The following is a 115026-nucleotide window of genomic DNA, read 5'->3' as shown; positions in this document are numbered from 1 at the left end:
CACCGAGCACCACAACGGCACCGACAACGTCCGCGCGCTGATCAACCTCTCGCTGCTGACCGGGCACGTGGGCCGCTACGCCTCCGGGTTGCAGCCGCTGCGCGGCCAGAACAACGTGCAGGGCGGCGGGGACATGGGCGCCATCCCCAACCGGCTGCCCGGCTTCCAGGACATCCTCGACCCCGGCACCCGGCTGAAGTTCGAGTCGGCGTGGGACACCGTCATCCAGCCGCACTACGGGCTGAACCTGACGGAGATGTTCGAGGCCATGGAGGAGGGCTCACTGAAGGCCGTGTACTGCGTCGGGGAGAACCCGGCGCAGTCCGAGGCCGACAGCGAGCAGGCCGTCCGGCGGATGAAGGAGCTGGACTTCCTCGTCGTGCAGGACATCTTCCTGACGAAGACCGCCGAGTTGGCCGATGTCGTGCTGCCCGCGACCGCCGGGTGGGCGGAGACGGACGGCACGACCACCAACAGCGAACGGCGCGTCCAGCGGGTGCGCAAGGCGGTCACCCCGCCCGGGGAGGCCCGCGAGGACATCGACATCATCTGCGACCTGGCCGCACGGCTCGGGCACGAGTGGAAGTACGCCGACGCCGAGGCCGTCTGGAACGAGCTGCGGTCGGTGTCGCCGGACCACTACGGGATGACGTACGAGCGGCTGGAGGAGCACCAGGGCATCCAGTGGCCCTGCCCGGACACCGACGGGCTCGAACCGACGTACCTGCACGGCCGGTTGTGGGATCCGGACCCGGCGCGGCGGGGAAGGCTCGCACCCTTCGGGCTCGTGCGGCACGATCCGCCGGTGGATCTGACGGATGAACAGTTCCCGATCCGGCTGACCACCGGGCGGCGCCTCGACTCGTACAACACCGGTGTGCAGAGCGGGGGTTACGCCTCGCCGCTGCGGCGCGGGGAGTACATCGAGCTGTGCCCGGAGGACGCCGAGCGGTACGGGGTCACGGTGGGCGAGGAGGTCCAGGTCTCCTCGCGGCGCGGATCGGTGGTGGCGCCGGTCTGGATCGACCTCGGGCTGCGGCCGGGCCTCGCCTTCATGACCATGCACTTTCCCGACGAGGTGGACACCAACCAGCTGACGATCGAGGCCAATTGCCCGATCGCGGGGACGGCGGAGTTCAAGGCGTCGGCGATCCGGATCGAGAAGCTGCCCGTCGCGACCATCGTGAGGTGACACAGAGTGGACCTGCACTTCGGTGACAGCAAACCGACGGACGAGGAGAAGGCGGCGGTCGACGCGCTGCTCGGGCCGCCGGAGTCCTCCTGGGAGGGCGCGGCCCGCGACGAGATGCGAGCCGCCGATCTGCGGTGGGCACGGGGCGGCCGGGAGGCCCGGGAGCGCCGTGATCTGCTGTTGCCGGGGCTGCACGCGATCAACGACCGGATCGGCTGGATCAGCGAGGGTGCGCTGGACTACCTCTGCCGACGGCTGACCGTGCCGCCGGCGGAGGCGTACGGCGTGGCCACCTTCTACGCCATGTTCTCGGTCAAGCCGCGCCCCGCGACCGTGCTGCACGTGTGCACGGACCTGGCGTGCGCGGCGGCCGGGGCATCCGACCTGTGCGCCGGGATCGAGTCACGGCTCGGCCTCGGCAGCGGGGTGGGCGTGCAGCGGAGCCCTTGCCTCGGGCTGTGCGAGCGGGCACCGGCCGCGCTCGCGATCAAGGCGGGGGATCCCGTGCGTACGGCGGTGGCGGCGCCCGCGACCGTCGAGGCGGCCGTCCTCGCGGCGAGCGCGCCCGACTCGGCGGAGGAGGAGCCGGCGGCGGCCATGGCGGTGCCCCAGGCCGGGGACCCCTCGCTGACCCTGCTGAGCCGCGTCGGCGTCGTCGACCCGTCCTCGCTCGACGACTACCGGGCCCACGGCGGCTACACCGCCCTGCGCCGGGCCTTCCAACTCGGCCCCGCCGGTGTCATCCGCGAGGTCACCGACTCGGGCCTGGTCGGGCGGGGCGGCGCCGCCTTCCCCACGGGCCGGAAGTGGCAGGCCACGGCGGCGCAGCCCGACCACCCGCACTACCTCGTCTGCAACGCCGACGAATCCGAGCCGGGCACCTTCAAGGACCGGGTGCTCATGGAGGGCGACCCGTTCTCCCTGGTCGAGGCGATGACGATCGCCGGGTACGCCACCGGCGCGCACCGGGGCTACCTGTATCTGCGCGGCGAGTACCCGCGAGCCCTCGCCCGCCTGGAGAACGCCCTCGCGCAGTGCCGGGCCCGGGGGCTGCTCGGCGACGACGTCCTCGGACAGGGGTACGCCTTCGACATCGAGATCCGCCGGGGCGCCGGGGCCTACATCTGCGGCGAGGAGACGGCGCTCTTCAACTCCATCGAGGGCTACCGGGGCGAGCCGCGCTCGAAGCCGCCGTTCCCGGTGGAGAAGGGACTGTTCGGCAAGCCGACGGTGGAGAACAACGTCGAGACGCTGGTCAACGTCCTGCCGATCCTGACAATGGGCGCGCCGGCGTACGCGGCGATCGGCACCGCCCGCTCCACCGGACCCAAGCTGTTCTGCGTCTCCGGCAGCGTCGACCGGCCCGGCATCTACGAGCTGCCCTTCGGGGCCACGCTCGGCGACCTGCTGACGCTCGCCGGGGTACGGGACCGCCTCCGGGCCGTCCTCCTCGGCGGCGCGGCCGGGGGTTTCGTACGGCCCGACGAGCTGGACATCCCGCTCACCTTCGAGGGGACGCGGGAGGCGGGCACCACGCTGGGCTCGGGGGTGGTGATGGCCTTCGACGACACGGTCCCGCTGCCCCGGCTGCTGCTGCGGATCGCGGAGTTCTTCCGCGACGAGTCCTGCGGGCAGTGCGTGCCGTGCCGCGTCGGGACCGTACGGCAGGAGGAGGCCCTGCACCGGATCGCCGAGCGGACCGGGGCGGCCGCGGCCGGGGACATCGCCCTGCTCAGGGAGGTCGGCCGCGCCATGCGGGACGCCTCCATCTGCGGTCTCGGACAGACCGCGTGGAACGCCGTGGAATCCGCGATCGACCGCTTGGGGGCGTACGAATGACCACGCATCGTCAAACCCGTCCTGCCGGAGCCGCCGTATGACCGTGATCCCGCTGGGAGTGCCGCGTCGTCTGCTGGAGTTCACCCTCGACGGGGAGCCGGTGCGGGCGCCCGAGGGCTCGACGATCCTGGACGCCTGCCGGGCCGCCGGCAAGGACGTGCCCACCCTGTGCGAGGGCGACACCCTGACCCCGAAGAACGCCTGCCGGGTCTGTGTCGTCGAGGTCGAGGGCGCCAGGACCCTCGTCCCGGCCTGCTCCCGCAAGGCCGAGCCCGGGATGGAGGTACGCACGGACACCGAGCGCGCCCGGCACAGCCGCAAGGTCGTCCTCGAACTCCTCGCGTCGTCGGTCGATCTCTCGACGACCCCGAAGGTCGCGGAGTGGATCAAGGAGTACGAGGCGAAACCGGACCGCTTCGGCCCGGACGCGGCCCGGCTGAACGAGGAACCGAGGGTCGACAACGAGCTCTACGTCCGGGACTACGACAAGTGCATCCTGTGTTACAAGTGCGTGGACGCCTGTGGGGAGCAGTGGCAGAACACGTTCGCGATCTCCGTCGCGGGCCGGGGTTTCGACGCCCGGATCGCCGTGGAGCACGACGCCCCGCTCACCGACTCGGCCTGTGTGTACTGCGGCAACTGCATCGAGGTGTGTCCGACGGGCGCGCTGTCCTTCAAGTCGGAGTTCGACATGCGGGCGGCGGGCACCTGGGACGAGGCGTCGCAGACCGAGACGACCACGGTGTGCGCGTACTGCGGTGTGGGCTGCAACCTCACCCTCCATGTGCAGGACAATGAGATCGTCAAGGTCACCTCGCCGCACGACAACCCGGTGACCCACGGCAACCTCTGCATCAAGGGCCGTTTCGGCTACCAGCACGTACAGAACCGGGACTGAGACACGACATGGGACGAGTCACGGAACGACGCAAGGTGATCCGCATCCGGGACGGCGCGGTCTCCACCCGCCCGGACACGCTCGTCGCCGAGGAACCGATGGAGATCCGGCTGAACGGCAAGCCGCTCGCGATCACCATGCGCACCCCGGGGGACGACTTCGCCCTCGCGGCGGGGTTCCTGGTCAGCGAGGGGGTGCTGGCCGAGCGGTCGGACCTGCAGAACATCGTGTACTGCGCGGGCGCGACGGAGGACGGGTCGAACACGTACAACGTGGTGGACGTGAGGACCGCGCCCGGGGTCACCGTCCCCGACATCACGCTCGAACGCAACGTCTACACGACCTCGTCCTGCGGGCTGTGCGGCAAGGCGTCGCTGGACGCCGTCCGGACGACCGCGCGCTGGCCCGTCGACGACACGAGCGGCGGCGAGGCTCCCCCGGTCCGGCTCGACCCCGACCTCCTCGCGGGCCTCCCCGACCGGCTCCGCGCGGCCCAGCGGGTCTTCGACCGGACCGGGGGTCTGCACGCGGCGGCCCTGTTCAGCGAGGACGGCGAACTGCTCGACGTACGGGAGGACGTCGGGCGGCACAACGCGGTGGACAAGCTGGTGGGGCGGGCCCTGCAGAGCGGGGCGCTGCCGCTGTCGAGGGCCGTGCTGCTGGTGTCGGGGCGGGCCTCGTTCGAGCTGGCGCAGAAAGCGGTGATGACGGGGATCCCGGTGCTGGCGGCCGTCTCCGCGCCCTCGTCCCTGGCGGTCGACCTGGCGGCGGAGACCGGGTTGACGCTGGTGGGGTTCCTGAGGGGGGCCTCCATGAACGTGTACGCGGGCGAGCACCGCATCGCTCTGCGGGCCGCGGCCGGGGTCGACCAGGGCGGCTGAGCGGTGCCTCCGCGACACGGCGGCGGGGCCCCTTGCGGCGGGGAGCGCCCCCTGCGCCCTCGGGGCTCCGCCTTTTACCGCCGGGTTCGCGCCATGGGCCCACCGGTTTCGTCGCCGGGTGCGGGTGGGTGGGGCTTCTCGCGCAGTTCCCCGCGCCCCTGAAAAGCAGGGGCTGCGCCCCGTGCTTTTCAGGCCCGCAGCCCCGTCGTCTTCCAGCCCCGCAGCCCCGTCGCTTTCCAGCCCCGCAGCCCCGTCGCCTTTGAGGCCCGCAGGGCCTGGTCTTTTAGGGGCGCGGGGAACTGCGCGAGAAGCCCCACGGACCCGCACCCGCCAACGACACACGCACCCCCGACCCATCAGGCGCCCCCCTGACCGATCGTCAGCTAGTCGTACGACACGCCCCGTCACGACCGACGCACGGTTCTTGTGGGGCCCGGAACCCCCGCGTACCGTCTGTGCCCGCACGTCGGACATGGGACGTCCGACGTCCCACCACCCCCAGACGGATGAAGGGCTGGCCACCGTGCCGTCGATTCTTCGCGCACGCCACAGATCCCCCCGCAGATCTCCCCTCAGCTCATCCCTCACCGCACTCCTCACCACCACCGCCCTCCTCACCCTCGCCCACCCCGCAGGGGCCGAGCCCCAGCAGGTCGCCGCCGCCGCCGAGTTCGAGCAGCAGGTCCTCTTCAAGGCCTCCCAGGACCCCGGCTACGCCTGCTTCCGCATCCCGGCGATCGTGCGGAGCACCACCGGCACGCTGCTCGCCTTCGCCGAGGGCCGCGTCCTGAACTGCGGTGACGCGGCGGACATCGACCTCGTCGTCAAGCGCTCCACGGACGGCGGCCGCACCTGGGGCCCGCTGCGCGTGGTCAACGAGGGCCGGGGCGACACCCACGGCAACCCCGCCCCCGTCGTCGACCACAGGACCGGCCGGATCCTGCTGGCGGAGACGTACAACACGGGCCGCCTGGACAGCGCCGGCTGCGACGTCCCCTGCGACCGCGCACCGCATCTGCAGTACAGCGACGACGACGGGCTGACCTGGTCCGAGCCGCGCGCCCTGAGCGACCAGATCCGCCCGGCCGGCTGGAACTCCTGGTACGCCACCGGCCCCGTGCACGGCGTCCAGCTCACCCGGGGCCGCCACGCGGGCCGGCTCGTGTTCGGCGTCAACGCCGAGAGCTGGGCCGACGGCCGGGTCACCGCCAACCACGCGGCGCTCGTGACCAGCGACGACGGCGGGGAGAACTGGCGGATCGGCGCCACGGACACCTGGCCGATCGCGGCCGACGGCACCTTCCGCCAGAAGCCGTCGGAGGTGACGCTCGCCGAGCGCGCGGACGGTTCGCTGCTGGTCAGCGGCCGCGAGCAGGACGGCATGGACCTGGGCCACCGCAGCCAGACGGTCAGCCGGGACGGCGGCACCACCTTCGCCGCGCCCTTCCGGGCGCTCCCGGACCTCTACACGCCCCAGGTGCAGGGTTCCCTGCTGCGCCTCGGCGACCGCATGCTGCTGGCCGGACCCGCCGATCCCGACCGCCGCCGCACGATGGCGATCCGCTCCTCGTACGACGGCGGACGCACCTGGGAGAGCGTGGACCGGGGCACGGTCGTCACCACGGACTGGTCCGGCTACTCGGACCTGGTCCGGATCGACGGCGGCCGGGCCGGCGACGACGTGGTAGGGCTGCTGTACGAGGGCGGCGCGGTCGACGCCCGGGACGAGATCCGCTTCGCCCGGTTCACCGAGGGCTGGCTGAAGCCGCGTCGCGGCCCGGACCCGACGACGCCCGACAGGGCGCCCGGTGGCCGGCCGGCGGCCGTGCTCGGTGGCGCGCGGCCCACGGACGGCGTGGCCGGCGGCGCGCTCGAGTTCGACGGCGCCGACGACGCCGTACGACTGCCGTACCGGTCCCGACTCCCGCTCGGGGACCGGGACTTCACCGCCTCGCTCTGGTTCCGCTACTCGGCGACCGCCGGGGAGCAGCCGCTGCTGTGGATGGGCGGGGTCGGGACCACGCAGCCCCAGGTGTGGCTGCGCGGGGAGCCGGCGTCCGGGCGGCTGACGGGGCTGATCACCGTGCGGGACGGGGCCGCGCCGCCCCGGACCGCCTCCGTGCGGTCCACCCACGCGTACAACGACGGGGAGTGGCACCGGCTCGTGCTGCGGCGAGGTGGGGGGCAGCTCACCCTCTTCGTCGACGGCACCGCGTTCAGCACCGCCGACGTCCCCGGATCGGTCAGCCGGAACTCGCCGTTCGGGGTGCACATCGGGCAACGGGTCGACAGCCGGGCCCACTTCACGGGCGCGATCGACGACGTACGGGTGTACGACCGGGCGTTGAGCGACGCGGAAGCGGCCGGGCCCGCCCCGCAGGACGCCGCGGCGCGGGGCGAGATCCTGCGACTGCCCATGGACCGGGTGGACGCGGGCAACTAACGTCCCTCCCGTGCCCGACGACGCGCGCGTGCGACAGCGGACGGGGGCCGGACCGGTCCTGATCCTGGCCCTGGTCCTGGCCCTCGCCGCCGTGCTGCTCACCGCCCTCCCGGACGACGACCGGGAGGGCGGCGTCGCGTGCACGGCGCGTACCATCCGGGACTGGGACCCGGACGCCGCGCTGACCGGCGAGTTCGCCCGGTACGGCGACGACGCGACCCGGACCGACGACTGGACGGGCGGCGACGGCACGCACTCGGTGCGGCTCCCGGACGGCCGGGTGCTGTGGCTGTTCTCGGACACCTATCTCGGTCAGGTGTTCCCGCCGCCCAACCCGGCCGGCGAATCGGTCACCTGGCGGGACGTCTCGACCCCCCTGGTGCGCAACTCGGCCGTGGTGATGTCCCCTTCGGGCCGCCTCGAAGCGACGCTCCCGGCGCCCGTCTTCCCGGACCCGGGCCCGCAGCGGTGGCGCTGGCCGGTGGCCGCCCGGGTCGAGCCCCGCTCCCCCGGCTCGGCCGAGAAGGTCGTACGGGTGCTGCTGTGGACCCGTACGGCGGGCCGGTCGCCGTGGATCTACGGGGTGCCGACCGCGACCGAGGTGGCCACGCTGTCGCTGCCGGATCTGCGGCTGGAGGGGATCACGACGGTGCTGGACCAGGCGTCGGTCGCCGATCCGGCGCGGCGGGTGCTCTTCGGGACGACGGCCGTGGACGCGGGCGACTGGACGTACGTCTTCGGCGGCACCGACGCCCAGGCCGCCTCCCGGCCGACCTCCCACGCCTATGTGGCGCGGGTGCCGCGCGGCCGGCTCGGGGAGCCGGGGGCCTGGGAGTACTGGGACGGCTCGCGGTGGGCGGTGCGGGGGCGGCCGGGGGCGGTGCTCGGGAACGGGGACGACAAGGGGGTGGGCAGCGCCTTCACCGTCGTCCGGGACGGGCGGACCTATGTGCTGCTCACCATGGCGGCCGGGACGGCGGGGCTGACGACCGTGACCGCGTACTGGGCGTGCTCCCCCACCGGGCCCTGGCACGGGCCCACCAAGGGGTTCAGCCCGCCGCTGCCGAACAGCGGTGTCGCGGCGTACAACCCGCAGGCGCACCGCGCGGTCGGCGACGGGCGGCTGGTGCTCAGCTACGACGTCAACTGGCTGGACGCGGACGCGGCGGCGGCGCAGCTGAACATCACGCGGAACGTGTCCCTGTACCGACCGCGGTTCGTATCGCTTCGTCTCGCTGCTCCGTGACCGCCGGTTCCTCCACCGGGTCGTGGGAGCGGCGCTTGGCGATGACCGCGCAGACCATGAGCTGCATCTGGTGGAAGAGCATCAGCGGCAGGACGGCGAGGGACGCCTCCGGGCCGAACAGGACGCTCGCCATGGGCAGTCCGGAGGCGAGGGACTTCTTGGAGCCGGCGAACTGGATGGCGATCCGGTCCGCACGGCCGAAGCGCAGGGCCTTGGCGCCGTACCAGGTGAGCAGCAGCATCACCGCCAGCAGGACCGCCTCGACGACGAGGAGTCCGGCGAGCCGCAGCGGGCTGACCTGGCTCCAGATGCCGCGCACCATGCCCTCGCTGAAGGCGACGTAGACGACGAGGAGGATGGAGCCCCGGTCGACGAGGCCGAGGATCCGCTTGTGCCGGGTGACGAAGGCGCCGATCCAGCGGCGGGCGAGCTGTCCCGCGACGAACGGCACCAGCAGTTGGAGCACGATCTTCAGCAGCGAGTCGGCGGAGAAGCCGCCCGCGCTGCCGCCCAGCAGGCTCGCGGCGAGGAGCGGGGTGATCACGATGCCGGCGAGGGAGGAGAAGGAGCCCGCGCAGATCGCGGCGGGGACGTTGCCCCGGGCCATCGAGGTGAAGGCGATGGAGGACTGGATGGTCGACGGGACGAGGGTGAGGAAGAGCAGTCCGGTGTAGAGGGAGTGGCTCAGGAACACCGGTTCGAGGCCGCGGGCCGCGAGGCCCAGCAGCGGGAAGACGACGAACGTGCAGGCCAGGACGGTGACGTGGAGCCGCCAGTGCTTGAGGCCGTCGAGGGCCTCGCGGGTGGAGAGCCGGGCGCCGTAGAGGAAGAAGAGGAAGGCGATCGCGACCGTGGACGCCCCGGACGCGACCTCGGCGGCCCCACCCCGCGCCGGGAGGAGCGCCGCGACGCCCACCGTCCCCAGCAACAGCAGGATGTACGGGTCGATCGGCATCCAGCTCGGCCACGTCAGGCGTTTCACGGTGCTCCACGTACTTTCGATGAGGGTGCGTCGGGGCCGGAAGGCCCCTCTCCATCGTCCTCTCCCGGCCCTTGATCGGGAATCCTTCATACCGCTCTGACTGTCATCGCGTTCCACGATGAGCGAGTAGGGTGGCGATCGTGTACGACCCCTCCCAGCTGCGCACCTTCCTCGCCGTGGCCCAGACCCTGAGCTTCACCCAGGCCGCGCGGCGACTGGGGCTGCGCCAGTCCACGGTCAGCCAGCACGTGCGCCGACTGGAGGACGCGGCCGGGCGGCAGTTGTTCACCCGGGACACGCACTCCGTGGAGCTGACGGAGGACGGGGAGGCGATGCTCGGCTTCGCCCGGCGGCTCCTGGAGGTGCACGAGCAGGCGACGGCGTTCTTCACCGGGACCCGGCTGCGCGGACGGCTGCGGTTCGGCGCCTCGGAGGACTTCGTGCTGACCCGGCTCCCGGAGATCCTGGAGGCCTTCCGGCACGACCATCCCGAGGTGGACCTGGAGCTGACCGTCGAGCTGTCGGGCACGCTGCACGAGCGGCTCGCGGCCGGCAAGCTCGATCTGGTGCTGGCCAAGCGCCGCCCGGAGGACCCCCGCGGCGAACCCGTCTGGACGGACCGCCTCGTGTGGATCGGCGCGGAGCGGCTCCGCCTGGACGCCGACCGTCCCGTCCCGCTGATCGTCTACCCGCCGCCGGGCATCACCCGCGCCCTGGCCCTGGAGGCGCTGGAGCGCGAGGGCCGGGCCTGGCGGATCGCCTGCACCAGCGGCAGCCTCAACGGCCTCGTCGCCGCCGCCCGCGCGGGCCTCGGCGTGATGGCGCACTCCCGTCGTCTGGTGCCGCCCGGTCTGGTCCGCGTCCCGGAGCGGGCCGGCCTGCCGGAACTCGGCGAGGTCGACTTCGTCCTCGTCCACGGCAGGCGCCCCGGAGCGGCGACGAGCGCGGCGGACGCCCTCGCGGCGGCCATCCTCTCCGGCGGCGACCGGCTCCACGGCCGCGCGCGGACCTGAGCGATGCTCGCGTTTCCCCAGGCCAGACCGTGTTCAGGGGGACGCGCACCGTGACCGGAGCGTGCGGGTTCGGTGGAGATTACGGTCCCGAAACTTACTGACGCGTCAGGAATTGTGCCGGAGACCTCCCCATCTGCGGGTGTTTTCCGGCACCGCCCCCGGCCGCGCCTCCCAATGCGCCCCCTCCACAACCCTCCCGCCCGTTCTCCCGGTGAGGTAGCTTTCACGCGCTGTGCGGAGCGCCACGAGGAGCGGGTTTGCGCGAGTTCACCAACCCCCCGTTGGCGTCGGCGCCGCCGGTGGGCGGTCTGGCCGACGTCGTCTTCGAGTACGCCCAGGAGGACCCGACGTACATCGCGCTCGGCCGCAAGGACGAGCGGGGCGAGTGGCGCGACGTGACCTCGGCCGAGTTCCGCGACGAGGTCCTCGCGCTGGCGAAGGGTCTGCTGGCGCAGGGCATCCGGTTCGGCGACCGGGTCGCCATCATGTGCCGTACGCGCTACGAGTGGACCCTCTTCGACTACGCGCTGTGGACCGTCGGCGCCCAGGTCGTCCCCGTCTATCCGACCTCCTCCGCCGAGCAGGTCTTCTGGATGCTGTACGACTCCCAGTGCACGGCGGCCATGGTCGAGCACGAGGACCACGCGATGACCATCGCCACGGTCATCGACCGGCTCCCGCAGCTGCGCAGGCTCTGGCAGTTGGACGTGGGCGCGGTGCAGGAGCTGTACGAGTCGGGGGCGCACCTCGACGACGAGGTGGTGCACCGGCACCGGCGCGCGGTGACCCCCGAGTCGATCGCGACGATCATCTACACCTCCGGCACGACGGGCCGTCCCAAGGGCTGTGTCATCTCGCACGCCAACTTCATGGTCGAGGCGGACACGGTCATCGAGCGCTGGGCGCCGCTGTTCAAGTCCCGCAAGGGCGACGAGGCGGCGACCCTGCTGTTCCTGCCGCTCGCGCATGTCTTCGGCCGGATGGTGCAGGTCGCGGGCATCCGGGGGAAGGTGAAGTTCGGCCATCAGCCGCAGCTCAACGCGGCCGTCCTGCTGCCCGACCTCGCCGCGTTCAGGCCGACGTTCTTCCTCGCCGTGCCGTACATCTTCGAGAAGGTCTTCAACGCGAGCCGGCGCAAGGCCGAACGCGAGGGCAGGGCCGGACCGTTCGAGAAGGCCGTCGAGGTCGCCGTGAAGTACGCCGACGCGATGGAGGCCAAGGCCTGGGGCATCGGGCCCGGCCCGTCGGCGGGCCTGCGGATGCAGCACCAGTTCTTCGACAAGGTGGTCTACGGCAAGATCCGGGAGGCCATGGGCGGCCGGATCAAGTACGCGATGTCCGGCGGCTCGGCGATGGACCGCCGGCTCGGCCTGTTCTTCGCCGGCGCCGGCGTCCACATCTTCGAGGGTTACGGCCTGACGGAGTGCACGGCGGCCGCGACCGCCAACCCGCCGGAGCGCACCCGGTACGGCACCGTCGGCCAGGCCATTCCCGGCATGACGGTGCACATCGCGGACGACGGCGAGATCTGGCTGCGCGGCCCCAATGTCTTCCAGGGCTACCTCAACAACCAGAAGGCCACCGACGAGACCCTGCACGACGGCTGGCTCGCCACCGGGGACCTGGGCTCCCTCGACGAGGACGGCTATCTCACCATCACCGGGCGCAAGAAGGAGATCCTGGTGACCTCGGGCGGCAAGAGCGTCTCGCCCGCGATCCTGGAGGAGCGGGTGCGCGACCATCCGCTGGTCGCCCAGTGCATCGTCGTCGGCAACGACCGCCCGTACATCGCCGCTCTGGTCACCCTGGACGGGGAGGCCGTCGAGCACTGGCTGCAGATGCACAACAAGGTGAAGCTGTCGGCGGCCGAGCTGGTGCGCGACCCGGAGCTGGAGACCGAGGTGCGGCGGGCGGTGGTCGCCGCCAACACCCTGGTCTCGCAGGCCGAGTCGATCCGTACGTTCCGCATCCTCGCCCACCAGTTCACCGAGGAGCACGGTCTGTTGACGCCGTCGCTGAAGCTGAAGCGGAAGGCGATCGAGAAGGCGTACGCCACCGAGGTCGAGGCGCTGTACCGGGCGTGAGCCCGCTCAACCGCCTTGCCTGTCAGACCAGTTGGTAGCCCCGCATGTTCCGCAGCAGCAGATGGCAGTTCTGCAGGGAACCCGACGTGTCGCCCAGCGAGCGGTAGATGCCCCACTTGGGGCGCAGCCGGTCCGCGAGGAAGGTGTCGACGCCGGTGCGCGAGACGTCGATGAGCGTGGTCGAGCCCTTCTTGAGGATCCAGCGCACCGAACCGGCCGAGCCGTTGCCGACCTTGACCTGGAAGTCGACGTCGACCCAGGAGTTGTGCAGGGGCGCCAGATCGGTGCGGCCGACGAGGATGTCGTCGATCGGCAGCTTCAGTTCGATGGTCTGGGCGCCGTTCACCCGGCGCAGTGACTGCACGACCAGGGGCGAGGTGCCGGCTCCCGGCTGCTTCATCTGCATGATGTGCGTGAAGCTGGTGGTCGCCTTCAGCGAGGTCGGGATGTACATCTGGTAGGTGACGCGCCAGGTCTGCCCCTCGGTCCAGCGCAGGAAGCCGCTGCCGGTCCGCAGCCCGGTGACCTCGTGGCGCTGACGGTCGGTGGAGGTGTCCCGGTCGACGGTGTGCATGTCGAACCGCCAGGTGTCACCGGTGGCGTAGATGTGCGGGGCGGCGGAGGTGTGGGAGTCGGCGCGGTCGTCCTCGAGGGTCTCGAAGGCGCGCAGTCCGTCGGCGCTCGCCGAGGGGGACCACTTCAACTGCCAGGTGGCGGCGTGCGCGGCGGGGGCCGACAGTCCGACGGCGGCCGCCGCGGCGCCGCCGAGCGCGGCGCCGAGGACGTTCCTTCGGGTGGGGGTCATGAGCCATCCATTCACGTATGTGATTGCCATTCACCGACGTGCGCTACAGCTACGACAGACTCCTCGCGTGACCGTGTCCGGTCAATGGTCCAGACCGATACGCTTGAACCACCGGATCCATTTCCGGCCAATCTGCGATTCGGGGTGCGAGCGAGCCGCTCAGGAATGCATCGCACGCCGTGATCGTTGACGATGGGAAGTACCACCCGACGACTTAAAGGATCGAGAGCTCGTGAGCAGCAAGGTCCCCCCGATCATCCTGAACAACGGCGTCGAGATGCCCCAGCTGGGCTTCGGCGTGTGGCAGGTGCCGGACGACGAGGCCGAGCAGGCGGTCACCACCGCCCTGGAGGCCGGCTACCGGAGCATCGACACCGCCGCGATCTACGGCAACGAGGAGGGCACCGGCAAGGCCCTCGCCAAGGCCGGCGTCGCCCGCAAGGACCTCTTCGTCACCACCAAGCTCTGGAACAGCGACCAGGGCTACGACTCCACCCTGCGCGCCTTCGACGAGTCCCTGGACAAGCTCGGCCTTGAGTACGTGGATCTGTATCTGATCCACTGGCCGCTGCCGGCCCGGGGCACGTTCGTCGACACGTTCAAGGCGTTCGAGAAGCTCTACGCCGACGGCCGCGCGAAGGCGATCGGTGTCTCCAACTTCCTTCCGGAGCACCTCGAGACGCTGATCGAGGCCACGAACGTCATCCCGGCCGTCAACCAGATCGAGCTGCACCCGCACCTCCAGCAGCTCGCCGCCCGCGCGTACCACGCGGAGCAGGGCATCGCCACCGAGGCCTGGTCGCCGCTCGGCCAGGGCAAGGGGCTCCTGGAGGTCCCGGCGATCATCGCGATCGCACAGAAGCACGGCCGCACCCCCGCCCAGGTGGTGCTCCGCTGGCACCTCCAGCTGGGCAACGTGGTCATCCCCAAGTCCGTGACCCCGTCCCGCATCAAGGAGAACATCGAGGTCTTCGACTTCTCCCTGGACACCGAGGACATCGCCGCGATCAGCGCGCTGAACGAGGACCGTCGCATCGGCCCGGACCCGGCGACGTTCAACCAGGCCTGAGACAGGGCCGCCGGCCGGCACCCGTCGGCCGGGCGCCGCTCGCCGAGACGCCACGAGACCGCCGCCGGAAGCCGTCCGACGGCGGTCTCGTCGTGCTCGGACCGGCAGTCCGCGCTCAGACCGGCTGCCCGATCGGCCGTACGACCACGGTGTTGATGTCCACCCCGGCCGGCTGGCGGATCGCCCAGACGACGGAGTCGGCGATCTGGTCGGCGGTCAGGAGATGGCCGGGCGGCAGACTGCCGTAGCTGTCCCAGAACGGGGTCTCCACCCGGCCGGGCGCGATCAGCGTGACCCCCACCCCCCACTCCGTGACCTGCCGCCGTGTGTTCTCGGCGAGCCCGGTGACGGCCCACTTGGTCGCCCCGTAGATGTTGCCGGGGCCGTGGATGAAGCCCGCGACGCTGCCGACCAGCATGATGCGGCCCCGGGTCTCCTTGAGGGCGTCGATGGACGCCCGGATGAGCAGGGCGGGGCCGAGCACGTTGGTCAGCACCATCTCCGGCCATCCCGCCGGATCACCCTCGGCGACCGTGTCGTGGGTGCCGAAGCCGGCGTTGGCGAGGACGGTGTCGATCCGCCCGAACTCCTTCAGCGTGGCGTCCACCGCCGCCCGCACGTCCGTGTATTCGGCCGCGTGCCCCGGAAGGGTCAACAGCCCTTCCGGCGACCCGAGTTCGGCGGCGAACGCCCGCAACCGGTCCGTGCTGCGGCCGGTGACGGCGACCCGGTGGCCGAGGTCGAGCAACTGCCGGGCGACAGCGGCTCCGATACCGCTGGATCCGCCGGTGATGAGCGCCACTGGAGCGTCGGTCATGAGATCCCCCTTGGTTCCGGCCGACCGAGTGAGCCCCGGCCGACGTGCGGAGTCCATCACTTGGAGCACTCTCGAAGTCAAGCGCCTTGAGCGCAGGGGGACTTCAGCGGGCGTCCGGGGTGCTCACCGCCGGGCGACATGCACCGTGTGGGCCGCGAGGACGAACAGGTCCGTGCGGTGGTGCACGCTCGCCTTGTCGTCGGGGTCGAGGAGACGGTCGACCGTGGCGAGGTCGGCCGCGTCCAGGAAGTCCGCGAGCGTTCCCCGGGCGCGCTGGAACTGGCTGACGGCGTACGCGCGGGCGGCGTCGGAGACCGGGGCCGGGAGGTCCAGCAGGAAGGTGCGGGACGTGGCGTCGCGCAGGCCCACGGCGGTGAGGAGCCCCGGCCAGTCCTCGGTCTCCGCGACGCTCCCGGGCACCGAGGTCCGCATTCTCTCGGTGAACCACCGGTCCTCCGCCGCGTCGATCCGGGACTGCAAGCCGGGGCGGCCGATGCCGAGGTCACGCGGCAGGAACCGGCTGGGCAGCCCGCCCTCCACGATGGCCAGCGTGCCGCCGGGCGCCAGACGTTCGGCGAAGGCGGCGAGGGCGGCGCGCTGGTCGCCGAGGTGGTGCAGACTGCGGCTGGCCCACATCAGGTCGGCCGGGTAGTCCAAGTCGCCCAGCCCGTCCGGCAGTTCGGCCTCCAGGGTGTCGAACCGGTCCGTGAGGCCGAGCTCTTCCGCGCGGGCCCGCGCCCGCTCCAGCAGGGGCCCGGAGCCGTCCAGGGCGACGACCCGGGCGCCGGGGAACTCCTCGGCGAGCAGACAGCTCACGACCCCCGGGCCGCTGCCGACGTCGACGACCAGCCCCGGCTCGGGCTGCCGCGTGGCGAGCCAGGCGGCGGCCTGCCGGTTCAGCGGCGCGAACAGCTCCGCCTGCCCCACCAGATACTCGGCCAGCTCGGCCCAGTCGAGATCGGTGTGGTGGTGGCCGCCGTGATCGTGGCCCCGCTCGCACTGCTGTCCGTGCCGGTGCGGATCCTGGCCGTGGTGGTGCTGTCCCATGACGGTGAGCCTCTCTTCCGGGGTGCCGTCAGCCTGCTCCGACACACGGCCGAACCGCCACCTCTCTTGCGGTATCGGCAAATCGGCTGTGCCGATTCCGCCCGGTCAGCTCTGCTCCCCCACCCGGTACACACAGACGTTCGCGCCCGTGCTGCTGGTGGTCGTGGAGACCAGTTCCAGAGGGTGCTTGGCGCCGTCGGCGGGGAAGATCGTCTTTCCGCCGCCGAGGAGGACCGGCATGACGATCAGGACGAGTTCGTCGACGAGCCCTTCCTGGAGGAGGGTGCGGGCCAGGGTCGGGCTGCCTATGACCAGGAGGTCGCCGCCCTCCGCCGCGCGGAGCTCGCGGATCTCGGCGACCGCCTTCGCGCCCGGGATGAGCGTGCTGTTGTCCCAGGTCAGCTCGGAGTCGGTGAGCGTCGAGGACACGACGTACTTGCGGATGGAGTTCATCCGGTCCGCGAAGGGGTCGCCCGTGCGGTCGGGCCAGGCCCCGGCCATGGCCTTCCAGGTGCGACGGCCGTACAGCAGGGCGTCGGCCTTCTCCAGCGCGGCGTCCCAGGCGCCGCCGACGACCTCCGGGTCGAAGAACGGGTGGGTCCAGCCGCCGTGGGCGAACCCGCCCTCGGTGTCCTCGTCGGCACCGCCGGGCGCCTGCACGACACCGTCCAGGCTCATGAACTCGCAGATGACGATGCGCATGGGGTTCTCTCCTCGTTCTCGCTCGGGCTTACGGCGATGAAGACCGCCGTGCCGCCCGGAACTCATCGCCCCCTCTCACCTCCCTCATCGTGACGTGGCTCACACGGACATGCCACCGGTCCGCCAGGGGGTGGGGGAAGCGTGAGCGACCCCTCGCGGACCGGTTCGCGGGAGCGGACTCAGAGCGCGGGGTACGCGTTCTGCATCAGCTGCTGGAACTGGGCGGAGAACCAGTGCCCGGAGAGCGGCGAGTTCGGCAGGGCGCCGGACATGTTGTTGCCGTTGCGCGGGTTGCCCGTGTATGTCGGGTCGCACATGCGGTCGAAGCCCTTGCCCTCGTCGTTCGGGATGGCGGAGCTGGACCCGTCGGACTCACCCGGCGGCTTCATCCACACGTAGGCGTCGATACCCGGCTCGGGTGAGGCCTTCGGCCGCTCACCGAGTCCGGCCCCGGACTGGTTGCACCAGTTGCCGATGTGGATACGGCGGTCGTAGCGGCCACCGTTGACGAAGGTGTCCACATTGGTCGTGGCACCCGGACCGGTCGGCCGCGCGCTGCCGCCCCAGCCGTTCCTGGAGGTGTCGATCAGCATGCCGATGTTCGAGTTGAACCCGACCGAGACCAGCTGGTTGCGGAAGGCCTGGGCGAAGGACAGCTCGTCAACGTAGCGGTTCCAGTCGACCCACTTCGACTCACGGACGGAGGTGCCGCCCACGGTCGAGTTGATGGTGAAGTTGTTCTCCTTCAGGGCGCTGTAGTTCGCCGTGTTGGTGATGAAGCCGTGCACGTCGTTGACGGTGGCACCCTCGGCGGTGGCCGCCTCCTTGAAAATGTTCGCGGAGGCACCGAAGTTGTCGTCCCACCCGATCCAGCCGTGGTGGCCGGCGTCGACGTAGTTGTAGACGTTCGGCACGTCACCGAGCTTGTTGAGCGCGTAGCCGACGCCCTTGACGTAGTTGCCGTTGGCCTTCATGACGTCGCACTGGGGGGTGGCCGTCGGGCGGCTGCCGGTGTTGGTGACCAGGTTCGGCAGCGAGTCGATCTCGACGGTCGTGACGATCCGCAGGCCCGCGTACTTCGGGTCGGCGAGGATCGCCTTGATCGGGTCGATGTACTGCGTCTTGTACTTGTCGATCTCCGTCGGGCCCAGTTCGCCGTTGGAGGCGAGGGCCGCGCAGTCACGGCCGGGGAGGTTGTAGATCACCAGCTGGATGGCGAGTTCGCCGGAGCCCTTCTGCCGCAGCGCCTCGTCGAGGTGGGCCCGCAGGCCCATCTTGCCGCCGGTGCCCGCGATGGCGGCGATCCGGTCCAGCCAGACGCCGGTGGGCTGGTTGGAGATCCGGCTGCCGCCCGGCTCGGCGGCGGCCTTCGCGGACCACTCCGGGTTCACGTACACCTTGGCGCCGGAGTACGGGTTGTCGACCTTCGTGCCCGGTGTGCCCGGGCCGGGGTCGGTGCCACCGCCGCCGCCGTCGTCGACGTTGCAGGTCACGCCGTCGAGCGTGAAGGTCGTCGGGAGCGCGTTGGTGCCGCTGTAGGAGGCCTGGAAGCCGAAGCTGACCGAACCGCCGGTGGCCAGCGTGCCGTTGTACGACTCGTTGGCGGCGGTCACCGCCGTACCGCTCTGGGTGATCCGGGAGTTCCAGCCGCTGGTGACCTGCTGGTTGCCCGCGTACGACCACTTCACGGCCCACGAGGACTTGGCGGCGCTGTTGTTGGTGACCGTGACGGCGGCGGTGAAGCCGGTGGACCACTGGTTCTGCACCTTGTAGTCGACCGTGCACGGGATCGCCTGGGCGCCGACGTCGTCGGGCACCGCGGCCATGGCGGTCCCGGCGGCGCCGGCGACCAGCGCCATCGCCGCGAGGAGTGCTGTTCTGGTACGGCTCATGAGTGCGGGTTCCTCTTCCGTAGTGGGGTGTACGAGGAGGAGTCGTCGCGCTGTCGCCGAGGCGAGTAAAAGACCTGAACGCTGGGGGTGCTCGGAGCGTCCCTCGCGGCTCGGACACGCCTGGGACGGGCGCGCCGACGGGTGGAACCGCTCCCACTGGTGCTGGTGAAGGTAGCGCCAAGTGACGGTAAAAAACAGAGGTGTTGCGTTATTGCGCCCGAGGAATTCTTTCTGCCTGATCGAATCTTTTCGACTCTTCAAACACCTTGACCCTCTCGGCCCTCCTCCTCAATATGGGAGCGCTCCCACTGGTTCAAGGCTTGTTGTTGCTGCTCCGCCCCCACCTTCGCAAGAGCCGCACGGAAGGAACCAGAGCATGCACCCCAGACGGAGACGCCGTGCCTCGCGGCGCCTGTGGACGGCCGTGGTCGCGGCCCTCACCCTCCCCTTGACGATGCTCGGTACGGGCTCGACTCCCGCCAGCGCGGCGGCAGTCGCCTGCAACGTCGACTACAAGACCAACGACTGGGGCTCCGGTTTCACCGCCGAGCTCACCATCTCCAACCGTGGCACCGAGGCCATCAGCGGCTGGACCCTGACGTACGACTACACGGGCAACCAGACACTCACAGGCGGCTGGAGCGGTACCTGGTCGCAGTCCGGGAAGACCGTGACCGCCCGCAACGCCTCCTGGAACGGCACGATCGCCGTCGGGGCCGCGGTGTCCACCGGCGCCCAGTTCACCTACAGCGGCACGAACGCGGCGCCGACCAACTTCGCGATCAACGGCACCGCGTGCGTCGGCGCCCACCAGCCCCCGATCACGGTGCTGACCAGCCCGGCGCCGGGCGCGGTGTACTCGCAGGGCACGGCCGTGCCGATGGCGGCCACCGCCGCCGCGGCGGACAACGCGACGATCACCAAGGTCGAGTTCTACGACGACACCACGCTGCTGGGCACGGACACCACCTCGCCGTACACGTACTCGGCCACGGCCCTGGGCGTGGGCAGTCACTCGCTGGTGGCCAAGGCGTACGACAGCCTGGGCGCGTCGGCGAACTCCACGCCGGTCGGCATCACGGTCGCCTCGGGTCCCGCCGTGGTGGTCTCGCCGACCCAACTGGGCGTGCGCCAGGGCCAGTCGGGCACGTACGACGTGAAACTTTCGACCCAGCCGTCCGGCAACGTGACGGTGACGACCGCGCGGGCGTCCGGCAACAACGGACTGTCGGTGACGGGCGGCGGGTCGCTGACCTTCACGCCGTCGAACTGGAGCACCGCCCAGAAGGTGACGATCACCGCGAACGCCTCCGGCACCGGCTCGGCCGTCTTCGACTCGACGGCGACCGGCCACGCCAAGGCCTCGGTGACCGTGACCCAGCTGGCCGCGTCGAGCGAGTACGACGAACGGTTCCTGGAGCTCTACGGCAAGATCACCAACCCGGCGAACGGCTACTTCTCACCCGAGGGCATCCCGTACCACTCGGTGGAGACGCTGATGGTCGAGGCGCCGGACCACGGCCATGAGACCACCTCGGAGGCGTACAGCTACCTCCTGTGGCTCCAGGCCATGTACGGCAAGGTGACGGGCGACTGGTCCAAGTTCAACGGGGCCTGGGAGATCATGGAGAAGTACATGATCCCGACCGCGCCCGACCAGCCCACCAACTCCTTCTACAACGCCTCCAAGCCGGCGACGTACGCCCCGGAGCACGACACCCCCAACGAGTATCCGGCGCAGCTCAACACCGGTGTCTCGGTCGGCCCGGACCCCATCGCCGCCGAGCTGAAGAGCGCGTACGGCACGGACGACATCTACGGCATGCACTGGCTGCAGGACGTCGACAACGTCTACGGCTACGGCAACTCGCCCGGCAAGTGCGAGGCGGGGCCGGCGGACACCGGGCCGTCGTACATCAACACCTTCCAGCGCGGGCCGCAGGAGTCGGTGTGGGAGACCGTCCCGCAGCCCACCTGCGACCAGTTCAAGTACGGCGGCCCGAACGGGTACCTGGACCTGTTCACCGGGGACGCGCAGTACGCCAAGCAGTGGAAGTTCACCAACGCGCCGGACGCCGACGCGCGGGCCGTGCAGGCCGCGTACTGGGCCGACATCTGGGCCAAGCAGCAGGGCAAGGGCGCGGACGTCTCCGCGACCATCGGCAAGGCCGCGAAGATGGGCGACTATCTGCGCTACGCGATGTACGACAAGTACTTCAAGAAGATCGGGAACTGTGTGGGGGCCACGTCCTGCCCGGCCGGCACCGGCAAGGACGCCTCGCACTACCTGATGTCCTGGTACTACGCGTGGGGCGGCGCCACCGACACGGCGGCCGGCTGGTCCTGGCGCATCGGCTCCAGCCACACGCACGGCGGCTACCAGAACCCGCTGGCCGCTCACGCCCTCGCCAACTACGCCCCGCTGAAGCCCAAGTCGACGACCGGGCAGGCGGACTGGGCCAAGTCCCTCGACCGGCAGATCGAGTTCTACCGCTGGCTGCAGTCGAACGAGGGCGGCATCGCGGGCGGCGCCACCAACAGCTGGGCGGGGCGGTACGCCACTCCCCCGGCCGGGACGCCGACCTTCTACGGCATGTTCTACGACCCGAAGCCGGTGTACCACGACCCGCCGTCCAACCAGTGGTTCGGCTTCCAGGCCTGGTCCATGGAACGGGTCGCCGAGTACTACCAGCAGACCGGCAACGCGGCCGCCAAGACCGTGCTGGACAAGTGGGTCGACTGGGCGCTCTCCAAGACGACGATCAATCCGGACGGCACCTACCGGATTCCGTCGACACTCCAGTGGTCGGGCGCACCCGACACCTGGAACGCGTCGAGTCCCGGCTCCAACGCGGGACTTCATGTCACCGTCGCCGACTACACCGACGACGTGGGCGTGGCCGCCGCGTACGCCAAGACGCTGACGTACTACGCGGACCGCTCCGGTGACACGGACGCGGCCCGGGTCGCCAAGGCGCTGCTCGACGGCATGTGGGACCACCACCAGGACGGGCTCGGGATCGCGGTCCCGGAGACCCGCGCGGACTACAACCGGTTCGACGACCGGGTGTACGTGCCGAGCGGGTGGACCGGGAAGATGCCGAACGGCGACACGATCAACTCGAACTCGACCTTCACCTCCATCCGGTCGTTCTACGAGGACGACCCGGCCTGGTCGAAGATCGAGGCGTATCTCGCCGGCGGGGCCGCGCCCTCGTTCACGTACCACCGGTTCTGGGCCCAGGCCGACATCGCCTTGGCCATGGGTTCGTACGCGGAGTTGTTGGAGTAGCTCTGCGGTCGACCGACGGCCGCGGGTGGTCCGTGGCTGGTCGCGCAGTTCCCCGCGCCCCTGGAAGACGGGCGCGGGGGCTGTGCGCGTAGCGCTTCGCACCTTTCCCCCCACTCTTGAAGGAGAGGCCCCCCTGTGCGAAGAACCCGCATCCTCACCACCGTCCTGGCCCTCGCGGCCGGCCTGCTCGCCGGATCCCCACCCGCGCTGGCCGCCGACAAGGCGGAGAAGCCCGTCTCCATCGCCGCCGACACCTACACCTGGAAGAACGCCCGGATCGACGGGGGCGGCTTCGTCCCGGGCATCGTCTTCAACCGCAAGGAGAAGAACCTCGCGTACGCCCGTACCGACATCGGCGGGGCCTATCGCTGGGTGGAGTCGTCGAAGACCTGGACGCCGCTGCTCGACTCCGTCGGCTGGGACGACTGGGGGCACACCGGTGTCGTGAGTCTCGCCTCCGACCCGGTGGATCCGAACAAGGTGTACGTGGCGGCCGGGACGTACACCAACAGCTGGGACCCGGGGAACGGGGCGATCCTGCGGTCGTCGGACCGGGGGGCCAGCTGGCAGAAGGCGAACCTGCCGTTCAAGCTGGGCGGGAACATGCCGGGTCGGGGCATGGGCGAACGGCTGGCGGTGGACCCGAACCGCAACAGTGTGCTGTATCTGGGCGCGCCCAGCGGGAAGGGGCTGTGGCGGTCCACGGACTCGGGGGCCACCTGGTCGCAGGTGACCAACTTCCCCAACGTCGGCAACTACGTGGCCGATCCGTCCGACACCAGCGGCTACTCCAGCGACAACCAGGGCATCGTCTGGGTCACCTTCGACGAGTCGACGGGCACCTCCGGGAACGCCACGCGGACCCTCTACGTCGGGGTCGCCGACAAGGACAACGCGGTGTACCGGTCGACGGACGCGGGCGCCACCTGGTCGCGGCTGGCCGGGCAGCCGACCGGCTATCTGGCCCACAAGGGCGTCCTCGACACCGTGAACGGCCATCTGTATCTGTCCTACAGCGACAAGGGCGGGCCGTACGACGGCGGCAAGGGCCAGCTGTGGCGGTACGCGACCGCGTCGGGCACCTGGACGAACATCAGCCCGGTGGCGGAGGCCGACACCTACTACGGCTTCAGCGGGTTGACCGTGGACCGGCAGGACCCGGGCACGGTCATGGCGACGGCGTACAGCTCCTGGTGGCCGGACACGCAGATCTTCCGCTCCACGGACAGCGGCGCCACCTGGACCAGGGCCTGGGACTACTCGTCGTACCCGAACCGTGCGAACCGCTACACCATGGACGTGTCCTCGTCCCCCTGGCTGACCTGGGGCGCGAACCCGTCGCCGCCCGAACAAAGCCCCAAACTCGGCTGGATGACCGAGGCGCTGGAGATCGACCCGTTCAACTCGAACCGGATGATGTACGGCACCGGCGCGACGATCTACGGCACGGAGAACCTGGGGAACTGGGACAGCGGCGGCCAGTTCACCATCAAACCGATGGTGCGGGGCCTGGAGGAGACGGCCGTCCTCGACCTGGCCTCTCCCCCGTCCGGCGCGCCGCTGCTCAGCGCGCTCGGTGACATCGGCGGCTTCCGGCACACGGATCTGACGAAGGTCCCGTCGATGATGTTCACCCAGCCGAACTTCACGACGACGACCAGCCTGGACTACGCCGAGTCCAACCCGAACACGGTGGTGCGCGTGGGCAATCTGGACTCCGGCCCGCACATCGCGTTCTCCACGGACAACGGCGCCAACTGGTTCGCCGGGACCGACCCTTCGGGGGTCAGCGGTGGCGGTACGGTCGCCGCGGCCGCGGACGGCAGCCGGTTCGTGTGGAGCCCGGCGGGCACGGGCGTGCGGTACGCCACCGGTTTCGGCACCTCCTGGTCGACGTCCAGCGGCATCCCGGCCGACGCGATCGTGGAGTCCGACCGGGTGGACCCGAAGACCTTCTACGGCTTCAAGTCCGGGAAGTTCTACGTCAGTACGGACGGCGGGGCCACCTTCACCGCGTCGAACGCGACGGGGCTGCCCAGCGGTGACAGCGTCCGCTTCAAGGCGCTGCCCGGGGTGAAGGGCGACGTCTGGCTGGCCGGTGGCGCGACCGACGGGGCCTACGGACTGTGGCACTCGACGGACGCAGGCGCGACCTGGACCAAGCTCTCCGGTGTCGAGCAGGCCGACACGATCGGCTTCGGCAAGGCGGCGACGGGAGCCTCGTACCAGACCCTCTACACCAGCGCCAAGATCGGTGGCGTACGCGGCATCTTCCGTTCCACGGACAAGGGCGCGACCTGGACCCGTATCAACGACGACGCCCACCGGTGGGGCTGGACGGGTGCGGCGATCACCGGTGACCCGAGGGTGTACGGGCGGGTCTACATCGCGACCAACGGGCGCGGGGTCATCTACGGCGACTCCTCCGACACCGGGGGCGGCGGCGGAGGCGGGGGTACGGATCCCGATCCCGAGCCGACGGGGGCGTGCGCGGTGACGTACACGATCACCAGCCAGTGGTCGGGCGGCTTCCAGGCGGACGTCAGGCTCGCCAACACGGGCGCGAGCGCCTGGTCAGGCTGGGCGCTCGGCTGGACCTTCCCCGACGGCCAGGGCGTCTCCCAGATCTGGAACGCCGCCCATACGCAGACGGGGTCGGCGGTCACGGCCCGGAACATCGGCTGGAACGGCACGGTGGCGGCGGGTGCGTCGGTGAGCTTCGGCTTCACCGGAAGCTGGTCGGGGACGAACGGCAAGCCGACCGCGTTCAAGCTCGGTGACCAGTCCTGCACGGTGACCTGACACCCGCGCAGGACGAGAAGAGGGCGCGCGTCCGGGTCGGCGCGCGCCCTCTTCGATCCCCGTACACCCGCCTCTAGCGACATGTTCATGGCGGGCGGGGAGGGGCATCCCAGAATGTGTACGCACGGCTCGCCCGGAGACCTTCACAGAAGGAGCCCCTGTGCCGCACCACAGCCGCGTCACCCGCCGACTGGGCCTCAAGACCGCCCTGGCCGCGGCGGTCCTGCTGCCGTTGTCCCGCACGACCGGACTCTCCGGCGCACCCGCCGCCGCGCAGGAGGAGGCCGCCGCGGAGGAGGAGGCCGCCGCCCCGCCCTTGTCCACCATGTCGTTCAACCTGCGCTACGCGAGCACCGTGCAGCCCAACAGCTGGGCCGTGCGCAGGCCGGTGACGAGGGCACTGCTGCGGCAGGAGGCGCCCCATGTCATCGGCACCCAGGAAGGGCTGCACCAGCAACTGCGCGACATCGAGGCCGACCTCGGGACGGACTACCGCTGGATCGGCACCGGCCGTGCGGGCGGCAACCGCGACGAGTTCATGGCCGTCTTCTACGACACCCGTCGGCTCGCGCCCCTCGAGTACCGGCACTTCTGGCTCTCCGACACCCCGGAGGTGCCGGGGTCGAACACCTGGGGCGGCGGCTCCATCCGGATGGTCACCTGGGTCCGCTTCCGTGATCTGCGGGACGGTGACAGACAGTTCTACGTCCTCAACACCCACCTCGACAACGCCAGCCAGTACGCCCGCGACCGGGCCGCCGCCCTGATCGCCCAGCGCATCGCGGGGCTCGACCGGTCGCTGCCCCTCGTGGTCACCGGCGACTTCAACGTGGCGGCCCACCGGAACACGGTCTACGACACGATGCTGGGCGCCGGGCTCGTCGACACCTGGGACGCGGCGGCCGCGCGCAACGACCTCTACGCGACCTTCCACGGCTATCGCCCGCTGACCCCGGGCGGCGACCGCATCGACTGGATCCTGACCACTCCGGGCATCACGGTGCACCGGGCGGCCATCAACACGTTCGCGTCCGGCGGCCAGTTCCCCAGCGACCATCTGCCCGTGCAGGCTTCGCTGACGCTGGGCTGACGACCTCCATCCCGGAGTCCGTGGGCGGGCGGGACCCGCCCACGGACCGGTTTTCTATGGGGTGTACACCGTCGGCCGGGGCGCCGTCGGCATGTTGTTCCCGATGAAGAAGCTGGTGTGCGGGGGCTGGTTGTAGGCCGTGTTCTGCCAGGCCAGTCCCGTGCGGTACATCGGGTCGTGCAGCAGGGTCGTGATCTTCGTGTTCGTCTCGATCGGCGTCGAATAGATCCGCAGCGCCGTGTTGCCACTGGTGCGCCAGACGACCTCCTCACGCCAGTCGCCGAGGATGTCACCGGAGAGCGCCGGGGTGGCCTTGGTGCCGTTGTTGGAGGAGACCCCGGATCCGGTCAGCAGCCGGGTGTCGGCGGAGGTGCCGTACTTGTCGATCCGGGTGCCGTCGAGGAGTTCGCGGACCGGGTCGCCGTCCCACCAGGAGAGGAAGTTGACGGACGAGGGCTCACGGCCCTTCGTCGCGCCGGCCTCGTCGCGGACGGAGGTGTCGGAGGCCGACCACATCTCGGGCCCGTCGTTCCCGGCGTGGATGTCACCGGCGACGCCCCGGCCGTTGTCGCAGCAGGCGGCGAGCTGCCAGCGCACGGCCCCGTTGGCCGGGTTGATGTACAGCTCGGCGGGCTGGGAGGTCGACTCCGAGACCTTGAAGTACTCCAGGCCCGGGGTGGAGGCGTCGAGGTCGCCCAGGTGCTGGGCGTCGCCGTGGCCCGTCCGGGTCGTCCACAGGGCGTTCCCGTTGTCGTCCACGGCCATCGAGCCGTACACGATCTCGTCCCGGCCGTCGTTGTCGACGTCACCGACGGAGAGGCTGTGCGAGCCCTGGCCGTCGTAGCCCCGGCCGGAGTTGGTGGAGGAGCTGGTGTCGAAGGTCCAGCGGCGGGTGAAGGAGCCGTTCCGCCAGTCCCAGGCCGCGATCACCGAGCGGGTGTAGTAGCCGCGCGCCATGATCAGGGAGGGGCGCGCGCCGTCCAGATAGGCCGTCCCGGCGAGGAAGCGGTCCACGCGGTTGCCGTAGGAGTCGCCCCAGGACGAGACCGTGCCCCGGCCGGGGACGTAGTCCACCGTCTGCATCGCCCGGCCGGTCTGCCCGTTGAACATGGTCAGGTACTCGGGCCCGGACAGGATGTAGCCGCTGGAGTTGCGGTGGTCGGCGGAGGAGCTGCCGATCACCGTGCCCGCCCCGTCGACCGTGCCGTCGGCCGTCTTGGCGGCGATCTCCGCCTTGCCGTCGCCGTCGTAGTCGTACACCTGGAACTGGGTGTAGTGCGCGCCCGAGCGGATGTTGCGGCCCAGGTCGATGCGCCACAGCCGGGTGCCGTCGAGCTTGATGCCGTCGATGATCGTGTTGCCGGTGTAGCCGGACTGGGAGTTGTCCTTGGCGTTGGTCGGCTGCCACTTGAGGACGAACTCCAGGGCTCCGTCGCCGTCGAGGTCGCCCACGGAGGCGTCGTTGGCCTCGTAGGTGTAGGCGACGCCGTCCGGGGTGGTGCCGCCCGCGGGCGCGCTGATCGGCACGTCCTTGTAGCCGGTGCGCAGTTGCACGGCGTGCACCGAGTCGCCCTGCTCCACGCCGTTCACGATCGCGCGGACCGTGTAGTCGGCCTGGGCGGGGGCGCCGGCGTGGAAGTAGTTGGTGGAGCCGGTGATCGGGGTGGAGTTGACCTTCGTACCGGCCCGGTAGACGTTGAACGACACGTCGTTCGGGTCGGTGCCCAGCCAGCGCCAGCTGACCAGGTTGCCGCTGTCGACGTGCACGCTGACCACGCCCCGGTCGAGGCGCTCGACCTGGCGGGCGGTGGCGGCCTCGGCGGGCGTGCCGGTGAACGTGGTGAGTCCGGCGGCGACCAGGGCCGCTGTCACCAGTGAGCGCAGGGCTCGGCGTCTGTGGTGCCTGTGCGGGTGGGGCACGTGACGAACCTCCAAGCAGGACGGACGGGTTCCGCACCTTCAGTCGCCGCCGTTCCCGGCCACGTTGCCGTATCTTTCGGCCAGTTCGGCCACGGTCCGGGCGATCCTCCGGCGCAGTTCGGCCGGTTCCAGCACCTCGATGTCCGTGCCCAGCCGCAGGAACTCGCCGTGGGCGTGCTCGACCGACTCGACGGGCACCCGCACCGTGGTCCAGCCGCCCTCCCCCGGGCTCCTCTCGACCGGCACGGCCCTGGGCAGGGTCACACCTGGCGCCAGCCGGACCAGCGCCTCGAACCGGTGCAGCCGGGCGTGGAAGTCGCGCTGGTACGCCGTCCAGTACGCGGCCAGGTCGAAGCCGTCCGGGCGGGTGAACTCCTCGGCGGGGGCACCGGAGTCGTCGGAGGCGTCGGGTTCGAGGATGTCGAGGATCTGGTCCACGCGGAAGGTCCGGGGCCCCGGGCCCGCGACGACGTACCAGCGGCCCGCCTTGAGGACCAGCCCGTACGGTTCGAGGCGGCGCCGTACGTCGGTCGGCTCGGCCCAGCGGCGGTAGAGCACGTGCAGCACCCGGCCGCTCCAGACGGCGTCCGCGACGACGGCCAGGAACGGGGTGTCGTCGGCCTCCGCGTACCAGCCGGGGGCGTCGAGGTGGAAGCGGCCGGCGATCCGGTCGGCGTGGACCCTCAGCTCGGCGGGGAGGGCCGCGCGGACCTTCCGCTGGGCGGCGGCCAGCACCGCGCCGAGGCCCAGGTCGGCGGCGGGCCCGGGGGCGCCCGCGAGGAACAGGGCCTCGGCCTCGTTCCTCGTCAGCCCGGTGAGGCGGGTGCGGTAGCCGTCCAGGAGGCGGTAGCCCCCGGCGTGGCCCGCGTCGCCGTAGAGCGGGACGCCGGCCGCGCCCAGCGCCTCGACGTCCCGGTAGACCGTGCGGACGGAGACCTCCAGCTCCTCGGCGAGCTCGGCGGCCGTCATCCGTCCCCGGGTCTGGAGCAGCAGCAGGATCGAGACGAGTCGACTGGACTTCACTGACACATGGTGTCAGTGAAGCGGCCCTAACGTGCGGCCATGCCCTTCACCGAGAAACTGCTGACCGTGCCGCCGCCCGTCGAGGTGGCCGGTCGGCGGATCAAGCGCTATCACGTCACCGCGGATCCGGCCGGCCTCGCGCCCGAGGTCGCGGAGGCGGCGTACGCGCTCCTGCCGGAGCTGCTGCCGGAGCCGGACGCCACCACCCCGCCCGCCACCTTCGTCGTGCTGCACCGGGGCGGCGACACCGGCGCCTACCTCAACGTCTACAGCTGGGTGTGGGACAACGTCCTGCACTTCGCCGGCGCGGCGGCGGGCCAGCCGGTGCTCGGCTGCCCGGACACCGACCCCACGCACTTCGTCCCCACCGACCGTCCGTGGATCGGCTGCGTGTGGGAACTCCCGCCGATCCAGCACGAACGCGACGCCTGGGTACGGCACATCCTCGCCCCCGAACGCCCCGACCTTGAGGCCTACTTGACCGATTCCCTGCCCGCCGGCACCACCGGGGGCCACCGATGAGCGGCCCGCACGACTTCGACTTCTTCCACGGCGTGTGGGAGGCGCACCACCGCCGCCGCACCGACTTCCTCGACCCGGACAGCGCGTGGGAGGAGTTCACCTCCACCAGCTGGTGCCGGCCGCTCTTCGACGGGGCCGCGAACATCGACGAGATCGACATGCCGCACCTCGGATCCAAGGGGCTGACCCTGCGGCTGTTCGACACAGAGGCGCGGACCTGGTCGCTGAGCTGGGCCTCCAGCCGCAGCGGCACGCTGTTCCCGCCGGTCACGGGCCGCTTCGAGGGAGGCCGGGGAGAGTTCTACGGCGACGACACCCACGAGGACCGGCCCGTGCGGGTGCGCTTCGTGTGGTCGGACACGTCCGAGTCCTCGGCCCGCTGGGAGCAGGCCTTCTCCGTGGACGACGGGGCGACCTGGCTGACCAACTGGATTATGGAGTTCCGACGTCCTTCCGGAACGCCCGCAGGGTGAACTCCGGGTCCGGGCGCGGCACTTCCTGGTCGGGCAGGGCCGCGAGGCGCAACGCGAAGTCGTCGGCCAGCGGATCGCCCGGCGGCAGCGTGACGAACCAGCCCCGGCGCAGGTCGGCGACCGTGCGGCGGGGGCTGCGGCCCTGGCCGCGCCCGGGGAAGCGGGCCTGCCCGGCGGGCCGCAGACCGTGTTCGACGGCGTACTTCTCGACGGCCCCGGCGGGGTCCATCGCCGGGGCCCGGGGCCGTGCGGCCAGCACGGCGTCGATGTCGCTGCCCACGTTGTGGGAGGCGGCCTTGTCGACGGTGGTGACGTACACGCCGCCGGGGCGGAGCACCCGGGCGCACTCCCCGACCACGGCCCGTACGTCCTCGGGGCCGCCCAGCAGATGCAGCAGCCACACACTGGTGACGGCGTCGAACTCCCCGTCCCGGAACGGGAGTCGGCGGCCGTCGCCGATCACGACGGAGCCCGGCAGCCGGGCGGCGGCCCGGCTCGCCATCGCGTACGTGAGGTCGACCCCCGTGACCCGTGTCCCGGGCCGCGCGGCCGCGAGCCGCCGGGTCACGATCCCGGTGCCGCAGGCGATGTCGAGCAGCCGGCGGGCGCCCTCGGGGACGAGGCCGAGCACGGCGCGGGCGGCGGCCTCGGCGCGGGGCTCGCCGCCCCGCAGGGCGTCGTAGTCTCCGGCCTCCTTGTCGTAGTCCAGCACCCGCCTCAGCTCGCCCCGTGGCCGGGGGCGAGCGCCTCCACCCTGCGGGCCAGCTCGAAGTCCTTCTCGGTGACGGCACCGCCCGCGCTGTGGGTGTGGACGGTCAGCGACACCGTGTTGTAGCCGAGGGTGAGGTCGGAGTGGTGGTCGAGCTCCTCCTGGGTCTGGGCGATGTGCACGACCAGCGCGGTCGCCGCGAAGTGCGAGTCCAGCCGGTAGGAGCGGGTGATCCGGTCCCCGTCCAGCGACCAGCCGGGCAGCTCCGCCAGCCGGTCCTCGATCTCCTTCTGCGACAAGGGTGCGACGGGCATGGCCGACTCCTTCCGGGACGTCCCCTCCGTGAGGTGCGGTCCCTCCCAGCGTGCCACAGACGGACCGTCGCGTCCCTGGTCAGGAGCCCGGACCCGCCACACCTCGATCGGCTCGGCTACGTTGTGCGCATGACCACTGTCCCGACCGGCACCCCGGGTCGTCCCACGGCGCCCGCCGTCCAGGGCGTGGGCCCGCTGCTGCGTGCCTGGCGGGAGCAACGGCGGGTCAGCCAGATGGAGTTGGCGTTGCGCGCGGGTTCCTCGGCGCGGCACGTCAGCTTCGTCGAGACGGGCCGCTCCCGCCCGAGCGAGGAGATGGTGCTCCGGCTCGCCGAGCACCTGGACGTACCCGTACGGGAGCGGAACGCGCTGCTGCTCGCGGCCGGTTACGCCCCGCGCTACCCGGAGACCCCGCTCGACGATCCGTCGATGGGCGCGCTGCGGGAGGGCATGGAGCGGCTGATCCAGGGCTACGAGCCGTATCCGGCGCTGGTGATGAACGCGACGTACGACGTCCTGGCCGCCAACCGGGGCATCCTCATGCTCCTCGACGGGATCCCCGAGTCGCTGCTCGTCCCGCCGCTCAACGCGATGCGGCTGACGCTGCATCCCGAGGGCATGGCGCCGCGCATCCGCAATCTGCGCGCCTGGCGCGGGCACCTGCTGGAGCAGATGGAACGGCAGGTGGCGCTGCACCGCTCGAAGCCGCTGCGGGCGCTGTACGAGGAGGTGGCGGCGTATCCGCTGCCACCGGGCACGCCCGAGACCGAGCCCGGCGGGGACGCGGGGGCCGGCGCGGAGCCGAGTGCCTGGTTCGCGCTGCCGATGCGGATCGAGCACGAGGGCCGGGTGCTGTCCTTCGTCTCCTCGGTCTCCACCTTCAACACCCCCATGGACGTGACCGTGGCCGAGCTGGCCATCGAGACGTTCCTCCCGGCCGACCCGGCGACGGTCAAGTACCTGCACGCGCTGATGTCCTGACGCTCACCCGGCGTCCGTCCGGTCCCCGGCCGCGCGGAGGGCGAGGTACTGGACGGCCGCGAACCCGGCCACGGTGACCGCCTGGAGCAGCGTCCACACCGCGCCCGCCGTGCTCGGCGTCAGCCACAGCACGAGGGCGACGAGGCTGAGGACCGTCCAGGCGAGGTTGACCTCGATCACGGCCCGGACGGGCAGCGTCGGCGGCCGCTCACGGCCGGCCAGCAGGGCGACACCCGCCGCGTACGCCGTGAGGAACGCGCCGAGCCCGACGAGCAGCCCGGAGTCGACACCGAGGAAGCGGCCGAGCGGGCCGGATGCCAGCAGGTAGGCGAGCCCGTTCGCCCCGGTCACCGCCGCGTCGGCGGCCAGGAAGCGGCGCAGCATGGTGCGGGGGTCGGCACTCCGGGCGAGCACGGCGAGCCGGGCGGTCGGGATGGTCATAGACATGGCAATCACGCTCCGTCGAGGCGGTGGATGGGCGGTGACCTCACCTTGCCTCGCGGGGTGTACGGCGGTCGATTACCTCCGAGGTCATGGCTCCCGTACCCTGCGGGGGTCGCCGTACCGGAGTCCGCCGGAGCATTGCCTTCCGGTCACCCCTGTGAGAGGTCACCGGGACATGACAGACTGGTGGGGTATCTCGGCGCGTGGGGAGGCGTGGCGTGAGTGAGCGGCGGGCCGCGCCCACCGTGGGTCAGGTGGTGCTCGGAAGACGGCTCCAGGAACTGCGGGAGTCCGCCGGGCTCAAGCGCGAGGAGGCGGCACGCGTCCTCCGGGTCGCCCCGGCGACCGTACGGCGCATGGAGACCGCCGACGTCGCGCTCAAGATCCCCTACGTCCAGGTGCTGCTGACGACGTACGGTGTCGCCGAGCACGAGGTCGCCGCGTTCGTGGCGCTGGCCGAGGAGGCGAACAAACCGGGCTGGTGGCAGCGGTTCCACGACGTGATGCCCGACTGGTTCAGCGTGTACGTCAGCCTGGAGGGCGCGGCCCATCTGATCCGGCATTACGAGCCGCACTTCGTGCCGGGGATGCTGCAGACGGAGGAGTACGCGCGGGCCGTGATGGAGGCCGGGACGGTCGGGCAGACCGGTCCCGAGTCGATCGAACGGCATGTGTCGCTGCGGATGGCGAGACAGAAGCTCCTCACCCAGGAGAAGCCGCCGCACCTATGGGTGATCATGGACGAGACGGCCCTGACGCGGCCGGTGAGCATCCGCTCCCAGGTCATGCGTGACCAGATCGACCGCCTCCTCGACGTCACCGAGCAGGACCATGTGATCCTCCAGGTCTGCGAGTTCGCCAGCGGCCCGCACCCCGGCACCTACGCCCCGTTCTCCCTCTTCCGCTTCGCCGAACCCGAACTCCCCGACATGGTCTACACCGAGTACCTCTCCGGCGCCCTCTACCTCGACTCCCGCAAAGAGGTCTCCCTCCACCTCGAGGTCCTCGACCACATGGCGGCACACGCCGCGTCCGCCGAGGCGACGAGGGACATCCTGAAGCGCTACCGCGACCGGTACTGAACCTCCACCCCACCGCCGCCCACAGTCGCCGCTCGCCGTCGCCGCCCGCAGCCGGTTCGGCCCCGGAAGGCCTACGCGGCGCCTCCCTTCGGCCCCTTCTCGTCGTCCACGATCTCCGCGTCGACCACGGTCCCGTCCTCCGTCCCGTCCTCGGTCCCGTCCTCGGCGGGGCCGGGGGGCGGTGTGTCGGCCCGGCCGGCGGCCGCGGCCGCGTACATGGACTGGCCCATGCGTTGGCTGACGGTGGTGAGGTGGTCGGTGGCGGTGCGGAGGGGGGCGATGTCCTCCGGGTGCTCCAGGAGGCGTTTCACCTCGGCCACCGCGGCCTCCACCTCGGCCCTGCTGTCGGCGGGGACCCGGTCCTCGTTGTCGCGGAGGAACTTCTCGGTCTGGTAGGCGAGTTGCTCGGCGTGGTTGCGGGTCTCGGCGGCCTCACGGCGCCGGCGGTCGTCGTCGGCGTACTGCTCGGCCTCCCGCATCATGCGGTCGATGTCGTCCTTGGGGAGCGCGGAGCCGCCGGTCACCGTCATCTTCTGTTCGCGGCCGGTGGCGAGGTCCTTCGCCGAGACGTGCATGATGCCGTTCGCGTCGATGTCGAAGGCCACCTCGATCTGCGGGACGCCACGCGGCGCCGGGGGCAGCCCGGTGAGGTCGAAGACGCCCAGCTTCTTGTTGTACGCGGCGATCTCCCGCTCGCCCTGGTAGACCTGGATGCCGACCGAGGGCTGGTTGTCGGCGGCCGTGGTGAAGATCTCCGAACGGCGGGTCGGGATGGTGGTGTTGCGTTCGATGAGCTTCGTCATGATGCCGCCCTTGGTCTCGATGCCCAGGGACAGCGGGGTGACGTCGAGGAGCAGCACGTCCTTCACGTCGCCCCGGATGACGCCCGCCTGCAGCGCGGCGCCGACCGCCACCACCTCGTCGGGGTTCACGCCCTTGTGCGGGTCCTTGCCGGTGAGTTCCCGCACCAGGTCGCTGACGGCGGGCATCCGCGTCGAACCGCCGACGAGGATGACGTGGTCGATCGCGGCCAGCTTCACCCCCGCGTCCTTGACGGCCTGGTGGAACGGTGTCCGGCAGCGGTCGAGCAGATCGGCGGTCAGCTCCTGGAACTGGGCGCGCGTCAGGCCCTCCTCCAGGTGGAGCGGCCCCTCGGCGGACGCGGTGATGTACGGGAGGTTGATCGACGTCTCGGAGGAGCTGGACAGCTCGATCTTGGCCCGCTCCGCCGCCTCGCGCAGCCGCTGCAACGCCATCTTGTCGCGGCCGAGATCGACACCGTGCTTCCCCTGGAACCGTTTGACGAGGTGCTCGACCACCCGCTGGTCCCAGTCGTCGCCCCCGAGCCGGGTGTCGCCGTTGGTGGCCTTCACCTCGATGACCCCGTCGCCGATCTCCAGGAGGGAGACGTCGAAGGTGCCGCCGCCGAGGTCGAAGACGAGGACGGTCTGCTCCTCGCCCCGGTCCAGGCCGTACGCGAGGGCCGCGGCCGTGGGCTCGTTGATGATCCGCAGGACCTTCAGGCCCGCGATCTCCCCCGCCTCCTTGGTCGCCTGCCGCTGCGCGTCGTCGAAGTACGCGGGCACGGTGATGACGGCGTCAGTGACGTCCTCGCCGAGGTACGACTCCGCGTCCCGCTTCAGCTTCTGCAGGACACGCGCGGACAGTTCCTGGGCCCGGTAGCGGGTGCCGTCCACGGACCCTTCCGCCGGGAACCGCCAACTCGCGCCGCCCATATGGCGTTTGACGGAACGCGCGGTGCGCTCCACGTTCGTCACGGCCTGCCGCTTGGCCACCTCGCCGACGAGCACCTCGCCGTTCTTGGCGAAGGCCACCACCGACGGTGTGGTCCGCTGCCCCTCCGCGTTCACGACGACGGTCGGCTCACCGCCCTCCAGCAGGGCCACCACCGAGTTCGTCGTGCCGAGATCGATCCCGACCGCACGCCCCATCGCCGTCCCCTTCCAGCGGAGTCCACAAGGACCCGCGAGGTCCGCCAAGTGTTCCCACCACCAGCACAAAACTTGAGTGGGTTCCTGTCAATGGGGCGGAGACGGGGCGCACGAAGCAGTCGGTCAGGCCAGCTCGGCCGTCAGCGTGATCGTCGTGCCGGTCAGAGCCTGGCTGACCGGGCAGTTCTTCTTTGCGCCCTCGGCCGCCTCCTGGAAGCCGGCCGCGTCCAGGCCGGGGACCTCGCCGCGGACGGTGAGGTGGATGCCGGTGATGCCCTCACCCGGCTGGAAGGTCACGTCGGCCTTGGTCTCCAGACGGGTGGGCGGGGTGCCCGCGCCGGTGAGGCCGTGGGAGAGCGCCATGGAGAAGCAGCTGGAGTGGGCGGCCGCGATCAGCTCCTCGGGGCTGGTCTTGCCGTTCGCCTGCTCCGCGCGCGACGGCCACGACACCGGCTGCGAACCGATGCCGGAGGAGTCGAAGGTGACGGTGCCGGTGCCCTTGAGCAGCTCGCCTTCCCAGACGGTGTGTGCGGTGCGCGTGGTGGCCACGATGAGTCCTTTCTGTGGGTCATGATGCCGGAGTCCCGTCGCCGGGGTTCCGTGCCCTTATCCGATCACATTCCGGCGGGTCCGAGGCTCATCTCACCCTGAACACCGGCCCCCGCGCGGTGAACGGCAGGCGAGCACCTTGTGGAATCAGGTACGCGTGCTCCCGCCGCACCCGCAGCACGTCGATCCAGCCGTCCGTGATGACGAGGACCGGCGCGCGCGGCGGGAAGTCCTCGGCACGGTGCAGCAGATCGACGCCCGGCTGCAGCTCCGTACCGCCGCGCCCGCGCACCCGCACCCGTCCGGCGATCTCGGTGACGGGCAGGAACCCCGCGTCGTGCGGGGCCGCGTCGCAGAAGACGACCCGGGCGGCCGGTACGTCACGGGCCTCGGCGTACGAGGCGATCGCGCCCAACGCCTTGCCGAGCAGCGTGCGGTCCATGGAGGCGGAGGTGTCGAGCACGACGCCGAAGGTGCACCGGGTGATCTCCTCGGGCGGGAAGTACCGTCCGGCGCGCGGGATGTCGGGGGTGGCGGACTGACGGCGCGAGGGACGCGCGTAGGTCCGTACCGCCTGCGGGCGGGGCACGAACTCGTCGAACCAGCGCGCGAGTTGCGCGTCCCAGGGCAGGGGCGGATGGCTGAGGGCGCGGATCTCCTCGACCAGACCGGCGGGCAGCAGGCCGCGTTCCTGCCGCTCGTGCAGGTCGAAGCCCCGGGCGAGGCCGCGGCGGTAGAACTCGTCGAGGTCGACGTAGTCGCGCGGCGAGCCGAGCGGGCCGCCGAGGATGTCACCGGCGCCCCTGCCGCGCAAGGTGGCGAGCCGGCGCATCCGGCGCAGGTCGCCGGCGATCCGGTCGTAGACCTCCTCGGCCGACAGCCCGGACAGCCCGGGGTCGTACAGCAGCCCCTCGGGCATCGTGCCGACCCGCATCTCGCGCAGCCAGTCGTTGATGACGTAGTCGGCGGCGATGTTGAACAGATACGGGTCGCGGGTGCCGCAGCGGTCGCCGTGGCGCAGGGCGGCGTGCAGCATCTCGTGGGCGAGGATGAAGCGCCACTCCTCGTCGTCGAACTGGCGCAGCGGGTTGATGTAGATCTCCCCCGCCTCCGCGTCGACGGCCGCGATGGAGATGCCGTGGGCGTGGGCGAGTTCGACGTCGGCGACGATGCGGATACCGGCCGCGATGCCGCCGAGCAGCGGGTAGGAGGAGATGAACCAGCTCAGTGCCTTCTCCCAGGGACGCCTGAGGATCGGCTCGTCGTCCAGGGACTCGCGGCGGCCCCCCGCCATGTCCATCGCGGCGGACATCGTGCGGGTGAGGGCGTGCGCGAAGGCGAGCTGCCAGTCCGTGGGCGTACCGCGCCACTTGGGCCAGGTCAGCAGGAGCTGGTCGGGCTCGTCACCGGCCGTGCCGCAGTGCGCGTACGCAGCCGGGAGCCCGTCCCGGCGCCAGCGGGCGGCGAGGCGCTCCTCGTCGCCGTCCGGGTAGCGGGCGGGCAGGTCCTCGGGCGTCAGGCCCACAGGGAAGGTGAGCAGGAACCGGTTGACGGCGACGCAGCGGGCGGCGAGGTCGTACCGGTCGGGCTGGGTCCGCACGCCCTGCGCCGCCGGGACGTGCCCGAAGCCCAGGTGGACGGCGGCGTGGGCGATGGCCCAGGCCCAGGCGTCGGGGGCGGCGAGCCGGTCGGGGTGCGCGTGCAGCACGCCGTCGGAGTCGACCCGGACGAGACCTTCGCGAGGCGCGAGGTCGCACTTCTCCGTGCGGCAGACGGTGAACCCGACCGCCCGCAGCGCGGGGTTGTGGCGCACCGCCTCCAGCCCGGCCTCGAACGCCTCACCGGCGAGGTCGCGCTTGGTCTTCTTTCCGCCCTGCCGCTTGCCACCGGACGTGCTCACCGGCGGGCCTCCACCAGCCGGGGCATGTCGCGGGCCGCCTCGACCAGGAACCAGGCGGGCAGCACGGGATTGCCGTCGTTGTCGTCGGCGATGACGGTCTGGGCGACCTCGACGGAGATCTCCGCGAGCCGCACCAGGAGGGACTTGGCGCGGTACGCGGTCTGCCGCCCGTTCGCCGACATGTGCTGCTTGCTGACCGGCAGTTCCTTGATCAGCCGCCCGCGGAACGAGTCGGCGAGGTAGTACAGCAGGTCGCGGTCCTCCACGCGGTGGGGCCAGCCGGCCTCGCCCTTGAGGATCGCCTCGATGCCGAACCTGCTGCGCACGATCTTGACGTAGCCGCAGAAGGCCACCGCGTGCGCGGGCGTCAGCGTGCCGTGCGCGAGGACCTTCAGGGTCTCCTCGTCGAGGTCGCGCCCGAAGGAGTGCAGCGCGTCGGAGAGCATGTGCCAGGAGCGGGGCGTCGAGAACGGCTCCTCGCTCTTCGGCGGCTTCGACCACAGGTGGTCCGGGCGGTCGGTGAGGTGGTCCAGGATCCAGGGGTGGATGCCGTTGTCCTCCGCCCACACGAGCCAGTCCTTGGCCGAGGCCTGGAGGTGGACGTGGGTGAGACGGTTGACCAGCGCGGAGGCGATGGGACGGGCGAGGGCGTTGTCGGTGGCCCGGTTGCCGGCGCCGATGACGATCGAGCCCTTCGGCAGCTCGTAGGTGCCGATACGGCGGTCCAGGATCAGCGAGTAGAACGCCTTCTGCACATCCGGGGTGGCCGCGTTCAGCTCGTCCAGGAACAGGCAGTACGGCTCGTCGCGGGCGATCGCCTCCGGCGGGCAGAACACGGAGCGGCCGTCGCGGATCTGCGGCACGCCCATCAGGTCCTCCGGCGCGAGCTGCGTACCGAGGAGGCTCACGCACTCCAGGCCCAGCGACTCGGCGAAGTCCCGTACGAGGGAGGACTTTCCGATGCCGGGGGCGCCCCAGACGAAGACGGGGCGGACGGTGGCGAGGCCGAGCAGCAGCTCGGGGATGCGGGAGGGGGTGACGGTGACGGCTGCCTGCAAGGCGGGGGCTCCAGGGGTTGGTCCTGCGGACGTTGCGGACAGTGTGGGTGACCGCTTCGCCGGAGCGCAGCCGAATTTTTGTGGGGCGGGGCGCCTATGCGTCTGCCGGGTTCTGTTCGGGGGCGGGCGCGGGTTCGTCGTGGCCGGTCGCGCAGTTCCCCGCGCCCCTGAGGGGCGCGCTGCCGTGGGCCAGGGGTACTTGGGGGCCGTTCGCCTCCCGTAGCCATCTTCTGAGTACCCGGTGGATGTGTTCCGCGCCGACCAGGTCCTCGTTCTCCTCGGCCGGGGCGGAGAGGGCCAGGGGGGACATCAGGAAGGGGCGGGACTGACAGCCGCCCAGGCCTCCGTGGGAGCCGATCTGTTCCTCGAAGGCGAGGACCTCGCCGTCGGTGGGGTCGTACCAGGAGTTGACCATGATGTCGGCGGTGTGGGGGAAGCCGTGGGTGCGGCGTACGGCGTCGGCGGCGCCGGGGCCGAAGTCGGCCAGGGGGCCCGGGTGTTCGTCGCTGAGTTCGTCGATCGGGATCTCCGCGCCGTGCGCGCCGAGGACGACGCCGCCGTGCTCCTCGCTGCGGACGAGGACGAAACCGATGCCGGGGTGGTTGGCGAGGGTGGAGAGCAGGGCGGGGTGGCGGGCGTCGATCTCCTCGCGGCTCAGCCGGTGGGAGACGTCCGGGAAGGAGACGAGGCCCAGGTTGCCGGAGGCCAGGGTGATGGGCTCGGAGCGACGGGTGGGGCGGTACTCCTCGACGCCCTCCTCCACGGGGATGCGCAGCGCGGCCCGGACCGCCGCGCGGGCCTCGGCGCCGCTGTGGGTGCGCTGGGCGCGGCGCGGGACGGGCAGGCCGCAGCCGGCGCGGACCAGGTCGCCGAGGGTGAGGCCGTAGCGGCCGAGGAAGGTCTCGCCGGGGGTCTGGCCGTGGTCGGAGAGGAGGACGATCCGGTAGGCGCGCGGGGCGTGTTCGGCGACCTGGGCGATCAGCGCGAGGGAACGGTCCAGGCGCTCGAGGATCTTCGCGGCGTCCCGGCTGTGCGGTCCGGAGTGGTGCGCGACCTCGTCGTACGCCACCAGGTCCGCGTAGATCGCCGCGCGGCCCGCGAACATGTCCCCGATCACGGCGGCGACGACGACATCGCGCTCTACGACGGTCGCGAAGGCGCGGATGAACGGGTAGAGCCCGCCGCGCTTGACGCGGGGGCGCTGCTGGGCGAACCGGGCCCGGGTGGACTGGCCGATCTCCCGCAGGACGTCGGCGACGAAGGACATGGCGGTGCGGACGGCGTTGGCCGGGTCGGAGAAGTAGGCGAAGTACCCGGCGCGGGACCGGTTGCGCCGGCCCCGGCGGGCCGCCATCGACAGGACGAGAGCGAGCTGCTCGGCGCCGCCGCTGAAGAGGTTGCCGCGGCTGGCGCCGTCGACGGTCAGCAGTCCGCCGTCGCCGGTGCGCTCGACGGCCCTGCGCTGGAGTTCGGCGGCGCTGGAGGGCCGGTTGCAGACCATCACCTCGCGGGTGTCCTTCTCGTACCAGCGGAAGGCGGGCACGTCGTGGTTGGTGCCGTGCAGGATGCCGAGCTGGCTGGCGCCGGTCTGGCTGGACCAGTCGGTGCGCCACGGCGTGAGCCGGTGCGTGGGCCGGGGGCGGGCGGTGCCGGCCGACGCGGGCGGCGGCGCGAGGCCCAGCCACTCGGCCACGGTCGGCATCAGCCCCTTCTCCGTCGCCGCCTCCAGCACGTCGTGGCCGACGCCGTCGAGCTGGAGGAAGACGGTGCCGGGTCCGGCGGGCCCCGGGCGGCCGTCGGCGTGCCTGCGGCGGCGGTAGGCCAGGCGGTACAGCCGGCGCCGGTAGGCGTCGTCGTCCCGCACGGCGAGGGCACCGCCGGTGGCGGAGGCGACGGCGGACATCACGGCGGCCACGACCACGGCGGTCTCGGGCGCGGCCGCGCCCTGGCCGGAGGGGTTGAGCCGCAGGGCGAGGAGGAGCAGGGAGCCGTTGAGGAAGAAGACGAGCAGGCCGAGGACGAGCGCCGGGACCAGCAGCAGGGCCCGCACCAGCAGCGGCCACACGAGCGAGGACAGCAGACCGAACGCGCCGGCGCCGAACGCCGCGGTCACGGCGATCTGTGTGGCGCTCTCATCGCTCTCGGACCGGAGCCGGAAGTCGGGCAGCGCGCCCGCGAGCACGAGCATGGTCAGCGTGGACACCGCCCATACGGCGAGCATGCGCCAGATCCCGCTCAGCACCCTCCGCCAACGACCACCGCCCACGTTCTGGCCACCTTTACCGTCACGATCCTGGGGTCAGCCTGTCATAGGGGGTGGGGGCGCCGGGGTGGCATTTCGGGGTGGCACGGGGGCACGGCTCTCGGAGGGCCGGGGAGGGGTCAGGGCTTGCCGTACTTCGCGGGCCGCAGGGCGTCGGTGGCTGGTCGCGCAGTTCCCCGCGCCCCTGACGGGGCGCTCAGCGGCCGTCGTAGCCCGCCGTCGGCATCGACAGGCGGCGGTGGACGTGGGCCTTCATCTGGGCGTCGTAGGCGGGTTCGGCGTGGCCGACGGTCTCGACGCGGATGCCGCGTCGGACGCACTCGGCGGTGAACTCGTCGACGGAGGCCAGGGCGCGTTCCAGGACGCGGCGGCTGGGGGCGACGAAGAGATCGACCAGACCGGCGTCGACATCGGCCCAGAGGGCGCAGTGATCGGGGCGCAGACCTCGCACGAGCAGCTCGCGCGTCACCACGTAGCCGCGCTCGGCCGCCCAGCGGGCGCACATGGCGTACTGGCTGCGGGAGTCGACCAGGAACGGATCCGCCTCCAGTTCCTCCAGCGGCGTCAGGCTCGCTATCGCCGCGACGCGCACCACGGCGCCGCGACCCGCCGCGCCGCGTCCCGCCGCGCCCCCCGCCACCGCGCCGCGCCCCTGAGCCGCGTCCTGGCACGCCACGCCGGAGACGCCGCTCCTGTCTCCCATGTCTCCCATGCTGTTCCCCCCTCCCCCGGGTCCGCGCCCCGTCCTGCGGAGCGAACCGCGGACGCCGGAACCGGCATGCCCGCCCACGGCATGATCCACCGGACGGGCTCAGGCCGCAGACCCTACTCCAGCCCGTAGGCTCGGGGGAGTAGCGCGAAGGAGGCGAACGGAGTGCCGGTGGAGATCACCTGGTGGGGTCATGCGACCTGCACCGTGGAGGACTCGGGAACGAGGGTGCTGACGGACCCCCTGTTCGCGCGCCGGCTCGCGCATCTGAGAAGGCGCCGGGGCGCGCCCCCTCCGCCGGCGGCCGCGGTCGCGGACGTCGCGCTGGTGTCGCATCTGCACGCCGATCATCTGCATGTCCCCTCCCTGGCGCGGCTCGCCCCGGGGACCCGGGTCGTGGTGCCGAAGGGCGCGCCGCGCCAGGTGCCGGGGTTGCGCAGGCTGGCGCATCTGCGGCTGTCCGAAGCGGTGCCCGGGGACCAGGTCAGGGTCGGTGACCTGGTCGTACGCGCTGTCTCCGCCCGGCACGACGGACGGCGGCTGCCGGTCGGGCCGCATCGTTCGCCCGCCCTCGGCTTCGTCGTCGAGGGCGAGGCGCGGACGTACTTCGCCGGGGACACCGGGCTGTTCGAGACGATGTCCAAGGAGGTCGGGCCGGTCGACGTGGCGCTGCTCCCGGTCGGCGGCTGGGGGCCGTACCTCGGCGAGGGGCATCTGGACGCGGGGCGCGCGGCGGAGGCGCTTGCGCTGCTCGCGCCCCGGAGCGCGATTCCGGTGCACTACGGCACGTACTGGCCGATCGGCATGGACGCCGTGCGCCCCCATGAATTCCACGCCCCCGGCGAGGAGTTCGTGCGCCTCGCCGCCACACGGGCTCCCGAGGTGGCCGTGCACCGGCTGGGGCATGGGGAGAGCGTACGACCGGGGGTGGCGCGATGAGACGCCCGCCGACGCGGGTCGCCGTGGTCGCGAGGGAGGCTCGGTGATCGTCCTGGCCGCCGTGAGCACCCCCGTGCCGTACGCGTCCACCCAACAAGCGATCGGCTACCCCACGCTGTTCCTGCTGGTGCTGGTCGGAGCGCTGGTGCCAGTGGTGCCGACGGGGGCGCTGGTCAGTTCGGCGGCCGTGGTGGCGTTCCATCAGACGGCGCCGCTCTCGCTGCTGATGGTGTTCGTGGTGGCGTCGGTCGCCGCGTTCCTCGGGGACATCGCGCTGTACTGGCTGGGGCGGCGCGGGATGGGTTCCAAGAACGGTTCGCGCTGGCTGGAGGCGATCCGCCGCCGGGCGCCGGAGGACCGGCTGAGCCAGGCGCAGGCCAAGCTCGACGACCACGGGGTGGCCGTGCTGGTGCTGTCCCGGCTGATGCCGGCCGGGCGCATCCCGGTGATGCTGGCCTGTCTGCTGGCGAAGATGCCGTTGCGGCGGTTCGCCCGGGGGAACCTGCCGGCGTGCCTCGCGTGGGCCGTGACGTACCAGTTGATCGGCATCCTGGGCGGGTCCCTGTTCAAGGAGCCGTGGGAAGGGGTGCTGGCGGCGGTCGTGTTGACGGTGCTGATCAGTGTGGCGCCGAGTGTGTGGCGCCGGGTCGTCGGCTGAGCCCTCGGGCTTCGGGTGAGACCGGTCGGTCAGTCCAGTACGCGGGAGCCGCCGATCGGCAGGTCCCACAGGTGCTCGCGGGGCAGTCCGGCCGCCTGCCATGCCGCCCGCACCCTCTTCAGGGGTTCGAGGACCGGTTCGGCCGACAGGACGAAGGTGGCCCAGTGCATGGGGGCCATGTGGCGGGCGCCGAGGTCCAGGAAGGCGCGGACCGCCTCCTCCGGGTCGCAGTGCACGTCGCTCAGCCACCAGCGGGGGTCGTAGGCGCCGATGGGCAGCAGGGCGACGTCGATGCCGGGGTGGCGGCGGCCGATGAGGGAGAACCAGTGGCCGTAGCCGGTGTCGCCGGCGAAGTAGAGACGCCTGCCGTCGGGGGCCGTGAGGACCCAACCGCCCCACAGGGAGCGGCAGGTGTCGGTGAGGGTGCGCTTGGACCAGTGGTGGGCCGGTACGAAGTCGAAGCGGACGCCGTCGAGTTCGGCCGCCTCCCACCAGTCCAGCTCGGTGACCCGGTCGAACCGGCGCCGCCGGAACCAGCGGCCGAGCCCGGCGGGCACGAACACCGGGGTCCGGCGCGGGAGTCTGGCCAGGGTGGGGGCGTCGAGGTGGTCGTAGTGGTTGTGGCTGATGACGACCGCGTCCACGCGGGGCAGCGCGTCCCAGTCGACGCCCACGGGGGTGATCCGTGCCGGGGTGCCCAGGATGCGGCGGGACCAGACGGGGTCGGTGAGGACGGTCAGCCCGCCGATCCGCACCACCCAACTCGCGTGCCCCGCCCAGGAGACGGCGACGGTGCGGGCGTCCACGCTCGGCAACGGGCCCGGCTCGTACGGCAGTCGAGGGATGTCGGCGAGCCCGTCGGCCCCGGGCCGTACCGAGCCCTCCCGGGCGAACCGCGCGAACGCCTTCAGCCCGGGGAGGGGCGTGGTGAGCCGGTCGGCGAACGACCGCGGCCACCGGCGCGGCTCACCGAGCGGGCGGGGCTCCGCGAGCGGGGGGAAGGGGGTCGTCGTGGGGGTGGTGCGGGTGGTCGTGGAGGTGGTGGTGCTCGACTCGGAGGGGAGGGTCATCGCAGGTCCTCCAAGGTCGCGCCGAGGTGGGCCAACGCCCGTTCCACATGCGGGAGTTCCAGGGGGTCCGGCGCGGCCAGGGCCTGGGCGCGCTCCGTGTCGGTGGTGCCGAGGAACGCGTCGGTCGACAGCCGGACGCGCAGCGCCCCGAGGTCGTCCCCGAACCGGTGACCGCCGGGCGCGGGCATCCCGAGCCGGTCGGTGAGGAAGTCCTCCGCCTCCTGGGCGTCGCCGACGCCGTGCCCGGCGAGGGCCGAGCGCAGCGGGGCGAGGTCGGCGTACAGATGCCGCCCGGCGCGCGGCGGCAGGGCGAGCGCCCCGGCGGCCACCACGGCCCGGTGCGCGGCGTCGGCGAGACGCGCGTGCAGGCGTACGGCGGTGGCGAGCCGTTCGGTGACGGGGGCGGGCTCGTCGAGGGCGTGCGCGGCGGCCGCCGCGACCGGGGTGGCGACCCGGGCGCCCAGCGCGGTGAGCACGTCCAGGACCCGGTCGCGCAGCCCCGCACCGCCCCCGTCCCCCGGGAAGCGGGCGACGGCGGCCGGCCAGCCGGCCGGCAGGAAGGCGCCGGCGAGGTCGGCGACGACGGTGACCCGGTCCGGCACCATCTCGGCGGGGCTGAACAGCACGGTGTCGTGCGGGTCGTGCACGGTGTCGCGCCAGGTCTCGTCGCTGACCAGGTGCAGCCCCTCCCCCAGGGCCGCCTCCATGGTCTCGTGCACCAGTTCGGGCGGAGCCACGGTCGCGGTCGGGTCGTCGGCGACGCACAGCACGAGCAGCCGGGGATCGCCTCCCTCGGCCCGGATCCTGCGGACGGTCTCCAGGAGCGCGTACGGGTCCGGCACGCCCCCGCACTCGGCGGGTGTGGCCACGTGGAAGACGGATCTCCCGAGCGCCCGCGCCTGCGGCTCCCACCAGGCGGCACACGGCCGAGGCAGCAGCACGTCGCCGCCGATCGCGGCGGTCAGGGCGAGAAGCAGGGCGGGAGCGCCGGGGGCGGCGAGGACCCGGTCCCGGGTGGTGGCCAGTCCGCGTCGGTCCCAGTAGCCGCAGGCGGCGTCCAGGAGGGCGGGATCACCACCGAGGGGGACGGGGTCGGGGCGGCCCGCCGCGGCGGAGAGGACGGCGGTCAGTTCGGGCAGGACGGGCAGTCCCTGGGTGGGAAGGGGCGGGCCGTAGCGGACCGGACCGTGTCCTTCCGGATCCGTCCGCCGCATATGTGCCTCCGCCCGCTCCTGGTGCGTGGCCCGGCGCTCACCCCTCCGGGATCGCTCCGGGATGTCGATGATGCTCCCTCGTGCGTCGGGGTGCGTCGGCGTGCCGTGTCGAACACGGCCGGCGTCGCGCGCACCCTCGGCCTGTCAGTACCCAGGCTCACGCGCCCCATGGGCCCCGGTACGGGTTGCGCCGGTCACACGCTCACGGCGTCCAACGGTCCCGGCGGCGCAGCCGGTGCACGGCCGCGCCGAGCGCTCCCGCGACGAGGAGGCCACCGGCGACCATGGCGGGGACGGAGTCAGTGAAGGCACCGCCGTCGCCCGCGTGGACGCCCCGCTGGACCGGGGCCGGTTGGTGGGTGGAGTCGTGGGAGGGCTGGTGCGTGGGCTGATGGGTCGGCTGGTGCGAGGGCTGGTGGGTGGACCAGGACTGGTCGCCGCCGACGGAGACGTCGAACGCGGCGCTCCACTGTTTGCCCTCGCCGCCGGGGGCCCCGGGGCACACGCCGTCGACGCCCCACTCGGTGGCCGGGGCCGCCGCGTCGACGCCGGTCTCGAAGTCCGCGGCGGGCGCGATCTTCGCCGTGCCCTGGTAGGAGGGGCCGGCGGCGGAGTCGCCGTCGCCCGGGAGGCGTTGCAGCGTGACGGTGCCCTGTTCGAACGCCTGTGAGCTGGCGTCGATGGTCTCGGGGGCGGTGCCGCCGGTCGGGTCGCAGGCGACGGAGAAGGTGAGGGTGCCGCCCGGTTCGACGGACTGCGGGTTCACCTCGGCCGCGGGATCCGCGTGGGCGGTCGGGGCGGCGGCGCCCAGGACGACGCCGATCAGGGCGGTGGCGGACAGGACACGGGCTCTGCGGCGCATGGGCGGACGCGTGGGCGGGGGCATGGATGGGACTCCTTCGGCCGGCTCCGGCGGGGTGGGGGCACGACCGCCGTGCCCCGCGTCCATCAGAGCGCCGAGCCCGGCGGGGCGCGCGCCGCCGGGCACCATTCGCGGGACACGGGGGGCCGACCGGGTGACGGTGCGCTCCGCTGGGTTGAGCCGGTGGGCGCCGGGGCTGTGGGGTTCGTTGTCGGCCGCGGGTTCGTCGTGGCTGGTCGCGCAGTTCCCCGCGCCCCTTCGGGGCGCGCTTCGGTTCGACTCAGTCGGAGAGGGAGACCAGTTCCTTTTCCAGGCCCCTGCCCCGCTTCTCGACCACGGCCGACGCGACGTCCGAGAGTTTGCGGTTGGTGCCCTGGGAGATGCGGCGCAGGACGGTGAACGCGGCGTCCGCGTCGCAGCCGAGGACGTGCATGACCATGCCGCAGGCCTGGTCGACGACGGGGCGGGAGCGCAGGGCGGCGCCGAGCTGGTCGAGTTCGGTGAGGGCGGCCCGGTAGGAGCGGTCGCGGACGATGCAGGTCGCCGCGAGGTCGCCGAGGGCGCGCGCCGGACCGTGCGGGGCGTCCTCCAGAGCATGGGGGCGGAAGCTGTAGAGGCTGAGGGTCACGGTGAGCCCGGAGCGCCTGAAGGGGAGCGTGATGCTGGACCGTACGCCCGCGTCGAGGGCCACCGCCCGGTACTCCGGCCAGCGTTCCTCCCGCAGCAGATCGGCGGAGTCGACGGGCTCACCGCGCTCCAGCGCGGCCGGGAGCGGTCCGTGACCCGAGTGCAGTTGGACGGCGACGAGTCCGGCGAGGTCGGGGTGGGTGACCGCGGCCGGCTGCTCGGTGCCGCTGTCGGACACCATGCCGCTGGCGCCGCAGCAGTCCTGGGTGCAGCGGGCGGCCTGCTCGACGAGTTCGGAGAGCCTCCTGCCCGGATGTGCGGATTCCGCCGACTCCCCTACCACGCGGCCGAGTTGTTCGCTTTCCGGCATGATGCACCCTCCTCCTCCGATCGCCTTCCCACGCACCCGCGCGGAAAACGATTCTTCGGCTTTCGGTCCGGCCGTGCCTCACCGCCCGTCAGGCGCTACGTTCGTCGCATGACGCAGACGGACGAATTCGGTGAGGAACTCGCGGATTTCGTACGCCGTGTCGCTGAGCTCAAGGCAGCACGCTCGGTACCGACGGGAGATCTCCCGACGGTCCTGGACGCGGCCTTCTTCGAACTCGACCATGTCGCGGCCCAGTTGTGGCCGTGGTACGAGCGGCTGACCGCCTCGGGGCCGGTCGGCGGCACCTCGTCCGCCGCGCAGGAACACCAGTTGCTGAAGACCGTGTTCCAAAGCCTGCCGCTGCCGGTGGTGTTGGTGGACCGGGAGACGGTGGTGCGGCGCCTCAACCGGGCCGCGACCGCCTTCACCGGCGTACAGTCCGGTTATGCGACGGGCCGTCCGCTCAGCGGTTTCCTCGCCCATTCCGACCGGGGGGCGTTCCGGTCCCAGGCGGCCGCCGTGGCCCGGGGCGAGGGGGACCGCAGTCTCAGCGTCCATCTGCAGCAGCGCCCGTCGTTGCCGGTCCGTGCCACGCTCACCAAGCTGCGCCCCGGCAGCGGCGAGCCGCGCAACACCGTCCTGGTCGTCCTCCAGCCGGCCGGGCACCGGATGCCGACCGTCGAGCCGCTGCGGCCGTTGCCCAATCTCACCGAGACCACCCGTCACGCGGCCCTGATGGACCTCGTCGACGCGATGACCACGGCCCTGCTCACGGCGCCCGCCGGCGCGGCCCTCGATCGTGCGGCCCGTGTCCTGCACGGCCGCTTCGCAGACTGGGTGGTCGCCGACACGGTGAGCCCCGGCCTCGCGCGCTCGACGGTGCTGGCCCCTTCGGAGGAGGCGGCGAAGCTCCTGGTGTCCCAGGACCCCGCCACCTGTCCCCTCGTCGTCACGGCCGCCCGAGGCGGCTCCCCCGCTCTCCAGATCCGCCCCGCCGACCCGGCCGCCTTCGGCCACGACGGCTCCGGGGCCCCCGTCCTGGTGAAGGCCGACGTGACCTCCCTGCTGGCGGTGCCCCTGGCACTCCCGGAAGGCCCGGTCAAGGGCGTCCTGACCCTCTTCCGCTCAGGCGCCCGCCTGGCCTTCTCGATGGCCGAGGCCCAGGCGATGGACACGATGTCCCGCCACATAGCCCTGGCGATGCAGACCCGGACCAGGTAGCCGGGGCCGCGCCCCGTAAGGGGCGCGGGGAACCGCGCGACCAGCCACGACGAACCCGCGGCCGACCACGCTCCCCACTCCCACGGCGCCCCCGGCCAACCTGCGGAGCTACACCGCGTCCTTCATCACCTGGTCCCGCAGCCGATCACAGCACCGGCTGATCAACCGCGACACATGCATCTGCGAGATCCCCAGCTGTTCGGCGATCCGGCTCTGCGTCATGTCGCCGAAGAACCGCATGTAGAGGATCGCCCGCTCCCGCTCCGGCAGCGCGGCCAGCCGGGGCTTGACGGCCTCCCGGTCCACGACCGTGTCCAGCGCGGGATCGGGCGACCCCAGCGCGTCGCTCAGCGAGTAGCCGTCCTCGCTCCCCGGCAGCTCCGCGTCCAGCGACAGCGCCGTGAAGCTCTCCAGGGCCTCCAGTCCGACCTGGACGTCCTCCTCGCTCATGTTCGCGTGGGCCGCGATCTCCGCGACGGTGGGCCGCCGCCCGGAGATCGTCTGGGACAGGTCCTGACTGGCGAACCGCACGCGGTTGCGCAGGTCCTGGACCCGGCGCGGCACGTGCAGGGTCCACATGTGGTCCCGGAAGTGCCGCTTGATCTCGCCGGTGACGGTGGGTACGGCATAGCTCTCGAAGGCGTTGCCCAGCTCGGGGTCGTAGCGGTCGACCGCCTTGACGAGGCCGAGCGAGGCCACCTGACGGAGGTCGTCGTAGCTTTCGCCGCGGTTGCGGAACCGGCCCGCGAGCCGTTCGGCCATGGGGAGCCACGCCTCGATGATCTGCTCACGCAGGGTGTCCCGCTGCTGACCGGGCGGAAGCGCGGCCAGTCGGCGGAAGGCCTCAGCGGTGTCGGGGGCGTCGTCGTGCGGATGGTGCTTCGCCTGGGTACGCATGGTGCGTCGCAACTCCCTGGAAGGTGCCTCTGGGATGGACGGTCACCGTGGGGGCGCGGGCGTGCTCATGGACAGCACACCCGTGAGGGAGAAATCGCCACTTCCACGGACGTGCCTCCTGTCCGAAGCACTGTTATGCGCCTGCCCCGGATCATGCTCGGCAAACACATTCGGGGTTTTCCATTCCGCCCGCGGGTGACTCGCTCGGGAGACCACACCCCGGGAGGTCCAGTATGAGCACCACCGTCGCCGATCACATCTTGCGGAGGCTGCGCGAATGGGGAGTCGAACAGGTATTCGGCTATCCAGGGGACGGGATCAACGGGCTGCTCGCGGCCTGGGGCCGGGCCGAGGACCGGCCGCGGTTCATCCAGTCCCGGCACGAGGAGATGTCCGCGTTCCAGGCGGTCGGGTACGCCAAGTTCTCCGGTCGGCTCGGGGTGTGCGCGGCGACGTCGGGTCCGGGCGCGATCCATCTGCTCAACGGCCTGTACGACGCCAAGCTGGACCATGTGCCGGTGCTGGCGATCGTCGGCCAGACGCACCGCAGCGCGATGGGCGGCTCCTACCAGCAGGAGGTCGACCTGCACACCCTGTTCAAGGACGTGGCCTCGGACTTCGTCGAGACGGTGACCGTGCCCGAGCAGCTGCCGAACGTCCTCGACCGGGCGATCCGCACCGCGTACGCCCGCCGCGCGCCGACGGCCGTGATCATCCCCGGTGACGTGCAGGAGCTGGAGTACTCGGCGCCGACCCACGAGTTCAAGATGGTCCCCTCCAGCCTGGGCGGCGAGGCCTGGACGGCGGTGCCGTCGACCGAGTCGGTGGAGCGGGCCGCCGAGATCCTGAACGCCGGCGACAAGGTCGCGATCCTCATCGGGCAGGGCGCCGCCGGGGCCCGCGCCGAGGTGGCCCGGATCGCCGAACTGCTCGGCGCGGGTGTCGCCAAGGCGCTCCTCGGCAAGGACGCGCTGAGCGACGAACTGCCGTACGTCACCGGCTCGATCGGACTGCTGGGCACGCGGCCCTCGTACGAGCTGATGCGGGACTGCGACACCCTGCTGACGATCGGCTCGTCCTTCCCGTACTCGCAGTTCCTGCCGGACTTCGGCAAGGCGCGGGCCGTGCAGATCGACATCGACCCGCACATGGTCGGTATGCGCTACCCGTACGAGGTGAACCTCGTCGGCGACGCGAAGGCGACGCTGGAGCGGCTGATCCCGCTGATCGATCCGGAGCGGGGCCGCGAGTGGTACGACGAGGTGTGCGCGGGGGTGGCGCGCTGGCGCGAGGTGACGGCACGCCGGGCGGAGCTGTCGGCCGACCCGATCAACCCCGAGCTGGTGGCCCACGCCCTCGATCCGCTGCTGCCGGACGACGCGATCATCTCCTCGGACTCCGGTTCGGCGGCGAACTGGTACGCCCGCCACATCACCATGCGGGGGCGTATGCGCGGTTCTCTGTCGGGCACGCTGGCGACGATGGGCTGCGGGGTGCCGTACGCCATCGGCGCGAAGTTCGCGCACCCGGACCGGCCGGCGATCGCCCTGGTCGGGGACGGGGCGATGCAGATGAACGGCATGGCGGAGCTGATCACGGCGGCCAAGTACCAGGACCGCTGGGAGGACCCTCGGCTGGTGGTGGCCGTCTGGAACAACCACGACCTCAACCAGGTGACGTGGGAGCTGCGGGCGATGGGCGGCGAGCCGTCGTTCCTGCCCTCGCAGGAGCTGCCGGACGTCCAGTACGCCGCCTTCGCTCGCTCGCTGGGACTGACCGGCATCCGGGTGGAGAAGCCCGAGGACGTGGAGGCCGGCTGGCGGGCGGCCCTCGCGGCGGACGGGCCCGCCGTCGTCGAGTTCCTCACCGATCCGGCGGTGCCGCCGATCCCGCCGCACGCGACCTGGGAGCAGATGGAGTCCACGGCCGCCTCGATCCTCAAGGGCGACGCCGACCGGGCGTCCATGGTCAAGCAGGGCTTCAAGGCGAAGGTGCAGGAGTTCCTGCCGGGCACCCGCGCGAAGGACGACGGCCCCGCGTGAGATCCCTGGGTCCCCGTGTCGGTGCCGGGCGTTCGGGTACGCGGGGGCCACCAACCCATCTGGAGGGGAGTCATGCAGCGAGGCAGCGACCGGCTGAGCGCCCACCGCGACGACGAGATGAAGCACGAACTGCAGGGGTTGCTCCGTTCGGGGCATCCCACCCGCACGGAGGAATGGAACGACCCCGAGCCCTACGCCGAGGACGACCCGGAGGTGGCGTACGGGCCGGTGACGCCGAGCCGGGCGCCCGCACGGGTGGAGGCGCTGCGGCTGGACCTGGCCCGGGTCCTGGGCCGTACGTCGTTCCCGGCGCGCCCCGCCGAGCTGATCCGGGTCCTGCGGGACCGGCACGCCCCGGACGGGCTCGTGGCGCCCTTGGAGCGGCTGCCGCACAAGGCGCGCTACGACTCGGCCCACCGGCTCGCGGAGGCGGTGGTGCAGGCGCAGGACGACGACGGCGAGGCGACCGGGGAGAGCGGGGGCGGGGCCGCACGGCCTCCGGCGGACACCACGGAATCCGCACATGACGGGGACACATAGGCCCCCCGCGCTCGGGTACTGCGGGCAGGGTCACGCCGACGCGGGCGTGCCCCCCGCGGTCGGGGCGGAGCGACGAAAGGCCGGGAGACCATGGCCGAGTTCGTGAGGGAAGTCATGACGCCAGGGGTGGTGGCGGTCCGCCCGGACGCCTCGCTCGTGGAGGCGGCGCAGTTGATGCGCGCCCAGGACGTCGGGGATGTGCTGGTCGCCGCCGACGGGCACGTGATCGGGGTCCTGACCGACCGCGACATCACCCTGCGGGCCGTCGCCGACGGGGCCGACCCGCTGACGGTGAGCGCCCAGGCCGTCTGCACCCCGAACCCGGTCGTGGTCGCTCCGGACGAGGCCGTGTCCGCCGCGGTCGAGCTGATGTGCGATCACGCGATACGCCGGCTGCCCGTCGTGGAGGACGGACACCCGGTGGGCATGGTCAGCCTCGGCGACCTGGCCGTCGCCCAGGACCCCGATTCGCCCCTCGCCCACATCAGCCGGGCGGAACCGGACCCCTGGCCGGGAACGGACCCACGCTCCGGGACCGGACCGGGGACCGGCAAGCCCTTCACGACCACCGCGGGGACGGCCCCGACCTCAGACATCACCACCCCACGTCGGACAGCGACCGGCACGGAGATCATGGACGACGACAGCGTGAGCACCGAGCAGTGGCCCGATCACTCCCGTACCGTTCCTGTGGACTGAGCGGGAGTGAGTCCGTTCAGCCGCGCGCCCCGAACGGTCTTGGGCGAGCTGGTCCCCGGCGTACTCGCCCCCGGGTGGCGACACGCATCCTGTGCGTGGTCCTGGCCCGGGAGGCCGGTTCCCTACGCGACCTGGCCAGGTGGATACAGCCAGAGGCGACGGGGAGGCCCTGTTCCATCCTCTGGTGGAACGGGGGCCCCGCACGCTGACGCCGTACCCGGTGTCCCAGGTCGCACAGCCACGTTAATCCAAACAGCCCAACGCACCGCAAGCCTGAAAGCCGACCCTCACACGATCGAGCTAATGCGACCTCGTACGCAATCCTTGCCAAGCAACTCCAACCCCGTCCTGGAGGCGCTGGAGCGCTACCGGCGCGGCGGGCGTCGGGCTTTCTCGCCGCCCGGTCACAAGGGCGGTACGGGTGTGGACGCGCGGGTCGCGCTCACGCTCGGCCCCGATGTGTTGGCCTCGGACGTGCTCGCCCTCAACGGGCTGGACGACCGGCGGATGTCGGGCCGGGTCCTGGAGCGCGCCGAGGAGCTGATGGCGGACGCGGTGGACGCGGACCGTGCGTACTTCTCCACCTGCGGCAGCTCCCTGTCGGTGAAGGCGTCGATGCTGGCGGTCGCCGGGCCGCACGAGAAGCTGCTGATCGCGCGCAACGCCCACAAATCGGTGATCGCGGGCGTGATCCTGGCGGGCGTCGAACCGGTGTGGGTGCGCCCGCGCTGGGACGCCGAGCACGCGCTGTCGCATCCGCCGGGCCCCGAGCAGGTCGCCGAGGCCTTCGAGCGGGCGCCCGACGCGAAGGGCATGCTGCTGGTCACGCCCACGGCGTACGGCACCTGTGCGGACATCGCCGCGATCGCGGAGGTCTGTCACGCGCACGGCCGGCCGCTGATCGTCGACGAGGCGTGGGGCGCCCATCTGCCGTTCCACGAGGCCCTGCCGAGCTGGGCGATGGACGCGGGTGCCGACCTGTGTGTGACGTCGGTGCACAAGATGGGCGCGGGCCTGGAGCAGGGCTCGGTCTTCCATCTGCGGGGCGACCTGGTCGATCCGGCCGTGCTCAGGCTCCGCGGCGATCTGCTCAACACCACCAGCCCGTCGGTCCTGATGTGGGCGGCGCTGGACGGCTGGCGGCGGCAGATGGTGGAGAGCGGCCATGAACTCCTCGATCAGGCGCTGAGGTTGGCGGCCCGGCTGCGTACGGAGGTGGCCGCGCTGCCCGGACTCGTCCCGCTAGCCGACGACGAACTCACCGGTCCCGGGCGGGCGTTCGCGTACGACCCGCTGATGGTCGTGATCGACGTCGCCGGTCTCGGCACGAGCGGCTACGCGGCCGTCGAGTGGTTGCGCGAGCACCACCGGGTCGATCTCGGGCTCGGCGACCACCGGCGTGTGGTCGCCCAACTCACCCACGCCGACACGGAGGAGAGCTGCGCTGCCCTGCTGGACGCCCTGACGGACCTGGTGAAGCGGCGCGAGTCGCTGCCGCCGCGGCCGGACATGCGGCTGCCCGAACCGGAGGAGCTGGAGCTGGAGAGCGTGATGCTCCCCCGCGACGCGTTCTTCGGGCCGGTGGAGCAGGTGCCGTTGGAGGAAGCGGTGGGCCGGGTGGCCGCGGAGCCCGCCAGCCCCTATCCGCCGGGGGTGCCGGTGATCTGTCCGGGCGAACGGATCGACCGGGCGGTCGTGGAGTACCTCGGATCCGGGGTGGAGCACGGCATGTACGTACCCGATCCGTCGGACCCGGAGCTGCGCACCCTGCGTGTGGTGGCCCGGTGACCGGCGACGGAGACAACCGCGGCACAAGACGCGGAACACGGCGCCGAGCACGGCGCGGAACACCGCAAGGAACACGGCAAGGAGAGGAGACCGAGCAGCCATGCGTATCGCATTCCTGACGGCACCCGAGGGTGTGGAACAGATCGAGCTGACCGAGCCCTGGCAGGCGGCGGAGAACGCCGGTCACGAACCCGTGCTGGTGTCGACGAAGTCGGGACGGATCCAGGCCTTCGACCATCTCGACAAGGCGGACACGTTCCCCGTCGACGCCGTGGTGGGCGAGACTCCGGCCGAGTCGTTCGACGCGTTGGTCCTGCCCGGCGGGGTGGCCAACCCGGACTTCCTGCGCATGGACGACAAGGCCGTGTCGTTCGTCCGGTCGTTCTTCGAACGGGGCCGTCCCGTCGCGGCGATCTGTCACGCGCCGTGGACGCTGGTGGAGGCGGACGTGGTGCGCGGCCGGGTCCTGACCTCGTGGCCGAGTCTGCGGACGGACATCCGCAACGCGGGCGGCACCTGGGTGGACGAGCAGGTGAAGGTCTGCGACCACGGCGCGGGCAAGCTGGTGACCAGCCGCAAACCGGACGACCTCAAGGCGTTCTGTGAGGCGTTCCTCGACGTGTTCTCCCAGGAGGCCGCCTGATGAGCTCGCCCATGGACCGCAAGCGGGAGCAGCGCGAGGCAGCCCACCCGGTCGACCCGGCGTCGGGCCCCCTCACCACCGACCAGGGCGTGGCCGTCGACCACACCGACGACTCACTGACCGTCGGTGAGCGCGGGCCGACCCTGATGGAGGACTTCCACTTCCGGGAGAAGCTCACCCACTTCGACCACGAGCGGATCCCGGAGCGGGTCGTCCACGCCCGGGGCGCGGGAGCCTACGGGTACTTCGAACCGTACGAGTCCTGCGCGGAGTTCACCCGGGCCGCGTTCCTCCAGGACCCCTCGGTGCGCACCCCGGTCTTCGTACGGTTCTCGACCGTGCAGGGGCCGCGCGGCTCGGCGGACACCGTGCGGGACGTACGTGGCTTCGCGACCAAGTTCTATACCTCGGAGGGCAATTACGACCTGGTCGGGAACAACTTCCCGGTCTTCTTCATCCAGGACGGGATCAAGTTCCCCGACTTCGTGCACGCGGTGAAGCCGGAGCCGCACAACGACATCCCGACGGGCGCGTCCGCGCACGACACGCTCTGGGACTTCGTGTCGCTCCAGCCGGAGACGCTGCACGCGATCATGTGGCTGATGTCCGACCGGGCGATCCCGCGGAGCTACCGCATGATGCAGGGCTTCGGCGTGCACACCTTCCGTTTCGTGACCGCCGACGGGCGGGGAACGTTCGTGAAGTTCCACTGGAAGCCGAAGCTGGGCACGCACTCGCTGGTGTGGGACGAGGCGCAGGAGTGCCAGGGCCGGGACCCGGACTTCAACCGCAGGGATCTGTGGGACGCCATCGAGGCGGGTGAGTTCCCGGAGTGGGAGCTCGGCGTCCAACTGGTGCCGGAGGAGGACGAGTTCGCCTTCGACTTCGATCTGCTCGACGCGACGAAGCTCATCCCGGAGGAGCTGGTGCCGGTGCGGCCGATCGGCCGGATGGTGCTGGACCGCAACCCCGAGAATTTCTTCGCGGAGACCGAACAGGTCGCCTTCCACACCGCGAACGTCGTCCCGGGCATCGACTTCACCAACGACCCGCTGCTCCAGGCCCGCAACTTCTCCTACCTGGACACCCAGTTGATCCGCCTCGGCGGCCCCAACTTCAGTCAGCTGCCGGTGAACCGCCCCGTGGCCCCCGTGCGCACCAACCACCGCGACGGCTATCACCAGTCGGCGGTCCACCGCGGCACGAACTACTTCCCGAACTCCCTCGGCGGGGGCTGCCCGGCCCACGCGGGCGTCGACCCGCAGGCCTACACGCACCTCGCCGAGCGCGTCGACGGCGCCAAGATCCGCCGCCGCAGCGAGAGTTTCAAGGACCACCACAGCCAGCCGGCCATGTTCTGGAACAGCATGGCCCCCTGGGAGAAGCAGCACATCGTGGACGCCTTCCGCTTCGAGCTGGGCAAGGTCGGCGCCCTTTCCGTCCGTGCCCGCACGGTGGAGCAACTGACCAAGGTGGACCCGGAGTTGGCGGCCGAGGTGGCGAAGGGCATCGGGGTGCCCGTCCCGTCGGACGCCGAGCCGGTGGCGTACAAGCTCGCCTCGCGGGCCCTCAGCCTGGAGGCGCAGCGCGGCCCTGGTTCCCTCCGCACCCGGCAGATCGCCGTGCTGGTGGCCGACGGGGTGGACGCCGAGCAGGTGACGAGTGTGCGGGAGGCCCTGGCCGCCGAGGGCGCCGTCGTCGAGGCCCTGGCCGCCCAGGACGGCACGGTACGCGGGGCGGACGGCGCCGAGTACACCGTGGACCGGGCCCTGCCGACGGTGGCGTCGGTCCTGTACGACGCGGTCCTGCTGCCCGGCGGTCCCGTCGCCACACCGTCCCCGTCGACCGATCCCGACGCCATGCGCTTCGTCCGAGACGCCTACCGCCACGGCAAACCGATCGGCGCCCTCGGCTCCGGCGTCGGCATCCTCGCCGCGCTCCAGCCCGAGGGGGTCCGCCTCTCCTCCGAGTTCCACCACGTGGTCGCGGACCGGGGCGTGGTCACGGACACCGCCCAGGGCACCGCGAGCGACGACTTCACCAGGGAGTTCATCACGGCGATAGCGGCCCACCGCCACTGGAACCGCCCACCGACCCGCTGCTGATCACGATGGGGGCGCCCCTCGCAACAAGGGGCGCCCCCTCTGCTTTCAGGGGCGCGGGGAACTGCGCGAGCAACCACGACGCACCCGCACCCCGCGACGCACCACCACCCCCACCCCCGAACCGGCCCTCATGCCTCCGGCGCTAGGGCCTCCGCCCGAGCAGACACAACAACCTGGTCTGCGCGTCCGCCCCCACCGGCGGAGCCACCGGCGCCGCGAACAGCCCGCTCTTCTCCAGATCACCGGCGTACGGAGCGATCTCGTCCACCGCGAACCGCACCAGCTCCCCCGGCAGCCGCTCGTCCGCCCCGATCGCCCGCGAAAGATCCCACGCGTGCACGACGAGATCGGCGGCCATCTGGGCGCAGTACGCGGTCGCCGGGGTGTCGCCGTACGACAGGTGGACCGTGCGGTCCAGCGCACCGGGCGCCGAGAGCGCCTCCCGCGCGGAGTGCGCGGCGGTGTCCCAGGAGGCCGCGGGGTCGGACCCCAGCAGGTCCCCGCCGAACGTGTCGCCGACCTCCTCGATCATGCAGCCGTCCCGGACCAGCGAGGGCACCCACAGCTGCTCGGAGACGAGGTGGTTGACGAGGTCGCGGACCGACCACTCGGCGCAGGGCGTGTCCGCCCCCCACTGGTCGTCCCGGACGGCGTGGACCCGCGCGCCGAAGAGGTCCTGGGCCTCGGCGTGCCGGTCGAGCAGCGCACGCCTCCCCGCGGTCGCGCCGGATCTCATGTCGTCGCCGGCCCTCGATCCCGCGCGCCTTCGCGCGTACGGCCCGAGACGACCGGCCGGCGCGGGTGGCGGCGCAGATACTCGCCCTCCAGTTGGGCCATCCGTTCGTTGTGGGTGCGCAGCGCCTCGGTCGAGCCGTGCAGCAGTGTGTCGTGCCGCGTGCGGTGGATCGACTCCAGTTCCTTCATCAACTGCTGGTCGTCCAGTTGGTCCGGGTGCACTCCGGTCATGGTGGTACCCCGATCTCGGTGGGTCCTCCCTCCACTGTACGAAGATCCGGGCCCCCGGGCCCCCGCGCGGGGGCTTCGGAACACTGCTAGCGGGCGCGCTCCACGCGTCGCTCGTCCCAGACCGGCTCCGAGGTCTCCCGGACCCGGCCGTCGGAGCCGAAGACCAGATAGCGATCGAACGAACGAGCGAACCAGCGGTCGTGGGTGACAGCGATGACGGTCCCGTCGAAGGCCTCCAGCCCCTCCTGGAGCGCCTCGGCCGATTCCAGGTCGAGGTTGTCCGTGGGTTCGTCGAGCAGGAGCGCGGTGACGCCCTGGAGCTCCAGGAGCAGGATCTGGAAGCGGGCCTGCTGGCCGCCGGAGAGCCGGTCGAAGGGTTGCTCGGCCTGCCTGGTCAGCTCGTAGCGGCGCAGCCGGGACATGGCGGCGCCCCGGTCCTGCGCGTGCTCCTTCCACAGGATGTCGAGCAGTGCCCGGCCCTCCAGCTCGGGATGGGCGTGCGTCTGCGCGAAGTGGCCGGGGACGACCCGGGCGCCGAGCTTCCACTGCCCCGTGTGGGCCACGTCGTCGCCGGCGAGCAGTCGCAGGAAGTGGGACTTGCCCGAGCCGTTCGAGCCGAGGACGGCGACCCGTTCGCCGTAGAAGACCTCCAGGTCGAAGGGTTTCATCAGGCCGGTGAGTTCGAGTCCCTCGCAGGTCACGGCCCGCACGCCCGTGCGGCCGCCCTTGAGCCGCATGGTGATGTCCTGCTCGCGCGGCGGCTCCGGAGGCGGCCCGGCCTCCTCGAACTTGCGCAGCCGGGTCTGGGCGGCGGCGTACCGCGAGGCCATCTCATGGCTGACGGCGGCCGCCTGACGGAGCGTCAGCACCAGCTTCTTCAGCTGGGCGTGCTTCTCGTCCCAGCGGCGGCGCAGTTCCTCGAAGCGCTCGAAGCGCTGCCGCCGGGCCTCGTGGTAGGTGTCGAACCCGCCGCCGTGCACCCAGGCGTCCGCGCCCGCCGGCCCCGGCTCCACGCTGACGATCTTCTCGGCGGCGCGGGACAGCAGTTCCCGGTCGTGGGAGACGAAGAGGACCGTCTTGCGGGTCTCCTTCAGCCGCTCCTCCAGCCAGCGCTTGCCGGGGACGTCGAGGTAGTTGTCGGGCTCGTCGAGGAGGAGCACCTGGTCGGTGCCGCGCAGCAGCGCCTCCAGGACGAGCCGCTTCTGCTCACCGCCGGAGAGCGTCCGCACCTGCCGAAACTGCGCCTTCTCGTACGGCACGCCGAGCGCGGCCATGGTGCAGATGTCCCACAGGGTCTCGGCCTCGTAGCCGCGCACCTCGGCCCAGTCGGAGAGGGCCTGCGCGTACGCCAGCTGGGCCGCCTCGTCGTCCACGGTCATGATCCCGTGCTCGGCGGCGTCGACCGCCTTCGCGGCCTCCCTGATCCCGGGCTGGGCCACCGACACCAGCAGGTCCCGCACGGTCGTCTCGTCCCGCACGGACCCCACGAACTGCCGCATCACCCCGAGGCCCCCGGTGACGGTGACCGACCCGCCGTGGGGCTTCAGCTCCCCGGAGATCAGGCGCAGCAATGTCGTCTTGCCGGCCCCGTTGGGCCCGACGAGCGCGACGACCGACCCCTCCCCCACCCGGAAGGACACGTCCCCGAGCAGCGCCCTCCCGTCCGGCAGGTAGTACTCCAGGTGAGCGGCTTCGAGATGTCCCATGGGGCGCATTGTCCGAGGCCGCGCCACGCCCGAGCAAATCCATTTCACCGCCCCCCGCTCCCCCGCTCGCTCACCCCCGCCCGACACGTAACCCGCCCCATGGGGTACTCGTGGACCATGACCCCAGACGTCGACCTCACCGTCCGCCCCCCGGGCCACCACATCCTCCGCGACCGTTTCCTCGCCGCGGACAGCCGCCTCTTCAACGCGGTGGCGACCCGTGACTGGCCGGGCGCGCACCCCCTGCTGCCGAAACTGAGCCGCGCCGCGAACCACGGCGTGCTGTGGTTCGCCACGGCGGCGGCGATCGCGGCGACCCGGAGCCCGCGGGCCCGCAGGGCGGCCGTCCGGGGCGTCGCCTCCCTCGCACTCGCCTCGGCGACGATCAACACGCTCGGCAAGCGCTCGATCCGCCGCCCCCGCCCGGTCCTGGACAACGTGCCGCTGACCCGGCAGCTGAAGCGGCAGCCGATCACCACGTCGTTCCCGTCGGGCCACTCGGCCTCCGCCGCCGCCTTCGCCGCAGGTGTCGCCCTGGAGTCGCGCGCCTGGGGCGCCGCGGTCGCTCCGCTGGCCACCGCCGTGGCGCTGTCCCGTGTCTACACGGGCGTGCACTTCCCGAGCGACGTCCTGGTGGGCGCCGCCCTGGGCGTGGGCGCCGCCTACGCCGTACGCGGCATCGTGCCGACCCGCGACCAGCTGCCCCCGCCCGGCCGCCCGTACGTGGACGCGCCCGCGCTGCCCGACGGCGACGGCCTGGTCGTGGTCGCCAACCGTGCCTCGGGGACGTCGGACCGGGTGCGCGCGCTGCGTGACGTGCTGCCCGGCGCCGAGACCGTGGAGTGCGAGCCGGAGGACGTCCGGGCCGAGCTGGAGAAGGCCGCGGCCCACGCCCGCGTGCTGGGCGTGTGCGGCGGCGACGGCACGGTGAACGCGGCCGCCGAGGTGGCCCTGCGCCACGGCCTCCCCCTCGCCGTCCTGCCCGGCGGCACGCTCAACCACTTCGCCTACGACCTCGGCGTGGAGGACGTCCGCGACGTGGGCCGCGCGGTGCGCCGGGGCGAGGCCGTCCGGGTGGACCTCGGGCACTTCACCACCGGCGACACGGAGGGCCACTTCGTCAACACGTTCAGCCTCGGTGTCTACCCCGAGCTGGTGCGGGAGCGCGAGCGCTGGGAGAAGGTGGTCGGTGGCTGGCCCGCGGGCGTCATCGCGGCCCTGCGGGTCCTGCGCTCCGACCGGCATCCGCTGCAGGCCACCTTCGAGGGCCGGCCCCGCCCGATCTGGCTGCTCTTCGCGGGCAACGGCACCTACCACCGGCTGGGCTACGCCCCCGCCCGGCGTTTCGACCTGGCCGACGGCCTGCTGGACGTCCGTGTCGTGCACGGCGGCCGCCGCCCGGCCCTGCGGCTGCTGGCCGCTGCCGTGGCCGGCCCGCTGACCCGGACCCCGGCCCACGCGGCGGTCCGCGTACGACGGCTCCGGGTGGACGGCATCGCGCCGGGCACCCTCCTCGCCTACGACGGCGAAGTCACCGAGGTGCGGGGGGATCTGACGCTCCGGAAGCTCCCGGAGGCACTGACGGTGTACCGGCCCGTGCCGATGAGCTGAGACCCACCTCGTCACCGACCGACACGGGCGTGTCCATAATTCAAGACGGCGGTCTCACTATTCGGCATGGTCGCGTACGGTGCGAGGACGGCCCGCGGTCGTCGCGGTCCTCGGGGAAGGGGAACGGCCATGTCCAAGGCACAGGAGACCGCCGTCTACACGCACGGGCACCACGAGTCGGTGCTGCGCTCGCACACCTGGCGCACGGCCGCCAACTCGGCGGCCTACCTCCTCGATTCGCTGAAGCCCGACATGAGGATCCTGGACATCGGCTGCGGTCCGGGCACCATCACCGCCGACCTGGCCGCCCTGGTCCCGGACGGCCACGTCACCGGCGTCGACCACGCGCCCGGCATCCTGGACCAGGCCCGGGCCACGGCCGCCGAACGCGGCCTGAAGAACACGGACTTCGCCGTCGCGGACGTCCACGCCCTGGACTTCCCCGACGACACCTTCTGCGTGGTCCACGCGCACCAGGTGCTCCAGCACGTCGGCGATCCGGTGCGGGCACTGCGCGAGATGCGCCGGGTCACCAGGCCGGGCGGGATCGTCGCCGTCCGCGACGCGGACTACGCCGCCATGACCTGGTTCCCCGAGTCGGCGGGCATGGACGACTGGCTGGACCTGTACCGCCGGGTGGCCCGCGCCAACGGCGGTGAGCCCGACGCGGGGCGCCGGCTGAAGTCCTGGGCGCTGCGCGCCGGGCTCACCGACATCACCGCCACCTCCGCCACCTGGACCTACTCGACGGCGGAGGAGCGGGCCTGGTGGAGCGGGCTGTGGGCGGACCGGACGGTCGCCTCCGCCTACGCCGACCGGGCCACCGAGGGCGGTCACGCCACGGCCGGGCAATTGCGGGCGATCGCCGAGTCCTGGCGGGAATGGGGAGAGCAGGAGGACGGCTGGTTCGCCGTAATCCACGGAGAAATTCTCTGCCGCAAGGCTGCCTGAAAGCGGGAATTCTGGAAACACGAACCATCAGGAGGTTCGCATAATGGTTCCCATCCTGTTGGTACTGCTTCTGGTGCTCATTCTCTTCGGCGCCGGATTCGCGGTGAAGGTTCTCTGGTACATCGCATTGGCCGTCCTGGTGCTGTGGCTCCTCGGCTTCCTGGTGCGCGGCACGTCCGCCTCGGGAGGAAGAAGCCGCTGGTACAGGTGGTGACGTCACTCCCGCGGTAGCAACGGTCCGAGCGGCCCGAGGTCCAGATTCAGGTCCTCGGGCCGCAGTCCGTAGCGCTCGCGCAGTTCGGTCATGCGATCGTCCAGCAGCATCAGCGTGAGCCCGATGCGCTCCTCCTGCTCCTCCGTGAGCTCCCCGGTGTCGAAGCGGCGCACCGCCTGCCGCTCCATGAGCTGACGGAGCAGCTCGACGACGGTCAGGACCAGTTTGACCAGGTCCCTCTCGACGGTGTCGGGCTCCAGTTCGAGGCGGTTGCGGCCGCTCACTCGATGCCTCCCCAAGGTGACGGGACCTGTGCGTTCACGGAGCTGATCAGCGCGTTCAGATCGATGCGGACGAGGTCGACGTCCGCGATGCGCAGGGTGAGGTCCCCGGTGATGACGACCCCGCCGGCCAGCAGCCGGTCGAGGAGGTCGACGAGGGCGACCTCACGACGTTCGATCACGGTCACGGGCTTTCCTCCCCGGCCCCGGTCGTCTCACCACTGAAGGAATACGCGGCCCACGGCCCGGTGAGTTCCACGCGCAATCCCGGCTCCTCACCTTTCGTACGGTCCACCAGTTCCACGAACTCCTCGGAATGCGCGCGCGGCACCAAATAGGCCGCGTTCAGCACATTGCGTCCGGGAACGCCGGAGAGTGCGGAATTCTGCGGGGCGTGCAACCGGGTGTCCTCGGCGAATTCCGCGAGAGTCTCGTGCAGTTGCCGGGCGAACCGGTCGGCTTTCTCCCACATCTCCTCGTGGGCCCGGTGGCTCCGCCGCCGCTGCATGAGATAGTCACGCCCGCTGGAGACCTTCGCGGGCGCCTGAGAAGCCTCTCGCTCCTCGGACTCCGCGTAGATCTTGACGCCCCACTCCACCCGGCCCGCGAGCCGGTCCAGGGTGCGCCGGAACGCCTCCTCGCGGGCCTCCAGCATGACCCGTACGCCGCTGTCGTCGCGGAAGACGGTGCCGAGCCGGAGCGGCAGCGGGGTGGTGACGACGGTGAGGGCGTCGATCACGCTCTGGTGGGCCCGGGCCGTCTCGGTCAGCCAGTCCAGGTCCTCCAGATGGGCGCGGAGCGGCTGCTCCGCGAAGTCGCGCTCCGGCACCTCGCTGACCACGGCGATCAGGTCGTGGTGGCGCAGTTGCCGGGGCGGCGCGCCCGCGACCCCTTTGAGCTGGGACTGGAGCGCCGCGTCGAAGGGGCGGCAGACGGCGTACACGTAACGCAGTCCGGTCATGAGGGCTCCTCTCTGGCGCGGCCGCGCTCGATGGCCGGCTCCGGCTCCCGCCGGTACCCGCCGTCGTCCAGCTCCGCGAGCCGGGCGCGCAACTCGGCGTTCTCACGGGAGAGTTCGTCGCGGCGGGCGTTGGACGACAGCGCCGGGTCGGTCTCCCACCAGTCGATCCCCATCTCCTTGGCCTTGTCGACGGAGGCGACGATCAGGCGCAGCTTGATGGTGAGCAGTTCGATGTCGAGCAGGTTGATGCGGATGTCACCCGCGATCACCAGGCCCTTGTCGAGGACTCGCTCCAGGATGTCGGCCAGGTTGGCACTCCCGTTCTGCCCGTACGGCTCGGGGACTCGGCTCGGGAACGTCATCGTCGACTCCCGCCCACGGCGGCCCGCTCCTCGTCCTCATCCTCGTACGGTTCCTCGTCGATGTCCTCCCCGGCGTCGTCCTCGGCCTCGGGAACGTCCTCGTACTCGCCCTCGGGTACCTCGTCCGGGTCCTCCAGGTCGCCTTCCTCGTCGTCGTCGACGTACTCTTCGCCCTCGTCCTCGTCGGCGTACTCCTCGCCCTCGTCGGCGGCCTCGTCCGGCTCGTCGGAGTCACGCGGCTCCTCGTCCGGCTCGGGCTCCTCCTCCGGCTCCTCCTCGTACTCGTCCTCGGCCTCGCCGTCCTCCTCGGCCTCGCCGTCGGGCAGCTCCTCCTGCTCCTGGTCCTCCCGCTCCTCCTCGGCGAGGGCGTCCTCGTGGCTGACGACGACCTCGCCGTCGCGGATCTCCCCGCGCCAGCCGTCCTCGGCCTCGCCCCTGAGCATGATGAAGCGGGCGAAGTTCTTGAGGTCGAGCCGGGCCCGGCGGCCCTGGGCGCGCCAGAGGTTGCCGGTCTTCTCGAACAGGCCCTTCGGGTAGTACTCGATGACGAGCAGGACCCGGGTGAGGTCGTCGGCGAGGGAGTGGAAGGTGACGGCTCCCTTGGTGGTGCCCTTGGCGCCCTCGGACGTCCAGGTGATCCGCTGGTCGGGCACCTGCTCGGTGGTGTGGGCCTTCCAGCTCCGGTTGGACCAGAAGACCTTCATCTGCCAGTCCGAGTGGGTGTCGTCGGCCTGGTTGGCGCTCTTCACGCCCTTGGCGAAGGTGCTGAAGCTCTGGAACTGGGTCCACTGGTCGTACGCGGTCCGCACCGGGACCCCGACGTCGATGGACTCCATGATCACGGTGGGCTTGTTGCCCGAGCCGCCCTTGCGTTTGCCCTTGCCGCCGCCCAGGTTCTTGAGCGCGCCGAGCACGTTGTCCTTGGCGCGTCCGGCGCCCACCTCCAGGGCGGTGCGCAGCGGTCCCTTGCCCTCGGCGAGCTTGCGGCCGCCGTCGAGGGCCAGCTTGGCGAAGCCGGGGCTGTTGCCTTCGGCGATGTCGTTGAGCTTGCCGGTGGTCTCGCCGAGTTTGCGGCCGGCGCCGACCAGCAGGCGCTGGGCCTGCGCGGCCAGGTACTCGCGGGCCTCGGCCTTGAGGTGGTCGACGGCCTCGCTGTGGGCGAGGTCGGAGAGCGGGTTGCCCGACGTCGCGTCCTTCGCCCGGTCCGCGGCCCCGCCGGTCGCGCGGCCGGTGGCCGATCCGAGGGTCTCAGTCATCGCTGCCGCCTCCCCTCGTCGTCCGTGACCGCGTGGCCTTGCGCGCGGTCTTCTTGGCGGCCGTCTTCTTCGCCGGAGCCGCCTTCTTGGCCGGGGCGGTCTTCTTGGCGGCCGTCTTCTTCGCCGGGGCGGTCTTCTTGGCCGGGGGCTTCTTCGCCGCCCGCCCGCCCGACGACCGCCGCGGCTCCTCGGGCGCGTCGCGGCCGGATTCGTCGCGGCCGGATTCGTCGCGGCCGGATTCCGGCTCCTCGTCCTCGTCGCGCCCGGACAGCTCCGGCGTCACCCCGGCGAGCCGGTCGCGCACCTGTGAGGTGCGCCCGTGCAGCCGGCCGGCGAGACCTTCGATCTGCCGCTCGACCAGCGCCCCGGTGGCCGCCTTGCCCGCACCGCGCAGATCCTCGCGGAGCTGGTCCCCGAGCTCCTTGAACTGCGGATTGTTCTGCAGCTGCTGGGACACCAGGTCCGCGAGCGCGCGTGGGCTCAGGTGCATCCGCTTGCCGGCCACCATGGTGCCGACGGCGAACGCGAGTTTCATCTTCTTGGTACGTCCGAGGACGTATCCGGCCCCTACCGCGAGGCCCAGTCCCATTCGATTCATTGTGTCGTCCCGTTGCCGGTTCCTGTGCTCCTCTGCGTGCTGATCTCCAGCCGGTCCAGGAGCTCGTCCTCCAGGCGGTCGAACTCCTCCTCATCGATCTCGCCCGCTTCGAGCCGCTGCTCGAGGCGGGCGAGATCGGCGCGGACGGCCGCCGGGTCGTAGTACTGGCGCTCGGCCTCGGTGAGCACCTGTCTCACCGTCCAGAGGCTGCCGCGCACCGGTGCGAACGGCAGCAGCAGCACTTCGGTGATCAGTCCCATGTACTCGCCTCCTCGGCCGTCGCGCGCTGTCAGTGCGTCGTCTCGGCGGGCTGCGTGGGCCCGGGTTCGACGAAGCTGTACGGCGGCAACGGCCCGTTCACCCGCACCTCGATGTGCGGATGGCTCTTGCGGACCTCCTCCACGGCGTCGAGGAAGACCGCAGCCGACTCCCGGTCCACGAGGAACGACAGGTTGGCCAGCCAGCCGGTCGACTCGGGGCCCGCGCTGACGGTCTCGGCGGCCTGCTCCAGCGCCTGCCGCAACTCCGTCGCGTCGTCGGCCTCCCGGGCCTGCACGGCGGCGACGACCATCTCGCCGAGTCGCAGTCGGTCCTCGTACGTGCCGCCGCCCGCCTGCCGGTTGGCCTCGGTCATGGCCCGCAGCTCGGGGTTCTCCCCCATCACGCGGTGCAGCACGGCCTCTTCGTCGTGGCTGGCCTTCACGTTGTACTCGACCTTGCCGTCGAGGGCGCCGAGCCGTTCCGCGTAGTGCTCCGCGCGTTCGGCGAGCACCGCGGTGACGGACGCGTCGTCCGGGGCAACACTGCCGAACCGCATGGGCAGCAGGGGGCCGCCCGCACCCGCCTCGCTCAGGACGTTCTGGTGGGCGAGCAGGTCCTTGCGCTTGGGGCGCAGCCCCTCGGGGGCCTCGCTGACGATCGCCGCCAGCTTGCCCTCCTTGAGGACGCGCACCGGGCGCGGGGGGTCCCCCACCCCGCCCATGCCCTCGGGGAGGGCGGGGTGCGAGCTCGCGGTGATGCCGTAGACGTACGTGCTCACTCCTGTTCCTCCCTCTTGCGCGAGCTCGTGGTCTTGCGGGCCCGCGGCCTCGACTCGGACTGACCCTCCTCGCGGGCCTGCTTGAAGGCGTCGGAGATCGTCTCGGCGGCGCCGGACAGCGCCCCCTTGGACTTGCCGCGCGCGCCGGACTCGGTGATCTCACCGACGAGGTCCGGCAGGCCGGGGTTCTTGCGCGGTCCGGCCTCCAGGTCGAGCCGGTTGCACGCCTCCGCGAAGCGCAGATAGGTGTCGACGCTGGCCACGACGACCCGGACGTCGATCTTCAGGATCTCGATGCCGACCAGGGAGACCCTCACGAAGGCGTCGATGACGAGCCCCCTGTCGAGAATGAGTTCCAGGACGTCGTACAGGCCGCTGCTGCCGCCTCCACCGCCGGACTGCTGTGCCGGGACTACGGTCATGCCGACCGATCCTCCTTGTCTGTCGATGCTGGGGAGTTGCCGGGAACGGACCGCCGTCTAGCGGCGGTGGGGGTCGGCCCTACCGCGCTCGTATCGGCGGACCCGCCGATAGCCGGTGAGCTCACCCGCGGGGTCGAGTTCCACCCGGTAGCTCGCGAGCAGGCTCATCGTGTCGGGGACCCTGGCGATCTCCAGGACCTCGACCTCCAACGTCCAGCCGTCCTCGGTCTGTTCGAACGACGACACGGACTCGGGCGCCATGCCGGTCAGCTCCGCGAGCTGGGTCCGCGCATGACGCAATACCTGCATGGGGCTGGGTCGCTCGACCGCCGATTCCCGTGCCTCTTCGGTTTCTTCGGTTTCGTCTGATTTCTGTGCTGTACGTGAATTCTGTGTTTTTGATGTGTTCGATGTGTTCGACATGGCCACCTCGAACACCGAGTGGCCCCCCGGCCGTTGGCCAAACCTGTCGGTGTCAGTCGCGCAGCGCCGTGAGCCTGCGCCGCGCGGGGCCGAGGGCCCGCCCTCGGCGCAACGCCCCCGCCCAGGGATCGGTGCGGGCCTGGTCGACGGCGTCCGCCAGGGTCCAGCGGCGGGCGTCGACGGCCGGGTCGTCGAGCTGTTCCCAGGTGAGGGGCGTGGCCACGGGCGCGCCGGGGCGGGCGCGCACGGTGTAGGGGGCGACCGCGGTCTGGGCGTAGGCGTTGCGCTGGATGTCGAGGTAGAGCCGGTCCCCCCGGTCCTTCTTGCGGGGCTCGACGGTGAGCCGCTCGGGATGGGCGCGGACGAGTTCCTCGGCGATCTCCCGGGCGAAGCCGCGCACCGTGTCGAAGTCGTCGTGCCCGTTCAGCGGTACGACGACGTGGACGCCACGGGAGCCGGTGGTCATCGGCACGGACGGCAGCTTCAGCGCCTCCAGCAGCTCCCGTACGTCCCGGGCCGCCTCCCTGACCTGGGCGAAGTCGTCCACCGCAGGGTCGAGGTCGAAAACCAGCCGGTCGGGCCGTTCGACGTCGCCGGTCCGGGAGAGCCAGCGGTGCAGGGTGAGACAGGCCTGGTCGGCCAGGTAGACGAGGGTGGCCGCGTCGTCACAGACGGGGTGGACCACCGTGCCGCCCTCCTTGGGCACCTCGACGCGTTCGATCCACTCCGGGTAGTGCTCGGGGGTGTTCTTCTGCATGAACATGGGCCCGTCGAGCCCGTCCGGATGCCGTTCCAGCATCAGCGGGCGTCCTCGCAGGTGGGGCAGCATGAAGGGGGCGACGGCACGGTGATAGGCGACGAGGTCGCCCTTGGTGTACTCCTTGCCGCCGCCGTCCTCGTCGGCGGGGAACAGCACCTTGTCGGGCCGGTGGATCTCGACGGTACGGCGGCCGACCCGCAGGGTGCGTGTGTCCCCCATCGTCTGCTCCTTCCGGATCGCGCTCGTTCAGGGCGTCAGGGGTTCAGGACCTGCCTGCTGGCCCGGTCAGGGCCTTCGTGGCAGGTCAGGGCGTGATCGCGTGCTCCACCAGCAGCCGTCCGGCCACCGCGATCGCCTCCGCGTCGATGCCGGCCTCGCGCAGCTGCTCCTCGGGGGAGGCCGAGCCCGGCATCGTACGGACGGCGAGGCGCACCAGACGGGGCACCGGGCGGCCGTCGAGGAAGGCGTCGAGGACCGCGTCGCCGAGGCCGCCCTCCTCGTGGTGGTCCTCGACGGTGAGGATGCAGCCGGTGCGCTCGGCGGCCTCCCGCAGGGTGCGGCGGTCGACGGGCTTGACCGAGTACAGGTCGATGACCCGGACCTGGATGCCCTCGCGGTCCAGTGCCTCGGCGGCCTTGAGGGCCTCGTGGACGGTGACGCCTGCCGCGACGACGGTCAGCCGGTCGGTGTCCGAGGCGCGCAGCACCTTGCTGCCGCCGACGGGGAACTCCTCGGTCGGGCTGTAGAGGACGGGCGATTCGCCCCTGGACGTGCGCAGATAGCGGATGCCCTCGAGGCCGGCCATGGTGCCGACGAGCTTGGCGGTCTGGTTGGCGTCGCACGGGTACAGCACGGTGGAGTCGTGCACCGACCGCATCATCGCCAGGTCCTCCAGGCCCATCTGCGAGGGCCCGTCCTGGCCGATGGCGACACCGGCGTGCGAGCCGACGAGGTTGATGCCGGACCCGCTGACGGACGCCATGCGGATGAAGTCGTGGGCACGCGTGAGGAACGCAGCGAACGTGGCGGCGTACGGCACCCAGCCGCGTGCCGCGAGGCCCACCGAGGCAGCCACGAGCTGCTGTTCGGCGATGTAGCACTCGAAGTACCGGTCGGGGTGCTCCTTGGCGAAGAACTCGGAGCGGGTGGAGTCGCCGACCTCGCCGTCGAGGGCGACGATGTCACCGCGGGCGGAGCCGAGCGCGGCGAGGGCCTGCCCGTAGGCGTCCCGGGTGGCGACCTCGTCACCGGTCTCGTAGCGCGGCAGTTCCAGGTGTCCGGTGCGTACGGCGTGCAGCATCCGCGCGGCGGGCGGCTGCCGCACCTCGACGCGCAGGTCGCGGACGCCGCCGAGTTCCGCGATCGCCTCGTCGGCGTCCTTGAGCGGCTTGCCGTGCAGGCCCTCCCGGTCCTGGACGGCCTCGACGCCCTTGCCCTTGAGGGTGCGGGCGAGGATCACGGTGGGCTGGCCCTTGGTGGACTCGGCCTCGCCGTAGGCGCGCTCGACGGCGTCCACGTCGTGTCCGTCGATCTCGATCGTGTGCCAGCCGAAGGCCGCGAAGCGGCGGGCGTAGGCGTCCAGGTCGTGTCCGTGCCGGGTGGGCCCGCGCTGTCCGAGCCGGTTGACGTCGACGATCGCCGTCAGATTGTCCAGGTGCTCGTACGCGGCGTGCTCGGCGGCCTCCCACACGGAGCCCTCGGCGAGTTCGCTGTCGCCGCACAGCACCCACACCCGGTAGCCGGTCCGGTCCAGCCGCTTCCCGGCCAGCGCGATGCCGACGCCGACGGGCAGTCCCTGGCCGAGCGATCCGGTGGCCGTCTCCACCCACGGCAGCCGCCGCGGCGTGGGGTGCCCCTCGAGCCGGCTGCCGAGCTTGCGGAACGTCATCAGCTCGGTCTCGCTGATCGCGCCGGCCGCCTTGTACGCGGAGTACAGCAGGGGCGAGGCGTGTCCCTTGGACAGGACGAAGCGGTCGTTGCCGGGGTGCTGGGGGCGTTCGAAGTCGTACCGCAGATGGTTCGCGAGCAGCACCGCCATCAGCTCGGCGGCCGACATGGACGACGTCGGGTGCCCGGAGCCCGCTGCGCCCGACGCGCGCACGCTGTCGACCCGCAACTGCTGTGCCAACTCGGTCAGTTGACGGCTGTTCATGACTCTCCTTTCGAACCCTCGGCGGGCTTCGGTGGGTCCTCGGACACCGTGCCGAGCTTGCGGCCCGGTGATGCGCTCGGCGACTTCCCGGCGCTCTCCTTCGGCTTCTGGGGTGCGCCCGGCATCCTGGCCAGTTCCGGTGAGGCCGTGTCCAGGGGGACGGACCAGGACCGTACGAGGCCCAACTGGACGCCCTGGCGCGGCAGCACGGCGTCGAGGAGCCAGTCGGCGGCGACCCGGACGCGGTTGCCGGGCATGGCGGCGAGGTGGTAGCCGCGCGTGACGGCCCCGGCGACCGGCCCGGACAGCGGTACGCCGAGCGGGTTGGCGGCGGCCTTGACCCCGCCGAGGTCCACGACGAAGCCGAGGTCGCTGTGGCGGTAGGGCTCGGGCTCGCCCCGGCCGAGGGAGGCGGCGACGTTGTACGCGGCCACCTTGCCCTGCCGCCAGGCGTGTTGGGCGGTCATCGGGGTGTACTGGCCGGGCTTGGTCAGATCGGGCACGGCGGCCGCGTCGCCGCAGGCGAACACGTCGGGCCGCCCCGGCACCTGCAGCGTGGGCTCGACGAGCAGCCGCCCCCGTTCCATCGGGAGGCCCAGCGACTCGGCGAGCGGATCGGGCCGTACGCCCACGCACCACACGAGGGTGCGGGTGTCGACGAACTCCCCGTCGCTCAGCAGCACTCCGCCCGGTGTCGCCTCCTTCACGGAGGTCCCCATGCGCACGTCGACGCCCCGCTGCCGCAGCACCTTGTCGGCGGTCCGCGACAGTTTCTCGTCCATCTCGGGCAGCACCCGGTCCGCTATGTCGAGCAGCATCCAGCGCGGCCGCATGCCCTCCCGCAACGGCTGCTTGCGTACCAGCGCGTCGGTGAACAGCTGGCCGTGGGCGGCGACCTCGGTCCCGGTGTACCCGGCGCCGACCACCACGAAGGTGCAGCGCGCGTCGCAGCTCTTGGGGTCCTCGCTGCCGGCGGCGAGCTCGACCTGCCGGGTGACGTGGTCCCTGAGGTAGAGCGCCTCGGGCAGCCCCCGGAAGCCGTGGGCGTGCTCGGCGACGCCCGGGATGGGCAGCAGCTTGTTGACACTGCCGGCGGCGAGCACCAGCCGGTCGTAGGTGAGGGTGCCGACGCCGCCCTCGGGGTCCGAGTAGCGCACGGTGCGCGCGTCGAGGTCGATGTCGTCGGCCTCCCCCAGCACCAGCCGCACCTGGGGCAGGGTGCCGGTGAGGGAGACGGTGACCCGGCGTGGTTCCAGGATGCCGGCGGCGACCTGGGGCAGCAGGGGCAGGTACAGGAAGTAGTCGGTCGGGTTCAGCAGGGTGATGTCGGCCTTGTTCCGGGCCAGCCGCGCGAGGGTGCGGGCCGTCCGGTAGCCGGCGAAACCGGCACCGACGATCACGATGCGGGGTCGACTCACGGTTCGCCTCCGGCGGGTCGCGTGCGTACGAACCTTCCGCGTCCCCCTGGTCAGGGTGCCCAAACCGGCGGACCACCCGATCGTGCGCGGGTTTCCGCCGTGATCCCCGGGTACTCGGACCGCGTCCCGGCCCCGCCCCGATCGCACCTGTCGCGGAGGTACCCCCCATGCCCGAGTACGGATACTTCCTGGCGACCGAGGAGTTCGGTCCGGCCGAGCTGATCGAGCAGGCGAGGATGGCCGAGCAGGCCGGATTCGACTGTCTGTGGATCTCGGACCACTTCCACCCGTGGAACGACGCCCAGGGCCAGAGCCCGTTCGTGTGGTCGGTGATCGGCGCGCTCTCGGAGGCCGTGTCGCTGCCGATCGAGACGGCGGTGACCTGCCCGACCGTGCGGATCCACCCGGCGATCGTGGCCCAGGCGGCGGCGACGAGTTCGGTGATGACCGGCGGCCGTTTCCGGCTCGGCATCGGCTCGGGCGAGGCGCTCAACGAGCATGTCCTCGGCACCCGTTGGCCCCCGGCGGACGTCCGTCTGGAGATGCTGGAGGAGTCGGTCCAGGTGATGCGGCGCCTGTTCACCGGCGAGGAGGTCACCCACCGCGGTACGCACTACACGGTGGAGAACGCCCGCCTCTACACGCTCCCCGACGCGCCCGTCCCCATCGACATCTCCGGTTTCGGGCCGAAGGCCACCGCCCTGGCCGCCCGCGTCGCCGACGGCTTCATCACCATGAGCCCCGACGAGGAGCTGGTGACCCAGTACCGCAAGGGCGGCGGGGGCGCGAACCCCGTCAGCGGCGGGACGAAGGTGTGCTGGGGCCCCGACCGGGACGCCGCCGTCCGACTCGTCCGCCACCTGTGGTCGAACCAGCTGCTGCCCGGCGAGATGGGGCAGATCCTGCCCACGCCCAGCCACTTCGAGCAGTTGGAGCCGCTGGTCACCGAGCAGATGGTCGGCGAGAACACGGTCTGCGGCGACGACGTGGACGAGCACGTCGCCGAGCTGACCGCCTTCGCCGACGCGGGCTTCGACCGCGTCTACGTCAGCCAGATCGGCCCCGACCAGCGCGGGTTCTTCGACTTCTACCGCACGAAGGTGCTGCCGCAGCTCCAGCGGGGTACGCGCTGACCGGCACCACCCCCCAAGTTCTCGGCCCAGATGGTGTTTCCCTCTCCCCATCGTCTGGGCCGAGTGCACGTTCCCGGCGCGGACCGCCGAGCGCGGGCGCACGGAAAGCACGGCGAGTGGGGCCCGGACGTCCTTGACGTCCGGGCCCCACTCGCCGTGCCGGCTTCTCTTGTTCCTCCGCTCACCGGTTCCGGTGGCGCGGGTCCTCGGGGTCGACGCCGAGCGGGGGCGGTGCTCCGGTCGCGTCACCGGGTGCGACGGGCGGCACCGGCGGGTATCCGGCCGGGGCCGTCGCGCCGGGCGGCATCCCGGGCGCCGTACCGCCGACGGCCCGGTCAGGGCCCCCGGCGACGTGGCGCTCGTGCTCAGCCGTGGGCCGGGGCGCCGAGGGACGCGCCGCGCTCCTCAGCGCATACGCCGCCACGCCGAGCACCACGGCCGTGATGAGCGCGGCGGCCCAGTCCGGCAGGCCCAGCGACAGGGCCAGCCCGAGGGCCAGCGCGAGAGCGGCACCCGCGTACAGGGCGAGCGCCCCGGACGCGGCGTACAGCGCGGCCTTGCGGCGCTGCTTGCGGGTCTGCTGCCGCAGCTCGTCGCGGATGGTCTCGCGGGCCACCAGCGCCAGCTCGTCGACCAGGTGCTTGTCCAGATGTTCGAGATGATCCAAGCGGTCCATTGCGTCCGGGTACCCGAGCCCGCACCCGCGTAACGCGGGCATGCGCCGGGGCGGTATCCCCAACTAGGCTCTGCCCATGGAGATTCTCGGCACCACGCTCCGCATCTGCGTCGACGACCTGGAAGCGGCGGTCCCGTTCTACGAGAGACTCTCGGGCGGGCCGGCGATGCGCTTCGAACGCGGCGGCGTCCAGGTGGCCGCCGTCGGCTGCTTCCTGCTGATGAGTGGACCCGAGTCGGAGCTGGAGGTCCTGCGGAAGGTCGCCGCGACCATCGCGGTCGAGGACGTCGACGAGGCGAACCGGGTCCTCACCTCCTCCGGCGCCCAGGTGCTGGCCGGCCCCATCCCCACCCCCGTCGGCCGCAACCTGATCGCCGTCCACCCCGACGGTTCGGTCTACGAGTACGCGGACCGCCGGACGGTCGGGTGAGCGTCAGGGGGCGAACGCGGCCACGACGAGGTCCGTGAGCAGCGCGCCCGCCGTGCCGTCGGGGTCCAGATCCGGGTCGTAGATGGTGACGTTGAGGCCCACGCAGTGCGGTGAGCGGACCAACGGGCGCAGCAGCGCGGTCAGTTCGTCGGGGAGAAGTCCGTCGGGGTCGGGGCTGTCGACGGCGGGCATGACGGACGGGTCGAGGACGTCGGCGTCCAAGTGCACCCAGAATCCGGCCAGTTCGGGCGTCTCGAAGCTCAGCGCGGTGACCCGCGCGAGGTCGTCCACGCCCCAGGTGCGCAGCTCGCCGACGGTCACGACGGGGATCTTCAGGGCGGCCAGCTCGGCGCGCTCGTCCTCGAACGCGTCCCGGATGCCGAAGAGGCGTACGTCCTCGTCACGCAGATAGGGCCCGAGGCCCTCCAGGTCGGTCAGGTCCGACTGCCCGCGCCCGGTGGCGAGCGCCAGCTCCTCGCCGCCGGCCGCCCCGATCCGGTCGGAGTTCCCCGGATGCCGGAAGTCGGCGGAGGCGTCGACGGCGACCAGCCCGTACCGCCCGATCCTCCGCAGCGCGAGCGAGGCGCCGAGCTGGATCGAGCAGTCCCCGCCGAGGACGACGGGCAGCTCACCGGCTCGGACGTGCCGCTCGATCCGGTCGGCGAGCCTGCGGGTGTACGAGGCGATCGCGCCGGCGTTGAAGACGCCGTCGCCCTCCTGCCAGTCGCCCCGGTCGTAGCGCGGCGGCACCACCACCCCGCCCTCCAGCGCGCCGAGCCGCCGCACGATGCCCTGTTCCCGCAGCGCGCCGGCGAGCTTGTGGCAGCCGGGCACGGTCCCCGGGGCGGGCGGCCGCAGGCCGAGGTTGGAGGGGGCGTCCACGACGACGATGTTCCGCATGGCTCCCATCCTGCGCGACGGCGCTGCCCGCCGGGACGGGAACGGATCATTCCGGGAGCCGGGCCCGGGCGGCCACGGAAGACGGGCCCCGGGCGGCTACGGGAGAGGGGTTCCGCCCGGGACCGGGCGCTCCATCTCCGTGGTGAGCGCCCACCGCTGGTGGTCCCGCCAGGCCCCGTCGATGAACAGGAAGTCCGGCGAGAACCCCTCCAGCCGGAAGCCGCACCGCCGGGCGAGCGCGATGGAGGCGGCGTTCCCGGGCTGCACGTTGATCTCCAGCCGGTGCAGCCCCATGAAGGTGAACGCGTACTCGACCACCAGGGCGAGCCCCTCCCCCATCAGACCGCGCCCGGCGGCATGGGCGAAGGCCCCGTAGCCGAGGGCGCCGCTCTGGAAGCCGCCCTCCACGATGTTGTTGATGTTGATGAACCCGGCGATGCCCCCGCCGTCCTTCTCGCACACCAAGAACCCGGCCTTGGTCGGATCCTCGATGAGCCGTCCCGCGTACGCGGCGTACGCGGCGGGTGTGGCCGGGGGGAACAGCCAGGGCCGGTGCAGCTCCCTGCTCTCCCGCACCCGTGCGACGAACTCCGGCCCGTCCCCGGGGGTGAAGCGCCGGAGCACGACGCGGGGGCCTTCCATGAGGTGACGAACGTTCTCTGACACCCCGCCACGGTACGTCCGGGCAGGCGTCACCTGCGCCGTCTCATGAAGTACGCCCCGCACACCGCCCCGACCAGGCCCGTCCCGAGGAGCGCCAGCCACAGGGGCATGACGACCTCGGAGACCAGCAGCTGGATCTCGGTGCTGCGGGTGTTCTGGAAGACGAAGACGAGCGCGAGGACGGCGAGCAGGCCCACGAGGACCCGGCCGGGGGTCAGCGTCTCGCTCCACCGCTTCCGCCCGTGCGTCCCGACTCGCTTCGATGTCTTCGGGCTCATGTATCCAGGATGACGCGAGCGAGCGGGATGCGCCTGACGGGAGCCGAGCAGTGGGCGGGGCGGGCGTCAGCGCAGGGCCGGCTCGTCCAGGGTCAGCGTGCCCGCCTCCGCGTCCAGCTCCGCCGTCACCCCGAAGGGGATCGTCAGCGCCCCCTCCCCGTGTCCGAATCCGAACTCCTCCACCATCGGCACCCCGAGCCCGCCGAGCCGGTCGACGAGCAGCGCCCGCACCTTCTCGTACGGCTCGCACTCCGCCCAGGAGCCGAGGACGATGCCGGCGACCCCGTCGAGCAAGCCCGCGCGCAGGAGCTGGGTGAGGTAGCGGTCGAGGCGGTAGGTCTCCTCGCCGACGTCCTCCAGGCAGAGCAGGGCGCCCCGCGCGGAGGGCCTGGCGTGGGGGTTGCCCAGCTCGGCGGCGAGCAGACAGAGGCAACCGCCCAGCAGAACGCCCCGCGCGCGGCCCGGTACGAGGGCGGCGCTTCCCTCGGCGGCCCGGATGGTGCGTACCGTCTCGGGGGAGAACAGCGTGGCGCGCAGATGCTCCTGGGCCCGGCCGTTCTTCAGGAAGTCGACGCCCGCGGCCATGGGGCCGTGCAGGGTGACCAGCCCGGCCCTGGTGGCGAACGCCTCGTGCAGGGCGGTGATGTCGCTGAACCCGACGAGTGTCTTGGGCCCCGCCGCCCGTATCGCGTCCCAGTCGAGCAGGTCGACCATCCGCTGGACGCCGTACCCACCGCGGGCGCACAGCACGGCGGACACGGACGGGTCGCACCAGGCGTTCTGGAAGTCGGCGGCGCGGGCGGCGTCCGTACCCGCGAGGTAGGGGAAGTCGGGGTGCCGGTCCAGGGTGTGGGGCGCCACGACGGGATCGAGGTCCCAGCCGCGCAGCAGGTCCAGCCCGGCGCTGAGCCGTTCCTCGACCACCGGCCCGCTGGGCGCGACGACGGCCACCCGGGCGCCGGGCACGAGACGGGCGGGTCTGGTCAGGGGGGTCACGGGCGTCATTGCTGTCACTGGTGTCACTTGGCGAGCTCCAGAGTAGGGATACCCGGAGGATTCAACCCGAAGACCTGCGCGTACAGCGAAAGCTCCGCCTCCAGGACCCGCACCATCGTCTCCGCCCGCCGGAAGCCGTGCCCCTCCCCCTCGAAGGCGAGGTAGGCGTGCGGCACGCGCCGCTCGTCGAGCCGGGCCAGGAACCGCTCGCACTGCGCGGGCGGACAGATCACGTCGTCGAGTCCCTGGAGCAGCAGGAACGGCGCGGTGATCCGGTCCGCGTGCTCGGTGGGCGACCGTTCCGCGTACCGCATCGGTTCCTCGGCCGGGGACCCGACCAGGCTCTCCAGGTACCGCGACTCGAAGTCGTGCGTTTCCCCCGGCCCCCAGTTCGCGAGGTCGAGGATGGGATACAGGATGGTTCCGCAGGCGTACACATCGGTCGAGGTCAGGGAGACGGCGGCGGTCCAGCCGCCCGCGCTGCCGCCCCTGATGGCGAGCCTGGTCCGGTCGGCGGTCCCCTCGTCGGCGAGGGCGAGCGCTACGGCCGCGCAGTCCTCGACGTCGACGACCCCCCACTGCTCGCGCAGCCGGTTGCGGTACTCCCGCCCGTATCCGGTGGACCCGCCGTAGTTGACCTCGGCGACGCCGATGCCGCGTGAGGTGAAGTAGGCGATGGCGAGGTCGAGGACCAGCGGCGCGCGGCTGGTGGGCCCGCCGTGCGCCCAGACGACGTAGGGCGGCAGCTCGGTGCTGAAGGCGACGCAGCCGGGGTTGTGGGGCGGGTAGACGTGTGCGTGGATCTCGCGTCCGGCCGGGCCGAGGAAGCTGCGGATCTGAGGTTCGGGGTAGTGGGAGGGGTCCACCGGGTCGTCGTGCGCTGCCCCGATCACCCGGGCGTCGCCGGTGGCGGCGTCCAGCTCGACGACCTCGTACGCGCTGCGGGGGCTGGCCCCGATGCCGAGGACCCGTCCGCCGTGCACGGCGAGCGAGGGGGCGAACTCGGTCCACGGTCCGGCCGCGTCCACGACCTGCCCGGTCTCCAGGTCGAGGACACCGAGCGCGGTGGCGCCCCGCCCGTGGATCACGGCGACGAGCCCGTCGTCCAGCAGCGCGAACCAGCGCCAGCCGACCTTCCACAGCGGGCCGCCGAACTCCTCCTCACGGGCGCACAGGGCCTGGGGGTCGCCGCCGTCGGGGTCGAGGCGGTAGAGGTTCCAGTAACCGGTGGTGTCACTGGAGTACACGAGGGTGCCGTCGACGGCCCAGTCGACCTGGGCGACGGACTCCTCAGGACCGCCCGCGACGGGCCGGGGCGGGCCGAGCCGGCCGTCGTCGGTCACGTCGGCGACCAGCAGCGACGTGCCGTCCCACGGCATCCGGGGGTGGTCCCAGGCAAGCCAGGCGGCACGGCGGCCGTCCGGCGAGAGACGGGGGCAGGTGACGAACCGCCTGCTGTCGTCGGTCAGCTCCCGCACGGCGCCGCGGTCCTCGGCCGCCGAGCCGTCCAGCGGTACCGCGGCGACGACCCGCCGCACGTCGGTGGGTCCCTCGCCGGTGAACTCCTCCAGGACGCACCACACCTCGTCCCGCTCCGGGTGGGGCAGCGGGTCCACCCAGCGCAGCCCGCCGCCGACCGGCGACACCGGGGTGAGCGGGCGGGGCTCGCCGCCGGGCTCGAAGCCGTGGAGACGCTGGTCGGCGTGGTTCACGAAGACCACGAAGGGGCCGCCGTCCCGGGAGACCCCGGCCCAGGGCTGCCCGCCGTACTCCATGACCCGGCTGCGCACGTTCCACGGGGCCGGCAGGACCGACTCCTCCGTGCCGTCGGCCGTGCGCCGCACCAGGGTGCGTCTGCCGCCCTCGGTGGGCCGGGGCTCGGTCCACCAGGCCTCCTCGCCGACGAAGCCCACGAACTCGGGATGCCCGTCGTGCGCGGCGGCTAGCGCCGCGTCGATCGGCGAGGGCCACGAACCGTACGCCAGGGTCTGCACCTTGTCCCCCATGTCCCTTGGTCCCCCGAGTCCCATCGGTCAGGCCGTCCGCAGGAAGCGGTCGAGCACACGGACGCCGAAGTGGAGCGCCTCCACCGGGACGCGCTCGTCGACGCCGTGGAAGAGCGCCGCGTAGTCGAAGCCCTCGGGAAGCTTCAGCGGCGAGAAGCCGTAGCCGGTGATGCCGAGGCGCGAGAACTGCTTGGCGTCCGTGCCGCCCGGCATGCAGTACGGCACCACGTGGCCCTCGGGCGCGAACTCCTCGACGGCGGCCCGCATCCGCGCGTACGTGGCCGAGTCCACCGGTGACTGGAGGGCCACCTCCCGGTGTTCGTACTCCCAGTCCACGTCCGGTCCGGTGAGCCGGTCGAGGGTCTCCTGGAACTCGTCCTCGCCGCCGGGCAGATACCGTCCGTCCACGCGGGCGACGGCCTCCCCCGGGATGACGTTGATCTTGTAACCGGCGTCCAGCATGGTCGGGTTGGCGCTGTTGCGGACGGTCGCCTCGACCAGGGCGGCGGCCGGACCGAGCTTGTCGAGCAGCCGGTCGACGCCGCCCGGATCGTCGAGGTCGGCCTCGACGCCGTACAGCGCGGCGAGTTCGGTGAGGGCCGCGCGGACGGTCGGGGTGAGCCGCAGGGGCCACTCGTGCGCGCCGATCCGGGCGACGGCCGCGGCCAGCCGGGTCACCGCGTTGGCCCGGTTCACCTTGGAGCCGTGGCCGGCCCGGCCGCGCGCGGTGAGCTTGAGCCAGCCGGTGCCGCGCTCCCCCGCCGCGATCGGATAGATCTGCCGACCGTCGCCGTCGTGGAAGGTGAAGGCCCCCGATTCGCTGATGCCCTCGGTGCAGCCCTCGAAGAGGCCGGCGTGGCGGTCGGCGAGGAACCCGGAGCCGTCCTCGGCGCTCGCCTCCTCGTCGGCGGTGAACGCGATCACGAGGTCCCGGCGGGGGCGTACGCCGGTGCGCGCCCACTGCCGTACGACGGCGAGGATCATCGCGTCCATGTTCTTCATGTCGACCGCGCCCCGCCCCCAGACCACGCCGTCGCGGATCTCCCCGGAGAACGGGTGCACGGTCCAGTCCGCGGCCTGGGCGGGCACGACGTCCAGATGACCGTGGACGAGCAGGGCGTCCGCCGAGGGGTCCGTGCCCTCGATCCGCGCCACCACGTTGGTCCGGCCGGCGGTGCGCTCCAGCAGTGTCGGCTCCAGGCCCGCCTCGGCCAGCAGCGCGGCGGCGTACTCGGCGGCCGGCCGCTCCCGGCAGTCCCCGCCGCCGCGGTTGGTGGTGTCGATCCGGATGAGGTCGGAGGTGAAACGGACGACCTCATCCAGCGCCCGCTGGTCCACGGGTGCCGTCTGCTCAGCCATATGTCTCCTCCACCGCGGCCGAGACGATCGTGGTGACCGCCTTGAAGGTGCGGATTCCCTCGTACATGGTCGGGCTGGTGTACGCGACCTTGCGTTCACCGGTACGGACCACCCCGGGCACCACGGTCGCGGCCATCGCCAGGTGCTCGGCGTCGAACTCCAGCGCCACGGTGAACGGGCCGCCCCCGACCGGTGTGTGCCGGACTGCGAGCGCCGCGGCCTCCTTGGCCGCCGCGCGGATGTCGGCGGCCGTTCTCGCCGGGGTGCGGCACACCGCCGCGTAGCGCGAGACATGGTCCTTGACCGCGACTTTGAGCGCCTCGGGCGCATAGCCCAGGGCGTCCTCGCACGCCACGTCGTCGCCGGTCACCAGCACCACCGGTACCCCGTACTCGGCCGCGACATGCGAGTTGAGCAGCCCTTCGCTGGCCCGCTCGTCGTTCACCCACACGCCGGTGATGGAGTTCGCCAGGTAGGTGTGGGCGAGGACGCCCTCCATCCCGGCGCCCGCGTGGTAGCCGACGAACGCGATGCCGTCCACGTCCCCGTGCTGCACGCCCTCCACCATGGACAGCGCCTTGTGCCGCCCGGTGAGCATCTGCGCGCGCTCGTCCAGCTCCTCCAACAGCAGATTGCGCATGGTCCAGTGCGCCTCGTTGATCAGCACCTCGTCGGCGCCGCCGTCGAAGAAGCCGAGCACGGCGGCGTTCACGTCCGAGGTGAACAGCGAACGGCACCGCTCCCACTGCGGTGTCCCCGGCAGCACGTCGGCCGGCCAGGTGACACCGGTGGCGCCCTCCATGTCGGCACTGATGAGGATCTTCATGGCTCGAACCGTACGCGCTCGCACCGATCCGTGGCAGACCTGTGGATAACTCTCACCGACCCGGCCCACCGGGGCGGATTCCCGGTGCCGCGGCGCTAGGCCGTGCGCCCTGCCACGTACCACCTCGACGGCAGTTCGAGGCGGGTTCCCCTGGCCGTGTGCTCCGTGGTGACCAGGGGGAGTTCGCCGCTGGTCACGACGGTGAGGCCGGCGGCGCTCAGGTACTCGGGGACCGCGGCGTCGGTGACCTCGCCGGGAGCGATGCCGTGGCGGAAGATCGGGGCGAGCTTGGCGGGAGGGCCCGCCGGATCGGCCGCGAGGCCCATGAGGACGGGTTTCGCGGCCTCGGAGAGTTCGACGAGGCAGACCCGGCCGCGTTCGCCCAGCAGCGTGGCGACGGTGTCGACGAGGCGTTGGCGGTCGTCGGGCTCGCACTGGTGGAGGACGCCGCGCACATAGACGTTGGCGTCGCCGAGTTCGGCGTGGAGGGCTTCGGCGTCCGTCTTGTCGGCCGCGTCGAGCACCCGGTACTCGGCCCGGCCGTCGGGGTCGGCCCGGCGGGCCCGGTCGAGGGCGGCGGTGGAGAGGTCGGCGCCGATCACGCGGGGAAAGCGGTCGGCCAGGTAGCGGGTCTGGGTGCCGTTGCCGCAACCGAGGTCGACGAGGGGGAGGTGGGCCGCGGTCAGGTACGGCTCGAAGAGCGCCAGATGGACGGCGGCGGTCCGTTCGGGTCCGGCGTCCCAGAAGACGGCGCCCGGCTCGTCAGGGGCCTCCCGCCAGAACCCCTCCCAGGCCTCCCGGTACCGACTCGTCACGCTCATGCCACACACCCCCGGACCAGCGACGCGGCCGCCGCGGCGGCGGCCCAGATCGGTCTACCGTGCCCGGCGTCCACAGACAAGCACCGTGCGCGTACCTTCACTCGTCGTTCAGACCGCACGCGCCCCCGAGCGCCCCTCACGCCCCTCTGGCCGTAGCCGGTGCGGCGGACGGCCCGTCGGTGTCTCAGCGCCGCCGGGGCAGGGTCAGTTCGAACCACACGGTCTTGCCCGCGCCCGTCCGGCTGGTCCCCCACTCGCGGGCCAGGGTGGTGAGGACGCGCAGTCCCCGGCCGGACTCGTCGGTCGGCGCCGCGCCGAGCAGGGTCGGCAGGGTGGGGTCGTCGTCGTAGACCTCACACAGCAGGGTGTCGCCACGGACCAGGCGCAGTTCGACGCGGCGCCCGCGCGCGTGCCGTACGGCGTTGGTGACGAGTTCGCCGGCCAGGAGCACGGCGGTGTCCGTGAGGCTGTCGAGGCCCCAGACGCAGAGCTGTTCGCGGACGGCGGCGCGGGCGCGGGCCGCCTCGACCGGGTCTCGGGAGAGGCGCCACTCGGCGACGTCCTCGGGCTCGATGCCGTTGAGCCGGGCCATCAGCAGGGCCACGTCGTCCTTGCGGCCGCCGCGGGTGTTGAGGGCGCGGATGATGGTGTCGCAGGCGTCGTCCATGGAGGCGGCCGGGTGGGCGGCGGACTCGCAGAGCGTGGCGAGGCCCACCCCGATGTCCTCGCCGCGTACCTCGACCAGCCCGTCGGTGCACATCACGAGCCGGTCGCCCGGGTCCACGCGCACGCGTACCGCCTCGAACGCCACTCCGCCGACGCCGATCGGGGCGCCGGTGGGCAGGTCGAGGAGTTCGCTGCGGCCGTCCACCGCGCGGACCAGCACGGGCGGAATGTGCCCGGCGTTGGCGAGGTGGAGTTCGCCGGCGATGGGGTCGTAGACGGCGTAGAGGCAGGTCGCGAGATAGTGCTCGCCGAGGCGCTGGGCGAGGTCGTCGAGGTTGCGCAGGAGCTGTGCGGGCGGCAGGTCGAGGGCGGCCATGGTCTGCACGGCCGTGCGCAACTGGCCCATCATCGCGGCGGAGTTGAGGCCGTGCCCCATGACGTCCCCGACGACCAGGGCGGTGCGGGCACCCGGCAGTTTCACCGAGTCGAACCAGTCGCCGCCGACCCGCCCGAGCAGGGTGCCGGGGAGATAGCGGGTGGCGATGTCGCAGCCCGCCATGTGGGCCTCGATCTGCGGGAGCATGCTGTCCTGGAGCGTCTCGGCGACGTTCTCCTGGTAGGTGTACATGCGGGCGTTGTCGAGGACGAGGCCCGCGCGGGCGGCGAGTTCGGCGCCGGTGACGCGGTCCATGTCGTCGAAGACCTCGCGCTCCGGGTGGCGCAGCAGGATCATGAAGCCGAGCACGACGTTGCGGGCCTTCAGGGGCACGACCAGCATGGAGCGGCCCGTGATCAGCGGGCGGATGTCGCGCTTCTCGAACTGCGCGGCGATCGCGTGCCCCATCTGCTCGCTGATGCGCGGCACGAGGACGGGCTCGCCGGTGGTCATGCACTGGAAGAACGGGGTGTGCGCCGGGAACGGCATGGCCTCGCCGACGGGGACGACGTCGTCCCAGCGGCCCGGCTCGTCCGTGTGCTCGACGGCGACCCGGTGCCACATGGTCGTCGTGTCGGGCACCCCGTCCGGGAACCCCTCACCGGCGACGACCTGTTCGCGCAGATACGTGCCGGCGACGTCGGTGAAGCGGGGTACGACCGCCCGGCTGACCTCGACGATGGTGCGGGAGAGGTCGAGGGAGGTGCCGATGCGCCCGCTGACCTCGTTGAGGAACTCCAGGCGCTCGCGTACGGCCGCGTGTTCGAGGTCCTCGCCCTCGTCCCGCGCGTCCTCCGGCACCGGCAGCCCCTCCGCGACAGCGCGCGCGGCGCGTTCACGGCGGGCCCGCCGCTCCGCGCGCCGGGGCACGCCCCAGTCGGGGGTGACGGGCACCCGGTCGTTCTGGCTGAACTCGAGCACCGGATAGCCCAGTTCGAGGACCTGGGCGACGATGCGGGCGCTCTCGCCGACGCTCATGCTGGGCAGGATCTCGGGGAGCCTGCGGGCGAGTTCCTCGGCGCCGGGGAAGTCGGTGTGCAGGGCGAAGCCGGGGGCGATGCGTTCGACGGCGACCTCCACCCCGTCGTCCCGCCGCAGTGTCCCGGCGTCGGCGGCCAGTACCAGGAGCCGTTCCCGGCCGGGGCCGACCAGGGGATAGGCCCACCACAGGACGTCGATCCGGCCGCGTTCGGGAACGGTGAGCCGGGCGCGGCCGGCCGCCGGGTAGGACAGGTGTCCGTCGAGCGAGGTCTCCAGATCGTGCCCGAACGCGTCGTGCCCGAACGCGTCCTGCCCGAACGCGTCATGGCCGATCGCGTCGTGCCCGAGGGCGTCGTACGCGCCGTGGACGGTGTGGAGCGGGGGCTCGTCCTCGTCCGGGAGGGCGCCGGAGACGGGCAACAGGTCGAGGGCGGGGTGGCCCACCGCGTCGTCCTTGGTGGTGCCGAAGAGCCGGCGTGCGCCGGAGCTCCAGTGCGACACGAGTCCGGCGCGGTCGACGACGACCACGGCCAGGGGAATGCGGCCCGCCGCGGCGTGCTCCGGCGCCTCGTCACCGGCTCCGAGGCCGGTAGTCGCGCCCGTGTCGGTGCCACGGTCCATGGCCAAGGCCCTTTCTCCCCACGGCTCGCAAGATCTGCGCCGCCTTCACTACCGTACGGCTGCGTAGCGTTGCGATGTGTGGCAATACGCGAATTGCTCCGTAGGAGGCTCCGGCGCACGCGCGGTGGACGCGGGCGGCGCACGATCACTCGCGCGCCCCCGCCTGTCCGGGCCTCCCTCAGTCCGCGTACCCCAGTTGGAGGTCCTGCTCCGTCCTGGAGCCGGAGGCGACCTGGAGCACCGTCGCGACGGGCGGGTACCCGGTGGCGATGACCGTGTACTCGCCGGCGGAGAGGTCGACGAACCGGAAGGTCCCGTCGATGCCGGTGGTGACCGTGTCGACGACGTCCCCGGTGGAGTCGAGGAGGGTCACCCGCGCGTCCTCCACCGGTCGGCCGCCCCCGGCGCGGACCGTGCCCCGCAGGACGGCACCCCCGGCGAGCTCGATGTCCTGGCGCGTCTCGCGGGCGGCCCGGACGGTGACGGGCAGCGCGGCCGGCCGATAGGAGTGGGCGCCGGCGGCGAGGGTGTACTCCCCGGCGACCAGTTCGGTGATGAGGTACTCGCCCTCCTCCCCGCTTCGGGTGGTCACGACGACGTCGCCGTGCACGTCGGTGAGCGTGACGGTCGCGTCGCTCACCGCCCGGCCGTCGGCCGTCCGCACCCGCCCGGCCAGACGCCCCGCGCCACCGAGGACGATGTCGACCTCGACGGGCCGGTCCCCGATCGTGACGCTCACGGCCTGCGGCTGGTGGCCGCCGGCGGCGGCGATCAGCACGTACGCCCCCGGGCCGGGCGCGGGCAGCGCGTACCGCCCGTCGTCACCGCTGCCGCCGCGCCCGGTCTGCCGGCCGCCCGCGTCGATGAGGGTGAGCGCGGCCCGGGGCACGACGGAGCCGTCGGAGTGCTGGACCGTGCCGCGCACGGGGACCCCGGAGCCGTACGGCGAACGCGCCTGCGGGATCTGGACGGAGGGCGCGGCCGTGGGGACGGGCTCGGGATCGGGCGTTGCCTCGGGTGTCGGGTCGGCGGGCACCTCGTCGAGGGGCACCGGCGTCTGCTTGAGGAAGCAGGCGACGAGGAGCCCGGCGACGAGCACCGGCGTGAGGTACAGGAAGATCCCCGGCATGGCCTCCGCGTAGGCCTGGACGTAGGCCTCGCGCAGCGGGTCCGGCAGGGTGTGGACGAGGTCCGGGGTGAGGGAGCGGGGGTCGGGGAGGACGGCGCCCGCGTGCTCGGGGAGGCGGTCGGTCAGCCGGGCCGTGAGGAGCGCGCCGAAGGCGGCCACGCCCACGCTGCCGCCGATCTGCCGGAGGTAGTTGCCTGCCGCGGTGGCGGGCCCGAGGTCGGCGGGGCGCACGGAGGTCTGCACGGCGAGGATCAGGACCGGCATCACCATGCCGATGCCCGCGCCGAGGACGGCGGTCCAGATGCCGAACTGGAGCCGGGGCGTGTCCGCCCCCGGACGGGACAGCAGCCACACGCCGAGCGCGGTCAGGGCGCTGCCGAGGACCGGATACGTCCGGTAGTGCCCGGTGCGGCCGATGAGTCGGCCGGCGATCACGGACGCGCCGACGATGCCGGCCATCATCGGCAGCATGAGCAGCCCGGTCTCGGTGGCGGAGTGCCCGCCGGCCATCCGCAACCAGGTCGGCAGGTAGCCGGCGGTGCAGAAGAGGGCGATGCCGATGGCGATCCCGACGAGACCGGTGACGACGAAGACGGGGTCCTTGAACAGCCGTGGCGGGACGAGAGGTTGGGGCACGAACCGCTCGGTGACGAGGAAGAGGGTGAGGGCGGCGCCCGCGCCGGCGGCGAGGCCGAGGACGGGGCGGGCGTCCCAGGCGTACGTGGTGCCGCCCCAACTCGCCAGCAGGACCGCGCAGGTGGAGGCGGCGGCGAGGAGCAGGGCCCCGAGGACGTCGAGGCGTCCCCCGGCGGTGGGCGGCGGCAGTCGAAGGGCGAAGGTGACGACGGCCAGCGCGAGGAGCCCGACGGGCACGTTGAGGAGGAAGCACCACCGCCAGCCGACGTGGTCCGTGAGGAGACCGCCCAGGAGCGGGCCCGCCACGGAGGCGAGACCGAACACGGCGCCCACCAGGCCCAGATGGCGGGCCCGGTGCCGGGACGGCAGGACGTCGGCCATGATCGTCTGGACGCCGATCATGAGGCCGCCCGCGCCGACGCCCTGGAGTGCGCGGAACGCGATGAGCTGGTCCATGCTCCGGGAGAAACCGGCGAGCGCGGAGCCGGCCACGAAGACGGTGAGCGCGAACTGCAGGGCGCCCTTGCGTCCGTGGAGTTCGCCGAGTCTGCCGTAGACGGGGAGGGTGACGGTGGCGGTGAGCAGATAGGCCGTGACCGGCCAGGCCAGGCGGTCCGCGCCATGCAGTTCGCCGACGATGTCGGGGAGCGCGGTGGCGACGACCATCTGCTCCAGCGCGGCAAGGAGCAGGACGAGCAGCAGCGCGGAGAAGACCAACCGGGCCCGGTGCGGACCGAGTCGGGGAGGTCCGTCCGCCGCCGGCGGTGGAGCGGGTGTGGTGGTCGGCTCGTCCTTCACCAGTGTGGTCGCGCCCATGCGTACCGCTCCCCTCGTCGCACTCACCGCACAATTCCCGCGTTAAGCGGCAACTGTCGGTAAGTGCGGCGAGTTACGGCATTCCGGGGAGCGTCACGGAGATCCACTCGAACCGGTGAGGACGGCAACGCGCCCCGGATGATCGCCCGTTGGACCGGGCATCCTTTCCGCTCCGGGTTACTTCTCGACCTCGGCGGCGAGGTTGGCGAGCAGGGCGTCGTAGATGCGGGCGAGGCCCTTGGGGGCGAAGGTCTTCTCGAAGAAGCCGCCGATACCGCCGGCACCCTGCCAGGTGGTGGTGACGACGACGCGAGAGCTGCCTTCGCCGGCCGGGGTGACCCGCCAGACAGTGACCATGGAGGAGTTGCGGTCCTTCTCGACGAGCTCGCCGTCGGAGGGCTCGGTGACCTCCAGGAGGCAGTCGCGCACGCGCTTCTTGGTGGCCTGGAGCTTCCAGTGGACGAGGGTGCCCTCGCCGTCGCCGCCCTCGCGCACCTCGTACTCGCTGAAGTGCTGCGGCATCAGCTTCTCGCGCGCGCCGTTGTACTCGGCCAGGGTGTCGAACACCGTCTCCGCGTCCGCCGCGACGACTCGTTCAGTCGTGGCCTCGACCTGCGCCATTGCCATTCCTCCAGCACTTGGTAACTCGGGGATGTGCGGAAAGCCAACCACCCCCCGGCCGGAGGGCCCAAATCGGGGTGCCCCTAGGGCCCCCAGGGGGCGGCCCCGAGGCCTCGGAGCGAGCCGTCCCGAGGGCCCCCGACGAGACCTCCACACGATGTTCGAAAACCAGTTCGCACGATCAAGGGAACGTGTGTTCTATTCTGGGGCGAGAGCAACCGAGGAGGCGTCCATGCGCTGGGACCATCTGGCCGAGAACCCCGCCACGGCCCGGGACGCCGCGCTGTTCGGCGCGGATCTGGTGACGAGCCGCACCTTCGACACTCCCGAGTTCCGCGGCATGACCTTCCACGAGGTCCGGGCGAAGACGATCGTGAACCGGGTCCCGGGAGCCTCCCGGATGCCGTTCGAATGGACGGTGAACCCCTACCGGGGCTGCTCCCACGCGTGCGTCTACTGCTTCGCCCGCAAGACCCACAGCTATCTGGACCTCGACACGGGCCTCGACTTCGACTCGCAGATCGTGGTGAAGATCAACGCGCCCGACCTGCTGCGCCGGCAGCTCGCCTCACCGCGCTGGCACGGCGAGCACATCGCCATGGGCACCAACGTCGACTGCTACCAGCGCGCCGAGGGCCGCTACCGCCTGATGCCGGGCATCATCGCCGCCCTGCGCGACCACGCGAACCCCTTCTCGATCCTGACCAAGGGCACGCTGATCCTGCGCGACCTGGAGCTGATCCGGCAGGCCGCGGAGGTCACCGAGGTCGGCATCTCGGTCTCCGTCGGCTTCACCGACCCCGAGCTGTGGCGCACGGTCGAGCCGGGCACACCCGCCCCGGAGCGCCGGCTCGACGTCGTGCGGGCCTTCACCGACCTCGGTATCGGCTGCGGGGTGCTGATGGCCCCCGTGCTCCCCTTCCTCAGCGACCACCCCGACCGGCTGCGCGCCACCGTGCGGGCGATCGCCGCCTCCGGCGCCACCTCGGTCACCCCGCTGGTGCTGCATCTGCGGCCCGGCGCCCGCGAGTGGTACATGGCCTGGCTGGAACGCCACCACCCCCATCTCGTACGGCGCTACGAGCTGCTGTACGCGGAGGGGGCCTACGCCCCCAAGTGGTACCAGCGGCAGATCACCCGTCAGGTCCACGAACTGGCCCAGGAGTACGGCATGGGTCCCCGGCGCGCGGAGCTGCCGCGGCGGACACCGGCACGCGAGCCGGCCGCTCAGGAGCCGGTCCGGGACACAGCGCCGACACAACTGACACTGCTCTGACCTCCCTGGGGGCATCCGGGCGCTTCTCGCGCCCCGATGGGGTCAACTCTCACGGGAACGAGTTCCTTCAAGGGTCTGCTCCGGGACGATGCGACGAAGGCCGTGGTGTGCACGGCCCGCAATCCTCCGTCCTGTGAGGCCTGACGATGAAGAAACGCGCAGCCGCTCTGTGCGGTGCCGCCGCCGTGCTGGCCGGAATGGTCACGGCGGTTCCGGCCGGCGCGAGCGGCGCCCTCGCCGCCGCGCCGGCGGCGAAGCTCGCCTGGAAGAAGTGCGCCACCGGCGACTATCCGACGCTCCAGTGCACCACCCTGAAAGTGCCGTTGAACCACGGTGAGCCGAACGGCAGGAAGATCACGCTCGCCCTGTCCCGCGTCCCGCACACCGCGAAGAAGTACCAGGGCCCCCTGGTGGTCAATCCGGGCGGCCCCGGCGGCAGCGGCCGCACCCTGGCCGGCTTCGTCGCGTCCTCGCTGCCGAAGAAGGTGGCGGCGCAGTACGACGTCATCGGCTTCGACCCGCGTGGCGTCGGCGCCAGCAAGCCCGCGCTCAACTGCCGGCCCGGCCATTTCGCACCGGTGCGCGCCGACTCCCTGCCGGTCGACGCGCAGGCCGAGCGTGCCAACCTCAAGCGCGCCAAGGCCTTCGCCGACGCCTGCGCGAAGAAGTACGCGGACGTGCTGCCGTTCATCGACACGGTCAGCTCGGCCAGGGACATGGACGCCATCCGCGCGGCCCTCGGCGCCAAGAAGATCAACTACTTCGGATACTCGTACGGCACCTACCTGGGCGCCGTGTACGCCAAGCTCTTCCCGCACCGGGTCCGGCGCGCGGTGCTGGACTCCGTCGTCGACCCCTCGGGCGTCTGGTACGACGACAACCTCCAGCAGGACCGGGCGTTCAACGACCGCCACCGGGCGCTGATGGCGTGGATCGCCAAGCACCACAGGACGTACAAGCTGGGCACCGATCCGGAGAAGATCGAGACCAAGTGGTACGCGATGCGGGCGGCGCTGGCCCGCAAGCCCGCGGACCGCAAGGTGGGGCCCGCCGAGCTGGAGGACACCTTCATGCCCGGCGCCTACTACGACGGCTACTGGCCCCATCTCGCCGAGGCGTTCGCCGCGTTCGCGAACAAGAAGAACGACGACCCGCTGGTCGAGGCCTACGAGAACTTCGGCGCCGTCGACGCGGCCGGCGACAACGGCTACAGCGTCTACACCGCGGTGCAGTGCCGCGACGCGCGCTGGCCGCGCGCCTGGGCCGAGTGGCGCGACGACAACTGGGCGATGTACGAGAAGGCGCCCTTCATGACCTGGAACAACGCCTGGTACAACGCACCCTGCGCGTTCTGGCCGACCGAGCCCCTGACCCCGGTGGACGTCTCCAACACCGCGCTGCCGCCGGTCCTGATCCTCCAGGCGACGGACGACGCGGCCACCCCGTACGAGGGCGGCGCCGTCACGCACCAACTGCTGCGGGGCTCCAGCCTGGTGGTCGAGCAGGGCGGCGGGAACCACGGCATCTCGCTGAGCGGCAACGCCTGCCTGGACAAGCACCTGGCGGCGTATCTGACCGACGGCAGGGTGCCGCGCGGCACGGGCGGGGCCGACGCCGTCTGCGCGAAGCTCCCCGATCCCAAGCCCCTGAGCACCAAGGCCGCGTCCGCCTCGTCCCGGGGCTCGACGCTGCACGGCCTGCTGGGCCTCCGCGGCTGAGCCCCGGCCGTGGGAGCCCCGCCGAAAATCACGGGACTCCCACGGCCGCCCCGCCTAGGGTGCGGCCATGCACGACACTCCTCATGACCTCCGCATACGCGAGATGACCCTCGCCGACTGCCGCGCCGTCGCCGAGATCCGCGTGGGTGGCTGGCGCAGCGCGTACGCCGGGCTCGTACCACGGTCCTACCTCGACGCGATGGACGTGGCGGAGGACACCGAACGCCGACGCGCCATGCTCCTGAAGCCCGGCAACCCGGTGGTGAACCTGGTCGCCGAGCGGGCCGGCGAGATCCTCGGCTGGGCGGCGTACGGCCCCTACCGCGACGGCGAAGTCCGCACCGACGACGCCGAGTTGTACGCGCTCTACGTCCGGCCGGGCCACTGGGGCAGCGGAATCGGCGAAGCACTCCTGCACGCCGCCACCGAGCGCTGCGAGACCGCCGGGCACCCACGCATGCTCCTGTGGGTGCTGAAGGACAACGCCCGGGCCCGCCGCTTCTACGAGCACCACGGCTTCACACCCGACGGCGCGGAAGAACCCTTCGAGGCAGCCGGGGTCGAAGTGCCCGAGGTGCGCTACGTACGCGCCCCGTAAGGGGCGCGGGGAACTGCGCGACCAGCCCCCACCGAGCCCGCACCCGAGTCCACGCCCCCCAAGCGGAGCGCTACCGCTGGCGGGGAATTTTCGTCAGCGCCCGCACCGCCGCCTCCGCGAGTCTCGGATGGGCGAGGGCGTCCTTCAGCACGGGTTCGGCCCTGCTGTCCCCCAGCGCCCCGAGCCCCTCCACGCAGGCGAGCGCCACCCGGCGGTACGGATCGTGCGGGGTCAGTCGGCGCCGGAGCGTGGTGATCAGCGCAGGCACCGCCTCGGGCGCCCGGAGTTCGACGAGCAGCCGCACGGGGTGCAGGGCGTAGGCGACGCGCAGCTCGTTCGTGGCGAGCGCGGCGGCCGCCCGGGCGGTGCGCGGGTCGCCGAGCCGGGCCAGCGCGTACGCGGCGGAGGCGCAGCGCGGCGGATCCCGGTGGTTGAGGAGCAGGACCAGCGCCTCGAAGGCCCGGCGGTCCCCCGCCACGCCCAGCCTGAACGCGGCCACCTCCCGCGCCCACAGGGGCTGCCCCGGCTCGGTGAGCACCGCCGCCAGCTCGTCCGTGGACTCGGTCGTGACGAGCCGCTCGTATCCCGCCGCGCCCCCCGACTCGCTCCGCACACGCTCCGTGAGTGATCGCAACTCCTCGTCCATGCCACCGAGCGTACGGGCGTGACCGCGTCTGAGGGACGTACCTCACAAAGACGAGGGCTGGCGCGCTCGTTACCCACCGGTTAAGCTCAGACGAGCGAGTTACCCACTCGTGTTCGCTCTCGACGGTTTGGTGACGCAGCCGTCGCGAGCACAGTCGGTTCGGTGCCCGGAGTTTCGGTATCCGGCGTACCAGTACGGCTCGGCCTCGGGACAGGGCCGGTCGGTTCAGCCGTTCCCCGTGGGCGTGTGCACGCCCCGTGGCGACGGCACCGGGCGTGTGCGTTCATCAGCCCGGCACCACCCACACCCGCGCCCCACGCGCCGCTTGCGCGCTCTTCGCGTATCCGCGGCGCTTCCCTCAGTCGTCACCCTCATTCCTGGAGTCCCGCGATGGCCACTCCCCTTTCCGACTCGTCGGCGTCCCCGCAGTCCCCGTTCAAGACGATCGCTGTCGTCGGTCTCGGCACCATGGGCACCGGTATCGCCGAGGTGCTGACCCGGGCCGGCCGTGAGGTCGTCGGCATCGACATCAGCGAGGCCGCCGGCGCCCGTGCCGTCGCGGCGCTGGAGGCCGCGACCGAGCGTGCCGTGGCCCGTGGGCGGATCACCGAGCGGGAGCGCGGTGACGCCCTCGCCCGCTTCCGCACCTTCACCGACCTCCAGGCCGCGGCCGACGCGGACCTGGTGATCGAGGTGGTCCCGGAGTCGTACGAGATCAAGCAGCAGGTTTTCCGTGAACTCGACGCGATCGTGCGGCCGGAGGCCGTTCTCGCCACCGGCACCAACGCCCTGTCGGTGACGCGGCTGGCCGCCGAGTCGGCGCGTCCGGAGCGGGTCCTCGGGCTGCACTTCTTCAACCCGGCGCCCGCGATGAAGCTGGTCGAGGTCGTCTCCTCCGTGCTCACCGCGCCCCAGGCCGTCGCGGCGGTCACGGATCTCGCCCTCGACCTCGGCAAGGAACCCGTCGCGGTCGGCGACCGGCCCGGTTTCGTCGCCGACGGGCTGCTGTTCGGCTACCTCAACCAGGCCGCCGCGATGTACGAGGCCAAGTACGCCTCCCGTGAGGACATCGACGCGGCGATGCGGCTCGGCTGCGGTCTGCCGATGGGCCCCCTGGCCCTGCTGGACCTCATCGGCGTCGACACCGCCCGTACGGTCCTGGAGGCCATGTACGCGGCCTCGCACGACCGGCTGCACGCGCCGGCGCCCATCCTCCGGCAGCTCAGCGAGGCGGGCCTGACCGGCCGCAAGTCGGGGCGCGGCTTCTACTCCTACGAGGCGCCCGGTTCCGCCACCGTCGTGCGGGACGCGCTCACGCCGCTGGACGGGGTCGCCACGGTCCCCGGCCGCACCGTCCGGTCCGTGGGTGTCGCGGGCTCGGGGACCATGGCGTCCGGGATCGCCGAGGTGTTCGCCAAGGCCGGGTACGAGGTCGTGCTGGCGGCGCGCAGCGAGGAGAAGGCGCAGGCAGCGAAGGCGCGGATCGGCAAGTCGCTGGCCCGCTCCGTCGACAAGGGGCGGATGACCGTGGAGGCCGCCGCCGAGACGCTGGACCGGATCACGCCGGCCGGCACCTACGACGCCTTCGCCGACGTCGATCTGGCGCTGGAGGCCGTGGCCGAGGACCTGGAGGTCAAGCGGCAGCTGTTCGCGACCTTCGACAAGGTCTGCAAGCCGGGCGCGATCCTCGCCACCACCACGTCCTCGCTGCCGGTCGTCGCCTGCGCCCGCGCCACCTCGCGCCCGCAGGACGTGATCGGGATGCACTTCTTCAACCCGGCGCCGGCGATGAAGCTGGTCGAGGTGGTCCGCACGGTGCTGACCGCCGACGACGTCCACGCCACGGTCCGCGAGCTGTGTGCGAAGGTCCGCAAGCATCCGGTGGACTGCGGCGACCGGGCCGGGTTCATCGTGAACGCGCTGCTGTTCCCGTACCTGAACAACGCGATCAAGATGGTGCAGGAGCACTACGCGACGCTGGACGACATCGACGCGGCGATGAAACTGGGCGGCGGCTACCCGATGGGCCCGTTCGAGCTGTTGGACGTGGTCGGGCTGGATGTCTCGCTGGCCATCGAGAAGGTGCTGCACCGCGAGTTCCGTGACCCGGGGCTGGCCCCGGCGCCGCTGCTTGAGCACCTGGTGGCCGCGGGCTGCCTCGGCCGCAAGACGGGCCGTGGCTTCCGCGAATATGCCAAGCGCTGAGCGGTCGGGCGACGAGTTCGGCACGGCCGGGGGCGCGGCGTCCTCGCCCCCGGCCCGGCTGTCGGGCCCGGAGACGGGCCGGGCCTCCCCGTCGGCGGCCGACACGGACTGGGGCGGGCTGCTCGGGCCGGGCAGCCGCTCCTCGTCGGCCCGTTCCGCCGCCTCCACGCCCGGCCCGTCCCCCGGCTGCCCGGCCGCCGACCTGGTCCCACCCCTGTCCCGACCGGGCGGCCGGAGGGACGGACACGCGCACTCTCCTGCACGGATGCAGTACGTTCGGGGCATGTCCCAGCCCGCCAAGTCCTCACGTACACCAGCTGCGCCCGACGCTCCGGAGAGCGCCGCGGGAAGTCGTGCCGCCGCCCAACGCCTCAAGATGCGCAGGGAACTGGCGGCCGCGGCCATGGAGCTGTTCTCGACCAAGGGGTACGAGGCGACCACCGTCGACGAGATCGCGGCGGCGGCCGGGGTCGCCCGCCGCACCTTCTTCCGCCACTTCCGCTCCAAGGAAGAGGCGATCTTCCCGGACCACGACGACACCCTGATCCGCGCCGAGGCGGTGCTCAACGCGGCGCCCCCGCACGAGCACCCGCTCGACACGGTGTGCCGTGGGATCAAGGAGGTCATGAAGATGTACGCGGCCCGGCCGGAGATCTCGGTCGCCCGCTACAAGCTGACCCGTGAGGTTCCCACCCTCCGGGAGGCGGAGATCGCCTCCGTGGCCCGCTACGAGCGCCTCTTCACCCGTTATCTGCTGGGCCACTTCGACGAGCACGCCCACCACGACGCCGGCAACGACGACCCCCTGCTCGCCGAGGTGGCCGCGTCGGCGGTGGTCACCGCGCACAACCACGTGCTGCGACGGTGGCTCAGATCCGGCGGGCACGGCGACGTCGAGACCCACCTCGACCACGCCTTCGCCATCGTCCGCAAGACGTTCGGCACGGGCATCGGCGCGGGCCGCACCCTGGCACCCGAGCCGGCCGCCGCGACGACGTCCACGCACGGCGAGGTCCTGGTGACCGTGGCCCGCACCGACGCCCCGCTCGACGAGGTCATGCGCACCATCGAAGAGGCGCTCCGCGACCGCTGACACCCCTCGGAACCCCGATCCGACGACGATCTACTCAACGGTAACTGTGAGAACGGCCACCCTCCAGGGTGGCCGTTTTGGCACGTCAGAGGCCCTTTTCTACCCCCGCATGATCGATCATCGCTCAAGTGTTACGTAAAGATTTCACCTGAGCGAACTTTCTGGCACTCGGTGCCTTGCGGGGTGACACGGCGTGCCATACGTTGAAGGAGTCCGGGCGGCCGGCGTACAGCGAAATCCCGTACGCCGACTGTCCCCGCGAACCACGGTCCGCGCGCCCGGACGCCTGCGTCACAGGCAACCCTCCGCGCCACACACAGCGCCGCCGAAGCACCACCTCCGCCGAACCGACGGCATCACCACACAGCTCTGCAGCACCCGACGTAACCCTCAACAGCGTCCTTCCCTCAAGGACGCTCGTCGCCGGAGGCACCACGTGAAGGACATCCTGGACGCGATCCAGTCGCCGGACTCCACGTCCGCCGACTTCGCCGCTCTGCCGCTCCCCGAGTCGTACCGCGCGATCACCGTGCACAAGGACGAGACGGAGATGTTCGCGGGCATGACGACCCGCGAGAAGGACCCGCGCAAGTCGATCCACCTGGACGAGGTCCCGCTCCCGGAGCTCGGCCCGGGCGAGGCCCTGGTGGCCGTCATGGCCTCCTCGGTCAACTACAACTCGGTGTGGACCTCGATCTTCGAGCCGCTGTCCACCTTCGGATTCCTGGAGCGCTACGGCCGCACCAGCGAGCTGGCCAAGCGCCACGACCTGCCGTACCACATCATCGGCTCCGACCTCGCGGGCGTCGTCCTGCGCACCGGTCCCGGCGTCAACGCCTGGCAGCCCGGTGACGAGGTCGTCGCGCACTGCCTCTCCGTCGAGCTGGAGTCGTCGGACGGCCACAACGACACGATGCTCGACCCCGAGCAGCGGATCTGGGGCTTCGAGACCAACTTCGGCGGGCTCGCCGAGGTCGCGCTCGTCAAGTCCAACCAGCTGATGCCGAAGCCGGACCACCTCAGCTGGGAGGAGGCCGCCGCCCCTGGCCTGGTGAACTCCACCGCCTACCGGCAGCTGGTCTCCCGCAACGGCGCCGCCATGAAGCAGGGCGACAACGTGCTCATCTGGGGCGCCAGCGGCGGACTCGGCAGCTACGCCACGCAGTTCGCCCTCGCCGGCGGCGCCAACCCGATCTGTGTCGTCTCCAGCGAGCAGAAGGCGGACATCTGCCGCGCGATGGGCGCCGACGCGATCATCGACCGCAACGCCGAGGGCTACAAGTTCTGGAAGGACGAGAACACCCAGGACCCCAAGGAGTGGAAGCGCTTCGGCAAGCGCATCCGCGAACTCACCGGCGGCGAGGACATCGACATCGTCTTCGAGCACCCGGGCCGCGAGACCTTCGGCGCGAGCGTCTTCGTCACCCGCAAGGGCGGCACCATCACCACCTGCGCCTCGACCTCGGGCTACATGCACGAGTACGACAACCGCTACCTGTGGATGTCGCTGAAGCGGATCATCGGCTCCCACTTCGCGAACTACCGCGAGGCCTGGGAGGCCAACCGCCTCATCGCCAAGGGCAAGATCCACCCGACGCTGTCCAAGGTCTACTCCCTGGAGGAGACCGGGCAGGCCGCGTACGACGTGCACCGCAACCTCCACCAGGGCAAGGTCGGCGTCCTCGCGCTGGCCCCCGAGGAGGGCCTGGGCGTCCGCGACCACGAGAAGCGCGCCCAGCACATCGACGCCATCAACCGCTTCCGGAACGTCTGAGGTCCCGAGATGAGTGAGCGTCAGAAGGACCGGCCGTGGCTGATGCGGACGTACGCCGGTCACTCCACGGCCGAGGCGTCCAACGAGTTGTACCGGCGCAACCTCGCCAAGGGGCAGACGGGTCTGTCGGTCGCCTTCGACCTGCCGACCCAGACCGGCTACGACTCCGACCACATCCTCGCCCGCGGCGAGGTCGGCCGGGTCGGCGTCCCGGTGGCCCATCTCGGTGACATGCGCAGGCTGTTCCAGGACATCCCCCTGGAACAGATGAACACCTCGATGACCATCAACGCCACCGCCATGTGGCTCCTGGCGCTCTACCAGGTCGTCGCGGAGGAGCAGGGCGCGGACATCACCCAGCTCCAGGGCACGACCCAGAACGACATCGTCAAGGAGTACCTGTCGCGGGGCACCCATGTGTTCCCGCCGGGGCCCTCGCTCCGGCTGACGACGGACATGATCGCGTACACGGTCTCCCACATCCCGAAGTGGAACCCGATCAACATCTGCAGCTACCACCTGCAGGAGGCCGGGGCCACGCCGGTGCAGGAGATCGCGTACGCGATGTCCACGGCGATCGCGGTGCTGGACGCCGTGCGCGACTCGGGCCAGGTGCCCGAGGAGCGCATGGGCGACGTCGTCGCCCGGATCTCGTTCTTCGTGAACGCGGGCGTCCGCTTCGTCGAGGAGATGTGCAAGATGCGGGCGTTCGGCCGCATCTGGGACCGCGTCACCCGCGAGCGGTACGGCATCGAGAACCCCAAGCAGCGGCGCTTCCGGTACGGCGTCCAGGTCAACTCCCTCGGCCTGACCGAGGCGCAGCCGGAGAACAACGTCCAGCGGATCGTGCTGGAGATGCTGGCCGTGACCCTCTCCAAGGACGCGCGGGCGCGTGCGGTGCAGCTGCCGGCCTGGAACGAGGCGCTGGGCCTGCCCCGGCCGTGGGACCAGCAGTGGTCCCTGCGGATCCAGCAGGTGCTGGCGCACGAGAGCGACCTGCTGGAGTACGAGGACATCTTCGAGGGCTCGCACGTCATCGAGGCGAAGGTGGCCGAGCTGGTCGAGGAGTCCTTCGCCGAGATCGAGCGGATCCAGGAGATGGGCGGCGCGATGGCCGCCGTCGAGTCCGGCTACCTCAAGTCGCAGCTGGTCTCCTCGCACGCCGAGCGCCGGGCCCGGATCGAGTCCGGCGAGGAGAAGATCGTCGGCGTCAACATCTACGAGTCGACCGAGCCGAACCCGCTGACCGCCGACCTCGACGCGGCGATCCAGACGGTCGACCCGGCGGTCGAGGCGCGGGTCGTCGCGTCGCTGCGGAACTGGCGCGACACGCGCTACCAGCCGCCCTTCAACCACCCGCGCCCGTGCAAGGCGCTGGAGCGGCTCAAGGAGGCCGCGAAGGGCACGGACAACCTCATGGAGGCCACCCTGGAGTGCGCCCGCGCCGGAGTCACGACCGGCGAGTGGGCCGGGGCCCTCCGTGAGGTGTTCGGCGAGTTCCGCGCGCCGACCGGTGTCTCGTCGGCGCCGGTGGCGGTCTCCGCCGAGGAGGGCTCGGCGATGGCGGAGGTCCGCCGCAAGGTGGACCGCACGGCCCAGGATCTGGGCGTCGGCAAGCTCCGCTTCCTGGTCGGCAAGCCGGGTCTGGACGGGCACTCCAACGGGGCCGAGCAGATCGCCGTGCGGGCCCGCGACGCGGGCTTCGAGGTGGTCTACCAGGGCATCCGGCTCACCCCGGAACAGATCGTGGACGCCGCCCTCGCCGAGGACGTGCACGCGGTCGGGCTCTCCATCCTCTCCGGCTCGCACGCCCAGCTCGTCCCGGACGTGCTGGAGCGGCTGCGCGAGGCGGGCGCCGGTGACATCCCGGTGATCGCCGGCGGGATCATCCCGAACGCGGACGCCGACCGGCTCAGGGCCGCCGGAGTGGCCGCCGTGTTCACCCCGAAGGACTTCGACATCACCGGGATCATCGGCCGTATCGTCGACGAGATCCGCAAGGCCAACAAGCTCAGCCCCCTCATCAGCACGGAGGTCCCCGCATGACCAGCCCTGTTCCCCAGGTGAACCGCCTTCGCCCGCGGCGCTCCTGCCTCGCGGTGCCGGGAAGCAACCCCCGCTTCCTGGAGAAGGCCCAGGGCCTCCCGGCGGACCAGGTCTTCCTCGACCTGGAGGACGCCTGCGCCCCGCTCGCCAAGCCCGAGGCGCGGCACACCATCGTCAAGTTCCTCAACGAGGGCGACTGGACGGGCAAGACGCGGGTCGTGCGCGTCAACGACTGGACGACGGAGTGGACGTACCGCGATGTCGTCACCGTCGTCGAGGGCGCGGGCCAGAACCTCGACTGCATCATGCTGCCGAAGGTGCAGACGGCACAGCAGGTCGTCGCCCTCGATCTGCTCCTCACCCAGATCGAGAAGACGATGGGCTTCGAGGTCGGCAAGATCGGCATCGAGGCGCAGATCGAGAACGCGCAGGGCCTGAACAACGTCAACGAGATCGCCACGGCCTCCCAGCGCGTGGAGACGATCATCTTCGGCCCGGCCGACTTCATGGCCTCGATCAACATGAAGTCGCTGGTCGTGGGCGAGCAGCCGCCCGGCTACCCGGCGGACGCCTACCACTACATCCTGATGAAGATCCTGATGGCGGCCCGCGCCAACAACCTCCAGGCGATCGACGGCCCCTACCTGCAGATCCGCAACATCGACGGCTACCGCGAGGTCGCCCAGCGGGCCGCCGCGCTCGGCTTCGACGGCAAGTGGGTGCTGCACCCGGGCCAGGTCGAGGCGTCCAACGAGATCTTCTCGCCCTCGCAGGAGGACTACGACCACGCCGAGCTGATCCTGGACGCGTACGACTACTACACGTCCGAGGCGGGCGGCAAGAAGGGCTCGGCGATGCTCGGCGACGAGATGATCGACGAGGCCAGCCGCAAGATGGCGCTGGTCATCTCCGGCAAGGGGCGCGCGGCCGGCATGCAGCGCACCTCCAAGTTCGAGACCCCCGACAACTGAGGAGCCCTGAGCGCGATGCAGTTCGGACGCACCTACGAGGAGTTCGAGGTCGGGGCGGTCTACAAGCACTGGCCCGGGAAGACGGTCACGGAGTACGACGACCACCTCTTCTGCCTCCTCACCATGAACCACCACCCGCTCCACATGGACGTCAACTACGCCGAGAAGACGACCGACTTCGGCAAGAACGTGGTGGTCGGGAACTACATCTACTCGCTGCTGCTGGGCATGTCCGTGCCGGACGTCTCGGGCAAGGCGATCGCCAACCTGGAGATCGAGTCGCTGCGGCACGTGGCGCCGACCTTCCACGGCGACACGATCTACGGCCAGACGACCGTGCTCGACAAGTGGCCGTCGAAGTCGAAGAACGACCGCGGCATCGTGTACGTCGAGACCAAGGGCTACAAGCAGGACGGCACGTTGGTGTGCGTGTTCCGTCGCAAGGTCATGGTGCCCACCGAGACCTACATCAAGGAGCGCGGCGGCGAACAGCCGGGCCGCCCCGAGCTCAGGGAGCAGGAGAAGTAGCCATGGCACGACTCGCCCAGACCCACGGCCTCACGGACGTCCAGCAGGAGATCCTGTCCACCGTCCGGGACTTCGTGGACAAGGAGATCATCCCGGTCGCGACCGAGCTGGAGCACCGGGACGAGTACCCGCAGCAGATCGTCGACGGGCTCAAGGAACTCGGCCTCTTCGGCCTGATGATCCCCGAGGAGTACGGCGGTCTGGGCGAGTCCCTGCTCACGTACGCACTGTGCGTGGAGGAGATCGCCCGGGGCTGGATGTCCGTGTCCGGGATCATCAACACGCACTTCATCGTGGCGTACATGCTCAAGCAGCACGGCACCGAGGAGCAGAAGAACCACTTCCTGCCGAGGATGGCGGCCGGCGACGTCCGGGGCGCCTTCTCGATGTCGGAGCCGGGGCTCGGCTCGGATGTGTCGGCGATCACATCGAAGGCGGTCAAGGACGGCGACGAGTACGTCCTGAACGGTCAGAAGATGTGGCTGACGAACGGCGGAACGTCAACCTTGGTCGCCGTTCTCGTCCGAAGTGACGAAGGACACCCCGAGGGCACGGCGCCCCACAAGTCGATGACGACCTTCCTGGTCGAGAAGGAGCCCGGCTTCGGAGAGGTCCGCCCCGGCCTCACCATTCCCGGGAAGATCGACAAGATGGGCTACAAGGGCGTCGACACGACCGAGCTCATCATGGACGGACTGCGCATTCCGGCCAATCGTGTACTCGGCGGCACCACGGGCCGAGGGTTTTACCAAATGATGGACGGCGTCGAGGTGGGCCGGGTGAATGTGGCCGCACGTGGCTGCGGTGTCGCTCAGCGTGCATTCGAACTCGGTGTCCAGTACGCCCAGCAGCGCCACACTTTCGGCAAGCAGATCGCCCAGCACCAGGCGATCCAGTTCAAGCTGGCCGAGATGGCTACCAAGGTCGAGGCCGCGCATGCGATGATGGTCAACGCAGCACGCAAAAAGGACTCGGGCGAACGAAACGACCTCGAGGCAGGGATGGCGAAGTACCTCGCCTCCGAATACTGCAAAGAGGTCGTCGAGGACGCTTTCCGGATCCACGGCGGTTACGGCTTCTCCAAGGAGTACGAGATCGAGCGCCTCTACCGCGAGGCGCCGATGCTGCTGATCGGTGAAGGTACCGCCGAAATCCAGAAAATGATCATCGGTCGTCGACTGCTCGAAGAGTATCGATTCCAGGGCTAGTACGCGGTTGGTCCGGGGTCGGTTGTCTGGTTCGGGGTGTTTTCTTCGAGAAGAAGATCACACCCCGTCAGCACGCTTCGGTCGTCGACTCGGCTTCCTGGCTTGCCCAGTTGCGGTCCGCGACCGGTACGATCCCGTGAAAGCCGCCGTCCCCAGTCACCGCGCGGCATCATCCGCTACGAAGGTCATCCATGCCCCACAGCCAAACCTCTGCACCACGCGACAGCCTGGCAGGCGTACGTCTTGCGCGCGGAGCATCGCCGTGGCTTCTCCCGACCGTCGCCACCGCAGCACTCAGCCTCGCCCGTTCGCGCCGCTCCGGCGCCGCGCGCGCCGTGGCCGTACCCGCCACCGCGCTGGCGGCGGGCATGCTGTGGTTCTTCCGCGACCCCGAGCGTGAGATCGCCCAGGGCCGGGTCATCTCGCCCGCCGACGGAGTGGTGCAGAGCATCATGCCGTGGAAGGACGGCCGCACCCGCGTCGCGATCTTCATGAGCCCGCTCAACGTCCACGTCAACCGCGCGCCGCTCTCCGGCACGGTGACGTCGGTGGAGCACATCCCGGGTGGGTTCGTACCGGCGTTCAACAAGGAGAGCGAGAACAACGAGCGCGTCGTCTGGCACTTCGACACCGAACTCGGTGACATCGAGATGATCCAGATCGCCGGCGCCGTGGCTCGCCGCATCGTTCCGTACGTCCCCGAGGGCACCAAGGTCGAGCAGGGTGACCGGATCGGGCTGATCCGCTTCGGCTCCCGTGTCGACATCTACCTGCCCGAGGGTGTGGAGATCGACGTCGAGGTGGGCCAGAAGACCGTGGCTGGGGTGACTCGCATTGACCGTGATTGATCCGGAGACCCAACCCGGCCAGACCGGGGCCGGCTGGGTGCCCGACGTGGACGAGGTGGAGGACGACGCGGAGGAGATGCCGCTGTCGCTCCGCCTGTCGATAGCGGACACCCTCACGCTGGGCAACGCCACGTGCGGCTTCATGGCGGTGTACTTCACCACCACGGGCATCCTGATCCCGCACCTCACCGGCAGCCAGGAGTCGGGCATGGCCCGGCACAGCGCGGCCACCGCGGTGATCCTGATGCTGTGCGCGGCGATCTTCGACCTGTTCGACGGCCTGGTGGCGCGCAAGCTGCGCTCCTCGCCGATGGGCGCGGAGCTGGACAACCTCTCCGACCTGATCAGCTTCGGCCTCGCGCCGGCGTACTTCGTCCTCGTCTACGGCATGGTCGCCGACGACGCGCACCAGCGGGTGGCGGCGGTGGGGGCGATCGTCGTGCTGCTGGCCGTGGTGCTGAGGCTCGCGAGATTCTCCTGCGTCACGGTGAAGGACGGCACCTTCCAGGGCATGCCGTCGCCGTTCGGCGCGCTGACGGTCATCTCGATCGTGCTCCTGGAGCTGCCCTTCGTGGCGACGCTCCTGGCCATCGTCGGCGTCGCGTGGCTGATGGTGAGCCGTGTCGAGTACCCGAAGCCGCGTGGTCCCCTCGCGGGCGCGGTGCTCACCTGGATCGTCCTCGCCATGGGTCTCCTGGCGGCCTGGGCCTTCGACGCCCCCGGCGGTCAGCTCCTGCTCCAGACCGGCTGCGCGCTGCAGCTCGTCATGGGCGCGGTCATCCCGCTCTTCGCCACGGCACGCCGCGTGAACAACTTCCGCGACAACCGCCGCGAGGCACGGGCGACGCAGCCGTAACGCTCCGCTTGGAGAGCCCCGGGTCCGATCGGATCCGGGGCTCCTCGCGTTTCGGGGCGGGGTGCGGGTTCGGTGGGGGTTGGTCGCGCAGTTCCCGGCGCCCCTCAAAGGGGCCTGCGGCCCCTTGCGGGACGAAAGCATGGGGCGCAGCCCCTGCTTTTCAGGGGCGCGGGGAACGGCGCGAGAACCCCCACCGATCCCGCACCCACCCACCAGCCCACCCCTGACCCCACCCCCGGCCACTCGGGGGCGAAGGGGCAGCGCCCCTGGGATGGGACGGGTAGGGGCGGAGGGGGCGACAGAGCCCTGATCAGGTGAGGAAGTCCTGCGCGATCCGTTCGGCGACGGCCTCGAGGATCGGCCCCGGATCGGCGAGGCACCGCTCCACGTCCGGCTCGACCTCGGTCAGGGGGTACGCCCGACGGATCCCGGCCTGCCCCAGCACCTCCGGTGCCAACGCCAGGCGGCCGCAGACCGCGACGACCTCCTTGCCGGCGGCGCGGGCGGCCGCGGCGACCCCGGCGGGGGCCTTGCCGTGCAGGGTCTGCTCGTCGAGGGAGCCCTCGCCGGTGATCACCAGCGTGGCCTTCTCCAGCGCCGACGCGAAGCCCAGGACGTCGAGCATGACCTCGATGCCGGGGCGGAAGCGGGCGCCGAGGACGAGGGCGCCGTAGCCGATGCCGCCCGCGGCGCCCGCGCCCGGCGCGAGGGCGTGCTCGGTGGCGCTCGGTCCGACCGTCTTCTCCAGGACGGCCGCGAAGTGCGTGAGGGCCGCGTCCAGCGTCGCCACGTCCTCGGGGCTCGCGCCCTTCTGCGGGCCGTACACGGTCGGCGCGCCCTTCGGGCCCGTGAGCGGGTTGTCGACGTCGCTCGCGAGGACGAGGTCGACCGCCGTGAGCCTCGCGTCGAGGCCCGACAGGTCCGCCGTCACCAGGTCGCGCAGGCCTCCGCCGCCGGGACCGACGGGCTCCCCCGCCGCGTCCAGGAACCGTGCGCCGAGCGCGGCGAGCATGCCCGCGCCGCCGTCCGTCGTCGCGCTGCCGCCGACGCCGAACACGATCGTGCGCGCGCCCGCGTCGAGCGCGGCGCGCAGCAGTTCGCCGGAGCCGTACGTGGAGGCCGTCAGCGGTGCGAAGACCCCGGCGGGAAGGCGCTGCAAGCCGCTCGCCTCGGCCATCTCCACGACGGCCGTGTCACCGCGCAGCGCGTACGCGGCGATGACGGGCTCGCCCAGCGGCCCGGCGACCCGTACCTCGCGGCGCTCGAAACCGGCCGCGACCGCCGCGGCCACCGTGCCGTCGCCGCCGTCGGCGACCGGCAGTGCCTCGACCTCCAGGTCGGGCCGGACCCGGCGCATGCCCGCCGTGACCCGCTCGGCGACCTGGACGGCCGTCAGCGTGCCCTTGAACTTGTCCGCGGCGATCAGCACCCGCGGGTCGGTCGCGTCCGTGTCGCCGGACATTCGCGTGTCGCCGGACGTGTTCGTGCCCCCGGACGTGTTCGTGTCCCCGGGCATGTCGATCCCGTCCACCGCGGCGTTCGCCACCTTGCGTTCCCCTCGCTCGTCGGGCCTTGCGCACGTCAAGGCAGTCGCGCCGCTGCGACCCTAACCGGCCCGGCCCCGGTACGTCATGCCCCGTCCCGCCCAGCGAACACCGACCCGAGCGGGTTCCGCCGGCCCCCGCCGGGCCGCCGTGCGCGGAATCGGGCGGAATCGGGTAGACCTTCGGACATGACGCCCACGACCACGACCCCCCTCGCGCCCCCGGTCGGTGCCGAGCTCGCCGACCGTGTGCTCGGGGGCTGGCTGGGCCGGATCGCGGGGAACATGCTCGGGAAGCCCGTGGAGCAGGGGGAGGTGTGGACGCGGGAGCGGATCGACGGCTATCTGCGGCGGGCCGGGGCCCTGCCGCTCACCGACTACCTCCCGGAACCGCCCACCGAGAGCGACGGGCGCGCGCTGCGGCCGGAGTGGCGCGACTGCGTACGCGGCCGGATCCACGGCAGCTGCCGCGACGACGACGTGGACTACGCGATCCTCGGGCTGCACCTGCTGGAGACGCACGGCTTCACGTTCAGTACCGAGCAGGTCGGTGACCTGTGGCTGCTGCGGCTGCCGTACCTCCAGACGTTCACGGCGGAGCGGGCGGCCTACCGCAACCTCGCGAGCGGACTGAAGCCGCCGCTGACGGCAACCTACGACAACCCGTACCAGGAGTGGATCGGCGCCCTCATCCGTGCCGACGTCTTCGGCTGGACCTCCCCGGGCCTGCCCCGGCGCGCGGCCTCGCTGGCCCGGCGCGACGCGGTGCTGTCGCACACCGGCAACGGGGTGTACGGGGCGATGTGGGCGGCGGCCCTGATCGCCGCGGCGTTCACGGCGCCGGGGGCGCGGGCGGCCCTGGACGAGGCGCTCGCGGTGGTCCCGGCGAGCAGCCGTCTGGCCCGGACCGTGCGGCGGGTCGTGTCGCTGCACGAGGCCGGACTCGCCTGGGAGGAGACGCTCACGACGGTGGGCGAGGAGACGGCCGGGCTCGGCTGGATCCACGTCGTGCCGAACGTCGCCGTGCTCACGGCCGGGCTGCTCTACGGCGACGGCGACTTCACCCGCACCCTCGCGCTGACCGTCCGCGGCGGCCTGGACACCGACTCGAACGGGGCCACCGCCGGTTCCGTGGCCGGGGTGCTGTGCGGGGCGGAGGCGATCCCGGACCGGTGGAAGGACCCGTTGGAGGACACCGTGCGCAGCGCCGTGTTCGGCTTCGACGGGGTGCGCGTCAGTGAACTCGCGGAGCGCACGGTGCGGTTGGCGGAGTCCTTTGCCTCCTGAGCGCCGGCCCTTCCGCTCCCCGAGCGCCGATTTCCCGCCTTCGGGGGCCGTCTACGCTGTGAGGATGACCACTTTGGACTTCGCCGCGTACATCGCGAGCCTGCCCCGTGTCCTCGCCGGTGCCGCCGCGCTCTTCCGGGACGCCGAGGGCCGTGTGCTCCTGGTCGAGCCCAACTACCGCGAGGGATGGGCGCTTCCGGGCGGGACGATCGAGTCGGACGACGGCGAGACCCCGAGGCAGGGGGCGCGGCGCGAGACCCTGGAGGAGATCGGGCTGGACATCGAGCCGGGACGGCTGCTCGCCGTGGACTGGGTGCCCGGGGTGGGGCGGCCGCCGCTGGTGGCGTACGTGTACGACGGCGGGGTGCTCGACGAGGAGGATCTGAAGCGGATCCGGTTGCAGGAGGAGGAGTTGCTGTCGTGGCGGCTCGTCCCGCGCGACGAACTTCCCGCACATCTCCTGGGGCAGCTCGGCCGGCGGGTGCTCGCCGCCCTGGACGCGCTGGTGGAGGGCACGGGACCGGTCGAGTTGGAGAACGGCGAGCGGGTGGCCTGAACCGTCGAGGATCGGCCACCAGCGGTGTCGTTCCGTCGCCGCCCGCCGTTGACAGGAGTCAGCTGACATCGCGTCAACTCACCTTGTACGGAACGTGAAGTGCGTGAACCTTCCACTTAATGGAAGTTTAAAGCGCTGGCTCAAAACGCTGCCCGTTGGTCACTCCAGCATCTAGGCTGACGCCAACCCCGTCCGAGCGATCGCCCCTCGTCGCCTCGCTCGACCACCGGGGCAGCACTCGGGACACCCGTGACCGGCGGCCCGGGAGCGGGCCGTGGCGCCGGGAGATCCGGAGCCCCTGGGGGAACGGTCACCGGGAGCCGCCCGGAGCAGTCGGTCTCCCCCCCACCTGCGGGCCGATTCGCCCGTCCTCACCGAACAGGCAGCTGAGGTCATGGAACCACTGGGCTCAGACGATCCCGAGGAGCTAGGTCCCTACCGTCTCGTGGCACGGCTCGGCGCAGGAGGGATGGGACGGGTCTATCTGGCGCGCTCCCCTCAGGGGCGGACCGTCGCGGTCAAGGCCATCCGTCCCGAGCTGATGGGGGACAAGAACTTCCGCATCCGCTTCCGTCGCGAGGTGGAGGCCGCCGGGGCGGTCGGCGGCAGATACACGGCGCCCGTGGTCGACGCCGACCCCGAGGCGCCCATCCCCTGGCTGGCCACCGACTACATCGCCGGCCCCACCCTGGCCGAGGCGGTGGCCGCGCACGGCCCGCTGCCGGTGGAGTCGGTGCTCGTGCTGGGTGCCGGCATCGCCGAGGCGCTGATCTCGGTCCAGGCGGCCGGGCTGGTGCACCGCGACCTGAAGCCCTCCAACGTGCTGCTCGCCGCCGACGGCCCGCGCGTCATCGACTTCGGCATCGTCCGGGCGAGCGACGGCTACGACCTCACCCGCTCCGGGGCGCTCTTCGGCTCTTTCGAGTACATGTGCCCCGAGCAGGCCACGGGCGAGCCGCTGGGCCCCGAGGGGGACGTCTTCTCGCTGGGCTCGGTGCTCACGTTCGCGGCGTCCGGGCACGCCCCGTTCAGCGGCAGCGCGGCGGCCACGCTGCTGTACCAGGTGGTGCACAGCGCACCCGATCTGACGGGTGTGCCCGAGCCGCTCGACAAGATCATCAGCCTCTGTCTCACCAAGGACCCCCGGCTGCGGATCACCCCGGACAAGCTGGCCGCCGCCTGCGCGCCCGGCGGGGTGGAGCAGCTGGCGGCCGACGGCTGGCTGCCGCCGTCGGTGACCTCCTCGATCGCCCTGCGCGCGGCGGCCGTACAGACCCTCGACAGCGGACCTGACGGTCCGGTCGTCCTGCGCTCCACCGAGTCCGACCACGAGCGGGACGCGTACGACTTCCAGCAGGAACGTCTCACCTACACGCCCCGGCCGGACCGGGCCACGTACGGCGCGGGGCGGGGGCGCGCCGCGTACGGCTTCGAGGGGGCCGAGGCGCCCCCGGGCACGGACGGCCCGTCGACCCTCGGCACGGACGCCTCGTCGACCCGCGACTCCGGCGGCCCGTACGACGGCTCCGGCCACCCGGGCCGAGGAGCCGAGGTGCCGCCGACCGACAGGGGCGGCATGGGCGGCGGGTACGGCGTGGGCGACGGCGCGGACCGGACCGGCGGCGAGTCGCCGTCCGCAGCCGTGCCCCCCGCGGGCGCGGAGCCCTATTCCGCCCCCGAGGAGCCGGAGCCGTACCGTGCCTCCGGGCACCGTCGTGCGGTACCGCGGCCCGGTCCGTCGCGGCGCACGGTCCTGACCGTGTCGGCGGGTTCCGCCGCGGCCGCGGTCGGCGCCGGTCTGGTGCTCAGCCGCCGCAAGGAGCCGAGCGTGCGGTCCCTGGAGCCCGCGGGCCCGGCCCCCAAGCCGCTGTGGACCTACCGCGGCGGCCCGCTGCTCCAGGCGCCCGCCGTCTTCCAGGACGGCGCGGCCCTGGTGAAGACCCGCCCGGGTGACCTGGTCTGTCTCGACCTGAAGGACGGCACCCGGCCCAAGTGGGTCTACGAGGGCATCAGCCAGTCGCCCACCCCGGCCGTGCTGGCCTTCGACGCGGCGATCGCGCTCGGTGAGGGGTCGACGGTGATCGGCGTCGACCCGGTCGACGGAACGGAACGTTTCACCATCGACTTCGGCCCGGACTTCCGCTTCACCACACTGCTCGGCGCCGTCGACGACCGGGCCATCTCCGTCATCGGGGTCCGGCTCCGGCGCGAGTCCCAGGAACAGGGCGTCGCGACGTCCACGGACACGGTGTTCGGTGTCGACCTCGCGGCCCGCCGCGCCGAAGTGATCCCCATCAGCCCGGAGGACGTCGGCATCAAGCTGGCGCCGGTCATCATCCCCGGCTATTTCGTCTACGCCGACGGACTGCGCAACGTCACGGTCCGGGACACCGAAGGCTCCGGCGTGCTGTGGCGCCACCCGGTCGGCTACGACCTGCGGCCGGGGCTCGCCGTGATCAACGGCACGGTGTTCGCCATCGGCCGGGAGCTGAAGGCCCTGGACCTCGGCACCGGCGGACTCCGCTGGCGGGTGAGGCCCGAGCGCGGCATGTTCGCGTCCCTCGGCGGCTACGGCAACACCGTCTACGTCACCGGCACGGACCCCGCCGGTGTGTACGCGTTCAACGCCGGTACCGGTGCCCGCCGCTGGTTCTGCCCCACCCCACGCCTCAACATCGACCAGCCGGTCACGGCGGGCCCCGACGCGGTCTACGTCCCGGCCTACAAGAACAAGAACGGCATCTACGCGATCGGCGCCGCAAAGGGCCGGCTCCTGTGGAACTTCACCGACGGCCTGGAGACCGGCGTCAACGACTGGCAGCTCGCCTGTGACCACAGCGGTGTCCTGGTCGCCCAGCACTACGACCGCACCTACGGCCTGCCCGCCCCCTGACCCCGCCACGCCGATATCCGCTCGCCCCGGCGGGACGGCCGACCTACCCTCGCCCCATGAACAAGCCCCTCGTCGCCCTGCTCAGTGGCGCAGGCATCTCCACCGACTCCGGCATCCCCGACTACCGAGGCCCGAACGGGCTGTGGCGGCGGGATCCGGAGGCCGAGAAGCTGGTGACGTACGAGTACTACATGGGTGATCCGGAGATCCGCCGGCGCGCGTGGCAGATGCGGCGGCAGAACCGGACGCTGCGGGCCGAGCCGAACGTGGCGCACCGGGCGGTGGCCGAGCTGGAGCGGTCCGGGGTGCCGGTGCGGGTCATCACACAGAACGTGGACGGGCTGCACCAGCTGGCCGGGATGCCGGCCCGCAAGGTGCTCGAACTGCACGGGTCCGCGCGGTCCGTGGTGTGCGTCGGGTGCCACGCCCGGACGCCGATGGAGGACGCGCTCGCCCGTGTCGAGGCCGGTGAGGAGGACCCGCCGTGCCTGGAGTGCGGGGGCGTGCTGAAGTCCGCCACGGTCATGTTCGGCGAGCGGCTCGACCCGGTGGTCCTCGGTGAGGCCGTCGCGATCACCAAGGCCTGCCAGATCTTCATCGCCGTCGGGAGCAGTCTCCAGGTGCAGCCCGCCGCCGGGCTCGCCGGCGTCGCCGCCGATCACGGGGCCCGCCTGATCATCGTCAACGCCGAGCCGACCCCGTACGACGAGCGGGCGGACGAGGTCGTACGGGAGCCGATCGGGACGGCGCTGCCGGAGGTGCTGCGGGGGATCCGCGAGGCGAGCGACTGAGGGGACGGTGTTGCGGGACCCTTCAGTAGACCCGTGGGCCCGGGCCGCTCAGAACAGTGCCGTGCCCCGCTCGAAGTCCAGCAGGCGCTGTTTGCGCTCCGTGCCGCCGCCGTATCCGGTGAGGCTGCCGTCGGAGCCGACGACGCGGTGGCAGGGGACGATGATGCCGACGGGGTTCCTGCCGTTGGCCAGACCGACCGCGCGGGACGCCTTGGGGTTGCCCAGGGCGCCCGCGAGTTCGCCGTACGAGCGGGTCTCGCCGTAGGGGATCCGGACGAGCTGTTCCCAGACCTGCCGTTGGAACGGGGTCCCCGCCAGCCGGAGTTCGAGGGTGAACACCTTCAACTCGCCCGCGAAGTAGGCCGCCAGCTGTTCCCGGGGCTCGGCGAAGGCCGTGTCGTCACGTGCGCCGAAGTTCTCCTGCGGCGGGCGGTGACGCTGCTCGGTCATGTAGAGGCCGCACAGCACGCCGTCGTCGGCGACGAGGGTGAGGGGGCCGTAGGGGCTGTCGACGACGGTGTGCCGCTTCTGCTGCTTCATGGGTGGGTCCTCTGAAGGTCAGACGGGAAGGAAGTTGATGGGGTGGCTGTCCGTCGCCCAGAGGTACTGGACCGCGTACGCCCGCCAGGGCCGCCAGGCCTCGGCCCGCGCCGCGAGGGCGGCCGGGGTGGACGGCAGGCCCAACTCCCGTGCCGCGCGCCGGATTCCGAGATCACCGGCGAGGAAGGCATCCGGGTCGCCGAGGGCACGCATGGCGATGACGTCGACGGTCCAGGGGCCGAACCCGGGCAGCGCGAGCAGCCGGGCCCGGGTCTCGGCCCAGTCGCTGTCGACGCCCAGGTGCAGTGTTCCTTCGGCGAGTTGCCCTACCAGGGTGGTGAAGGTGTTCCGGCGGGTGCGCGGCATCGCGAGGGTCTCGGGATCGAGGGCCGCCAACGCCTCGGGGGACGGGAAGAGATGGGTGAGGCCCCCTTCCGGATCGTCGACCGGTTCGCCGTGCGCGAGGACCAGCCGGGCCGCGTGGGTCCGGGCGGCGGCCGTGGAGACCTGCTGGCCGAGCACCGCGCGTACGGCGAACTCGGCCTCGTCGACGGTCCGCGGCACCCGGCGCCCGGGCGCCTTGTCGACCAGGGGCGCGAGCAGGGGGTCGGTGCGCAGCTGCTCGTCGACGGCGACCGGGTCGGCGTCCAGGTCGAGCATGCGGCGGCAGCGGCTGATGGCGACGGGCAGGTCGCGCAGGTCGCCGAGGGTGAGCCGGCAGGCGATGTGGTCGGGCTCCGGGGCGAGGGCGACGATGCCGTGGCCGTAAGGCAGCCGGAGCGTGCGCCGGTACGCGCCGTCGCGCCACTCCTCCACGCCGGGTACGGCGGTCGCGGCGAGGTGGCCGAAGAGGTTGTCGGGGTTGAGCGGGGCCCGGAACGGCAGCCGGAGGCTCAACGCCCCGGAGGTGCCGGGCGAGTCGGAGCGCTGCCGGGCCGACCGTGCGGCCCGCTCGCGCAGTTCGCTGGGCGACAGCGCGAAGACCTCCCGCACGGTGTCGTTGAACGTCCGGATCGACCCGAACCCGGCGGCGAACGCGATCTCGGCCATCGGCAGCGCGGTCGTCTCGATCAGCAGCCGCGCGGTCTGCGCCCGCTGGGCCCGGGCGAGCGCCAGCGGGCCCGCGCCCAGCTCGGCCAGCAGCTGCCGCTCGACCTGCCGGGCGCTATAGCCGAGCCGCCGTGCCAGTCCCGGCACGCCCTCCCGGTCCACGACCCCGTCCCCCACGAGCCGCATCGCCCGCGCCACGAGGTCCGCCCGCTGGTCCCACTCCGGTGATCCCGGGCTGGTGTCCGGGCGGCACCGCTTGCAGGCCCGGAAGCCGGCCTGCTGGCACGCCGCCGCGCTCGGGTAGAAGGTCATGTTCTCCGCCTTGGGCGGCACCACCGGGCAGCTGGGCCGGCAGTAGATCCGTGTGGTCACCACGGCCGTGAAGAACCAGCCGTCGAACCGCGCGTCCTTCGACCGCACGGCCCGCACACACCGTTCCGTGTCCGCGTACATCCCGTTCCGCATGCCTCAAGCATCGGGGAGCCGCGAACGGAGGGCTGGCGGAAATCCGACATCAGCGTGGGTTGACCTGCGACCACCGGAAGCCCCCCGCCACCCTGAAGGGGCGCGGGGAACTGCGCGACCAGCCCCCACGGACCAGCAGCCGCCGGACGACGGACAGCCCCTCCCCCTCAGGCGCCCTCAACCCCGCGCGGCGCGCCCCCACGCCGCCTCCCGCAGCAACCGCAGCCCGTTCAGGCCCACCAGCACGGTCGACCCCTCGTGCCCGGCCACCCCGAGCGGCAGCGGCAGATGCCCCACCAGGTCCCACACCACCAGCACGGCGATGCACACCCCGGCGATCACCAGGTTCTGCACGACCAGCCGCCGGGCCGCCCGGGACAGCCGCACCACCGCCGGGATCGCACGCAGCTCGTCGCGCACCACAACCGCGTCCGCGGTCTCCAACGCCAGATCGGAGCCGGCCCGGCCCATGGCCACCCCGGCGTGCGCGGCGGCGAGCGCGGGCGCGTCGTTGACCCCGTCCCCGACGAACAGGACCTTCGCGCCCCCGTTCTGCAGCTCCCGTACGGCCTCCACCTTGCCGTCCGGCAGCAGCTCGGCCCGCACGTCGTCGATGCCGGTGTCCGCCGCCACCCGGGCGGCGGCACGCGCGTTGTCCCCGGTCAGCAGGACCGGCGACGCACCGGTCACGGCGGTGAGGGCGGCCACCGCGGCGGGCGCGTCATGACGCAGCCGGTCGGCCAGGGTGAGCGTCCCGACGGCGACCCCGTCCCGCTCGACGAGCACGGTCGTCCCTTCGGCGACCGCCCTGTCGGCGAGGGCCCCGCCGGCGCCGGTCCCGTCGGCGGGAGCCCCGTCGCCGAGGTCGCCGCGCTCCCCCGCCCGCCCCACGGTCACCACGTGCCCCTCGACCGTCGCCCGCACGCCTCGGCCCGGCGTGGCCACGAAGTCCTCGGCGGCGGCCATCCGCACCCCCCGCGCCCCGGCGGCGGCCACCACCGCGCGGGCCAGCGGATGTTCGCTCGGGTACTCGGCGGCCGCGGCCAGCGCCAGCAGCCCGTCCTCGTCGAACCCGGAGCCCGGCAGCGGTCGTACGGCGACGACCTCGGGCGTGCCCTCCGTGAGCGTGCCGGTCTTGTCGAGCGCGGCGGCGTCGATCTCGCCCAGCCGCTCCATCGCGACGGCGGACTTCACGAGGACGCCGTGGCGGCCGGCGTTGGCGATGGCGGACAGCAGCGGCGGCATGGTGGCGAGGACGACCGCGCAGGGCGAGGCGACGATCATGAAGGTCATGGCGCGGAGCAGCGCGGCCGTGAGGTCCTCGCCGAAGGCCAGGGGGACACCGAAGACGG

The 115026-nt window shown here is 71.8% G+C and carries 100 protein-coding genes and 1 pseudogene (2 of these 101 cut by a window edge); 46 read left to right on the top strand and 55 right to left on the bottom strand.

Annotation, left to right across the window (positions count from 1 at the left end):
• From L3078_RS37960 to L3078_RS37935, 6 genes are all read left to right on the top strand, one after another.
• Positions 1-1192 carry the 3' portion of a molybdopterin oxidoreductase family protein gene (locus L3078_RS37960; protein ID WP_239758594.1) on the top strand. Its footprint begins 746 nt before the window's first position, so the window shows 1192 of its 1938 coding nt (coding positions 747-1938); the start codon falls outside the window, past its left edge; it ends in the stop codon at positions 1190-1192.
• A 6-nt stretch (positions 1193-1198) separates the two neighbouring features.
• Entirely contained in the window at positions 1199-3031 is a 1833-nt protein-coding gene (locus L3078_RS37955) for an NAD(P)H-dependent oxidoreductase subunit E (RefSeq protein WP_239758593.1), read from the top strand.
• A gap of 37 nt (positions 3032-3068) precedes the next feature.
• The gene (locus tag L3078_RS37950; RefSeq protein WP_239758592.1) at positions 3069-3929 is read left to right on the top strand and encodes a 2Fe-2S iron-sulfur cluster-binding protein; all 861 of its coding nucleotides are present in this window, start codon (positions 3069-3071) and stop codon (positions 3927-3929) included.
• 8 nt (positions 3930-3937) lie between these two features.
• Entirely contained in the window at positions 3938-4810 is an 873-nt protein-coding gene (fdhD, locus tag L3078_RS37945; protein ID WP_239758590.1) for a formate dehydrogenase accessory sulfurtransferase FdhD, read from the top strand.
• A gap of 523 nt (positions 4811-5333) precedes the next feature.
• Positions 5334-7253: a sialidase family protein gene (locus L3078_RS37940; protein ID WP_239758588.1), complete on the top strand. Its 1920-nt coding sequence runs from the start codon at positions 5334-5336 to the stop codon at positions 7251-7253.
• A gap of 10 nt (positions 7254-7263) precedes the next feature.
• A complete protein-coding gene (locus tag L3078_RS37935) occupies positions 7264-8499 on the top strand; it encodes a hypothetical protein (RefSeq protein WP_239758586.1) in 1236 nt (411 codons plus the stop codon).
• Here the strand turns inward: L3078_RS37935 and L3078_RS37930 are convergent.
• Complete coding sequence (locus L3078_RS37930) at positions 8438-9481, bottom strand: bile acid:sodium symporter family protein (protein WP_239758584.1); 1044 nt, start codon at positions 9479-9481, stop codon at positions 8438-8440. The two genes, L3078_RS37935 and L3078_RS37930, sit on opposite strands and share 62 nt — an antisense overlap.
• A gap of 140 nt (positions 9482-9621) precedes the next feature.
• Here L3078_RS37930 and L3078_RS37925 point away from each other — a divergent pair, with 140 nt between their 5' ends.
• Together L3078_RS37925 and L3078_RS37920 are read left to right on the top strand one after the other, a co-directional pair.
• Positions 9622-10494 carry a LysR substrate-binding domain-containing protein gene (locus L3078_RS37925; protein ID WP_239758582.1) on the top strand — a complete coding sequence of 291 codons (873 nt, stop codon included), beginning with the start codon at positions 9622-9624 and terminating at the stop codon, positions 10492-10494.
• Between the two features lie 257 nt (positions 10495-10751).
• A complete protein-coding gene (locus L3078_RS37920) occupies positions 10752-12578 on the top strand; it encodes an AMP-dependent synthetase/ligase (RefSeq protein WP_239758581.1) in 1827 nt (608 codons plus the stop codon).
• Between the two features lie 22 nt (positions 12579-12600).
• Here L3078_RS37920 and L3078_RS37915 read toward each other — a convergent pair whose 3' ends face one another.
• A complete protein-coding gene (locus tag L3078_RS37915) occupies positions 12601-13383 on the bottom strand; it encodes a Tat pathway signal sequence domain protein (RefSeq protein WP_239758579.1) in 783 nt (260 codons plus the stop codon).
• A 232-nt stretch (positions 13384-13615) separates the two neighbouring features.
• Between L3078_RS37915 and L3078_RS37910 the strand changes: the two genes are divergently transcribed.
• Positions 13616-14452 carry an aldo/keto reductase gene (locus tag L3078_RS37910; RefSeq protein ID WP_275593201.1) on the top strand — a complete coding sequence of 279 codons (837 nt, stop codon included), beginning with the start codon at positions 13616-13618 and terminating at the stop codon, positions 14450-14452.
• Positions 14453-14567: 115 nt separating this feature from the next.
• On the opposite strand, the gene L3078_RS37905 is transcribed toward L3078_RS37910, so the two are convergent.
• The 4 genes from L3078_RS37905 to L3078_RS37890 all read right to left on the bottom strand — a co-directional run bounded on the left by L3078_RS37905 (position 14568) and on the right by L3078_RS37890 (position 18910).
• A complete protein-coding gene (locus tag L3078_RS37905) occupies positions 14568-15269 on the bottom strand; it encodes an SDR family oxidoreductase (protein ID WP_239758578.1) in 702 nt (233 codons plus the stop codon).
• A 123-nt stretch (positions 15270-15392) separates the two neighbouring features.
• Complete coding sequence (locus L3078_RS37900) at positions 15393-16316, bottom strand: class I SAM-dependent methyltransferase (protein WP_239760640.1); 924 nt, start codon at positions 16314-16316, stop codon at positions 15393-15395.
• A gap of 105 nt (positions 16317-16421) precedes the next feature.
• A complete protein-coding gene (locus L3078_RS37895) occupies positions 16422-17018 on the bottom strand; it encodes a dihydrofolate reductase family protein (RefSeq protein WP_239758576.1) in 597 nt (198 codons plus the stop codon).
• Positions 17019-17197: 179 nt separating this feature from the next.
• Positions 17198-18910 carry a glycoside hydrolase family 6 protein gene (locus tag L3078_RS37890; protein ID WP_239758574.1) on the bottom strand — a complete coding sequence of 571 codons (1713 nt, stop codon included), beginning with the start codon at positions 18908-18910 and terminating at the stop codon, positions 17198-17200.
• 376 nt (positions 18911-19286) lie between these two features.
• On the opposite strand from L3078_RS37890, the gene L3078_RS37885 reads away from it, so the two are divergent.
• From L3078_RS37885 to L3078_RS37875, 3 genes are all read left to right on the top strand, one after another.
• Positions 19287-22202: a glycoside hydrolase family 48 protein gene (locus tag L3078_RS37885; protein WP_239758572.1), complete on the top strand. Its 2916-nt coding sequence runs from the start codon at positions 19287-19289 to the stop codon at positions 22200-22202.
• Between the two features lie 135 nt (positions 22203-22337).
• On the top strand, positions 22338-25004 hold the full coding sequence (locus L3078_RS37880) for a cellulose binding domain-containing protein (protein ID WP_239758571.1): 2667 nt from the start codon (positions 22338-22340) through the stop codon (positions 25002-25004).
• A gap of 160 nt (positions 25005-25164) precedes the next feature.
• Positions 25165-26094 (top strand): endonuclease/exonuclease/phosphatase family protein, encoded by a 930-nt coding sequence (locus L3078_RS37875; protein ID WP_239758569.1) that lies wholly within the window; start codon positions 25165-25167, stop codon positions 26092-26094.
• A 54-nt stretch (positions 26095-26148) separates the two neighbouring features.
• On the opposite strand, the gene L3078_RS37870 is transcribed toward L3078_RS37875, so the two are convergent.
• On the bottom strand, positions 26149-28014 hold the full coding sequence (locus L3078_RS37870) for a rhamnogalacturonan lyase (RefSeq protein ID WP_275593200.1): 1866 nt from the start codon (positions 28012-28014) through the stop codon (positions 26149-26151).
• A gap of 39 nt (positions 28015-28053) precedes the next feature.
• Positions 28054-29037: a helix-turn-helix transcriptional regulator gene (locus L3078_RS37865; protein WP_239758567.1), complete on the bottom strand. Its 984-nt coding sequence runs from the start codon at positions 29035-29037 to the stop codon at positions 28054-28056.
• Between the two features lie 39 nt (positions 29038-29076).
• Here L3078_RS37865 and L3078_RS37860 point away from each other — a divergent pair, with 39 nt between their 5' ends.
• Both L3078_RS37860 and L3078_RS37855 read left to right on the top strand, forming a co-directional pair.
• On the top strand, positions 29077-29559 hold the full coding sequence (locus L3078_RS37860; protein ID WP_239758565.1) for a hypothetical protein: 483 nt from the start codon (positions 29077-29079) through the stop codon (positions 29557-29559).
• Positions 29556-30032: a hypothetical protein gene (locus L3078_RS37855; RefSeq protein WP_239758563.1), complete on the top strand. Its 477-nt coding sequence runs from the start codon at positions 29556-29558 to the stop codon at positions 30030-30032. Before L3078_RS37860 ends, L3078_RS37855 begins: the two co-directional genes overlap by 4 nt.
• Here the strand turns inward: L3078_RS37855 and L3078_RS37850 are convergent.
• A complete protein-coding gene (locus tag L3078_RS37850; RefSeq protein ID WP_239758561.1) occupies positions 29992-30744 on the bottom strand; it encodes a class I SAM-dependent methyltransferase in 753 nt (250 codons plus the stop codon). The genes L3078_RS37855 and L3078_RS37850 overlap by 41 nt on opposite strands.
• 5 nt (positions 30745-30749) lie before the next feature.
• A complete protein-coding gene (locus L3078_RS37845) occupies positions 30750-31055 on the bottom strand; it encodes a 4a-hydroxytetrahydrobiopterin dehydratase (protein WP_239758559.1) in 306 nt (101 codons plus the stop codon).
• 129 nt (positions 31056-31184) lie between these two features.
• Here L3078_RS37845 and L3078_RS37840 point away from each other — a divergent pair, with 129 nt between their 5' ends.
• Entirely contained in the window at positions 31185-32036 is an 852-nt protein-coding gene (locus L3078_RS37840) for a helix-turn-helix domain-containing protein (protein ID WP_239758557.1), read from the top strand.
• A gap of 3 nt (positions 32037-32039) precedes the next feature.
• On the opposite strand, the gene L3078_RS37835 is transcribed toward L3078_RS37840, so the two are convergent.
• Positions 32040-32483, bottom strand: a complete 444-nt coding sequence (locus L3078_RS37835) for a hypothetical protein (protein WP_392312017.1) — start codon at positions 32481-32483, stop codon at positions 32040-32042.
• Between the two features lie 215 nt (positions 32484-32698).
• On the opposite strand from L3078_RS37835, the gene L3078_RS37830 reads away from it, so the two are divergent.
• Positions 32699-33562, top strand: coding sequence for a helix-turn-helix domain-containing protein (locus L3078_RS37830; RefSeq protein WP_239758555.1), 864 nt, complete (start codon positions 32699-32701; stop codon positions 33560-33562).
• A 71-nt stretch (positions 33563-33633) separates the two neighbouring features.
• Here L3078_RS37830 and dnaK read toward each other — a convergent pair whose 3' ends face one another.
• From dnaK to L3078_RS37800, 6 genes are all read right to left on the bottom strand, one after another.
• On the bottom strand, positions 33634-35514 hold the full coding sequence (gene dnaK, locus L3078_RS37825) for a molecular chaperone DnaK (protein ID WP_239758553.1): 1881 nt from the start codon (positions 35512-35514) through the stop codon (positions 33634-33636).
• A 123-nt stretch (positions 35515-35637) separates the two neighbouring features.
• A complete protein-coding gene (locus tag L3078_RS37820) occupies positions 35638-36063 on the bottom strand; it encodes an OsmC family protein (RefSeq protein WP_012999567.1) in 426 nt (141 codons plus the stop codon).
• A gap of 88 nt (positions 36064-36151) precedes the next feature.
• A complete protein-coding gene (locus L3078_RS37815; RefSeq protein WP_239758552.1) occupies positions 36152-37963 on the bottom strand; it encodes a vWA domain-containing protein in 1812 nt (603 codons plus the stop codon).
• Positions 37960-39021 carry an ATP-binding protein gene (locus L3078_RS37810; RefSeq protein ID WP_239758550.1) on the bottom strand — a complete coding sequence of 354 codons (1062 nt, stop codon included), beginning with the start codon at positions 39019-39021 and terminating at the stop codon, positions 37960-37962. Before L3078_RS37810 ends, L3078_RS37815 begins: the two co-directional genes overlap by 4 nt.
• Positions 39022-39115: 94 nt before the next feature.
• A complete protein-coding gene (locus tag L3078_RS37805; RefSeq protein ID WP_420864139.1) occupies positions 39116-41287 on the bottom strand; it encodes a phage holin family protein in 2172 nt (723 codons plus the stop codon).
• Positions 41288-41480: 193 nt separating this feature from the next.
• The gene (locus tag L3078_RS37800) at positions 41481-41996 is read right to left on the bottom strand and encodes a hypothetical protein (RefSeq protein WP_239758548.1); all 516 of its coding nucleotides are present in this window, start codon (positions 41994-41996) and stop codon (positions 41481-41483) included.
• A 162-nt stretch (positions 41997-42158) separates the two neighbouring features.
• Between L3078_RS37800 and L3078_RS37795 the strand changes: the two genes are divergently transcribed.
• Complete coding sequence (locus L3078_RS37795; RefSeq protein ID WP_239758547.1) at positions 42159-42932, top strand: MBL fold metallo-hydrolase; 774 nt, start codon at positions 42159-42161, stop codon at positions 42930-42932.
• A gap of 43 nt (positions 42933-42975) precedes the next feature.
• Complete coding sequence (locus L3078_RS37790) at positions 42976-43590, top strand: DedA family protein (RefSeq protein ID WP_239758546.1); 615 nt, start codon at positions 42976-42978, stop codon at positions 43588-43590.
• Between the two features lie 29 nt (positions 43591-43619).
• On the opposite strand, the gene L3078_RS37785 is transcribed toward L3078_RS37790, so the two are convergent.
• The 4 genes from L3078_RS37785 to L3078_RS37770 all read right to left on the bottom strand — a co-directional run bounded on the left by L3078_RS37785 (position 43620) and on the right by L3078_RS37770 (position 47733).
• Entirely contained in the window at positions 43620-44660 is a 1041-nt protein-coding gene (locus L3078_RS37785) for an MBL fold metallo-hydrolase (RefSeq protein ID WP_239758544.1), read from the bottom strand.
• Complete coding sequence (locus tag L3078_RS37780) at positions 44657-45874, bottom strand: aminotransferase class I/II-fold pyridoxal phosphate-dependent enzyme (RefSeq protein ID WP_239758542.1); 1218 nt, start codon at positions 45872-45874, stop codon at positions 44657-44659. The genes L3078_RS37785 and L3078_RS37780 overlap by 4 nt, the downstream gene beginning before the upstream one ends.
• 202 nt (positions 45875-46076) lie before the next feature.
• A complete protein-coding gene (locus tag L3078_RS37775; RefSeq protein WP_239760634.1) occupies positions 46077-46736 on the bottom strand; it encodes a hypothetical protein in 660 nt (219 codons plus the stop codon).
• Between the two features lie 280 nt (positions 46737-47016).
• A complete protein-coding gene (locus L3078_RS37770) occupies positions 47017-47733 on the bottom strand; it encodes an ANTAR domain-containing response regulator (RefSeq protein ID WP_239758540.1) in 717 nt (238 codons plus the stop codon).
• A 108-nt stretch (positions 47734-47841) separates the two neighbouring features.
• On the opposite strand from L3078_RS37770, the gene L3078_RS37765 reads away from it, so the two are divergent.
• On the top strand, positions 47842-48954 hold the full coding sequence (locus L3078_RS37765) for a PAS domain-containing protein (RefSeq protein WP_239758538.1): 1113 nt from the start codon (positions 47842-47844) through the stop codon (positions 48952-48954).
• A gap of 108 nt (positions 48955-49062) precedes the next feature.
• Here the strand turns inward: L3078_RS37765 and L3078_RS37760 are convergent, their stop codons facing one another.
• The gene (locus L3078_RS37760) at positions 49063-49851 is read right to left on the bottom strand and encodes an RNA polymerase sigma factor SigF (RefSeq protein WP_086801509.1); all 789 of its coding nucleotides are present in this window, start codon (positions 49849-49851) and stop codon (positions 49063-49065) included.
• A gap of 233 nt (positions 49852-50084) precedes the next feature.
• On the opposite strand from L3078_RS37760, the gene L3078_RS37755 reads away from it, so the two are divergent.
• The 6 genes and pseudogenes from L3078_RS37755 (at position 50085) to L3078_RS37730 (ending at position 57668) form a co-directional block, all read left to right on the top strand.
• On the top strand, positions 50085-51893 hold the full coding sequence (locus L3078_RS37755) for a thiamine pyrophosphate-requiring protein (protein WP_239758536.1): 1809 nt from the start codon (positions 50085-50087) through the stop codon (positions 51891-51893).
• A gap of 72 nt (positions 51894-51965) precedes the next feature.
• Positions 51966-52433 (top strand): DUF2795 domain-containing protein, encoded by a 468-nt coding sequence (locus L3078_RS37750; protein WP_239758534.1) that lies wholly within the window; start codon positions 51966-51968, stop codon positions 52431-52433.
• Between the two features lie 90 nt (positions 52434-52523).
• Positions 52524-52958, top strand: a pseudogene (locus tag L3078_RS37745) (CBS domain-containing protein); the annotation flags it as partial.
• Positions 52959-53456: 498 nt separating this feature from the next.
• Positions 53457-54920 carry an aminotransferase class I/II-fold pyridoxal phosphate-dependent enzyme gene (locus L3078_RS37740; protein WP_239758532.1) on the top strand — a complete coding sequence of 488 codons (1464 nt, stop codon included), beginning with the start codon at positions 53457-53459 and terminating at the stop codon, positions 54918-54920.
• Between the two features lie 100 nt (positions 54921-55020).
• Positions 55021-55563 carry a type 1 glutamine amidotransferase domain-containing protein gene (locus tag L3078_RS37735; RefSeq protein ID WP_239758531.1) on the top strand — a complete coding sequence of 181 codons (543 nt, stop codon included), beginning with the start codon at positions 55021-55023 and terminating at the stop codon, positions 55561-55563.
• Entirely contained in the window at positions 55563-57668 is a 2106-nt protein-coding gene (locus L3078_RS37730) for a catalase (protein ID WP_239758530.1), read from the top strand. The genes L3078_RS37735 and L3078_RS37730 overlap by 1 nt, the downstream gene beginning before the upstream one ends.
• Before the next feature lie 142 nt (positions 57669-57810).
• Here L3078_RS37730 and L3078_RS37725 read toward each other — a convergent pair whose 3' ends face one another.
• The 3 genes from L3078_RS37725 to L3078_RS37715 form a co-directional block, all read right to left on the bottom strand.
• Positions 57811-58404: a TIGR03086 family metal-binding protein gene (locus tag L3078_RS37725; RefSeq protein WP_239758528.1), complete on the bottom strand. Its 594-nt coding sequence runs from the start codon at positions 58402-58404 to the stop codon at positions 57811-57813.
• Complete coding sequence (locus tag L3078_RS37720; RefSeq protein ID WP_239758526.1) at positions 58401-58634, bottom strand: DUF6158 family protein; 234 nt, start codon at positions 58632-58634, stop codon at positions 58401-58403. Before L3078_RS37720 ends, L3078_RS37725 begins: the two co-directional genes overlap by 4 nt.
• A gap of 86 nt (positions 58635-58720) precedes the next feature.
• Positions 58721-60340: an ABC-F family ATP-binding cassette domain-containing protein gene (locus L3078_RS37715; RefSeq protein WP_239758524.1), complete on the bottom strand. Its 1620-nt coding sequence runs from the start codon at positions 60338-60340 to the stop codon at positions 58721-58723.
• Positions 60341-60457: 117 nt separating this feature from the next.
• Between L3078_RS37715 and L3078_RS37710 the strand changes: the two genes are divergently transcribed.
• The 3 genes from L3078_RS37710 to L3078_RS37700 all read left to right on the top strand — a co-directional run bounded on the left by L3078_RS37710 (position 60458) and on the right by L3078_RS37700 (position 63116).
• Positions 60458-61951, top strand: a complete 1494-nt coding sequence (locus L3078_RS37710; RefSeq protein ID WP_239758522.1) for a bifunctional phosphatase PAP2/diacylglycerol kinase family protein — start codon at positions 60458-60460, stop codon at positions 61949-61951.
• 129 nt (positions 61952-62080) lie between these two features.
• On the top strand, positions 62081-62902 hold the full coding sequence (locus tag L3078_RS37705) for a class I SAM-dependent methyltransferase (protein ID WP_239758521.1): 822 nt from the start codon (positions 62081-62083) through the stop codon (positions 62900-62902).
• Positions 62903-62945: 43 nt separating this feature from the next.
• Positions 62946-63116, top strand: a complete 171-nt coding sequence (locus L3078_RS37700; protein ID WP_033529789.1) for a hypothetical protein — start codon at positions 62946-62948, stop codon at positions 63114-63116.
• Positions 63117-63118: 2 nt separating this feature from the next.
• On the opposite strand, the gene L3078_RS37695 is transcribed toward L3078_RS37700, so the two are convergent.
• The 13 genes from L3078_RS37695 to L3078_RS37635 all read right to left on the bottom strand — a co-directional run bounded on the left by L3078_RS37695 (position 63119) and on the right by L3078_RS37635 (position 72788).
• On the bottom strand, positions 63119-63400 hold the full coding sequence (locus L3078_RS37695; protein ID WP_239758519.1) for a gas vesicle protein K: 282 nt from the start codon (positions 63398-63400) through the stop codon (positions 63119-63121).
• The gene (locus L3078_RS37690; protein ID WP_033529791.1) at positions 63397-63585 is read right to left on the bottom strand and encodes a gas vesicle protein; all 189 of its coding nucleotides are present in this window, start codon (positions 63583-63585) and stop codon (positions 63397-63399) included. The genes L3078_RS37695 and L3078_RS37690 overlap by 4 nt, the downstream gene beginning before the upstream one ends.
• Positions 63582-64358 (bottom strand): GvpL/GvpF family gas vesicle protein, encoded by a 777-nt coding sequence (locus L3078_RS37685; protein WP_239758517.1) that lies wholly within the window; start codon positions 64356-64358, stop codon positions 63582-63584. The genes L3078_RS37690 and L3078_RS37685 overlap by 4 nt, the downstream gene beginning before the upstream one ends.
• On the bottom strand, positions 64355-64720 hold the full coding sequence (locus L3078_RS37680) for a gas vesicle protein (protein ID WP_045556595.1): 366 nt from the start codon (positions 64718-64720) through the stop codon (positions 64355-64357). Before L3078_RS37680 ends, L3078_RS37685 begins: the two co-directional genes overlap by 4 nt.
• Positions 64717-65976 (bottom strand): SRPBCC family protein, encoded by a 1260-nt coding sequence (locus tag L3078_RS37675; RefSeq protein ID WP_239758515.1) that lies wholly within the window; start codon positions 65974-65976, stop codon positions 64717-64719. Before L3078_RS37675 ends, L3078_RS37680 begins: the two co-directional genes overlap by 4 nt.
• A complete protein-coding gene (locus tag L3078_RS37670; protein WP_239758513.1) occupies positions 65969-66574 on the bottom strand; it encodes a DNA primase in 606 nt (201 codons plus the stop codon). The genes L3078_RS37675 and L3078_RS37670 overlap by 8 nt, the downstream gene beginning before the upstream one ends.
• Positions 66571-66834, bottom strand: coding sequence for a gas vesicle protein GvpG (locus L3078_RS37665; protein WP_005482365.1), 264 nt, complete (start codon positions 66832-66834; stop codon positions 66571-66573). The genes L3078_RS37670 and L3078_RS37665 overlap by 4 nt, the downstream gene beginning before the upstream one ends.
• Before the next feature lie 29 nt (positions 66835-66863).
• The gene (locus L3078_RS37660; protein WP_239758511.1) at positions 66864-67613 is read right to left on the bottom strand and encodes a GvpL/GvpF family gas vesicle protein; all 750 of its coding nucleotides are present in this window, start codon (positions 67611-67613) and stop codon (positions 66864-66866) included.
• Positions 67610-68035, bottom strand: coding sequence for a gas vesicle structural protein GvpA (locus L3078_RS37655; RefSeq protein WP_033529797.1), 426 nt, complete (start codon positions 68033-68035; stop codon positions 67610-67612). Before L3078_RS37655 ends, L3078_RS37660 begins: the two co-directional genes overlap by 4 nt.
• 57 nt (positions 68036-68092) lie before the next feature.
• Positions 68093-68458: a gas vesicle protein GvpO gene (locus L3078_RS37650; RefSeq protein WP_239760633.1), complete on the bottom strand. Its 366-nt coding sequence runs from the start codon at positions 68456-68458 to the stop codon at positions 68093-68095.
• Between the two features lie 52 nt (positions 68459-68510).
• Positions 68511-69437: a non-homologous end-joining DNA ligase gene (ligD, locus tag L3078_RS37645; protein ID WP_239758509.1), complete on the bottom strand. Its 927-nt coding sequence runs from the start codon at positions 69435-69437 to the stop codon at positions 68511-68513.
• Positions 69438-69522: 85 nt separating this feature from the next.
• A complete protein-coding gene (locus L3078_RS37640; protein WP_239758508.1) occupies positions 69523-71370 on the bottom strand; it encodes a transketolase in 1848 nt (615 codons plus the stop codon).
• A complete protein-coding gene (locus L3078_RS37635; RefSeq protein ID WP_239758507.1) occupies positions 71367-72788 on the bottom strand; it encodes an NAD(P)/FAD-dependent oxidoreductase in 1422 nt (473 codons plus the stop codon). Before L3078_RS37635 ends, L3078_RS37640 begins: the two co-directional genes overlap by 4 nt.
• Positions 72789-72955: 167 nt before the next feature.
• Here L3078_RS37635 and L3078_RS37630 point away from each other — a divergent pair, with 167 nt between their 5' ends.
• Entirely contained in the window at positions 72956-73921 is a 966-nt protein-coding gene (locus L3078_RS37630; protein WP_239758506.1) for an LLM class F420-dependent oxidoreductase, read from the top strand.
• Positions 73922-74102: 181 nt separating this feature from the next.
• On the opposite strand, the gene L3078_RS37625 is transcribed toward L3078_RS37630, so the two are convergent.
• A complete protein-coding gene (locus L3078_RS37625) occupies positions 74103-74597 on the bottom strand; it encodes a phage holin family protein (protein WP_239758505.1) in 495 nt (164 codons plus the stop codon).
• Between the two features lie 76 nt (positions 74598-74673).
• Here L3078_RS37625 and L3078_RS37620 point away from each other — a divergent pair, with 76 nt between their 5' ends.
• Entirely contained in the window at positions 74674-75027 is a 354-nt protein-coding gene (locus tag L3078_RS37620) for a VOC family protein (RefSeq protein ID WP_239758503.1), read from the top strand.
• Between the two features lie 3 nt (positions 75028-75030).
• Here L3078_RS37620 and L3078_RS37615 read toward each other — a convergent pair whose 3' ends face one another.
• From L3078_RS37615 to L3078_RS37565, 11 genes are all read right to left on the bottom strand, one after another.
• Entirely contained in the window at positions 75031-75927 is an 897-nt protein-coding gene (locus L3078_RS37615) for an arginase family protein (protein WP_239758501.1), read from the bottom strand.
• A gap of 96 nt (positions 75928-76023) precedes the next feature.
• A complete protein-coding gene (locus tag L3078_RS37610; protein WP_239760631.1) occupies positions 76024-76569 on the bottom strand; it encodes a GNAT family N-acetyltransferase in 546 nt (181 codons plus the stop codon).
• Between the two features lie 50 nt (positions 76570-76619).
• A complete protein-coding gene (locus L3078_RS37605) occupies positions 76620-76868 on the bottom strand; it encodes a LapA family protein (RefSeq protein ID WP_239758499.1) in 249 nt (82 codons plus the stop codon).
• Positions 76869-76934: 66 nt separating this feature from the next.
• Complete coding sequence (locus L3078_RS37600) at positions 76935-77864, bottom strand: S66 peptidase family protein (protein WP_239758498.1); 930 nt, start codon at positions 77862-77864, stop codon at positions 76935-76937.
• A gap of 23 nt (positions 77865-77887) precedes the next feature.
• Positions 77888-79870, bottom strand: coding sequence for an LpqB family beta-propeller domain-containing protein (locus tag L3078_RS37595; RefSeq protein ID WP_239758496.1), 1983 nt, complete (start codon positions 79868-79870; stop codon positions 77888-77890).
• Positions 79871-79897: 27 nt separating this feature from the next.
• A complete protein-coding gene (locus L3078_RS37590) occupies positions 79898-81229 on the bottom strand; it encodes a M20/M25/M40 family metallo-hydrolase (RefSeq protein ID WP_239758495.1) in 1332 nt (443 codons plus the stop codon).
• Positions 81222-82055, bottom strand: a complete 834-nt coding sequence (locus L3078_RS37585) for a M55 family metallopeptidase (protein ID WP_239758493.1) — start codon at positions 82053-82055, stop codon at positions 81222-81224. Before L3078_RS37585 ends, L3078_RS37590 begins: the two co-directional genes overlap by 8 nt.
• A gap of 95 nt (positions 82056-82150) precedes the next feature.
• Entirely contained in the window at positions 82151-82876 is a 726-nt protein-coding gene (locus L3078_RS37580; RefSeq protein WP_239758492.1) for a class I SAM-dependent methyltransferase, read from the bottom strand.
• A 184-nt stretch (positions 82877-83060) separates the two neighbouring features.
• Positions 83061-85580, bottom strand: a complete 2520-nt coding sequence (locus tag L3078_RS37575; protein ID WP_239758490.1) for a SpoIIE family protein phosphatase — start codon at positions 85578-85580, stop codon at positions 83061-83063.
• Positions 85581-85758: 178 nt separating this feature from the next.
• Entirely contained in the window at positions 85759-88161 is a 2403-nt protein-coding gene (locus tag L3078_RS37570) for an MFS transporter (protein WP_239758489.1), read from the bottom strand.
• A 177-nt stretch (positions 88162-88338) separates the two neighbouring features.
• A complete protein-coding gene (locus L3078_RS37565; protein WP_045556573.1) occupies positions 88339-88782 on the bottom strand; it encodes an SRPBCC family protein in 444 nt (147 codons plus the stop codon).
• Positions 88783-89014: 232 nt separating this feature from the next.
• Here L3078_RS37565 and L3078_RS37560 point away from each other — a divergent pair, with 232 nt between their 5' ends.
• The 3 genes from L3078_RS37560 to L3078_RS37550 all read left to right on the top strand — a co-directional run bounded on the left by L3078_RS37560 (position 89015) and on the right by L3078_RS37550 (position 92374).
• On the top strand, positions 89015-90058 hold the full coding sequence (locus L3078_RS37560; RefSeq protein WP_239758488.1) for an Rv2578c family radical SAM protein: 1044 nt from the start codon (positions 89015-89017) through the stop codon (positions 90056-90058).
• 146 nt (positions 90059-90204) lie between these two features.
• Complete coding sequence (locus L3078_RS37555) at positions 90205-91776, top strand: alpha/beta hydrolase (protein WP_239758487.1); 1572 nt, start codon at positions 90205-90207, stop codon at positions 91774-91776.
• Positions 91777-91843: 67 nt separating this feature from the next.
• On the top strand, positions 91844-92374 hold the full coding sequence (locus tag L3078_RS37550; RefSeq protein WP_239758485.1) for a GNAT family N-acetyltransferase: 531 nt from the start codon (positions 91844-91846) through the stop codon (positions 92372-92374).
• 70 nt (positions 92375-92444) lie between these two features.
• On the opposite strand, the gene L3078_RS37545 is transcribed toward L3078_RS37550, so the two are convergent.
• Positions 92445-93020, bottom strand: coding sequence for an adenylosuccinate lyase (locus L3078_RS37545; protein ID WP_239758484.1), 576 nt, complete (start codon positions 93018-93020; stop codon positions 92445-92447).
• 390 nt (positions 93021-93410) lie between these two features.
• Between L3078_RS37545 and L3078_RS37540 the strand changes: the two genes are divergently transcribed.
• From L3078_RS37540 to pssA, 9 genes are all read left to right on the top strand, one after another.
• Positions 93411-95225, top strand: coding sequence for a 3-hydroxyacyl-CoA dehydrogenase family protein (locus L3078_RS37540; RefSeq protein WP_239758482.1), 1815 nt, complete (start codon positions 93411-93413; stop codon positions 95223-95225).
• Between the two features lie 265 nt (positions 95226-95490).
• Complete coding sequence (locus tag L3078_RS37535; RefSeq protein WP_239760630.1) at positions 95491-96318, top strand: TetR family transcriptional regulator; 828 nt, start codon at positions 95491-95493, stop codon at positions 96316-96318.
• A gap of 436 nt (positions 96319-96754) precedes the next feature.
• Positions 96755-98092 (top strand): crotonyl-CoA carboxylase/reductase, encoded by a 1338-nt coding sequence (gene ccrA, locus L3078_RS37530; protein WP_239758481.1) that lies wholly within the window; start codon positions 96755-96757, stop codon positions 98090-98092.
• Between the two features lie 9 nt (positions 98093-98101).
• Positions 98102-100138, top strand: coding sequence for a protein meaA (locus L3078_RS37525; protein ID WP_239758479.1), 2037 nt, complete (start codon positions 98102-98104; stop codon positions 100136-100138).
• Positions 100135-101109 (top strand): HpcH/HpaI aldolase/citrate lyase family protein, encoded by a 975-nt coding sequence (locus tag L3078_RS37520; protein ID WP_239758478.1) that lies wholly within the window; start codon positions 100135-100137, stop codon positions 101107-101109. The genes L3078_RS37525 and L3078_RS37520 overlap by 4 nt, the downstream gene beginning before the upstream one ends.
• A 15-nt stretch (positions 101110-101124) precedes the next feature.
• Positions 101125-101637 carry a MaoC family dehydratase gene (locus L3078_RS37515; protein WP_033529825.1) on the top strand — a complete coding sequence of 171 codons (513 nt, stop codon included), beginning with the start codon at positions 101125-101127 and terminating at the stop codon, positions 101635-101637.
• A gap of 2 nt (positions 101638-101639) precedes the next feature.
• Positions 101640-102845, top strand: a complete 1206-nt coding sequence (locus L3078_RS37510) for an acyl-CoA dehydrogenase family protein (protein WP_239758476.1) — start codon at positions 101640-101642, stop codon at positions 102843-102845.
• Positions 102846-103036: 191 nt separating this feature from the next.
• Positions 103037-103693, top strand: a complete 657-nt coding sequence (locus L3078_RS37505) for a phosphatidylserine decarboxylase (RefSeq protein WP_239758474.1) — start codon at positions 103037-103039, stop codon at positions 103691-103693.
• 37 nt (positions 103694-103730) lie between these two features.
• Complete coding sequence (gene pssA, locus L3078_RS37500; protein ID WP_239760629.1) at positions 103731-104549, top strand: CDP-diacylglycerol--serine O-phosphatidyltransferase; 819 nt, start codon at positions 103731-103733, stop codon at positions 104547-104549.
• Positions 104550-104859: 310 nt separating this feature from the next.
• Here the strand turns inward: pssA and L3078_RS37495 are convergent, their stop codons facing one another.
• Entirely contained in the window at positions 104860-106011 is a 1152-nt protein-coding gene (locus L3078_RS37495; RefSeq protein WP_239760628.1) for a glycerate kinase, read from the bottom strand.
• Between the two features lie 270 nt (positions 106012-106281).
• On the opposite strand from L3078_RS37495, the gene L3078_RS37490 reads away from it, so the two are divergent.
• The 4 genes from L3078_RS37490 (at position 106282) to L3078_RS37475 (ending at position 111619) form a co-directional block, all read left to right on the top strand.
• Positions 106282-107379, top strand: a complete 1098-nt coding sequence (locus L3078_RS37490; RefSeq protein WP_239758472.1) for an ADP-ribosylglycohydrolase family protein — start codon at positions 106282-106284, stop codon at positions 107377-107379.
• A gap of 64 nt (positions 107380-107443) precedes the next feature.
• The gene (locus L3078_RS37485; protein WP_239758470.1) at positions 107444-107935 is read left to right on the top strand and encodes an NUDIX domain-containing protein; all 492 of its coding nucleotides are present in this window, start codon (positions 107444-107446) and stop codon (positions 107933-107935) included.
• Between the two features lie 469 nt (positions 107936-108404).
• A complete protein-coding gene (locus tag L3078_RS37480; protein ID WP_239758468.1) occupies positions 108405-110828 on the top strand; it encodes a protein kinase domain-containing protein in 2424 nt (807 codons plus the stop codon).
• 56 nt (positions 110829-110884) lie between these two features.
• Positions 110885-111619 carry an SIR2 family NAD-dependent protein deacylase gene (locus tag L3078_RS37475; protein ID WP_239758467.1) on the top strand — a complete coding sequence of 245 codons (735 nt, stop codon included), beginning with the start codon at positions 110885-110887 and terminating at the stop codon, positions 111617-111619.
• Positions 111620-111667: 48 nt separating this feature from the next.
• Here L3078_RS37475 and L3078_RS37470 read toward each other — a convergent pair whose 3' ends face one another.
• From L3078_RS37470 to L3078_RS37460, 3 genes are all read right to left on the bottom strand, one after another.
• A complete protein-coding gene (locus tag L3078_RS37470) occupies positions 111668-112159 on the bottom strand; it encodes a methylated-DNA--[protein]-cysteine S-methyltransferase (RefSeq protein WP_239758465.1) in 492 nt (163 codons plus the stop codon).
• Positions 112160-112177: 18 nt separating this feature from the next.
• Entirely contained in the window at positions 112178-113674 is a 1497-nt protein-coding gene (locus L3078_RS37465; RefSeq protein WP_275593198.1) for an AlkA N-terminal domain-containing protein, read from the bottom strand.
• Positions 113675-113851: 177 nt separating this feature from the next.
• On the bottom strand, positions 113852-115026 hold the 3' portion of the coding sequence (locus L3078_RS37460) for a heavy metal translocating P-type ATPase (protein WP_239760625.1). The gene runs 823 nt beyond the window's last position; 1175 of the gene's 1998 nt are visible here — the last part of the coding sequence; the start codon falls outside the window, past its right edge — the gene reads right to left on this strand; it ends in the stop codon at positions 113852-113854.

The sequence above is a fragment of the Streptomyces deccanensis genome, from assembly GCF_022385335.1.
Taxonomy (GTDB): domain Bacteria; phylum Actinomycetota; class Actinomycetes; order Streptomycetales; family Streptomycetaceae; genus Streptomyces; species Streptomyces deccanensis.
The sequence above is the reverse complement of the archived record's forward strand: the minus strand, read 5'-3'. Positions and strand labels throughout refer to the sequence as shown.

Bases quoted from the DNA above. Each gene is read 5' to 3' on its own strand.
- L3078_RS37950 (WP_239758592.1), top strand. From the start codon at position 3,069: ATGACCGTGATCCCGCTGGGAGTGCCGCGTCGTCTGCTGGAGTTCACC.
- fdhD (WP_239758590.1), top strand. From the start codon at position 3,938: ATGGGACGAGTCACGGAACGACGCAAGGTGATCCGCATCCGGGACGGC.
- L3078_RS37915 (WP_239758579.1), bottom strand. From the start codon at position 13,383: ATGACCCCCACCCGAAGGAACGTCCTCGGCGCCGCGCTCGGCGGCGCC.
- L3078_RS37905 (WP_239758578.1), bottom strand. From the start codon at position 15,269: ATGACCGACGCTCCAGTGGCGCTCATCACCGGCGGATCCAGCGGTATC.
- L3078_RS37900 (WP_239760640.1), bottom strand. From the start codon at position 16,316: ATGGGACAGCACCACCACGGCCAGGATCCGCACCGGCACGGACAGCAG.
- L3078_RS37895 (WP_239758576.1), bottom strand. From the start codon at position 17,018: ATGCGCATCGTCATCTGCGAGTTCATGAGCCTGGACGGTGTCGTGCAG.
- L3078_RS37890 (WP_239758574.1), bottom strand. From the start codon at position 18,910: ATGAGCCGTACCAGAACAGCACTCCTCGCGGCGATGGCGCTGGTCGCC.
- L3078_RS37885 (WP_239758572.1), top strand. From the start codon at position 19,287: ATGCACCCCAGACGGAGACGCCGTGCCTCGCGGCGCCTGTGGACGGCC.
- L3078_RS37860 (WP_239758565.1), top strand. From the start codon at position 29,077: ATGCCCTTCACCGAGAAACTGCTGACCGTGCCGCCGCCCGTCGAGGTG.
- L3078_RS37855 (WP_239758563.1), top strand. From the start codon at position 29,556: ATGAGCGGCCCGCACGACTTCGACTTCTTCCACGGCGTGTGGGAGGCG.
- L3078_RS37845 (WP_239758559.1), bottom strand. From the start codon at position 31,055: ATGCCCGTCGCACCCTTGTCGCAGAAGGAGATCGAGGACCGGCTGGCG.
- L3078_RS37840 (WP_239758557.1), top strand. From the start codon at position 31,185: ATGACCACTGTCCCGACCGGCACCCCGGGTCGTCCCACGGCGCCCGCC.
- L3078_RS37835 (WP_392312017.1), bottom strand. From the start codon at position 32,483: ATGTCTATGACCATCCCGACCGCCCGGCTCGCCGTGCTCGCCCGGAGT.
- dnaK (WP_239758553.1), bottom strand. From the start codon at position 35,514: ATGGGGCGTGCGGTCGGGATCGATCTCGGCACGACGAACTCGGTGGTG.
- L3078_RS37800 (WP_239758548.1), bottom strand. From the start codon at position 41,996: ATGGGAGACATGGGAGACAGGAGCGGCGTCTCCGGCGTGGCGTGCCAG.
- L3078_RS37785 (WP_239758544.1), bottom strand. From the start codon at position 44,660: ATGACCCTCCCCTCCGAGTCGAGCACCACCACCTCCACGACCACCCGC.
- L3078_RS37780 (WP_239758542.1), bottom strand. From the start codon at position 45,874: ATGCGGCGGACGGATCCGGAAGGACACGGTCCGGTCCGCTACGGCCCG.
- L3078_RS37775 (WP_239760634.1), bottom strand. From the start codon at position 46,736: ATGCGCCGCAGAGCCCGTGTCCTGTCCGCCACCGCCCTGATCGGCGTC.
- L3078_RS37770 (WP_239758540.1), bottom strand. From the start codon at position 47,733: ATGCCGGAAAGCGAACAACTCGGCCGCGTGGTAGGGGAGTCGGCGGAA.
- L3078_RS37765 (WP_239758538.1), top strand. From the start codon at position 47,842: ATGACGCAGACGGACGAATTCGGTGAGGAACTCGCGGATTTCGTACGC.
- L3078_RS37760 (WP_086801509.1), bottom strand. From the start codon at position 49,851: ATGCGTACCCAGGCGAAGCACCATCCGCACGACGACGCCCCCGACACC.
- L3078_RS37755 (WP_239758536.1), top strand. From the start codon at position 50,085: ATGAGCACCACCGTCGCCGATCACATCTTGCGGAGGCTGCGCGAATGG.
- L3078_RS37750 (WP_239758534.1), top strand. From the start codon at position 51,966: ATGCAGCGAGGCAGCGACCGGCTGAGCGCCCACCGCGACGACGAGATG.
- L3078_RS37735 (WP_239758531.1), top strand. From the start codon at position 55,021: ATGCGTATCGCATTCCTGACGGCACCCGAGGGTGTGGAACAGATCGAG.
- L3078_RS37730 (WP_239758530.1), top strand. From the start codon at position 55,563: ATGAGCTCGCCCATGGACCGCAAGCGGGAGCAGCGCGAGGCAGCCCAC.
- L3078_RS37725 (WP_239758528.1), bottom strand. From the start codon at position 58,404: ATGAGATCCGGCGCGACCGCGGGGAGGCGTGCGCTGCTCGACCGGCAC.
- L3078_RS37720 (WP_239758526.1), bottom strand. From the start codon at position 58,634: ATGACCGGAGTGCACCCGGACCAACTGGACGACCAGCAGTTGATGAAG.
- L3078_RS37715 (WP_239758524.1), bottom strand. From the start codon at position 60,340: ATGGGACATCTCGAAGCCGCTCACCTGGAGTACTACCTGCCGGACGGG.
- L3078_RS37710 (WP_239758522.1), top strand. From the start codon at position 60,458: ATGACCCCAGACGTCGACCTCACCGTCCGCCCCCCGGGCCACCACATC.
- L3078_RS37705 (WP_239758521.1), top strand. From the start codon at position 62,081: ATGTCCAAGGCACAGGAGACCGCCGTCTACACGCACGGGCACCACGAG.
- L3078_RS37700 (WP_033529789.1), top strand. From the start codon at position 62,946: ATGGTTCCCATCCTGTTGGTACTGCTTCTGGTGCTCATTCTCTTCGGC.
- L3078_RS37685 (WP_239758517.1), bottom strand. From the start codon at position 64,358: ATGACCGGACTGCGTTACGTGTACGCCGTCTGCCGCCCCTTCGACGCG.
- L3078_RS37680 (WP_045556595.1), bottom strand. From the start codon at position 64,720: ATGACGTTCCCGAGCCGAGTCCCCGAGCCGTACGGGCAGAACGGGAGT.
- L3078_RS37675 (WP_239758515.1), bottom strand. From the start codon at position 65,976: ATGACTGAGACCCTCGGATCGGCCACCGGCCGCGCGACCGGCGGGGCC.
- L3078_RS37670 (WP_239758513.1), bottom strand. From the start codon at position 66,574: ATGAATCGAATGGGACTGGGCCTCGCGGTAGGGGCCGGATACGTCCTC.
- L3078_RS37665 (WP_005482365.1), bottom strand. From the start codon at position 66,834: ATGGGACTGATCACCGAAGTGCTGCTGCTGCCGTTCGCACCGGTGCGC.
- L3078_RS37655 (WP_033529797.1), bottom strand. From the start codon at position 68,035: ATGACCGTAGTCCCGGCACAGCAGTCCGGCGGTGGAGGCGGCAGCAGC.
- L3078_RS37650 (WP_239760633.1), bottom strand. From the start codon at position 68,458: ATGTCGAACACATCGAACACATCAAAAACACAGAATTCACGTACAGCA.
- ligD (WP_239758509.1), bottom strand. From the start codon at position 69,437: ATGGGGGACACACGCACCCTGCGGGTCGGCCGCCGTACCGTCGAGATC.
- L3078_RS37640 (WP_239758508.1), bottom strand. From the start codon at position 71,370: ATGAACAGCCGTCAACTGACCGAGTTGGCACAGCAGTTGCGGGTCGAC.
- L3078_RS37630 (WP_239758506.1), top strand. From the start codon at position 72,956: ATGCCCGAGTACGGATACTTCCTGGCGACCGAGGAGTTCGGTCCGGCC.
- L3078_RS37625 (WP_239758505.1), bottom strand. From the start codon at position 74,597: ATGGACCGCTTGGATCATCTCGAACATCTGGACAAGCACCTGGTCGAC.
- L3078_RS37620 (WP_239758503.1), top strand. From the start codon at position 74,674: ATGGAGATTCTCGGCACCACGCTCCGCATCTGCGTCGACGACCTGGAA.
- L3078_RS37615 (WP_239758501.1), bottom strand. From the start codon at position 75,927: ATGCGGAACATCGTCGTCGTGGACGCCCCCTCCAACCTCGGCCTGCGG.
- L3078_RS37610 (WP_239760631.1), bottom strand. From the start codon at position 76,569: ATGGAAGGCCCCCGCGTCGTGCTCCGGCGCTTCACCCCCGGGGACGGG.
- L3078_RS37605 (WP_239758499.1), bottom strand. From the start codon at position 76,868: ATGAGCCCGAAGACATCGAAGCGAGTCGGGACGCACGGGCGGAAGCGG.
- L3078_RS37595 (WP_239758496.1), bottom strand. From the start codon at position 79,870: ATGGGGGACAAGGTGCAGACCCTGGCGTACGGTTCGTGGCCCTCGCCG.
- L3078_RS37590 (WP_239758495.1), bottom strand. From the start codon at position 81,229: ATGGCTGAGCAGACGGCACCCGTGGACCAGCGGGCGCTGGATGAGGTC.
- L3078_RS37585 (WP_239758493.1), bottom strand. From the start codon at position 82,055: ATGAAGATCCTCATCAGTGCCGACATGGAGGGCGCCACCGGTGTCACC.
- L3078_RS37580 (WP_239758492.1), bottom strand. From the start codon at position 82,876: ATGAGCGTGACGAGTCGGTACCGGGAGGCCTGGGAGGGGTTCTGGCGG.
- L3078_RS37575 (WP_239758490.1), bottom strand. From the start codon at position 85,580: ATGGACCGTGGCACCGACACGGGCGCGACTACCGGCCTCGGAGCCGGT.
- L3078_RS37570 (WP_239758489.1), bottom strand. From the start codon at position 88,161: ATGGGCGCGACCACACTGGTGAAGGACGAGCCGACCACCACACCCGCT.
- L3078_RS37565 (WP_045556573.1), bottom strand. From the start codon at position 88,782: ATGGCGCAGGTCGAGGCCACGACTGAACGAGTCGTCGCGGCGGACGCG.
- L3078_RS37560 (WP_239758488.1), top strand. From the start codon at position 89,015: ATGCGCTGGGACCATCTGGCCGAGAACCCCGCCACGGCCCGGGACGCC.
- L3078_RS37555 (WP_239758487.1), top strand. From the start codon at position 90,205: ATGAAGAAACGCGCAGCCGCTCTGTGCGGTGCCGCCGCCGTGCTGGCC.
- L3078_RS37550 (WP_239758485.1), top strand. From the start codon at position 91,844: ATGCACGACACTCCTCATGACCTCCGCATACGCGAGATGACCCTCGCC.
- L3078_RS37545 (WP_239758484.1), bottom strand. From the start codon at position 93,020: ATGGACGAGGAGTTGCGATCACTCACGGAGCGTGTGCGGAGCGAGTCG.
- L3078_RS37540 (WP_239758482.1), top strand. From the start codon at position 93,411: ATGGCCACTCCCCTTTCCGACTCGTCGGCGTCCCCGCAGTCCCCGTTC.
- L3078_RS37535 (WP_239760630.1), top strand. From the start codon at position 95,491: ATGCAGTACGTTCGGGGCATGTCCCAGCCCGCCAAGTCCTCACGTACA.
- L3078_RS37525 (WP_239758479.1), top strand. From the start codon at position 98,102: ATGAGTGAGCGTCAGAAGGACCGGCCGTGGCTGATGCGGACGTACGCC.
- L3078_RS37520 (WP_239758478.1), top strand. From the start codon at position 100,135: ATGACCAGCCCTGTTCCCCAGGTGAACCGCCTTCGCCCGCGGCGCTCC.
- L3078_RS37515 (WP_033529825.1), top strand. From the start codon at position 101,125: ATGCAGTTCGGACGCACCTACGAGGAGTTCGAGGTCGGGGCGGTCTAC.
- L3078_RS37510 (WP_239758476.1), top strand. From the start codon at position 101,640: ATGGCACGACTCGCCCAGACCCACGGCCTCACGGACGTCCAGCAGGAG.
- L3078_RS37505 (WP_239758474.1), top strand. From the start codon at position 103,037: ATGCCCCACAGCCAAACCTCTGCACCACGCGACAGCCTGGCAGGCGTA.
- L3078_RS37495 (WP_239760628.1), bottom strand. From the start codon at position 106,011: ATGTCCGGCGACACGGACGCGACCGACCCGCGGGTGCTGATCGCCGCG.
- L3078_RS37490 (WP_239758472.1), top strand. From the start codon at position 106,282: ATGACGCCCACGACCACGACCCCCCTCGCGCCCCCGGTCGGTGCCGAG.
- L3078_RS37485 (WP_239758470.1), top strand. From the start codon at position 107,444: ATGACCACTTTGGACTTCGCCGCGTACATCGCGAGCCTGCCCCGTGTC.
- L3078_RS37480 (WP_239758468.1), top strand. From the start codon at position 108,405: ATGGGACGGGTCTATCTGGCGCGCTCCCCTCAGGGGCGGACCGTCGCG.
- L3078_RS37475 (WP_239758467.1), top strand. From the start codon at position 110,885: ATGAACAAGCCCCTCGTCGCCCTGCTCAGTGGCGCAGGCATCTCCACC.
- L3078_RS37470 (WP_239758465.1), bottom strand. From the start codon at position 112,159: ATGAAGCAGCAGAAGCGGCACACCGTCGTCGACAGCCCCTACGGCCCC.
- L3078_RS37465 (WP_275593198.1), bottom strand. From the start codon at position 113,674: ATGCGGAACGGGATGTACGCGGACACGGAACGGTGTGTGCGGGCCGTG.